The organism is Bradyrhizobium sp. WSM2254 (genome assembly GCF_000472645.1).
GTDB classification, from domain to species: domain Bacteria; phylum Pseudomonadota; class Alphaproteobacteria; order Rhizobiales; family Xanthobacteraceae; genus Bradyrhizobium; species Bradyrhizobium niftali.
This window is the reverse complement of record NZ_AXAB01000020.1, coordinates 1-115343: the sequence shown is the minus strand read 5'-3', so window position 1 is coordinate 115343 and position 115343 is coordinate 1. Positions and strand designations below refer to the sequence as shown.

Genomic DNA, 115343 nt, shown 5'->3' with positions numbered 1-115343 from the left:
CGATGGACCGCAGCCGGCAGGACCCGCTCGGCCGCTCGCCCCTCTTGCACATGGAGATGATCCTCTACGTCGCGCGCGCCGAGAAGCGCCGGCCCGAGCTCGCAAAACGCCTGCGCGCGCGGCGCAAGCTGATCGCCGACATCGTCGAGGCGACGTTGAAGAGCAACGGCCGGAACGACAATCTGAACCCGCCATGGATGGCCTCCGTCGTGCTGGCGCTGGAAGACGGCTTCCGCCTGCACCGGCTGATCGATCCGGAGACAACGCCGGCCGACAGCTTTTTGCGGGCGATTACGGATTTGCGGCGGAGGACGGGGTTGGCGGCGGAGTGAGGTGGCTGGGGGCGTGTCTTCTTATGTCCGCTTCCGGAGATAAAGCAGACTTAAGCAGGGTACTCCGGCAAGTCCATCAGCGGCATTTCCCTCGCAGCAACGTTCGAAGGCGAGTTCTCGCAGGTGACGCGCTCTTACGCCGGCAAGGGCGTCGCGCGCTATACGTGGTGATTAAGCTGCCTCACCTGGACCGCCTCGGCGTCAGGCAGGCGTTATAGGCGCGCCCGCCGCCGATCAGCGTTCCGGCAACCCGGCCGCGATCAGCGCCTGTTCGATCCGGCCGCGCGCTTCCATATAAGCGGCGCTGACATTCTTGGTCGGGATCCCGATGTTGCTCACGGTCGAACCGGGCCGCAGCTTCAAGCCTTGCGTCAAAGCCGCATGTGCTTCGTCCGTGCGGCCCAACCGCTGGTAGACCGCGGCCAGCAGCACGAGCGGACGCCCGGAGGCCGGCGTGATGGCGACGGACCGTTGCAGCCAGGGCAATGCTTCTTCGTCGCGGCCCATCATCAGGTAGCTCACTCCCGCGCCAAGCAGCCAGGTCCAGCGCGACACCGGCGGCGTATCAAACCGGTCGGCTTGCTTGAACGTCGCCAGCGCGTCCTCGAACCGGCCCAGTGGAAGTTGCGCCAGGCCGATGTGGTACAGCGCCATTCCGTCCCAGGGGTCGAACGCCAACGTCCTGGCGCAAGCCACCAGGCTTTCGGTGAATGCGTTGGTGGCGTTGAGAAAGCGGCAATAGGCTTGAAGCACCGGAATGGAAACCGGCCTGCTCCGCAATGCGCGCTCCAGCATCGCCTTGGCATTCTTCTCCGCCGCCGCGGCATCGGCCGGGCTGTACCAGACCATCTGGATGCCGCGCAGTTGCAGCGCGGCGAGCGCGACCTGGATGTCCACATTGTCGGGATGATCGCCGAGCGCTTTTTCCAGCATGGTCTGCGCCGCCGCGAAACGCTCCTTGCTGGTCTGGTTGATCTGAGCGGTGGCCTGCTCGACCACGCCCTTGGCTGCGCCATCGGTCGGCACGCCGGCCTGCACCAGCTCATTGAGGCGCAGCGCGAGCAGATGGCCGAGGCCAGCCGCGAGCCGCGATTGCTGCAAGGCCAGGTCCGTCTCGCCGGTCGCGACCGACACCGGCGCCGACCAGACCACTTCCTTGGTTGCGGTCCGGGTCAGGCGGGCGCGCAGTTCCCATGTCGGGCCGGTGTTCTGCAATTCGCTGCTCAAGACGAAGTCCGCTTGCGCCGGGCGCGCCGAGGCCGCCTGCGGCGAATCGCTGCCCGCTTCCGGCGTCACGACGCGGATATTCTCGATCTTCGCCAGCCCGTCAGCGAGGCGGATGGTGACAGCGGCCGCCGTCGGGACGGTGTCGGCTTCGGAGCCGGTGATCGGCATCACGGCGATGGCCGGTGGTCTGGATATGAAGAGGCCGGGGCCAAACATCGGCGCCGCGATCGCAAAGCCGAACGCGGCGCCGAGCACCGCGACGGCGGCGAGCGCCGCCGGGCCGCGCTGGACAAAACGAGACCACCGTGGTTTCGCAAGCTCAGCCTCGGTCGCCACGTTCGCGACAGGTTCCGCGCTGTCGGCGGGAGGGGCAGCCGCGCCGCCGGCGGGTTCGTTCATCACCTCGGCGTCCAGCCTGTAGCCGTGGCCGGGAACCAGCTTGATCAATTGCCGCCGATCGTCACCGAGCGCCGTTCGGAGCTCGCGAATGCATTTGAAGAGACTGTCGTCGCCGACATGAACGTTCGGCCAGACCGCCTCCATCAACTCCCGCTTGCTGAGGGCGCGTCCGGCGTTGGCGGCAAACAGCGTCAACATCGCGAAGGTCTGCGGGCGAAGCTTGATGGCTTCGCCGTCGGGCCCGCGCAGCTCGATTCGCGCCCGATCCAGTTCAAAGCCAGCAAAACGGAGCACCGTGCCTCCCCCGGGACGTCTGATGCGGCAGCAAATATCAGAAATCGCCACCAGACCGCAAACACAACGCGAATGTCAGAAAAGGGTCAGAAAAGCACCCGCCCCGCGTCAGGACACCAACACTGCCTGCGAGGCACCCTCGACGACAACAATATTGGGGCCGTTGCGGCGGAACTCGCAGCGCGGGACGAGGGACTATGGTGTCGGGGAACTTCAAAAGGCCAACGGACACCGTCCGCCGGTTGCGGACCGTTTTGCTGGCGTCGACGGCGCTGGTCATGGCGTCGGCATTGCCGGCCGCGGCGCAGGACGCCACGTGGAACTTCGCGCCCGGCAGCGGCGACTTCAACACCGCCGCCAACTGGACCCCGGGCGCGGTGCCGACCGGCACCGCCTTCTTCGGCACCTCGAGCATGACCGCGCTGTCGTTCTCGAGTGTCACCACGGTCGGCGGCTGGACGTTCAACGCGGGCGCGTCGAACTATAGCTTCGGCGTCTTCGGCAACGGCCAGTCGCTCAGTTTCACCGGCGCCGGCATAGACATCCAGGGCGGCAGCGCCGCCATCACCAACGACAGCGGCGGCAGACTGATTTTCAACAACACCAGCACGGCCGGCAGCGCCAGCATCACCACCTCCAACGGCGGCAACCTGATTTTCAACAACACCAGCACGGCCGGCAGCGCCACCATTTTCGCCACCGACAGCAGCTGGAGCAGGGTGTTTTTCAACAATACCAGCACGGCCGGCAGCGCCACCATCACCGCCAACAACGGCGCCGAAGTGCATTTCAACGCCACCAGCACGGCCGGCAGCGCCAGCATCACCGCCACCAACGGCAGCAGCCTGTATTTCGACAACACCAGCACGGCCGGCAGCGCCACCATCACCAACGACCACGCCAACGTGGGCTTCCTCGGCAGCAGCACGGCCGGCAGCGCCACCATCACCACCACCAACGGCGGCGGCCTGGTTTTCAACGCCACCAGCACGGCCGGCAGCGCCAGCATCGTCAACAACTTCGGCGACATCATTTTCGCCGGCAGCAGCAAGGCCGGCAGCGCCAGCATCACCAGCAACGGCAATCTGAATTTCTACAGCACCAGCACGGCCGACGCTGCCACCATCACCAGCAGCGGCAACGTGATTTTCAACAACAGCAGTTCGGCCGGCAGCGCCAGCATCACCAGCACCGATACCGTGCAATTCAATAACTCCAGCACGGCAGGCAGCGCCAGCATCGTCAACACCGGCGTCACCCTTTTCTACAACAGCAGCAATGCCGGCACGGCCAGAATCACCAACAACAGCGGCGTCGTGGAGTTCAACGACACCAGTTCCGCCGGGAACGCCACCATCACCAATAACGCCTCGTTAGCGTTCAACTTCAGTAGCACGGCCGGCAGTGCCGCCATCACCAACAACAACCAGTTAACGTTCAACGCCGGTAGTACGGCAGGCAGTGCCGCGATTACCAACAACAGCCAGTTACTGTTCACCGCCAATAGCACGGCGGGCAACGCGACCATCACCAACACCAACCAGTTGACGTTCGACAGCAACACCACGGCCGGCAATGCCACCATCACCAACAGCGGCAACGTGCTGTTCGACGGCAACTCGACGGCCGGCAACGCGCAGCTGATCAACACCGCGCCCGGCGCCGTCATCAACTTTTTCACCCCCGGCCCGGCCAGCGACGGCCGGATCAGCGCCGGCTCGCTCGCCGGCAATGGCCGCTTCGACCTCAACGGCGCAGAACTGACGGTTGGCGGCAACAACCTGTCGAGCAACGTCACCGGCGTGCTCACCGGCACCGGGATCGGCACCGGGACATCGCTGATCAAGATCGGCACCGGCACGCTGACGCTGTCGGGCATCAACACCTATACCGGCGCGACCGAAGTGAACGGCGGCACGCTGGCGGTGAACGGCTCGATCGTGTCGTCCAGCCTGCTGACGGTAAATGCCGGCGGTACGCTCGGCGGCAATGGCATCGTCGGCAACACGGTGATCAACGGCGGCGCGCTGGCACCGGGCAATTCGATCGGCACGCTCTCGGTCAGCGGGAGCCTGACGCTGACCGCGGCCTCGGCCTATCTGGTGCAGGTGTCCGGCACCAGCGCCGACAAGACGGTGGTCACCGGCACCGCGACGCTCGCCGGCACGGTTGTGGTGGATCCGCTGACGCGTTTGTCCGCAACGACCACCTACACCATCCTGACCTCGGCCGGCACGACGGGCGCCTTCAGCTCGGCCACCCTCGCCACCGTCAGCACGCCCGGCTTCGCCCGCAACGCGCGACTGAGCTACATCGGCGGCAACGTTTTGCTGACGCTGGATCCCGGCCTGCTGTCGCCGATCCTGCCCGGCGCCGCCACCCTCAACCAGAGGAACGTCGCGGCGGGAATCGACAACGCCTTGCTCGCGGGCGGCAGCCTGCCGGCCGGCTTCAATGCGCTGTTCGCGCTGTCGGGTGGCGGCCTGCTCAATGCGCTATCGCAGGCCTCCGGCGAGACCGCGGCGGGATCGCAGCAGACCACGTTCAACGCCATGAACCAGTTCATGGGCGTGATGACGGATCCATTTACGTTCGGCCGCGGCTTCAATGCGCAGGACGCATCGTCGTTCGCCGATGAAAGCAGCGCGAACAGCTATGCCTCGACGGCGAAGAGCCGCGCGGCGCGCGACGCCTATGCGATGTTCAGCAAGGCGCCGGCGGCCCAGACCTACGATCCGCGCTGGAGCGTGTGGGCCTCGGACTTCGGCGGTTCGCAGACCACCGATGGCAACGCGGCCGCCGGTTCGAACACCTCAAGCAGCCGTATCGGCGGCGTCGCCGCCGGCGTCGACTTTCGCTTTGCACCTGATACCGTCGCCGGTTTCGCGATGGCCGGCGGCGGCACCAGCTTCAGCGTCGCCAATGGCGGCTCCGGGCGCTCCGACCTGTTCCAGGCGGGCGGCTTCGTGCGCCACACCATCGGCGCGACCTATCTGTCGGGTGCGCTGGCCTACGGCTGGCAGGACGTCAACACCAACCGCACGGTCATCGCGGATCAGTTGCAGGCGCACTTTAATGCCAACACGTTCTCGGGGCGTTTTGAAGCCGGCAATCGCACTGTGACCTCGTGGCTCGGCGGGCTTGGTCTGACACCCTACGCCGCCGCCCAGGTCACCGCCATCGCGCTGCCCGCTTATGCCGAAACCGCCGTCGCCGGCAGCAACGCCTTCGCGCTCAGCTACGCCGGCAAGACCGTGACCGACACCCGCAGCGAACTCGGCCTGCGCACCGACAAGTCCTTCGCCGTCAACGATGCGATCCTCACACTGCGCGGCCGCGCCGCCTGGGCGCATGATTTCAATACCGACCGCGCCGCATCGGCGACGTTCATCGCCCTGCCCGGCGCAAGCTTTGTCGTCAACGGCGCGGCAGCAGCGCGCGACGCCGCACTGACTACCGCCTCGGCCGAGATGACCTTCATCAGCGGCATCTCGCTCGCCGCCACCTTCGAGGGCGAGTTCTCGCAGGTGACCCGCTCCTACGCCGGCAAGGGTGTGGTGCGATATGCGTGGTGAATATCTGAACCTGCGCCGGGCGCTGTTGGCGTCGACGGGCTTGGCCGTGGTGGCGTTGGCGGTGGCGACAGGCCGACCGGCGCGTGCGCAGGACGCGACCTGGCTCGCCAGTCCCGGCACCGGCGATTTCAACACCGCCGCCAACTGGACCCCGGGCGCGGTGCCGACCGGCACCGCCTTCTTCGGTACATCCGGCGTCACTAACCTGTCATTCTCGGCCGGCTCAACGAGCGTCGGCGGCTGGACGTTCAACGCGGGCGCGTCGAACTATAGCTTCAGCAGCAGCCAGTCGCTCAGTTTCACCGGCGCCGGCATCGTGATCAACGGTGGCAGCGCCAGCATCACCAACAACGACACCCTGGGCTTCTTCGGCAGCAGCACGGCGGGCAACGCCAGCATCACCAGCATTGGCACTCTGCAATTCTTCGACACCAGCACGGCCGGCAGCGCCACCATCGCCAACAACAACACCGGGGGCGTGGCCTTCTTCGGCAGCAGCACGGCCGGTAGCGCCAGCATCACCAACAACTTCTCACTGATGTTCGCCGACAGCAGCACGGCCGGCAACGCCACCATCACCAACAACAGCGGCGGCGGCATCAGCATCCTAGTTGGTGGCGCCAGCGGTGGAACCGCGCGGTTCATCCTGAACGGCAACGGCGCTCTCGACATTACACAGCTCACGACCGGCGGCACCACGGCCGGCTCGATCGAGGGCGCCGGCAACGTTTTTCTGGGCTCGAAAGACCTGGCGGTCGGCGGCAACAACCTTTCGACCACGTTTTCCGGCGTCATCCAGGACTCCGGCCTCGGCGGCTCGCTGACCAAGACCGGCAGCGGCACGCTGACGCTGTCGGGCGTCAACACCTATACCGGCGCCACCACGGTCGAGGCCGGCACATTGCGGGCGGGCGCCGCCGGGGCGTTCGTGGGCAATACCGTCTATGCGGTGAATGGCGGCACGCTCGACCTCAACGGTTTCAATCTCACCATGTCGTCGCTGTCAGGCACGGGCGGCACCGTCGCCTTGGGAGCGGCCGCGCTCACGATCGATCAGGCGACCGCCACGAGCTATGCCGGCGCTGTTACCGGCACCGGCTCGCTGACCAAGACCGGCATCGGCACGCTGACGCTGTCGGGCGCGAACACCTACACCGGCGCCACCACCGTCGATGACGGCGAGCTGGCGGTGAGCGGCTCGATCGCGTCGTCCAGCATCACCAACAACAGCCTCCTGCGGTTCCTCGCCACCAGCACGGCCGGCAGCGCCAGCATCACCAACATCGGCCTCCTGGCCTTCAACAACAGCAGCACGGCCGGCAGCGCCAGCATCACCAACACCGGGGGCGTGGACTTCTTCGACACCAGCACGGCCGGCAGCGCCAGCATCAGCAACAACGGCTTCTTCGTGAATTTCTTCGCCACCAGCACGGCCGGCAACGCCACCATCACCAACGTCAGCGGCGGCAGCCTGTTTTTCAACGCCACCAGCACGGCCGGCAACGCCACCATCACCAACAACAGCGGCGGCAGCCTGTTTTTCAACGCCAGCAGCACGGCCGGCAGCGCCAGCATCACCACCAATAGCGGCGGCCGCAGCTTCCTATTTGATAGCGCCAGCGGTGGAACCGCGCGGTTCATCCTGAACGGCACCGGCCTTCTCGACATTTCAGGGCTCACAACCGGCGGCACCACGGCCGGCTCGATCGAGGGCGCCGGCAACGTTTTTCTGGGCTCGAAAAACCTTGCGGTCGGCGGCAACAATCTCTCGACCACGTTTTCCGGCGTCATCCAGGACGGCGGTTTCTCTGGCGGCACCGGCGGCTCGCTGACCAAGACCGGCAGCGGCACGCTGACGCTGTCGGGCGTCAACACCTATACCGGCGGCACCACCGTCGAAGCCGGCACATTGCGGGCGGGCGCCGCCGGGGCGTTCGTGGGCAATACCGCCTATGCGGTGAATGGCGGCACGCTCGATCTCAACGGTTTCAATCTCACCATGTCGTCGCTGTCAGGCACCGGCGGCACCGTCGCCTTGGGAGCGGCAGCGCTCGCGATCAATCAGGCGACCGACACGATCTATGCCGGCGCTGTTACCGGCACCGGCTCGCTGACCAAGACCGGCGCCGGCAGGCTGACGCTGTCGGGCGCGAACACCTACACCGGCGCTACCACCGTCGATGGCGGCGTGCTGGCGGTGAGCGGCTCGATCGCATCGTCCAGCATCACCAACAACCGTTTTCTGATATTCGAAGGCACCGGCACGGCCGGCAGCGCCAGCATCACCAACAACGCCACCCTGGACTTCCGCAACGCCAGCACGGCCGGCAGCGCCAGCATCACCAACAACGACACCCTGGCCTTCCACGACGCCAGCACGGCCGGCAGCGCCACCATCACCAACACCATCACCAACAGCCTGGCCTTCAACGACAGCAGCACGGCCGGCAGCGCCAGCATCACCAACAACGGCTTCCTGGACTTCTTCGACAGTAGCAGGGCCGGCAGCGCCAGCATCACCAACAACCGCACCCTGGAGTTCAACGACCGCAGCACGGCCGGCAGCGCCACCATCATCAACAGCGGCTTCCTGAACTTTAGCGCCAGCAGCACGGCCGGCAGCGCCACCATCACCACCAACAGCGGCGGCGGCAGCATCATAACTGGTGGCGCCAGCGGTGGAACCGCGCGGTTCATCCTGAACGGCACCGGCCTTCTCGACATTTCAGGGCTCACGACCGGCGGCACCACGGCCGGCTCGATCGAGGGCGCCGGCAGCGTTTCTCTGGGCTCGAAAAACCTGGCGGTCGGCGGCAACAATCTCTCGACCACGTTTTCCGGCGTCATCCAGGACGGCGGTTTCTTTAGCGGCACCGGCAGCTCGCTGACCAAGACCGGCAGCGGCACGCTGACACTGTCGGGCGCGAACACTTACACCGGCGGCACGACGATCAATGCCGGCACGCTGGCGATCTCGGCCGACAACAACCTTGGCGCCAATACCGGCGGCTTGACGTTCAGCGGCGGTACGCTGCAGTTCGGCGCGAGCTTCGATCTGGCCAACACCCGCGCCATCACACTGAACGCGGGCGGCGGCACGTTCGACACCAACGGATTCAACACGACGGTCTCCCAGGCGATCGGCGGCACCGGCGCGCTCGTCAAGGCCGGCAGCGGCATGCTGACACTGTCGGGCGTCAATACCTATACCGGCGGCACCACCGTCGAGGCCGGCACATTGCGGGCGGGCACCGCCGGGGCATTCGCGGGCAATACCGCCTATGCGGTGAATGGCGGCACGCTCGATCTCAACGGTTTCAATCTCACCATGTCGTCGCTGTCAGGCACGGGCGGCACCGTCGCCTTGGGAGCGGCAGCGCTCGCGATCGATCAGGCGACCGACACGAACTATGCCGGCGCTGTGACCGGCACCGGCTCGCTGACCAAGACCGGCAGCGGCACGCTGACGCTGTCGGGCGTCAACACCTATACCGGCGCTACCAGCGTCGATGGCGGCAGGCTGGCGGTGAACGGCTCGATCACCGCGTCGAGCGGCGTAACCGTCAACAACGGCGGCACGCTCGGCGGCAACGGCATCGTCGGTGACACCACCATCAATGGCGGCAGGCTGGCGCCGGGCAATTCGATCGGGCTGCTGACCGTGCAGGGCAGCCTGACGTTCACGGCGGCCTCGAGCTATATGGTCGAGGTGTCGCCATCGAATGCCGACCGCACCAACGTCACGGGCGTGGCGACGCTGGGCGGCGCCGCCGTGAACGCCTCATTCGCCGCGGGCACATATGTCGCCAAGCAATACACCATCGTCCATGCGACGGGCGGCGTGACTGGCACGTTCGGTTCGCTGGTGAACACCAACCTGCCGGCCGGCTTCAAATCGAGCCTGAGCTACGACGGCAACGACGCCTACCTCAATCTGGTGCTGAACTTCGTTCCGCCGCCGGGCCGCGGCCTGAGCGGCAACCAGCAGGCCGTCGGCAACGCCATCGTCAACTTCTTCAACAGCAATGGCGGCATCCCGCTGGTCTACAGCGCGCTCACGCCCACCGGGCTGACCCAGGCCTCCGGCGAGACCGCGGCGGGATCGCAGCAGACCACGTTCAACGCCATGAACCAGTTCATGGGTGTGATGATCGATCCGTTCCTCGCGGGCCGCGGCGATGGCGTCGGTGCGGGCGGAGCGCCGAATGCCTATGCCGGGGAAAGCCTCGCTTACGCATCGAAGGGGGAGGGTCGTTCGCGGAGCGAGCGCGATGCCTACGCGATGTTCACCAAGGCGCCGCTGGCGCAAACTTACGATCCGCGCTGGAGCGTGTGGGCAGCGGGCTTCGGCGGTTCGCAGACCACCGATGGCAATGCGGCGCTCGGATCGAACGCCACCACGAGCCGCCTGTTCGGCACCGCGGTCGGCGCCGACTACCGCTTCTCGCCCAACACCATTGCCGGCTTCGCGCTCGCCGGCGGCGGCACCAGTTTCAGCGTGACGGGTGGCGGCAGCGGCCGATCCGACCTGTTCCAGGCCGGCGCCTTCGTGCACCACACGGTCGGCGTTGCCTATCTCTCGGGCGCGCTGGCCTATGGCTGGCAGGACGTCACGACGGATCGCACGGCGACGATCACCGGGGTCGATCGGCTGCGCGCGGCGTTCAATGCGAACGCGTATTCGGGACGTGTCGAAGGCGGCTACCGCTACGTCACGCCATGGGCCGGCGGCGTCGGCCTCACGCCCTATGCTGCCGGACAATTCACCACCTTCGACCTGCCCGCCTATGCCGAACAGGCGATCTCCGGCGCCAACACCTTCGCGCTGGCCTATGGCTCGAAGAGCGTCACCGACACCCGCAGCGAACTCGGCCTGCGCACCGACAAATCCTATGCGGTCGGCGGTGCCATGCTGACGCTGCGTGGCCGTGCCGCCTGGGCGCACGACTTCAACACCGACCGCGCCGCATCGGCGACGTTCATCGCCCTGCCCGGAGCAAGCTTTGTCGTCAACGGCGCGGCAGCAGCGCGCGACGCCGCACTGACCACCGCCTCGGCCGAGATGACCTTCATCAGCGGCATCTCGCTCGCCGCCACCTTCGAGGGCGAGTTCTCGCAGGTGACCCGCTCCTACGCCGGCAAGGGTGTCATGCGCTATACGTGGTAAGCGAATGACTTCCGGCTGTGGCCCATAGCTCCCTCGTTAAGGCGAGTTGCCCTTGTCCGCTCCCAGGGACAGAGCGCACATGGCACGCGCTTCGGGCAGATCGGTATTGCGAGGTACACGCCCTACGCCGACCGCTTCACCGCAACCGCCGGCGCAACATCGAGCCGCCCAAGCATCGCCTTCGCCTGCTCGGCGCAGTGCTCGATCAGCCAGCGCTCGAATGCGACCGGGTGAAGCGCGGGGGCATAGAGGAAGCCCTGCACGACGTCGCAGCCGAGCTCCGCCGGCAATTGACCCTGCCCCACGCGCACCACGGCGGTGGCGTTCGCGAGCGCGCCGGGCTATACGCGGACTGGTGACGTCCTTTGCTTGCTGGCGACGCGGTCGCGCATGTCACGTGGAAACGTCAGAGGGGGCCAAATTGGACCGAATGAGTCTTCACGATCCCCTTTTCGCCACCTATGCCGTTGCCGCCACCCTGATGATCATGAAGGCCGTGGCGATGTCATGGCTGACCGTGATCCGTATGGTGCAAGCCAAGGGGGGCTACCGTTCGCCGGAGGACATCAAGAAGACCCCAATGAATCCTGCGCCAGATCCAGCGCAGCTTCTTCCCAACGAACGTGTCGAGCGGATCCGCCGGATCCAGATGAACGATCTCGAGAGCTTGCCGTACTTCCTGGTCGCGGGCCTGCTCTATATCCTCACACAGCCGTCGCTGCGGCTCGCGCAGTGGCTGCTCTACGGCTACGTTGCCTCACGCCTGCTGCATTTTCTGGCCTATCTCACCGGGCAAATCCACGAAGTTCGCGCGACGCTGTGGACGGTCGGTTCGCTCATCCTCATCTTCATGACCGGTCGCACGCTTCTCGTTGCACTCGGCGCTTGACGCTCAATCGGCCACACCGGCAACCTGCTGGGCCGAAAGATAGCGTGCGAGAGCATCGTCTTGCTTGAAGAAGCGCATGGCGCGCAGATCGCGGATCGTTGTCTTTTGTGTTGCATCGCGACGCCGCGTGATCTCGCGAGCTTCTTCCAGGCGGCCGGCGGCGACCAGATTGGCCGCCAACATACGATGGCCGGTGCCATTGCCCGGATTGTGCTGAACCGACTTGCGTGCCCAGGCGATGCCATCCTCATGGCGCCCGAGCGCAAAGCAAGACGCCGTCAATCCTGTCATCCACAAATGCAGCATACTGTCGTAGGGACTGAGAACGAGAGAACGATGAAGGCACGCGAGTGCGTTCTCGTAGTCGCCTGCCATGCTATCGATCATTCCGAGCGTACCCCACGCGAAGGCCGAACTGGGATTGAGCCTCACGGCCTCGATGGCGTGAATACGCCCCTGATCGTTGTCGCCGGCCGGCCCAAAGAGCGTGAAGCCGTAGACCGCATGGGCAAATGCGTCCGTACCGTCCTGCTCGACGGCGCGGCGCGCCAGACTTAGCGCCTCGGTCGTGGCGTCCGGCGACGTGCGTGCGCCAAGCGGCGAAGCCATGACGAGTCCCCAGGCGAGCGCCGCGAGCGTCGGCGAGCGCGCCTCATCAAGGCTGAGAGACTGTCGAAGCAGGTCGATCGCCTTGGTGATATCCTCGCGGGTGCCGCCCCAGAGGTGGTGAAGGGCACGCAAATAGAGGTCGTACGCAGAAAGATTGGTTGGCTGCTTCCGACGTGCTCGTTCGATCTCGGCGCTCCGAACGGCGGGATCGACGACCGCAGCGACGCTGCTGCTGACGTCATCTTGCAGATCGAAGATGTCGGTCAGTGGGCGGTCATAGCGATCGGACCAGACCTGAGCCTCACTGCCGCTATGGGTCAGCTCGGCCGACACGCGAATGCGGTTGCCGGCCTTGCGTATTTGGCCGCTCAAGACGTATTGGACACCGAGTTGTTGCGCAATTTGCTGGCTGGTCATTCCCTTGTCCCGGAGGGCAAAGCTCGTCCCGCGTGCAATCACCACGAGGGCGCGAAAGCGCGACAGGGCCGTGATGATGTCCGCGGTGACGCCGTCGGCGAAATAGTCCTGCTCGGGGTCACCGCTCATGTTGCTGAACGGCAGAACCACCAGGGACGGCTTCTCGTCGTGCATGACGAGCGCCAGCGGGGGTGAGGCCTCCGGCGCGACCTCACCTGCAGCCGGCGCGACGTTCTGCGCCTGATTGCTGCGCAGTTCCGCGGCCAGCGACCTGGTTGCAAGATCAGGCTCGGTGCTCAGCTCGCGCTTCAGCAAAGCAACGACGTCCCGATAGTATTTGAGCGCCTCGGCGTTACGTCCCGTTGCGGACAAAGCGCGCATGATCAAGCGATGCGAATCTTCGCGCAGGTTGTTGAGTGCATTGGCGCGCTGGCCGGTTCGCAGGGCCTGCTCCGCACGCCCCTCAGACAGCTCATGCCCACCGAGGGTCACCATCGCGCCCAGAGCGAGCTCCGATAACCGCTCGCGTTCGCCGGCGACCCATTCGCTCCAGCTTTCTTCGCCGACGCTGACGTCGTCAGCCAGGCGCCCGCGATAGAGGTCCGCCGCCGCACTCAATGCATCGCGGCTGCCGTCTTGGACAAGCTCCTCAAACTGGCTCACATCGCAGGCGATCACAGCGGCATTCAGCGATACGAGTTCGCCATCGCTCTTCAGCGCATCCTGACCCAAGATTTGACGCAGCTTGAAGAGCGCTTGTCGCAGATTTTGCTTCGCTTGCGCATCGAGGTGAGATCCCCACAGCAAGGTCGAGAGTTTTTCGCGTGACTGCGAGTCAGGAGCCATGCAGGCCAGAAAGGCCAGCAACCCCGCGAGCTTCTTGTTCGGCAGGCTGACGGCACCATCCGGCCCCGTCAGCACGAAACGCCCCAGAAGTGAGAGATTAAAATTTGGGCACGCCGCAGATGTAGCTCTGACCACGCCGCCTCCGATTCAATCACACGCACCCGTTGGGTATACACTCTACAGCAATTGCCAGCCTTGCGAACATTATTAACGCGCCAATGACGATTGAATAACGCCAGCGAAGACGACTGCAGGTTCTGATCCCATTGCGACGGGATGCCGATTGGTGAAGCCGCGCTCGGCAATTTCATCCGGAAAGCAGTCATGTGCGCGCGTCACCTCCTCGCAGCGATCGCCGTTCTTTTCATGGTCCTTGCGGGGATCGACGTCGCACTGACGGCCTTTGCCGCTCCGCATGCCGGGGCGGCTTCGGACTCGGCACCTCCCGTCACACCGCTCCTTTTCGGAGGCGACTGATGGAATCCGGCGTCACAACGGCCATCAAACAGGAGATCGCATTGACCCATCTGGACGATCAAATTCTCGATTGGGATGAAGCTGCAAGGCCCAGTCGTCGCGCGTCGTTTCCTGAGGCCGCGAATGCGCCGCTGGCAAAGTCCCAAGTACGCATCTCCGACACCATTCCCCCCGCAAAGGATTTTCATCTGCGCGGTTTGGCGCCCCTCACGCTGTTCGTCGCCTGGTACCAGCGCGCCCGCTTCAGGGCGGAGCTGCTTGCCGACCTCAGGCACAAGCCCGAATACCTCAGAGACATCGGGATTTGCCTGCACGAGGCGACGTCCGAAACCACCCGATTCTTCTGGGAGCCGATCCTGCTCACGCGCAGCCCAGCCGGATGCGACCAGCAATCGTCGCCATTTTCGCGGCCCACGCCGGGATCGACGTAAGCGAACCGGGCGAACGCCGCCGTAGTGGCCATGCCGGCAAGCGCGGCGGCAGATTTCGATGCAGGTCTCAATCGTCTCAGGCGGGTCCGGCGCACGCACGCACCCACCTGCGCCATGCCGCGCAGCATCAGGAGAATAGCCATGAAGATCGACGTGCCCGCGCCACCTCGGAGTTCCCTGGCATCAACGATCGTCGCTGCACTTCACGAATCCCGCCGCCGAGAGGCAACCGACGTCATTCATCGCTACCGGCATCTTGGTTCCGATCGGGTCGAAATCAACCTTTGCGACCCGACGCCATCGCCGGACACGAAAACGCACGCTCGTCAGTTGCTGAACACACGAAGGGGCAAGAACGTGGGACGATTGAGCGAAACACAGCTGATGGTCCTCATCCTTCTGGGATTCGGCGTCGTTCACGTGATTGGCGGCACCCTCATTGCGCGCGCGGCACCCGAGCAAGGTGATCCTTCCCTGGTCGTCGCAGCCTGGGGCGACTGACGGTGCCGGCGACGAAAGCTGCTTCATTGGATGTGAAAGATCGAGAGGCCGACGTGACAGCAATCATCAACGCGATTTCCCGGACCGTCGTCTCGGTCACCCGCGCCGACGTGGCGAAACACGCTCTGCTGCTGGCCGGAGCCTGCGCTTTCGTGTTCGTGCTCTCGCTGACCGATGGCCTGGATTTGAGCGCCGGACTGTTTTGATCATCGCGGTGGCGAGGATCGCCGTTATCGGACTCATCATCGTTGGACTAGCCACTTCACAGGGCATCAGCGCCCAATGGACCAGCAATGCCCTGCGTTTCGACATGATGCTCGTCGCGGCAATCGTTGCCAATTTCGGGTTGTGCGCGCTCGCTACTCTCACCTTCGCCAGGCTGGGGCTGCAGACCGCCGGAACAATAGGCCTCGTGACCGGAAACCGTAACGTCACTCTCGTGTGGGCGGCAGCGAGCTTCGGTCTACCGCCACTCGCGGAGGGCTATGTCGCCGCGTGCGTCATTCCCGTGCTCGCGCTTCCTCTCATCATCAAGCTTTGTCTCAGACTGCCTTCCTTCGGCCGTTTCGTGCCGCAAAACTGATGACTGCGAGCGGGCACCGCCGGCGGTTTCCATGGATCACAAGGAAGATGAGCATGGACTCCGTGGCACGCCTTCGCGGGCCGATTAGCTCTACGCCGAGCGCTTCACCGCGTCGCGCCCCGCCGCCGCAGCATCGAGCCGGCCCGGCATCGCCCTCGCCTGCTCGGCGCAGTGCTCGATCAGCCAGCGCTCGAACGCGACCGGGGGAAGCGCGGGCGCGTAGAGGAAGCCCTGCACGACGTCGCAACCGAGATCGGCCAGCAATTTGCGCTGCGCCTCGGTCTCGACGCCTTCGGCGACGACGGTCATGCCGAGGCCCTGCCCCACGCGCACCACGGCGGTGGCGATCGCGAGCGCGCCGGCGTCCTTCTCGATGTCGCGCATGAAACTGCGGTCGATCTTGAGCTCGCGGATCGGCAGGTGCGCGAGGCGGCTGAGACTGGAATAGCCGGTGCCGAAATCGTCCACCGAGAGCCCGACGCCGAGCTCGCGGATCGCGTTCATCGTCTCGATCGCGGCGACGCTGTCCTGCATGAACGCGCCTTCGGTGATCTCCAGCATCAGCGCGTCCGGCGGCAGCCCGTATTCGGCCAGAATGTCGGCCAGCCGCGCCGCCAGCGTGACGTTGCGAAAATTGATCGGCGACAGGTTCACCGACACGCAGGGGATGTTGAGCCCGGCGCGGCGCCAGCTCGCCATCTGCCGGCAGGCCTCGCGCACCGACCACAGGCCGATCTGCTCGATCAGGCCGCATTCCTCGGCAAGCGGAATGAACTTTGCCGGCGAGACGTCGCCGAGTTCGGCATCATGCCAGCGCGCCAGCGCCTCGAGGCCATGGATCGCGCCGTCGCAGCTGCGGATCTGCGGCTGGTAGCTGAGCGTGAGCTCGCCCTCCGCGATGGCACGGCGCAGCGCCGCGATCAGCGCCAGCCGCTGCTCGGTCAACCCGTTCATCTCGGCGCTGAACAGCCGATGGGTCGAACGTCCGGCCTGCTTGGCCATGTACATGGCGGCGTCGGCCTGCTGCATCAGCGTGTCGATGTCGGTGGCATGATCGGGATAGAGGCTGATGCCGATGCTGGCCGACATCTGCATCTGCCTGGATCCGAGCCGTAACGGCGCAGCCAGCGCCTCGGTGATCCCGGTCGCGACACGCCCGGCACTCTCGGCGTTGCGATGCGGCAGCAGCACGACGAATTCATCGCCGCCGAGCCGGCCCAGGATGTCTTCGGGCCCGATCTGCTCGCGCAGCCGCTGCGCGAGCTGGATCAGGAGCTCGTCGCCGGCGGCGTGACCGAGCGTATCGTTGACGTCTTTGAAATGGTCGACGTCGAGGAAGGCCAGCGCGACGTGGCTGCCGGTCGGACAGGCGTCGATCGCGGCCGAGATCAGGTGCCGCAGCTGCGCGCGGTTGGGCAGGCCGGTGAGGATGTCGTGATAGGCGAGCCGCGCGATCTCCGCGCGCGCCTCCTTACGCTCGATCGCAAACGCGCCGAGGTTGACGCAGGCATCGACGATGCGCCGGTGCCAGTTGCTCGGCGCGCGCGGTTCCCGGTAGTAGAAGGCGAAGGTGGCGATGACCCTTCCGTCCTTGGCCTTGACCGGGGTCGACCAGCAGGCGCGCAGGCCAATTCCGAGCGGCATCGCCTTGTAGGGCTGCCAGCGCGGATCGGTGTCGAGATCCTCAGCCAGGACCGGCTCGCCATAATAGGCAGCCGTTCCGCAGGAGCCGACATCGGGGCCGATCGCAACGCCGTCCAATGCGCGGGAATAGTCCTCGGGCAGGCTCGGACCCCCGAGCGGGTGGATCAGGCCTGCGGCATCGACGTGAAGCAGCGAGCAGACGACGTCGGGCGCAATCTCCTCGACGCGGCGACACAGCCGGTCGGCGATCTCGGTAATCGGAACCTCGTCGGCCAGCGAACTCATGATGAGCTGCTGGAGCGAGCGCAGCTGCCTGGTCTCGGTGATGTCCTCGAGCAGCGCGAAGATGTGCCTGACCCTGCCCTTCTTGTCGCGGAAGGCATCGATCCGGGCGCAGACCCAGATCTCCTCGCCGTCCTTGTCGTAGGCGAGCACCTCGGCCTCGCCGCGGCGGCCGCCATGCATCAGACGCTTGACGAGTTTGGCGACGGCCTTGCGATCGGTGTGGCGGCCGGCGATGAGCTCGCCCGCGCGGCGTCCTTCGGCCTCCGCGCTGGTATAGCCGAACAGCGAAGTGAACGCCGAATTGACGTAGACGATGTTCTGCTCGGTGTCGGTGATGATCACCACGCGGTTGGTCTGGTCGGAAACGGCGTGGAGAAGCCCGATCCGCACACGGCGCTCGGCCTCCGCGGTGACGTCGCGGGCGAACACGATGTGATGGACCGCGCCATCGATGGTCGCGGAGGACAGCGTGATGGCCGCCTTGATGCGGCTGCCGTCGCGCCGCACGAGGCTGATCTCGTCGCGGAAATCCGTGACCGCGCCGGCCTGGAGGCATTTGAGGGTGAGAAGGCCGGCATCGCGACCGAGCACCTCGGTGCGCGCGAGCTTCCAGATCCGCTCCGCGGCGCTGTTGAAGTGCGTGATGCGCTGCGCGTCATCGACGATGACGACGCCATCGTCGGCGCGTTCGAGCGCAGCCAGCAGCAGTTCCGGAGTTTCTGTCACAAGACGATCGGAGGCAGACATCGTTGGACCCGGAGTCATCGGGAAGAAGCAGAAATCGATCGAGGCTAGCGCTTCGATGGTGTCCAAGATGTTTTTGCAGTCCCGCCGCGTCCCGCCAAGACGCGGCATGCTTAACGGTCCGCGAAAGAGACGAAGGTAATCCGATGCGTGTGGAACCTACTCCGCGCGTGCGCCCTGGAGCTTGTGCAGCCGGCCGGCCACAGCGCGCACCTTGCCGGGCGATGCCCGCCATACCGACAGCGCCGACAGTGCGCTCGCGACGATGGCGATGGCGAAGGCGAGCGTGTAATCGCCCGTGCGATCATGGAGAAAACCCGTGAGCCAGGGACCGGCCGCGCCGCCGGCCAGGGCCGCCAGCATGATCGTGCCGAAGATGCTGCCCTGGTGCTTGCCTTGGAAGATCTCGAACACCACCGCGCCCATGATCGAGGTGAGGCCGTAGCCGAGCGCGCCTTGCGCGAACACCATGAGATAGACGAGCCAGAGCGAAGGCTCGAACTTCAGCGCCATCAGTGCCGCGAAACAGATCGCAAAACCCGCGCAGCTGATGGCCCAGACCCATTCCCGTCCAATGCGGTCGGAAACGTGGCCCAGCACGATCTGGCCGGGAATGCCGAGCAGGCTGACAATGCCAAGCGCCCACACCGCGACACCGGGGCTGAAGCCGATATCGAGCAGGAACTTGGTCTGGTGCACCTGCACCGCGTACCAGATGTACAGGCCGGAGAAATAGCCGACCGCGATCCACCAGAACCGCGCCGTCCCGACGGCGCGCTTGAGCGTCCACTCGGTGCCGACCCAGACGGGATCGACGATGTTGGAGACCGGCTTTGCGGCGCCGGGGACCGGCGCGGCATCGCCATCCGGTCGAAGGCCGATATCCTCGGGGCGCCTGTGCAGGAACAGGTTGATCGGCGCCAGCACGATCAGGATGAGCAGACCCATCGCGGTGCAGGCCGTGCGCCAGCCGGTCTGTTCGATCATGTGCTGCACCCATGGCAGCAGCGTCACCGAGCCGATGCCGACGCCGGCGAAGGCGATGCCGATGGCAAAGCCGCGCTTGCGGATGAACCAGTTCGGCAGGAACAGCGACTGGCCGGAATAGCCGAGACAGACGCTGCCGGCGCCGACCATGACGCCGATGGTCACGTAGAGATGCCAGGGCTCGCTGGTGAGCGGAGCGAGCAGCAGCCCGCCGCCCATCAGCACGACGCCGAGCTCCATCACCGCGCGCGGACCGGCGCGGTCCATCAGGCGGCCGATCAGCGGGCTGACCACGCCCGACACCACGAAGCCGAAGGAGAATGCGCCTGCGGTGATCCCGCGCTCCCAGCCGAATTCGGAGATGATCGGCGGAAAGAACAGCGAGAACGCGGTGCGTGCGTTGACGCCGATGGCCATGGTGACGAAGGTCACCGCGACCACGACCCAGCCGTAGAAGAACGGAAGCCGCATGTTGTGCTTATTTCATCCCTAGACGATCCTACCGACCATCCGGGGACGCCCGGGTCAAGCGCTTTTCGCGGATGCCCGTATCGCGCGGGAGAATCGCACTTGGGAATTTGCTCCGCAGCTTCCACAGCGTCATGGCCGGGCACAGCCGTCCGAAGGACGGCGTCGCTTCCGCTCGCCTATGCGAAGGACGGCGTCGCTTCCGCTCGCCTATGTCCCGGCCATCCACGCCTTACCCACGCGGAACAAAGAACGTGGATGCCCGGGACAAGCCCGGGCATGACGGCCTCTCAGAGATATTTCGGCTCAGGCGGCGTCGAGTTGCGAAGGCCGGACGGACTCGTCGAATGCGATCTGGTCGACCGGCTGCGGACGCCCGAACAGATAGCCTAGCGCCAAATTGACGCCGAGCGCTTTCAGCCGCTCGAACTCCTCGCATGTCTCGACGCCCTCGGCGGTGACCGACATGTCCAGCCCGCGCGCCAGCGTCAGGATCGAGGCGATGATGGCGGAGCTGCGCGGCTGATGCGTGAGGTTGCGGATGAACGACTTGTCGATCTTGATCTTGTCGAACGGGAACGTGGTCAGATAACTGAGCGACGAATAGCCGGTGCCGAAATCGTCGAGCGCGAGCTCGATGCCGATGCTCTTCAGCCGCTCCATGAAAGCGAGGTTCTCGACGCCGCGTTCGAGCAGGACCGATTCCGTGATCTCGATCTCCAGCCGCTGCGGTGGCAGGCCGGAATCGGCGAGCGCCGCGCAGATCATCTCGAACAGCTCGGCCTCCTTGAACTGGATCGGCGACAGGTTCACCGCGACCGCGAGGCCGGAGGGCCAGCCGGCCGCATCCGCGCAGGCGCGCCGCAACACGAATTCGCCGAGCGGCACGATCAGCCCGGTCTCCTCGGCCAGCGGAATGAACTGGTCCGGCGGGATCAGGCCGCGGCTCGGATGGCGCCAGCGCACCAGCGCCTCGAAGCCGCGCCGCTGGCCGCCGGCCGCATCGACGAACGGCTGGTAGTGCACCTCGAGCTGGCAGAGCGCGATGGCGTCGCGCAGGTCGCCTTCCAGCGTGCTGCGCGCCTCGAGCTCGGCCGACATCGCCTCGTCGTAGATGGTGAAGCAGTTGCGGCCCGCTGACTTCGAGCGATAGAGCGCAAGGTCGGCCTTCTTCAGCAACTGCTCCTGGTCGCTGCCATGGTCCGGCGCGATCGCAATGCCTATGCTGGTGCCGATCTCGACACGATGTCCGGGCAGGAGGAACGGTTCGGCCACGAGCTTGGCGATCCGTCCCGCCAGCTCGGTGGAGCAGACGCGCTGGTCCTCGCAGCCCTCCTGGATGATGGCGAACTCGTCGCCGCCGAGCCGCGCCAAGACGTCGGTGGCGCGCAGCGCGGATTTCAGCCGCTGCGCCACCTGGCGCAGCAGCGCATCGCCGGCGCCGTGACCGAGCGAGTCGTTGACGTTCTTGAAGCGGTCGAGATCGAGCATCAGGATCGAGAAGGTCGAACCGCTGTCGTTGAGCTGGCCGTTGAGATCGTCGAGCCGGGCGAGGAAGAAGGCACGGTTCGGCAGACCGGTCAGGATGTCGGTCTGGGCGAGCTCGAGCACCCGACGGTTCGCCAGCGACAGGCGCCGCGAATTGCGGCTTGCCAGCATGAGATAAGCCGACAGCGACAGCGTCAGCAGCATGCCGACGATGAGGACCGCGACCGCGCGATCGTAGGACGTCTCGAGCGCGCCGCCAGCCGTCGGCATGGCGCGCACCTGCCAGTCGGTGTCGCCGATCTTGAGACTGCCCGACCAGTGCAGGGCCCGCGCGACGTCCCGCATCGACTGCGGCGCCGTGGCGGCCGACGAATAATCCGGCAGGCTTTGTTCGAGGCTGACGATCTGTCCCGTGAAGGGCGGATAGACGTTGACGCTGACTGCGGGGCTTGCGCCGGTGGTCACGCGAATGGACTGGACCAGCACCGGCAGGTCGAACACGCCGACGACGAAGCCGGCCAGATTGCGACGCCGGTCCGCGACCGCCTCGCGCGACGTCCCTTTGGCGTAGACGGGAATGGCCACGAGGACGTCGGGCAGCCGGCCGCCCTCCTTGGGTTCGAACAGGCGGGTGCGGAGGGCCGCGATCCGATCGTTGTCGCGCGCCCGTTCCAGGACCGCACGACGTTCCGGGACGGTCGCGTAATCCATGCCGTAGACCTGCGAGGTCTTGGGCTGGGTCGAGTAGAACACCGGGAAATATTCGTCGCTCTGCGGCGCGACCGCGAAGGCATCACCCTGGAGCGACTTGATCCGATAGTCGGGCACGCCGTCCATGATCGCGGCGGCCTCGTATTCGGCGCGCTCCTTGCGGTTGACGCGCGGCAGCCAGGCGATTCGCAGCATGCCGGGATGACGCTCGAACAGACGGGTGCTGAAGGTCTCGAATTCGCTGCGGGTGATTTCCTCGTTGGTTGATTCGAACAGCGTGCGCAGCGCGACGAGCCTAGAGATATACTCGCTCATGCCGTTCTGCATGACGATCGCTTCGGTTTCGGCCGCGTTCTCGAACTCGAGCTTGTTGACGCGGTTTTCCCACCGCGCAACGGCGGCCGCGCCCACGACCGAGAACAGCAGGCCGACGGCAACCGCGACCAGCGCAGGGCGATAGAGCCCGAGCAGCGGCGCGACACGCCACCATCCGGTCATCCGTTTCCGATCCTGATCGTTCTGATCGCGACCGCCCATCTTGATCCGCAAGTCCCCATCGGCGCGGCGGCACGAACTTCTGGTTGAGCCGCCGGAGCCACTATCGGACAAGGATCGGGGTTAAGAACTGCAAAATTTCGGAACCCGGTCGTCCGGGATTGCGCGGCTTAGTTAACGATCGACCTGCAAAGTTGCAGCAGACTGGCAGTAACTTGCCGGTTTTACCCGGAGTCTTACGGATCGTCGGCGCGGCGCCGGTTAGCGACCTGTTCAGCCCGCATAACTATCGTTTCCGCAACGCGTCCTGCATCCGACAAGCACCCACATGACACGATCGCGATCCGCGACATACCTCGCCTTGACCATCGCATTGCTGACCGCGGCAATGCTGCCCGCGAAAGGCGACGAGGTCGGCGTCAGCGACGATGCGATCCTGTTCGGCCAGGCGGCCGCGCTCGAAGGTCCCTCCTCCGCGCTCGGGCAGCGCATGCGGCAAGGCATCGTCGCGGCGTTCAACGAGATCAACGGCAAGGGCGGCGTCCATGGCCGCAAGCTCCAGCTCATCAGCCGCGACGACGGCTACGACCCCGATCGTTCGGTGGCGCAGACGCTGCGGCTGATCGAGGACGACAAGGTGTTCGCGCTGATCGGCGCGGTGGGCACGCCGACCGCGATCGCGACGATCCCGATCACCAGCGCCAGGAACGTCCCCTTCATCGGTCCGTTCACCGGCGCCGAATTCCTGCGCGACCTCGAGCTTCCGAACGTCGTCAACATCCGCGCGAGCTATGGCGCGGAGGCCGAAGCATGGATCAAGCACCTCACCGAGGACCGCCGGTTCACCCGCATCGGCATCTTCTACCAGGATGATTCCTTCGGCCGCGACGGTCTCGTCGGCGTGAAGCGCGCGCTTGCCAGGCGCGGCCTCGAGCTTGCCGCCGAAGGCACCTTCGAGCGCAACACCCGCGCCGTCGCCTCGGCCTGGCGGATGATCAAGCGCGCCGAACCCGAGGCCATCGTGATGGTCGGGACCTACGGTCCCTGCGCCGAGTTCATCAAGCTCGCGCACCGCAGCGGCGCCTCGCCGACCTTCGTCAACATCTCCTTCGTCGGCGCCAATGCGCTCGCCAGGGAGCTCGGCCCCGACGGCGAGGGCGTCATCGTCTCGCAGGTGGTGCCGTTTCCCTGGGACCGCTCGCTCAAGCTCGTTGCCGATTACCAGGCGGCGCAGACGGCGTTCGACCCGACGCTAACACCCGACTTCGTGTCGCTCGAAGGCTATCTCTCCGGCCGCCTCGCTGCCGCGGCGCTGGAGAAGGCGGGACCGAAACCGACGCGCGCGAGTCTCCTGCGCGCCATCAACGACGTCGGCCGCTTCGACATCAGCGGCAGCGTCGTCACCGTCGGCATGCAAATGATCGACGCCCAGCCGAAGGTGTTCCTGACCGTGATCCAGAAAGACGGGACGTTCAGGGCGGTGGATAGGCTCTAGGGCCGCCGCGTCCAGCGCTCCGCGTTGACGGCGCCTTGCGGGACCTCGCCCCTGACGATGGCCTCCACCTGCCGCACCGTCTCCAGCGACTGGTACTCGATCGCCTGCGGCGTCAGCCCGCCGACATGCGGGGTGGCGATGACGCCGGGCAGCTTGGCCAGCTCCGGCGTCGGCATCTGGTCGGGCGCGCGGCCGACATCCATTGCCGCACCGGCGATGCGGTTCTCGCGCAGCGCGCGTGCCAAGGCCGCCTCGTCGACGAGATTGCCGCGCGACAGATTGATGAACACGGCATGCTTCTGCATGCGCGCCAGCGCCGCCTCCCCGATCAAATTCTCGGTCTCTGCGTTGGCGATCGCAAGGCAGACGACATAGTCGGACGCAGCGAGGAGCTCGTCGAGACCGACCTGCCTGATGGCGTTGTCGCCGACGGTCGCAAAGGGGTCGGAGACCAACACCTCCATGCGCAGCACCTTCGCGATCTCGGCGAGATAGCGGCCGATACTGCCGTAGCCGATGATGCCGATCTTGCTGCCGGCGAGCTGGCGGCCCATCCGTGCCTCTGGCTGGCGGCCGGCCTGGTAGTCCGCCGTCGTCCGCGACACGCCGCGGGAGAGATCGACCATGAAGCCGAGCGCGAGCTCGGCGACCGCCTGCACGAAGCCGGGACCGGCGCGGGTCACGAGCACACCCACCTTCGAGGCCGCATCGACGTCGACGTTGCGGATGTCGACGGCGCAGCGGACGAAGGCCCGCAGATGCGGCAATTGCGGAAAGATCTCGCCGCGTCCCTCGGTCATGCGATCGGCGACGATGATGTCAACGTCCCTGGCCGCGCGGACGAGACCGGCCGCGTCGAGCGGCTGATCGCCCTCGTGCAGGATCACCTCGGCGGCCGCGCGCAGGCCGTTCAGGCTGCGATCGCCGTAGTAATTCCGCCGCATCTCCGGCGTGTGGGCGAGCAGGACTTTCACGGCAAGACTCCTTCAGTAGCCGAATGCCCGCGGCAGCGCCGTCGAGAGCCATGGCACGAAGGCAATGACGAGCAGGCAGAGGAACAAGAGGCCAAGATAACCCATGATCGGCTTCACCGTCTGCTCGATCGGCACGTTGCCGATCAGGCAGGCGCCATAGAGTCCGAGCCCGAGCGGCGGTGCGAACAGGCCGATGCCCATCGCGATCACCAGCACGACGCCGAAATGCAGGGGATCGATGCCGAGCTGCACGGCCACCGGCAGGAGCAGCGGCCCGAAGATGATCAGCGCGGCCGCGCCTTCCAGCACCGAGCCCATCACGATCAGCACGGCGATCGCGAGCAGGATGAACAGCCAGACGCCTGAGGTCTTGGACAATCCGAGCATGAAGTCGCCGACCGCATGCGGCACCTGCTGCAAGGTCAGCGTGAACGCGAGCGACTGCGCGGCGGCGACGATGAACAGCACGAGCCCTGCGCGCGTTGCGGCCTGCACGAAACTGTGCACGGCCGTTTTGAAACTGAGCTCGCGGAACACCAGGCTGCCGATGACGAGCGCATAGGCCACGGCAAACGCCGAGATTTCGGTGGCTGTGGCAAAGCCGCTCTTGAAGCCGAAGAAGATCATGAAGATCAGGCCGAACGAGGCGATCGCGCCGCTCCACAGGCCCGACACCGGCATCTGCGGCGCAACGTCCTCGGCATCCGCCGGCCGCTTGCCGAAGATGATGGACACCGCGATCAAGACCAGCGCCATCAGCGCCGCCGGCAACAGCCCTGCGACGAACAGGCCGCCGATCGAAAGGTTCGCGACGAAGCCGAGGATGATCAGGTTGATGCAGGGCGGGATGGTCTCCGCCATCACCGCGGACGCCGCGAGCAGCGCCACCGCGCCGCCCGGATTCTGCTTCGAGCGGCGCGCTGCCGGGATCAGCACCGAGCCGACCGCGGCGACGTCGGCCATCTTCGAACCTGAGATGCCGGAGAACAGCACCATCGAGGCCACCATCACGACGTTCAGCCCACCGCGCATGCGGCCGACCCCACGCTGCAGCAGCTCGATCAGGCGCACCGACATGCCGTTGGCTTCCATGAGGTAGCCGACGAGGATGAAGAAGGGGATCGCCAGCAGCACGAAATTGTCGATGCCGCGCGCCATCTGCTGGGCGAAGATCACGCCGGGCAGCGCGCCCTCGACCCAGATGAAGATCAGCGCGGCCAGCGCCAGCGCAAAGCCGATCGGCAATCCGCCGAACAGCGTCGCGAAGAAGCCGATCAGCATCAGGGTGCCCGCCGACGGCACCGACGACGGCGACAGATAATCCCAGGCGAGATAGAGGCCGGTGACGACGACGATTGCAACGAGCCCCCTCGCGATGTCAGGAAACGGCCGGGCGCAGAGCTGGTCGATCGCGAACACCGTCATGAACAGCGCACCGATGCCCATCGGATAGAAGGTCAGTTCCAGCGGCAATCCTGATCCGGTGGTCTGGCCCGCCGTCAGCGAGCCCAGCTTGATGGCGTGATAGGCGACGTAGCCCGAGATCAGCACGACCAGCAGCGCGCTCGCGGCATCGACCAGCGCCCGCAACCTCGCCGGCAACAGGTCGCGGAAGAAGGACACGCCGACATTCTCGCCGCGCGCCAGCGCGCTCGCCGCGCCGAAGAAGGCCGAGCCGACCATCAATCCGCGCGCGACGTCGTCAGACCATTCGACCGGCGCATTGAAGCAGAAGCGCAGCAGCACGGACGCGCAGACGACCAGGAGATCGGCGGCCAGGAGAATGGCCGCGATCACGTCGCTGACGCGAAGCAGCTGGGTGATGCTCCCGTGGCGGCCGCCCGAGACGGGCACGGCGGCGGTCATCGTCATCTCAAGCTTGCGTCGCGCGGATGATGTCGATGACGGCCTTGGATTCCGGCCGCGCCTTGATGAAGTTCTCGTGCTGCGGCGCGACGCGCTTCTTGAACGCCTCGCGGTCGCATTCGGCCACCGTCACGCCCTTCTCGGTCAAGGCCGCCAGCGCCTCCTTCTCGACTGCAAGCCCATGGGCACGCGTATCGATTGCGGCCTTCTTTGCGGCATCGAGAAAACCGTCGCGCAGCTTCGGGTCCATGCGGTTGTAGGTCATGTCGCTGAAGTAGATCGCAAGCGGCGAGAAATTGTGCTGCGTCAGCGCGTAGAATTTTGCCGTTTCGAAGAACTTGCTGGCCAGGATCGTCGGCGGATCGTGCTCCAGCCCGTCGAGCACGCCGGCCTGCAATGCCGTGTAGATTTCGCCGAACGCGAGCGGCGTCGCAGCGGCCCCCATCAGGCGCAGGCATTCGGTGATGACGGGATTTGGCAATGTCCGGATCTTGAGGCCGGCGAGATCCTCCGGCGTCTTCACCGGCTTCCTCGCCAGGACGCTGCGGGAGCCGAAATTGTAGGCCCAGGCGATGATGCGGATGTTGCTGCCCTTGAGCAGCGCATCCTCGATCGGCTTGGCGGCGCCGGCGTCGAACGCCTTGGTCTGCTGCGGGAAACTCGAGAAGAGAAAGCCGAGGTCGAAGGTGCCGACCAGCGGCGTCAGATTGGCCGAGATCGACGAGCCCGACACCATGAGGTCGATGACGCCGAGCTTCACCGAATTGATGACGTCGATTTCCTGACCGAGCTGATTGTCCGGGAAGAAGGCGACTTCGACCTGCTCACCGAGGCCGTTCGCCTTCAGGTTCTTGACGAGGTTGTCGTAGTAGACGCGGCCGTTGGCGAATTTGGGATCGTTCGGCAGCGAGGAGGAGCATTTCAGCTTCAGCGTCGCAGCTTCAGCGCGGCCGATGATGGCGGGAGAGAGCACGAGGCCGGCGGTGACCGCCGCCGATGACTTGATGAACGCGCGACGGTTCACGGGCACGATGGTCATGGTGCGGTCTCTCCCGGTATTTTTTGTTCGCAGCCGCGATCGTTGCGTGCGGCCTTTGCTCGGACTGTATGGCCAAAGCGACGACACAGGCAAGGGTTGCGGCCGGGGTGCCGCAACGGTGCGAGAGGCAGGCGCGCCGGCAGAGACCGCAGCGGAGCGCCTGCATTTATAGGCGTTTTCGATCATGCCGCACGGCAGCGACAAGACCTGCCATGCAAGATTGACGCGGATCGATCCAATTCAGGTATGGATCAATGCCGAACGCAGATTGATTGGTTTGCACGAAACAAAACAAGCCGCGGGGATCCTGATCCCGCGGCTTGTGCGTTCGAGCGGATGTCGTGACCTCAGCGCGAATGCGCGCCGCTGAGCTGGCCGGTCGACGCCGCGACATCGCGGGACGGACGCAGCGCGTAGGCGCCGTCGCCGAGCAGGGCCTGCGCCGCGAGCGCGATCGCCCAGAAGGCGGGGTATTCCCAGCCGCCCTTCGGATTGGTGAAGAAGAAGCCGGCGGCGCCGTGCACGGTGAAGATCGCACCGAGCAGGATCGGGATGCCGGCCAGCGCCGCATAGCGGGTCCAGACGCCGAGGATCAGCGCGACACCGCTGAGAACTTCCACCGTCATGATGACGTAGGCGAGTTCGGGCGGGAAGCCGAGGCTGCCGAAGAACTTTGCGGTCCCGGCCGGGGTGAAGACGAACAGCTTCAGGCCGGCGTGGGCGAGGAACAGCGCGCCCAGCGTCACGCGCAGCACGAGCGCGGCATAGGGAGCGGTACGGGAATCGATCATGGCGGTCTCCTTGTTGGAGGCAGCTATGATCTATTCTAAATCGAACGATAATCTACTATATTGGAATGATACTTCACACCAGCAGAGTGAGATAAATGCTCGACCGGCTGACCAGCCTGGAAGTCTTCGCCAAGGTGGCGGCGATCGGCAGCCTGTCGGGCGCGGCCCGGGCCATGGGCCTGTCGCAGACCATGGTGACCAAGCATGTCGCCGCGCTCGAGGCCCGGCTCGGCACGAAACTGTTCCACCGGACCACGAGGCGGCTGTCCATCACCGAGGCCGGACGGAGCTATCTGGAATCCTCCGAGCGCATCCTCGCCGACATGGAGGCCGCCGACGCCGCGGTCGCGCGCGAGCGCGTCGAGCCGCGCGGGCTGCTGCGGGTCAACGTGCCCGTCGTGTTCGGCACGCGGCAGATCGCGCCGGCGATCGCCGAGTTTTCGGAACGCCATCCCGAGGTCACCGTCGAGCTCGGCCTCAACGACCGCCTCGTCGATCTCGCCGAGGAAGGCTGGGACCTCGCGATCCGCATTGGCAAGCTGCGCGACTCCAGCATGGTGGCGCGAAAGCTCGCGCCGAACCGCCTCGTGGTCTGCGCCGCGCCGTCCTATCTGGCGAAACACGGCACGCCGCGCTGCGTCGCCGACCTCGCCGCGCATAACTGCCTCGGTTACACGCTTTCGCAGCAGGCGAGCGCTGCGGAATGGCTGTTCGGTGTCGACGGCGAGATCCGCGTCCAGGTCAGCGGCACCCTGCGCGCCAACAATGGCGATGCGCTGCGCGCGGCAACATTGGCGGGCCTCGGCCTAGCGCGACAGCCAACCTTCATCATCGCCGACGACCTTCGCGCCGGCACGCTTCTGGCGCTTCCGCTCGACCAGCCGGAGATCCAGACCTCGGCCGTGCATGCGGTCTACCTGCCCGACCGCCGTCCGCCGGCCAAGGTGCGCGCCTTCATCGACTTTCTCGCCGCGCATTTTGCGCCTGACCCGCCCTGGGACCGCGGCCTGTTCTGACGGCACACGGCCTGACACGCCAGCTCCGCTGCCCATTTTGCCGCAGCTCGCAACGTGATCCAGTGCACAGACAGAGTCATGGCGGACGACTAGAAACGGTGACATCCTCGCGCCCATTGTTGATGGAGGTGACACCATGCGCCGTCCAATCCTCAGCCATTTGTTCCTTGCTTCCAGCCTTCTTGCGCTCACGCAGCTGATGACGCCGACGGAGGCCGCGGCCGAAGCGCGGCTCGCCCTCGTGATCGGCCAATCCGCCTATCGCACGGTGCCGGAGCTGCCCAACGCCGCCAACGACGCCAAGGGAATGACGGAGCTGCTCGGCAACGCCGGCTTCACCGTCACCGCGGCGGCCAACCTCGGGCAGAACGAGATGCGCACGGCGATCTCGGATTTCGCCGGCAAGGTCAGTGCCAGCGGCGCCGACACCGTCGCGCTGGTGTTCTATGCCGGCCACGGCCTTCAGATCGACGGCGAGAACTATCTTGTGCCGGTCGATCTCGATCCCAAGCGCGAGGCCGACATTCCGCTCCAGGGCGTGCGGCTGAACGATCTGCTCAACACGCTCGGCGCGCTGCCGACGCGGGCGCGCATCTTCATGCTCGATGCCTGCCGCAACAACCCGTTCCCCGCACTCAGCGGCGCCGGACACGGGCTTGCGATCGTCGACACCAAGGCCGGTGCGCCCGGCTCGTTCATTTCCTATTCGACCTCGCCCGGCGCCGAGGCCGAGGACGGTTCCGGCATCGACAGCCCCTACACCACCGCGGCGCTCTCGGTCGCGAAGCAACCGAACCTGCCGATCGAGGAAGTGTTCAAGCGCATCCGCATCGCTGTGGCGCAGTCGACCGACGGACGGCAGATCCCGTGGGAAAGCTCGTCGCTGACGACCGACTTCAAGTTCTTCGGCGGCGAGAGCAGCAGCCAGCAGCCCGCCCTTCCCGGCGCATCCGCCATGGCGCTCGCCGGCGGCACGCGCAGTGTCGCGGACTGGCGCAAGGATTTGCAGGGCAGGGAGGCGAAGGTCGCCTATGAGCTCGTGATCGCCGACGACACCGCCGAGGCGTATCAGGCCTATATCGAGCTGTACACGCAGGACGCCCGCACGCCGCGCCTGCGCACGGTGCTGGAGCGCCGGCGCCAGATGCTGGCCTGGGAGCGCGCGGTCGCGATCAACACCCGCGCCTCGTTCGAGGCTTACCTCGCCAACTGGGACAACAGCGACCTCGCTGCAACCGCGCGCAGGCTGCTGCTTCGCGTGCAGAACCGCAACTACGTCCTGCCCGCGACGGTCGCAGCCACGCCCGTCCCGGTCGCCGTCGCGATGGCCCCGACCTGCCCGTGCTCGACGCCCACGCCTCCGGCTAGCCCGGTCAACCCGACAGTGGCGCCTGTGATCAAGAAGCGTGTCGACGACACCCCGCCGAAGCGCAAGGTCGTCGAGACGCCGCCGAAGCCGCGCCGGCCGCCGCCCGACGAAGTGATCTACGAGCGCGCACCGCCGCCGGATCGTGGCCCGCCGCCCGGCGCCGTCATGCAAGGTATCGGCATAGGAATTGGTATCGGCATGGGAATGGGTGGTGGCGGCCGCGGCGGCGATTACCACAACGACCGCGGCCGGTACTGAAGGGGACTCGCGCGATACGGAGGACAAATATGTCCTCCGTCATTGCGAGCCAACGGGTCCGCGCGAAGCGCAGCCCGATGACAGGCTCCGCGAAGCAATCCAGAATCTTTCCGCGGAGGGACTCTGGATTGCTTCGCTGCGCTCGCAATGACGACGGATGTAGAGAAATTGCGTCTGCCGCTTGCGATACGGAAATGCTGTAGTCTTATCAGCTGACAAGCATTTCCGGGGACCTCGATGCCGCACGATTCTCACGCCAAGCACGCATGGCCGCTGTTCCGATCACTCGCGTCCTATTCCCTGCCCGGCGACCTCATGGCGGGGCTGACGCTGGCGGCGATCGCAATTCCCGAGCAGATGGCCACCGCGCGGCTCGGCGGCTTCGCGCCGCAGATCGGCTTCTTCGCCTTCATGGCGGGCTCGCTCGGCTTTGCGCTGCTCGGCGGCAACCGTTTCCTGTCCTGCGGCGCGGACTCGACGATCACGCCGATCTTCGCCGGCGGGCTTGCGGCGCTGGCGGCCACCGGGTCGCCGGACTATCAGGGGCTTGCGGTTGCGCTGGCGCTGATGGTCGGCGCCATGATGCTCGCGGGCGGCGCCTTCCGTCTCGGCGGCATCGCGAACCTGTTGTCGGTGCCGGTCATGGTCGGCTTCCTCGCCGGCATCTCCGTCCACATCATCGTATCGCAATTGCCGGGCGTGCTCGGGCTTGAATCGCCGAGCGGGCCGACACTCGATCGCATCGGCGTGCTCGCTGGCCAGCTCGGCCGCACCAATCCCTTCACGCTGTGCATCGGCTTGGGCGTGCTGGCCGTGGTCTTCGTCTCCGAGAAGGTCAGCGCGAAAATTCCGGGCGCACTGATCGGGCTGGTCGCCGCGACGCTGGCCACAATCGCGCTCGGCCTCGAGAGCAAGGGCGTCAATGTCGTAGGCAGCGTGCCGGGCACGCTGCCGCGACCGACCCTGCCCGAGCTTGCGCCGGAGCTGTGGGTGCGCCTCGTCCCGCTCGCCTTCGTGATCACGGTCGTGGTGATGGTGCAGACCGCCGCGACCACGCGGTCGTTCCCGTCCGATCCCGACAAGCCCGCCGATGTCGACCGCGATTTCCTCGGCGCCGGCGCCGGCAGCGTGCTGTCCGGCCTGTTCGGCGCCTTTCCCGTCAATGCCAGCCCGCCGCGGACGGGCATCGTCGCGGAGACCGGCGGACAATCGCAGCTCGCGGGCCTTGCCGCCGGGACAATCGTGCTGGCGCTGCTCGCGTTCGGCACGGGACTGTTGCAGCACGTTCCGGACGCCGCGCTCGGCGGCATCCTGCTGTTCGTCGCGCTACGCATCATCCGCGTGAAGCAGATCGTCACGATCTACCGCCAGTCCCCAAGCGAGTTCCTGCTGATCGTCGCCACCGCCGCACTGATCATCGTGCTGCCGATCCAGCAGGGCGCGTTCCTCGGCATCGTGCTGTCGCTGCTGCACGGCATCTGGAGCACGACACGCGCCAGGCTGGTCGAGTTCGAGCGCGTGCCCGGCACCACGATCTGGTGGCCGGCCCATCCGCACATCACCGGCGAGCGCATCGCCGGCGTCGCCGTGATCGGGCTCCAGGCGCCGCTGTCCTTCCTCAACGCGCCGGGCTTTCGCAGCGACGTGACCAAGGTGCTCGGCGCGGCGACGCCGCAACTGCTGGTGCTGGAGGCGAGCGGCATGGTCGAGATCGACTTCACCGCCGCGCAGATCTTGCTCGAATTGTTCAAGGCGTGCAGCGAACAGGGCGTCACGGTCGCGCTGGCACGGCTGGAATCGGTGCGCGCCCAGGACGCGTTCGAACGTTTCAGATTGTTCGACGCCCTGCCCCGCGAGCACGTCTTCCACAGCGTGGACGAGGCGGTGCGCAAATTGGCGAAATAGCGGCGTTCACTGCACCAGCGTGGGGTGATCCCGCTGTATCGTTTCGCGGATCCAGCTGGCGTGGATCGCGCGGAACAGGATCTGCGCCGTCTTGAGATCGTTCGCCTTCATGCAGAGATCGACGATGCGATGGACCGCGTCATCGCGCATCAATCCATCCGAGATCTTCATCGCGATTTCCATCGCGACCTTGGCCGCGCGCTCATAACGTTCGCTCTCGCGCTTGTCGTCGCGCGCGGAACCTGCCGCGCTTGTGGCCGCGGCGTCACAAATGGCGCGGATACGCGCGGCGGCTTCGATGTCGCCGAGCGGCCCTTCGATCGTCTCGTCCCAGATGTCCGCCACCTTCTGCCTCGCGAACCACTTCATCGCCCCACCACCTGCGGTCTTCCAGCCGCCGTATTACCGCTCTTCAGGTCGTTCAGCGTAGAGAGGCCTGTCGAGATCGGCGAGGCGATTTTTCACCTCGCTTCCTGGCTCGATAGGCATTCAGGACGTCCGGCGTGGTCCGATGGCCTCGAACTGCGCCTTCTGTTCGTCAGTCAGCGTCCCGTAGAAATCCTCCAGCGCTGCGCGAACCGACTTGACGCCGTCGAGCATCAGGTCGAGCCGCTTGCGGACCGCGGCCATTCGCGCCGGCGGCGTCATCACGTCGTTGGGCTGGCAAGCCGCCTTGAGCGATGCGCTGACCCTGGCGCTGGTATCCTGGAGCACCTGCAGCGCCGCGCGCTGCGTGTCGTTGGGGCGCAGCCGCGCCTCGATGTCGGCGCCGGGCCAATCGAGCAAGGCAGGCGCACCACAATTCTGGACCAGCGATCCCCCGGTGTTGTTCGAAGCTGTCGTACGACGCTGGTCCTCGGCCAGTGCATTGAAGCGCGCCTTCTGCTCGTCCGTGAGCGAGCCGTAGAATTTATCCAGGGCGGGCTGAACGAGGTCGACGGCTTTCGCCATCGCCTCGATGCGCTGCTGCATCGCCGTCAGCCGACCGGGCGCCGTCGCGGCGACCTGCACCGGGCAGGACGCGCGGATCATGCCCGCCGCCAGGATCGAGGCGTTGCCGAGCTCGTCGAGGCTTGCGCCTTGCGCCTCCCTCGGCTGCACCGCGGCGGCGATCTGGTCGATCGGCAGACCGACGATCTCGCGGCGGTCGCTGCCGCAAAGCTGATCCAGCGCAACGCCGCGCGCTTGCCGCCGTCCCTGCGGCCGCTGCGGCAGATAGGCCGCAAGACCGTCGTAGCCATAAGGCCCGAAGATGCCGGCATAGATGTCCGGATAGCCGTAGCCCCAGAAGCCGAGACCGTCGCCCCAGATCGTGTAGTCGTAGAGATCGTTATAGGCGAACGGCCAGAACAGCGGACCGACCCAGCCATAACCGCCGCCCGCATGTTGCCACCATCCGCTGCTGGCGCCATGCCAGCCGGCGAGTGCAGCGGCCGCCGCGATCTGGGCTCGCGCCGCCGGATTGCCGATCAGACGGCCGTTGCGGAAGGCGCTGGAATGCACGTTGAGGGCGTTGCGGAAATTCGCGGGGCGGATGGCCGCGTTGCGGATCTGACCGAAGTTCGGACCGCCATGGCGGGCGCCGGTTGCAAACCGCATCCCTCGATGATGCCCGCCGCCGTGCGCGTGCCCACCGCCATGACCGTGGAAATGGCCGCCGCCGTGGTGACCACCGCCATGGTGACCACCGCCGTGCCCGCCTCCATGGCCGCCTCCATGCCCGCCGCCGCCTTTCGCCAGAGCCGCGCCCGCCAGCATGCAGGCAAACGCCACCGCGGCAATTCCAACGACCGGTCGCATCATCGCACCCTCCCGCGCAGAGCCCTGCCATTCAGGCATCGGAACTTGACGGGAATTGGAACCGGCAACATTGCCGAAAGTTCCCAGTTCCCGGCCGCGCAGAGCCTACGCCTCAGGCACGATCTTGCCGGGGTTGAAGATATTGAGCGGATCGAGCGCCTGCTTCAGCGCCCGCATCGCGTCGAGCGCTTCGGGACCGAGTTCGGCCTTGAGGTATTTCTGCTTGCCCTGGCCGATACCGTGCTCGCCGGTGCAGGTGCCGTCCATCGCCTGCGCGCGCTCGACCAGGCGATGCATGAACTCCTCGCCGCGCGCCATCTCGTCGGCGTCGTTGGTGTCGCAGACCAGCGAGCAGTGGAAATTGCCGTCGCCGACATGGCCGACGATCGGCGACAGCAGATTGAGCCGCTTGAGATCCTCCTCGGTCTCGCTGACGCAATCGGCAAGCCGCGAGATCGGCACGCAGACGTCGGTGGCGACCACGCCGACACTGTCGCCGGGCCGCAGCGCCTTCACCGACCAATAGGCGTCGTGCCGCGCCTGCCATAGTTTGGTGCGATCCTCCGGCTTCGTCGTCCAGGAGAAGTCGCCGCCGCCGCATTCCTTTGCGATCTCGCCGAAGGCCTTGGACTGCTCGGCGACTTCGATCTCGCTGCCGTGGAATTCCATCAAGAGCAGCGGCGTCTCCGGCAGCGTCAGCTTGGAATAGGCGTTGCAGGCCCTCACCTGCGCGGCATTGAGCAGCTCGATGCGCGCCACGGGAATGCCGGTCTGGATAGCCAGGATCACGGCCTGACACGCCCCGTGAACCGTCTCGAACGACACCGCGCCGGCCGCGATGGTCTCGGGGATGCCGCGCAGGCGGATGGTCAGTTCCGAGATGATGCCGAGCGTGCCCTCGGCGCCGACGAACAGATGCGTCAGGTCGTAGCCGGCGGATGATTTCTTGGCGCGGGTGCCGGTCGTGATGATCTCGCCGTCGCCGCGCACCACCTTCAACGCCAGCACGCTGTCGCGCATGGTGCCGTAGCGTACAGCATTGGTGCCGGAGGCGCGCGTCGAAGCCATGCCGCCGAGCGAAGCGTCCGCGCCGGGATCGATCGGGAAGAACAAGCCCTGGTCGCGCAGATGCTCGTTGAGCGCCTTGCGGGTGACGCCGGGCTGGATCACGCAGTCGAGGTCCTCGGCATGCACCGCGAGCACCTTGTTCATGTCGCGCAGGTCGATCGAGATGCCGCCGGCGGGCGCATTGACCTGGCCCTCCAGCGAGGTGCCGGTGCCGAAGGCGATCACAGGCACGCGGTTCTTGGCGCAGATGCGCACCACGTCCTGGATATCGGCGGTCTCCTGCGCCATCACCACGCCATCCGGCGGCTGGTTGGGAATCCACGTCGTGGTATGGCCGTGCTGCTCGCGGACGGCCTGCGAGGTGATGAGGCGGTTGCCGAAGCGTGCGGCAAGCTGCTCCAGTGCGCTCGCGAGGGCTTTCGGCTCCGGCCGCGGCGGATTATTGGTGATGGTCGTACCCACGGGAAATTCCTCCGACAGAAGAACCGTGGCAAAGGACATCTAACCGGTCAAGTCAAGCGACCGGACGCATAGCCAGGGAAGGACACATGCCGGAGACCGCCACTGCGCCCAAGGCCGAGCCGTTCCGCGCCTCGATCATGCAGATCGAGCCGCAATGGATCGACTATAACGGCCATCTCAACATGGCCTATTACAACGTGATGTTCGACCGGGCGATCGACGAATTCTGGCTCGAGCTCGGCATCGGTCCGGTCTACAAGAGCGAGCGTCACGGTTCGACCTTCACCGCCGAATGCCATGTGCGCTATCTGCGCGAGATCCATCTCGGCGATCCCGTGCGGATCCTGGTGTGGCTGCTGGAGGCCGACGACAAGCGACTGCATACGTTCGAGGAGATGAGGCACGCCACCGAAGGCTGGTTATCGGCCACCTCGGAGAACATGTCGCTGCACATGGACATGAACGCACGGCGCGTTGCGGCGTTTCCGCCCGATATCCAGCAGCGCATCGCAGGCATCGCCAGGGCCCACAGCGACTTGGCCCGGCCCGAGGGCGTCGGCCGGAGCGTGGCGATGCCCTCGAAGCGGTAGCTAAACCCCTCATCCTGAGGAGCCCGCGAAGCGGGCGTCTCGAAGGATGCAAGGCCACAGTCGGGCCTTCATGGTTCTCTAGGCGATGCGAAGCATCGTCCGGGAGACGCGCGTTCCGCGCTCCTCACCATGAGGATAACACCGCTAGATCCTGCGGCCGCGGGCGAGGCCGACCACGGCCGAAACCAGGAACAGCACGACCGCGATGAAGAAGATGATCTTGGCGATTTCGATCGAAGCGCCGGCGATACCGCCAAAGCCCAGGATACCGGCGATCAGTGCGATAACCAGAAACGTCACAACCCAGCCAAGCATGGTCAAATCCTCGTCTTGATATCTATCTGCGTCGGCGCGGCTGGCCGCGCCACCTGTCCAGACAATCTCGACGCGGGAACGATGGTTCCTGCCCACGCAAGGTGGAAATTCGCCAGGTCCGCAGGAACAAATCGGCCTGCCACGTACGTGGAAAACCCTGCACCGCCGCCCCATATAGGCACCAATCCCTGTTATGAAGGCTCCCTCCCGTCACCCCGCGGTGCCATCGTGGGGCCAAATGATTCGTATGACCGAGCCGAGCAAGATCACCAGCGTCCCCGACCACCAGCCCGCAGCCGGCGGCATCGCCGCGCGTGCGCGCGCCTCGGTGGGCCCGAAATACCTGTCCGGGCTCAATCCCGAGCAGCGCGAGGCGGTGGAGACGCTGGACCGCCCGGTCCTGGTGCTGGCCGGCGCCGGCACCGGCAAGACCCGCGTGCTGACCACGCGCATCGCCCATATCCTGAGCCAGGGCCGCGCCCGCCCCGCCGAAATCCTGTCGGTGACCTTCACCAACAAGGCCGCGCGCGAGATGAAGCACCGGCTCGGCCAGATGCTCGGCCACGCGGTGGAAGGCATGCCGTGGCTCGGCACCTTCCACTCCATCGGCGGCCGCATCCTGCGCACCCATGCCGAGCTGGCGCAGCTCAAGTCGAACTTCACCGTGCTCGACGTCGACGACCAGGTCCGGCTGCTGAAGCAGCTGCTTCAGGCCGACAACATCGACGACAAGCGCTGGCCCGCGCGCATGCTGGCCGGCCTGATCGACGGCTGGAAGAATCGCGGCCTGACGCCGTCGCAGGTGCCCTCGGGCGAAGCCGCTGTCTTCGCCAACGGCAAGGGCGGCAAGCTCTATGCGAGCTATCAGGAGCGGCTGAAGATCCTGAACGCCGCCGATTTCGGCGACCTGCTGCTGGAGAACATCCGCATCTTCCGCGAGCACCCGGATATCCTGCGGCAGTACCAGCAGCGCTTCAAATACATCCTGGTGGACGAATATCAGGACACCAACGTCGCGCAATATCTGTGGCTGCGGCTGCTGTCGCAGGCGCCGGCGAAGCAAACCACGCCCACCGTCATTCCGGGGCGGCTCGAAGAGCCGAACCCGGAATCCAGCAGTGAGTCCGAGGATCGAGATTCCGGGTTCGATGCTGCGCATCGCCCCGGAATGACGGAGCATGTGGCGGTGGCCACGCCCCACGTCAAGAACATCTGCTGCGTCGGCGACGACGACCAGTCGATCTATGGCTGGCGCGGCGCCGAGGTCGACAACATCCTGCGCTTCGACCACGATTTCCCCGGCGCCAAGGTCATTCGCCTCGAACGCAATTACCGCTCGACCGGCCACATCCTCGCCGCCGCCTCGCACCTGATCGCGCACAATGAAGGCCGGCTCGGCAAGACACTGCGCACCGAGGACCAGGACGGCGAGAAGGTCACGGTGACGGGCTCGTGGGATTCGGAAGAGGAAGCCCGCGGCATCGGCGAGGAGATCGAGCAGATCCAGCGCCAGGGCGAGAAGCTGAACGAGATCGCGATCCTGGTGCGCGCCTCCTACCAGATGCGCGAGTTCGAAGACCGTTTCGTCACGCTCGGCCTGCCCTATCGCGTCATCGGCGGCCCGCGCTTCTACGAGCGCGCCGAAATCCGCGACGCGCTGGCCTATCTGCGTGTCATCAATTCACCGGCCGACGATCTCGCCTTCGAGCGTATCGTCAACACGCCCAAGCGCGGCCTCGGCGATGCCACCGTGCAGATGCTGCACGACCACGCCCGCAAGCGCCGCATTCCGCTGTTCGAGGCAGCGCGCGCGGTGGTCGAGACCGACGAGCTGAAGCCGAAGGCGCGCGGGTCCTTGCGCGACCTCGTCGCCCAGTTCGACCGCTGGCGCGCCCAGCGCGAAGTCACCGCGCATACCGACCTCGCCCAGATCGTGCTCGACGAGAGCGGCTACACCGAGATGTGGCAGAAGGACCGTTCGGCAGACGCCGCCGGCCGGCTCGAAAACCTCAAGGAGCTGGTGCGCTCCATGGAGGAGTTCGAGAACCTGCAAGGGTTTTTGGAGCACATCTCGCTGGTGATGGACCGCGACGGCGGCGCCGAGGAAGACGCGGTGTCGCTGATGACGCTGCATTCGGCCAAGGGCCTCGAATTCGACAACGTGTTCCTGCCGGGCTGGGAGGAAGGCCTGTTCCCGAGCCAGCGCACGCTGGACGAACAGGGCCGCGCCGGGCTGGAAGAAGAGCGTCGGCTCGGCCATGTCGGCCTGACCCGGGCGCGGCGCCGCGCCATGATCTATTTCGCCACCAACCGCCGGATCCATGGCACCTGGACGACCACGATCCCGTCGCGCTTCCTCGACGAATTGCCGGCGGCCAATGTCGAGATCACGGAATCCAAGGGTGGCTCGGCCTGGGGCGGCACCGGCGGCTATGGCGCCTCGCGCTTCGACGACATGGAGGCGTTCGGCTCCAGCTATACGACGCCGGGCTGGCAGCGGGCGCAGGCCAACCGCAACCGGGGCGGCGGCCGCACCGGCGCCGGCGGCCACGGCAGCTTCGAGGAAGAGGCCGCGACGTTCTCGTCCTCCTCGTCATCCGGCCCCGATTTCGGCAGCTTCTCCTCGCGCCGGCGCGGGCCGCTGACGATCGAGGGCGAGCTGGTCGCCAAATCCACCGGCACGACCTCGGAATTCTCGCTCTCCGACCGCGTCTTCCACCAGAAATTCGGCTACGGCCGCGTCACCAAGATCGACGGCAACAAGCTCACCATCGCCTTCGACAAGGCCGGCGAGAAGAAGGTCGTGGACAGCTTCGTGCAGCGGGCGTGAGGCCCTCCCCTGTTGCGGCGGCGTTACGCCGCCGTCTTTCTTCGCTCTACGCCCCTTGACCACCGCGAACTTCCCCGTATCAGATGCGGCCATGGTCCGGGGCTCCATCACATTGATCGTGCTGGCATTGGTTATGCCGTCGCTTGCGGCGGCGGAGACCATGAGCTTTGGCGATTCGATCGGAAAGCTGGCGGCGAGCTGCGGTGCGGAAATCGTCGCCAATTGCCGCGGCGTCAATCCGGATTCGACCCGGCTGAAGGAGTGCCTGTCCCGCAACCGCGACGTGCTCTCGCCGCAGTGCCAGAGCGATTATCTCGGCGTCTTCGACGCCATCCAGAAGCGCGTCGCCGCGCGCATCACGGTGGCGAACGCCTGCCAGCGCGAGATCGTCAAGGTCTGCGGCGGCTCGACCAAGGAGACCAGCAAGTCGATCCCCTGCCTGGTCGCGACGCCCAAGGGCATCAGCAACAACTGCCTGAAGGCCGTGGACGACGCGGGGTATCGATGATGCGCGCGAAGGGGCTCTCCACTGCCGGAATCGGCATCGCGCTTGGCCTCGCCTTGCTCGCGGGCGCAGCCAGCGCACAGACGGCGCCGCCAACCCGCGACGACATCGTCGGCAAGCTGAACCATGTCGAAGAGGCCGCCGAAATCGACCTTCCCGCGCTGAAGCAGCAGGTGATGGAGCGCGCCAAGGCCAGGATCAAGAACGATCCGGGGCCGGTGAACCGGCCGCCGATCGCGCCTGATCTCGCCAAGCTGCCCACCTTCAACGCGCAGATTCAGTTCGACGCCGACACGCCGATCATCCAGCCGGCGTCCTACCAGACCGTCGGCCGCATCGCGGACGCGCTGGTTCATTCCTCGCTGCTGCCCTACACCTTCCTGATCGTCGGCCATGTCGAATCCAATTCGAAGACGCGCGAGGCCAATGCGATCCTGAGCCAGCGCCGGGCGGACGCGATCCGCGACGTGCTGGTGAACACGTTCAAGATCTCGACCAAGCGGCTGCACCCGATCGGCCTCGGCGAGGAACAGTTTCTCGACCGGGCGAAGCCGACCGCGGCCGTCAACGGCCAGTTGCAAATCCTGACCTTTGCCAAGGTACCGGAGGAGGCACCCGCGCATCCGGCTGCGGCACCTGCGCCTGCGACGAAAAAGCCCGCCAAGAAGCGCTGAACGAGCGCGCCTCGGCACCTGACGGAACCCCTTGAAGTCCTGATTGTTTTGTGACCTGTTTCACAGCGCGACAGCACGGTCTTGCGCGACAATAGTGCCGGTTTGTGCACTGCCCTATCAGGTGCTATAGGCTCTGGTTCGTCCTTCCCCAACCCTGTGCTGCATGAGACCAAGATGGGTGGCTTGTTTCAACGCCAACTTGCCGTTTATGTCGAGTACCATCGCGATCCCCGGAATACGGCGATGCATGTGGTCGGTATCCTCTTGCTGTTCACGGGCGCCGTGCTGCCGCTGACGTTGGTGAAGGTGCCGCTGTTCGGAACTGAACTCAGCCTGGCAGTCATCCTGGCCTTGCCGGTTCTGATCTATTGGCTGCTGCTCGACGTTGCGCTCGGGGTCGGCATTCTGGCCGTCTCCATCGTGCTGTTTTCGATCGCTACGACCATTTCGGCGCAAGCTAGCACCATGACGATGTGGGCGATTTTCGCCGCGCTGGTCGGGCTCGGCCTCGCCGCGCAGGCCATCGGCCACAAGGTTTTTGAGGGGCGCGAAGCCTCGTTATTCACGTTTCCGTCGCATCTTTTGCTGGGACCGATGTTTGTCATGGCAAAATTATTCATTGCACTGGGCTTCCGTCGCGACCTTGCCGCGATTCTGGCGCCTCTTCCGACCAATTCCCTTTCAACCCGATAGCTCTAGAAGCGAAACAGCAAACCTTCTTCATGGCTCTCGTACTGGTTACCGGTGGCAGCGGCTTCATCGGACATCATCTCGTAGAATCGCTCCGCGCCCGTGGGCAGCGGGTGCGTGTTCTCGACGTCCGGCCGCCGGCCGCCGCCAATACCGACGTCGACTATGTTCACGGCTCGGTGCTGGACGGCGCCGCGGTCGATGCCGCGCTGGCCGGCGTCGATCAGGTCTATCACCTCGCCGGCCTGCCCGGCATGTGGGTTGCCAACAAGCAGGACTTTCACGACGTCAATTTCCGCGGCACCGAGGTCGTGCTGGCAGCTGCGATGAAGCGCGGCGTGTCGCGCTTCCTGCACTGCTCGACGGAATCGATCCTGTTCCCCTATACCGACCTCAACGGCGCGCCCGCCGAGGAGGCGCTGCAGCCGGCCGACGCGATGCCCGGCGCCTATACGCGGTCGAAGTCGCTCGCCGAGCATCATGCCGCGAAGGCCGCGGCCAATGGCTTTCCGCTCGTGATCGGCACGCCGACCATGCCGATCGGTGCCGCCGACCACAATCTGACGCCGCCGACCGCGATGCTCTGGTACTTCCTCCAGAAGAAGGTGCAGCCGCATCTCAACTTCCTGGTCAATCTCGTCGATGTCCGCGACGTCGCCATGGGCCTCGTGCTGACGATGGAGCGCGGCCGCATCGGCCAACGCTACATCCTCGGCGGCGACTGCGTCCCGCTCGGCCGCATCCTCCGAATGATGTCGGCGATGAGCGGCCGCCGGCAGTTCCCGATCGTCGTGCCCGGCAAGATCGCCGAACTTTCCGCCGTCATGCTGGAGAAGATCTCCGATCACATCACGCGCCGGCCGCCCAACGGCACTGGCGAAGGCGTGCGCATCGCGCTTGCCGCGAGCGACCTCTCGATCGGCAAAGCCCGTAATGAGCTTGGCTACGCGCCGCGCCCGATCGAGCCGGTGCTGCGCGAAACCATCACCCATCTGCTCGCCCGCAACGGCCAGCAGCCCTCCGGCGCCATCAAGCATCACGCGCTCTCCTCGCGCGCGGGCTAAGGCCGCCGCCCAAACCAAAGAACCTTTCCTCATGTCCTTCGATTTCAGCAAGCTTCTCTCCGTGGCCTGGGGTGGCTGGACCACGACCTGGCCGACCGAACTCCTGGCCCTGATCTGGCTCGCCTTTCTCGCCAGCTGGGTCGGCGCCTCGTTCTGGCAGGGGCAGACCAAGAAGCAGGTGATGACGCTGGAGTCGCAGCGCTATCGCCTGCCGATCCTGGTCGGCGGCATCCTGTACACGCCGTGGATTGCGGAAGTCATGGGCTGGAAGCCGCTCTGGGTGCTCGGCAACACCGGCATCACCATCGCCGCGGTCCTCTCGGTCGCCGGCATCGCCTTCGCCTGGTGGGGACGGCTGCATCTCGGAAAATTCTGGTCCAACACCATCACCCACAAGGAAGACCACCGCGTCATCGACACCGGCCCCTATGGCATCGTGCGTCACCCGATCTACACCGGTTTGATCTTCGGCATGCTCGTCACCGGCATCGCGATCGGCCTCGTCACGACGATCCTCGGCGCGATCCTGATCTCACTCGGCATGTGGCAGAAGGGCCGGATGGAGGAGGTGTTCCTGTCCAAGGAGCTCGGCGAGGACGCCTACGGCGCCTATTGCCGCCGCGTGCCGATGATCATCCCGTTCCTGTCGCCGCGGTGATAGCGGAGCCCGGACCACACATTCGGTGTCGTCCCGGCGAAGGCCGGGACCCATAACCACAGGCCGGGGTTTGGCGAAGACTCGTCGTTCGGTACGTCTACCATCCGCAAACGACAGATTCCGCGGTATGGGTCCTGGCTTTCGCCAGGACGACGTGGTGGAGACAGCGCGCCTTCGCCAGAAACCGCGCGGCACGGCGGCTGGAGCGGCAGATCGGCCGCTGATCCGCGGCCAGTTCAACCTGCCATGCAAATTCGATCGGCTGCTATTCCACGGGAATAGGCCCGGCCGGTGCGCCGCACAGGTTGACGTCTGCCCCTTCAGCCAGTTGGATGCGCGCGCACACAGGGGCCTCTCATGACTTTTTCCAGCATCTTTGCGCAGTTCGTCGCGCTGCTCGGCGGCATCGCGCTGCAATGGCGCAAGCTCTCGGGCACGGAGCCCGCACCGGCCTGGGGTCAGACGCCCGCCATTCCCGAGGCGAAACCGCAGGGCGCGATCCCGACGTTGAAGATGCCGACCGCGCGCGGCTGGAGCGAGGGCCAGAAGCCGACCGTCGCGCCGGGGCTCAAGGTCAACGCGTTCGCCACCGGCCTCGACCATCCGCGCTGGATCGAGGTGCTGCCCAATGGCGATGTGCTGATCGCGGAAGCGACGCAGATCGCAGGCCCTCCGCGCAGCGTGTTTCACTACGCGATGCAGGCGACGATGCGGCGCGCCGCCGCGCTCGGCGTTTCCGCCAACCGCATCACGCTGCTGCGCGACAAGGACGGCGACGGCGTCGCCGAAGTTCGCGGCGCCTTCATGGAAAACCTCAGCCAGCCCTTCGGCATGGCGCTGGTCGGCGACACCTTCTATGTCGGCAACACCGACGGCGTGATGGCCTTCCCCTATGTCGCCAATGCCGACCGCATCACCGCGCAGGGCAAGCGGCTCACCACGTTCAAGCCGAGCGGCCACTGGACGCGCAGCCTGCTCGCCAGCCCCGACGGCAAGAAGCTCTATGCCGGCGTCGGCTCGCTCAGCAACATCGCCGAGATGGGCATGGAGGTCGAGGAAGGCCGCGCCGCGGTGTACGAGCTCGACCTCGTCGCCGGCACGCATCGCATCTTCGGCGCCGGCCTGCGCAACCCGGTGGGCCTTGCCTGGGAGCCGAACACGAACGTGCTCTGGACCGTCGTCAACGAGCGCGACGGCCTCGGCGACGAGACGCCGCCGGACTATCTCACCTCGGTGCGCGACGGCGGCTTCTATGGCTGGCCCTATTGCTACTGGGGCAAGACGGTGGACGACCGCGTGCCGCAGGATCCGGCGATGGTCGCCAAGGCGCTTCAACCGGACTATGCGCTCGGCGGCCACACCGCTTCGCTCGGCCTGTGCTGGGTGCCCGCCGGCACGCTGCCGGGCTTCCCCGACGGCATGGCGATCGGCCAGCACGGCTCGTGGAATCGCAGCACGCTCTCCGGATACAAGCTGGTGTTCATCCCGTTCGAGAACGGAAAACCCTCCGGCCCGGCGCGCGACATCCTGTCGGGCTTCCTGGCGCCGGACGAGAAGGAATCCTACGGCCGCCCGGTTGGCGTCGTGATCGGCCCCGACAAGAAGTCGCTGCTGATGGCCGACGACGTCGGCAACGTGATCTGGCGCGTGACGGGGGCGTAAGGGTTACGTCCCCACACACAACGTGGCTCGCTGCTTGCGCAGCAGCGCGATCACGGAGAGAGCCGTAATCAGCCCCGTCTTGGGATTTTCCGACGGGATGTTCTCGATCGACATCGAGAAGCGCGCCGAATCCGCCTCGACCTCGATGCGGTGAACGTTGCGCGTCACGGTCGGATCGGCCCAGATCTGCACCGAGGTGCGATCAGGCCCGACGCCCGCGAGCGACAGCGCCACCGCGACGTTGAGATTGGCGGGAAAGCCTTTTGCGGCCTCGCGCGCGGTACCCTCGAACAGCTTCAGCGGCTCGCGCAGATTGTCGATTTCGATGTTGTTCTGGACGATAAAGGGCGCGCCCTTCAGCCCGTCGATCGGCTTGCGCGTGACCATCTTCACCGAATGTATGGTGCCGATGGCAGCGGCGTTGACGGCGTCGAGCCCGATCAGCGCGCCGGTCGGCACGATGATGCGGCCGCCATTGGCACGGGCAAGATCGACCAGATCAAAATTGTCGAGCAACCCGCCGACGCTGACGACGACCGCGGCCTTGCCGCGCTTCACTGCCGGCTCGACGATCGCGCGCAGCTGGCTGCTCGGTGCGCATTCGACGACGATGTCGGCGGCCTCACCGAGCTGGTCGATCGGCAAAACCTGCGGCGGGCGACGCAGGCCGTTGAGGAATGCCTGATGCTTGGCGGGATTGCGCACGGCGACGGCGGACAGTGTCAGCCCCTCGACGCCCTGATCGAGCGCGGTCGCGATCTTGGTGCCGATCGAGCCCAGGCCTGCGATGGCCACCCGCAATTCGCGCGAAGCTTTCTGATCCGTCATCACCTTCCACCTTCTATCCACGTCAATGTCATAGTCCCTCAGGCCTCGCGCGCATAGCTGCGCAGGCGCGCCTCGAGCACCGCCAGCATGGCATCGCGGGCCGGATCGCGCGAGCCGCGCAGCCAGGCCGCCGCAAGCGGCAGCCGGCCGACCGGGCCGCTCTGCTTCGGCCTGAGCGGCACGAAGCGCACGCCTGACACGGCCATGCGCGTGGTCCAGCGCGGCACGATCGCGACCCCGAGCTTCGTTGCCACCAGCTGGATGATGGTCTGCTTCTCGTCGGCGACCTGCACGATGCGCGGCGTCAATCCGGCCTGTTCGAACAGCTTGATCGTGAGGTCATGGCTGTGCGGCCGCGAGCGGCGGTCCGGCACCAGCATGGCCTCGTCGGCGATCTGCGCCAGCGTGACCGACTTGCGATCCGCGAGCGCATGGCGCTGGGGGAACGCCACGATGGCGGTCTCCCGGAGCAGATCGCGGAATTCGAGCCGCTTGTCGGCGCGGTCGGGCGGACGGACGAAGGCAAGATCGAGCGCTCCCGTCAGGATCTTGGGCAGCAGCCGGACGGTCTTGTCCTCCAGAAGCTGCACCGCGATGTCAGGATGCCTGTCGCGGAAATCGCGCAGCAGCGGCGGCAGCAATCCCGCCGCCGCGCTGTCGATGGCACCGACCCGCAGCCGCCGCGCGGCCCCCGCGCGCGAGCGGTTGCGTAAGTTATTCTCGACCGCCTCGACCTTGGCGAGGATGGCACGGGCATCGCGCAACAGCGTGGCGCCGTCCTCGGTGAGCGACACCGCGCGCGTGGTCCGCGCGAACAGCCGCGTGCCCAGATCCTCTTCCAGCAGCCTGATCTGGCGCCCGAGCGCGGACGGCAGCATCTGGAGCTGCTGCGCCGCATGGCCGAAATGCAGCTGCTCGGCCGCCGCCACGAAGCATCGCAACTGATGCAATTCCATCCCGGATCCCCTCGCCCCGTGCGCTTCACCCAGCGAGGATTATATCATTTTTTTGTATAAACCAGTGCCGATTGAGTATGCCTCCTCCCCCCGCCTACGCTCATGGCCGGCGTAGACCTCCGGGTCCGCCTCACAACAACAATCGGAACTCGAGGGAGGCCAGGGTGGCGAGCGAGATTCAGACGCGCGTGCTGCGCAAGATCACCTGGCGCATCGTTCCCTTCATCATGCTGCTCTACTTCGTGGCCTTCATCGACCGCGTCAATATCGGCTTCGCCTCGCTGACGATGAACAAGGACATCGGCCTGTCGCCCGCGGTCTACGGCTTCGGCGCCGGCATCTTCTTCTGGGGCTATTTCCTGTTCGAGGTGCCCTCCAACATCATTCTGCACAAGATCGGCGCGCGGATCTGGATCGCACGGGTGATGATCACCTGGGGCCTCGTGTCGGCGGCAATGGCGTTCGTGCAAGGGCCGACCGGCTTCTACATCCTGCGCTTCCTGCTCGGCGTCGCCGAAGCCGGCTTCTTTCCCGGCATCATCCTCTACCTCTCCTACTGGTTCCCGGCGCGCCAGCGCGCGGCGGTGACCGCGCTGTTCATGGCGGCAGCGCCGCTCTCCACCGTGCTGGGATCGCCGATATCGGGCGCGCTGCTGGAGATGGACGGCCTGCTCGGCTTCAAGGGCTGGCAATGGCTGTTCGTGCTGGAGGCGCTGCCGGCCGTGCTGCTCGGCTTCGTCGTGCTGGGCTTCTTGACCGACCGCCCCGAGAAAGCGAAATGGCTCGCTGATGACGAGCGACGCTGGCTGATTGAGACCATGAACGCGGAGACCACCAGCAAGGCCGCAACCGCGGGCCACAGCATCTGGCGCGGGCTTGCCGATCCGCGTGTGCTGGCGCTGGCGCTGATCTATTTCGGCACCTCGGCCGGCCTCTACACGCTCGGCGTCTGGGCGCCGCAGATCATCAAGCAGTTCGGCCTGTCCTCGCTCCAGGTCGGCTTCCTCAACGCACTGCCGGCAACCGCCGCGGTGGTCGCCATGATCCTGTGGGCACGACACTCGGACCGCACCGGCGAGCGCACCTGGCACGTCGTGTGGGCCTGCCTGATCGCCGCGGCCGGGCTCGCCTATGCCGGCCTTGCGACCGGCGTCGTCGCCGTGCTGGTTGCGCTTGCGCTCGTCAACATCGGCATCTCCTCGGCAAAACCGCCGCTCTGGAGCATGCCGACGCTGTTCCTGTCCGGCCCTGCGGCCGCAGCAGGGATCGCCACCATCAACTCGATCGGCAATCTTGGCGGCTTCGTCGGGCCTGCCATGATCGGCTGGATCAAGGACCAGACCGGCAGTTTTGTCGGTGGACTCTATTTCGTCAGCGGCCTTCTCGTTCTCTCCGCGGTCCTGACCCTGCTATTGTCACGTGCGCAGTCCGCGCCCGTCGAACCCGTCCCGCAATCCCACTGACATCTCAAACGGAGCATCTTCATGCGCACCCATTCGATCGCAGCAATTCCGGCCGACGGGATCGGCCCCGAAGTCATCTCGGCCGGCATCCGCGTGCTGGAGGCGCTGGCCAAGCGCAGCGGCGACCTCGCGTTCAACGTCAAGACCTTCGATTGGGGCTCGGACTATTACAAGAAGCACGGCGTGATGATGCCGGCCGACGGCCTCACGGAGCTGAAGAAGTTCGACGCGATCTATTTCGGCGCGGTCGGCGCGCCCGACGTGCCCGATCACATCACGCTGTGGGGCCTGCGGCTGCCGATCTGCCAGGGCTTTGACCAATACGCCAATGTGCGGCCGACCAAGATCCTGCCGGGCGTCGCCTCGCCGCTGCGCAATGTCGGCGTCGGCGATCTCGACTGGGTGATCGTGCGCGAGAACTCCGAAGGCGAATATGCCGGCATGGGCGGCCGCGCCCACAAGGGCCTGCCCGAAGAAGTCGGCACTGAAGTTGCGGTCTTCACCCGCGTCGGCGTGACGCGGATCATGCGCTACGCGTTCCAGCTCGCGCAATCGCGTCCGCGCAAATTCCTGACCGTCGTGACCAAGTCGAACGCGCAGCGCCATGGCATGGTGATGTGGGACGAGATCGCAGCCGAGGTTGCGACCGAATTCCCCGACGTCACCTGGGACAAGATGCTGGTCGACGCCATGACGGTGCGCATGACGCTGCATCCGAAGAGCCTCGACACCATCGTCGCGACCAACCTGCACGCCGACATCCTCTCCGATCTTGCCGGCGCGCTGGCGGGCAGCCTCGGCGTCGCGCCGACCGGCAACATCGATCCGCAGCGCCGCTTCCCCTCGATGTTCGAGCCGATCCACGGCTCGGCCTTCGACATCACCGGCAAGGGCATCGCCAACCCGGTCGCGACCTTCTGGACCGGCGCGCAGATGCTCGAGCATCTCGGCGAGAAGGACGCCGCGGTGCGGCTGATGACGGCCGTCGAACGCGTCTGCGCCGCCGGCGTGCTGACGCCCGATGTCGGCGGCAAGGCGACGACCAAGGAGGTGACGGATGCCGTGATCGACGCGATCCACGGGTCGAACGTATAGTGGGTTTGGCCGCACCGGCGCGGCGATCATGATGGCTCCGACGGCGATGCCGGCGGCGCCGGGCGCTTGACCTTGATCGCAGGCACGCCCCCTCCCTCCGCGAGGCGCGGGAGGGTCCAAAATTTTTAGCCCCCCTCTTGAAACCAAAACTACGCTTTTTTATTTTTTCGTTGCCGCCGAGAGGTGGCGTCCCCGACGCCTCATGGGTCGGGAACGACTGAGACGGGCACCGGTCGTGTCCGGTGCCGCTCGTATCCATTTTGCTCCTTGGAGGATTTGGCTATGCGCACTTACGACTTCTCTCCTCTGTGGCGTTCGACCATTGGTTTCGATCGCCTTTTTGACCTCGTTGAAACGGCACAGCGCGCCGGCGAGGACAATTATCCGCCCTACAACATCGAACGCGTCAGCGAGGATCGCTACCAGATTTCGCTCGCGATCGCGGGCTTTTCGCCAGACGAGGTCTCCGTGACTGCCGAGCAGAACGCGGTGATCGTCGAGGGAAACAAGGCCGACAAGGCCGAACGCGAATATCTCTACCGGGGCATTTCCGCGCGGCCCTTCAAGCGGCAGTTCAACCTGGCCGACTATGTTCAGGTGCAGAGCGCCGCGTTCGAGAACGGTCTGCTCAAGATCGAACTGATCCGGGAGATTCCTGAGGCGATGAAGCCGCGGCGAATTGCCATTAATGCCGCGCCGTCCGGCACCGTGCATCAGCTCGAAGGCAGAGCCGCCTGATTGTCGGTGGTCGAAGACCTGGTGATCCCGCCCGATCGTCGGGCGGGATCGACCGCGGCCTTCGACCGCGCACCCCAATGCAAACAGAGGTTTTAGCGAAAGGAGAAGGAGGACCTCTCATGATCGATCATGCTGACAACATCATCGACCTGAACGCGATATTGCACCCCGGCTCTGTCTATGCTCGTCCCCGCGACGTCGTCGAGGATCCGGCTCTGTCGATCGGCGAGAAGCGAGCGATCCTCGCGTCCTGGGCTTCAGACGCTGCCAGCGTCGCCTCAAACCCGGCGCTCAGAGAACTGCCGGGCTCGAACCAGCCCGTCACCATCGACGAGATTCTGGAAGCGCTCGCGATGCTGGACCACCATCCAAAGGGTCCTCCGGGCGGCAAGCCGGTCCGCACGCGGTCCATCTTGCGAACCGGTCTCGCAGCCTAGGCAACGACCGCTCAAGGGGGATTGCGATGATGATTGATGAAGAGCTGGCCTTGTTGCGCGCACACCGCAACAACATCGGCCGCTACCAACGGTTGCTCAAGACCGAACTAACGGAGGTCGAGCGGCGGTTCATCGAGAGGCGCCTGTCCGAGGAGCGTCGCGCGATCGAAAAGCTCGCAGCCTCTGCGTTTCCTCTCACCCTTCGAACTCCAAAGATGACGATCGGGAAGGCAACCCTGTTCATGACGCAAGCTGACACGGCGAATTGAAATGCCCGATAACCTCCCGACCTTCGAAATGTTCTTGAGGAGATACGGCCGAAGGACATGGCGCTGGCGTGTCTGCACGACCGAAGGACACCTCGTCATGCACGGGTCCGAAAGCAGCCGGCCTGCGGCGAAATATGCGGCCGCAAGGGCATTGTTTCTGATGCTTCTCGCCGCGCCCTATCGACCGGCGAGCCAAGCTTCCGCCGTGGCGCGCTCCTCCATGGCGACACCAGCACCGAGATGGCTGCCGCGGCAGCAGATGCGCGAATGACACGACGAGGTACGGAGTGACGCTCGGCGTCAGGCCATGTCCGTTCCGGCGATCTCCGCTGCTAACCGCTTACCGCCGCGCCGGCGGCGGCGCCGCCATCGCTGCCGTCGGCTCGGGCGGCGTCAGATGGCGCGGGACGATGATGGACTGGCCGGGCGTGAGGGTCGCGTTCTCTGCAAGCGAGTTGCTCTGCGCGATCGACCACAGCGGCACGCGATTGGCTGCGGCGATGCTCTCCATGGTGTCGCCGCGGCGTACCGGCACCCGCATGCCGGAGTCCCACAATTCCACCAGGGTATTCGCCGGCACGAGATAGCGCAGCGGCACGGCATCGGCATGGGGCTGCGCGGGGATACGCGGCAGCTGCGTCACCATCTCGACGATCTGGCGATGGATGTCGTCGGACTTCTCGATGTTGATATGCGAGACGCGGCTGTTCTCCTTGAGATCGTAGCTCGCGTAATGGCCGCGATAGCCGGGCACGGCCACGACATCGCCGCCGCCGAGCACGCTGTCGGACAGGAAGATATTGATGAAGCGCTCGACATTGAGCGGCACGTCGCCGGTCGCATGCGCGGGATCGATGGCGATGACGAGGCTGATCGGGATGTTTTCCTTGGCCGCCATCTCGGAGATGACGATCGAGCACAGCCCGCCCATGGAGTGACCGATCAGCACGATCGGCGCCGGGCTCTCCTTGTAGCTGGTGATGGCGCGATCGCCGATCCATCGGCAGATGGTGAATTCGTAGACGTCGGCGGAGAAGCCGGCCTTGGTCAGCTTCTCGCTGAGCCGGTCCATGCCGGTCGAGAAGAACGGCCCCATGGCGCCGCGGAACAGGTAGATTTTTGGCGGCGGCAGCGGTTCGGCCGGCGGAGGTGGCGGCGGAGCGACGGGTGCGACCGCGGCGGGCTTTGACTTCGCGGGCGAGGCAACGGCCGCGCCGGTGCTCAAGGCGAGCAGCGCAACCGCTGCCAGCACGAAGATTCGCCTTGGATCAAGCATCAGTCGAGCAGTCCCACCACGGGAGGCCGCAGCCTCCCCCTGGGGCTTAGTGACCACCGATTGGGTGGAATTTGGGGCACGGAACCACGGAAATTGTCGCATCCCGCGGGGCCATGAGCGGCCGCGATGCGCACGCCGAGCCGGACGCAGATCCTCGGCGAACGTGCCCAGCCTGGGCTGCGCCGCAGGTTGCGCTGCCGTCGGTCAGTGCCTGCTCTTGAGCCGGCTGCGGTGCGCAGCCTGCTTGGCCCGGTTGCCGCAGATCGCCATCGAGCACCATCGTCGCGCGCGTCTGCGGGTGTGATCGGCGAACAGCATCGTGCAGTTATGGCCCTCGCACGCCTTCACGTGTGAAAAGTCCTCGTCGCAGACGAATTTCGCCAGCGCTTCGCCGACCGGCAAGAGCAGGGATTCGGGCGATCGCCAGTGCCGCATTCTTTGCAGCGCAAGCCCGCCCTCACCCTGGCGTCGCGCGATCTGTCGGAACGAGTCGTCGCGCGCCAGGAGGCTGTTCAGCGGACCGAGCTCCTGCAGCGCCTTCACGGTGAGCGGCCGGCCTGCATGCTCAACCACAAAGCCGCGAAACCACTCGCGCAAGGCGCGGGCCTGGTCCGCGACCTTGTCCAGCTCGCCAGGCAAGGCACGCGCCTTCATCGCATCGAGCTCGTCGACTGCAACGAGCCTCGCCTGAGCGAGCCAGTCGATCAGCCCATCGCCATCGTCGATCCAATCAACGGGCGTATCGACCGGCGTGGCGATCGAATTGAGAAAATCGAGGCCAAGCGAGTCGGCGACGAACATGGCGGGCGGTCTACGTGACATGTGGGCTCCCCAGCCAAAACGGAACATTCCCCACATAACCTGTCAAATTGGCATTGACAAGTTACGCATGACAAACATAACCTAAATAACGCTGTTTTATAGGTTACTCAGGAGGCGGCGATGGCTATGGCTGGAGGCAGTGTGACGGCGGTCCTGGCTCACGGGGCGTGGGCGGATGGATCGAGCTGGGCACGGGTCATCACCGCGCTCGAGGCCGAGGGGATCAAGGCGCACGCGGCGCCGCTTCCACTGACCTTCCTTGCCGACGATGTCGCGGCACTCAACCGGAGCCTCGATCGCATCGAAGGCCCGGTCGTGATTGCCGGGCACGCCTATGCCGGCGCCGTCATCGCACTTGCGCGTCCGGCGCGCGTGAAGGCGCTGGTCTATGTCGCAGCCCTTGCGTCCGAGGAGGGAGAGAAGGTTGCCGACGTGTTCTATCGCCTTGTCCCCCACCCGCAGGCGCCAAAGCTTGCTCCCGATGACAATGGCCTGATCTGGTTGCCTGAGGATGCCTTTGCAGCGGCCTTCGCACAGAACGCTTCAGCGCAGGATCACACTGTGCTGGCATCCGTGCAGCGGCCTATCTCGCTGAATTGCATAACGGTCCCGGCCGGCCGCCCGCTGTGGAAGGACATTCCGACCTGGTACCTGATCGCCGAGCAGGACCGCATGATCGTGCCCGAGACACAGCGCTTCATGGCGGAACGCATGAAGGCGAATATCCGAACGCTCGCCGTCGATCACACGCCCAGCGTCACGGCACCCGCGGCTGTTGCCCATATCATTCGCGACGCGGTCCGCGCCGTGAGCGGCAATTAGCGCGTCCGGCGTCCAGCAAACCCACTCACGTCAACAACATCACTTGAACATCACTTGCCAGGAACGGAGACTGCCATGACCTCTACCCGATATCGCACCGCCGACGTCGACGGATTCAAGGTCTTCTATCGCGAGGCCGGGCCTTCGGGGGCGCCGAAGCTTCTGCTCCTGCACGGTTTCCCCAGCGCCGGCCACATGTTCCGCGACTTGATCCCGCTGCTTGCGGACAAGTTTCACATCGTGGCCCCGGACCTTCCCGGCTTCGGCCAGTCCGACATGCCCGCGCGCGAAACATTCAATTACACATTCGACAATATCGCGCGTGTGATCGAGCGGTTCACCGAAGTGATCGGCTTCGATCGCTTCGCCGTTTATGTCTTCGACTACGGCGCGCCGACCGGTTTCCGGCTCGCGTTGCGCCATCCTGAGCGGATCACGGCGATCATCTCGCAGAATGGCAACGCCTATGAGGATGGCCTCAGCGACGGCTGGACTCCGATCAAGGGCTATTGGCAGGATCCGTCGCCGGCCAACCGCGACGCGCTGCGCGCTTTCCTCGTGCCGGAGGCGACACGCTGGCAGTACACCCATGGCGTCCCTGATGCGACCATGGTGTCGCCAGACGGCCAGAACCTCGACAACTTCTACCTGGCGCGTCCGGGCTCCGACGATATCCAGCTCGATCTGTTCGGCGACTACAAGAGCAATGTCGCGCTCTATCCGTCATTCCAGGAGTATTTTCGCAAGCACAAGCCGCCGTTCCTCGCGGTCTGGGGCAAGAACGATCCGTTCTTCATTCCGCCCGGCGCCGAAGCGTTCAAGCGCGACAATCCCAACGCCGTCGTGCAGTTCTTCGACACCGGTCATTTTGCGCTGGAAACGCATGCAGGCGAGATCGCGGATGCCATTCGCGCCTTCATGAGATGACGAGGGAGCGCGGGATGACGCACACACGCTCACTGCCGCCCCTCGAGATCTCTGCGCTTGCCGGAAAGGTCGCTGCGCGACGGACAGCAGCCCGTCGCGCAAACTCGCCTTAGTTCCTGGCCGGCGCCGTCGCTGCCGCCGAGCGCGCCTGCCTGGGTGCGCCGGGTTCGGCAACCGGCGCCGGGGCGCGCGAGCGCATGATCGCGGCGTCGATCTCGGCGATGACGCGGCGCTGGATCGCCTCGTTCTTGTCGATCGAGATGTGGCCGACGCCGGTGCCGCGCACGTCGACATTGTCGAGCTTGCCGCGCAGGCCGGCCGCGGCCCGCACCGGCTCACCGGGACCATCGCCGATATAGATGTTGATGTAGCGTTCAGCGCCGGTCGAGAGCTTGGTCTTGAACACGGAATCGAGGCCGATCGCGAGCTTCACGGGCACGCCGAGCTGGTTGAGCTTGGCGATCATGTCCGGCAGCGCGGTCGCGCCCGAGGAATGGCCGACCAGGACGATGGTCTTGATGCGGCCGGCCTTGTAGGCGGTCGCGGCCTCATCGGCGAGCGAGGACCAGGACACGAAATTGGCAACCGTGACGGGAATGCCCTGCGCCTGGAGCCGGGAGCCGATCGTGTCGAGCCCGAGCGAGAAGATGTTGAGCACGCCACGGAGCAGGTAGACGTGGGTGGTCGCGGCCGCGGCCTGGCTCGTCGGCGCCGCCTTCGCGGTGGTCGGGCTCATGGCAACAGCTGACAGCAGGAGCAGGCACATCGCCCACACACGGATGGCGGGCAACTGGCTGGCGCCGGCGGTGTGACGGCCGTTCGGTCTCATCGATGGATTCCCTGGGGACAATACGCTTTGCGATCGGGCGGAATCGTAGCCATGGCCCGCTCGCAGACGCAACAAAGAGCCGCGTGAGCGACAATCTTAGCCGCAGGCCGTGACCATCGCGCAACACTTGCCCGGAACCTGCCACCGAAGGGCCTGTTTTGAGACCATTTTTCTCCAGCCAATTGCGACCCGGCAAGGCCATTCCTATGTCAGGGCACCCGCTGACCTGCCCGCCCGGGCGGGTTCCAGCCTCCCTTCCCCATCCTGCCGGCCATCATGTCATCCATCATTTCCGTCGCCAATCTGTCGAAGACCTATGGGTCCGGCTTCAAGGCGCTCAAGAACGTCAATCTCGATATCAAGCGCGGCGAGATCTTCGCGCTGCTCGGGCCCAATGGCGCCGGCAAGACCACCCTGATCTCGATCATCTGCGGCATCGCCAATCCGAGCGAGGGCAAGGTCCTCGTTGGCGGCGAGGACATCCAGACCTCCTACCGCAAGGCGCGCTCGCTGATCGGCCTCGTGCCGCAGGAACTCCACACCGACGCCTTCGAAAGCGTCTGGGCGACCGTGAGCTTCTCCCGCGGCCTGTTCGGCAAGCCGAAGAACCCTGATCATGTCGAGAAGGTGCTCAAGGACCTCTCGCTGTGGGACAAGAAGGACAGCAAGATCATCACGCTCTCCGGCGGCATGAAGCGCCGCGTGATGATCGCCAAGGCGCTCTCGCACGAGCCGCAGATCCTGTTCCTGGACGAGCCCACCGCCGGCGTCGACGTCGAGCTGCGCAAGGGCATGTGGGAGGTGGTGCGCACCCTGCAGCAGTCCGGCGTCACCATCATCCTCACCACGCACTACATCGAGGAAGCCGAGGAGATGGCCGACCGCATCGGCGTCATCAACAAGGGCGAGATCGTGCTGGTCGAGGACAAGGCGACCTTGATGCAGAAGCTCGGCAAGAAGCGGCTGACGCTGCATTTGCAGAACAAGATCACCTCGCTGCCGGAGAGCCTTGGCCATTACGAGCTCGACCTCTGCGATTCCGGCGCGACGCTGGTCTACGACTACGACACCAAGGGCGAGCGCACCGGCATCACCAGCCTGCTCAGCGACCTGCGCACCGCCGGCATCCGCTTCAACGATCTCGACACGACGCAATCGTCGCTCGAGGACATCTTCGTCGATCTCGTGAGGACGTCATGAATCACCGCGCCATCCGCGCCATCTATCTGTTCGAAATGGCGCGCACCTGGCGCACGCTGCTGCAAAGCATCGTCTCGCCGGTGGTCTCCACCTCGCTCTATTTCGTGGTGTTCGGCGCCGCGATCGGCTCGCGCATCAGCCAGGTCGAGGGCGTCAGCTACGGCACCTTCATCGTGCCGGGCCTGATCATGCTCTCAGTGCTGACGCAGAGCATCGCCAACGCCTCGTTCGGCATCTACTTCCCGAAATTCACCGGCACGATCTACGAGATCCTGTCGGCGCCGATCTCCTATTTCGAGATCGTGCTCGGCTATGTCGGCGCCGCCGCGACCAAGTCGATCATCCTCGGCCTGATCATCCTCGCCACCGCCGGGCTTTTCGTTCCGTTGCATATTCACCATCCGGTCTGGATGCTGACCTTCCTGGTGCTGACGGCGGTGACGTTCAGCCTGTTCGGCTTCATCATCGGCATCTGGGCCGACGGGTTCGAGAAGCTGCAGATGATCCCGATGCTGGTGGTGACGCCGCTGACCTTCCTCGGCGGCAGCTTCTATTCCATCGACATGCTGCCGCCCACCTGGCGCACGGTGGCGCTACTCAACCCGGTCGTCTATCTGATCTCCGGCTTCCGCTGGAGCTTCTACGAGATTGCGGACGTGAGCGTCTCCGTCAGCATCGGCATGACGACGGCGTTCCTGGTGATCTGCCTGGCCACGATCTGGTGGATTTTCCGCACCGGGTACCGGCTGAAGAATTGACCCTTGCCGTCATTCCGGGGCGCGCGAAGCACGAGCCCGGAATCCATCGTGCGACAGGGTTGGTGGATGAATGGATTCTCTGATGCGCAATTGCGCATCAAAGCTCGCGACTTCGTCGCGCTCCGGAATGACCAGCGGCTATCGATAGCAATGGAAACGGTGATAGCCGTCATAATACCCACGGCAGTGACGGTAGTGACGGTGGGGAATGCCGAGCACGCCCTCGACCGCGCCCACGGCGCCGCCGACACCGGCGCCGACCGCGCCTCCGACCACACCGCCCACCGGGCCGGCAATGCGGTTGCCTTCATGGGCGCCTTCCTGGGCACCGCGCACGATGCCCTGGGCATGGCCAGCTTGCGGCAGCGATAACAGTGCGAGCAGGATGGCGGCGGCTGCGAAAAGCAGGCGGACAGGTAAGGCGGCCGGCAATGGCGCAGCGGCGATACGGACTTTGCTCATCTTCGATCCCAAGGGAAATACACGAGGTAAACGGCGGCGAAAACCGCCTGTCAGGCAGGCCATCATCAACGCCCTGAGCGGCCAAATGGTTGCGCCTTTGTGACGAATTGTCGGCGTCGTGAACGCACTTCCGCTCGCGAAAATGTCAATGCCGCCAGAGCCAGCGCGGCACAAAGCGGCCTTGCTTACGCCGGGCATCACGTTAACGATGGCTGGGCCGGCTGCTGGAACGAAAGCCGGATTGCAGGCATAGTGCACGCCGGGGGACGGAGAGCCGCGGCGCTTGCGTGAACAGGCCGGAGGCCAGAACTCAAATGCGTTTTCAGATGCGTTCGTTTTTTATTGCTTTCACATCCCTGCTGCTTTTGAGCGCGGGCACCGCGCAGGCCAAGGTCGAAATCACCGTCGACAAGGACAATCAGCAGATGACCGTCGCCGTCGACGGCGTCGCGCGCTATCGCTGGCCGGTGTCGACGGGCATTCCCTCGCGCGAGACGCCGAGCGGAGCGTTCCGCGCCTTCCGCATGGAAGAGGATCACTACTCCAAGGAATTCGACGACGCGCCGATGCCGCACGCGATCTTCTTCACCAAGATCGGGCACGCCATCCACGGCACGGACTCGGTCGGCCGTCTCGGCGCGCCGGCATCCCATGGCTGCGTGCGGCTGTCGCGCCAGAACGCATCGACGCTCTATGCGCTGGTGCAACAACAGGGCGTGCTCAACACCACGGTGACGCTGACCGGCTCGGCGCAGGTGGCGCTGGCGCGCAATCCGCGCGGCCGCACCAACAATGCGGTGGCCCGCGCCCCGCAGCCTGCCGAAGAGCAATACGCCACATCAGGCGATCCCGTGAGCCTGGCGCCGCCGGCGCAGCCCGCCCCCCGCTACATGCCGCAGGACGACAACTACATCTACCCGGCCGACGGCAGCGACACCGGCACGCGCTATCCGGCGCCGCGTTCGGCCAGCCGCCCGCTCTATGACGCGCAGGTTTATCATCAGCCGGCGCAGCAATATTACAATCAGGGCTACGGCCAGCAGGGCTATTATCAGCCGCAGCCCCGGCAGTACTACCAGCCGCGCGGCTACTACTATCAGAACTAATGTGGTGGCCGTCCGCCGTCGCCATCAACGGCCCCTCGCCGGTCAGCACGAACACCCGATCGCCATTCGAGGCACCATGTCATCACGTGCCACGACCGTTCTGACTTTGCTCTGGGTTTTGATGGCGGGACCGGCCATGGCCTTCGATATCGAGGCGCATCGCGGCGGCCGGGCGCTGTTGCCGGAAAACACCCTGCCGGCCTTCGCCAACGCACTGTCGATGGGCGTGGATACGCTGGAGCTCGACGTCGGCGTGACCGCCGATGGCGAGGTCATCATCTCGCATGAACGCGGGCTCAATCCCGATCTCGCACGGGACGCGAACGGTGCCTATGTCGCTCCGCCAGGTACGCCCTTCGTAAAACTGCGGCTCGAAGAGATCGGGAGCTATGACGTCGGCCAGATCCGTCCGGACAGTTCTTACGCCAGGCAATTCCCCGAGCAGCGCGCCGTGCCGGGGACACGCATTCCGACCTTGAGGCAGCTGTTCGCACTGGTGCGCAAGTCCGGCAACGATCGCGTGCGCTTCAACATCGAGACCAAGATCGATCCGAACCGCCCGGACGAATCCCTCGACCCGCAAGGCTTTGTCGCCAAACTGCTCGGGCTGATCGAGGCCGAGAAGTTTTCCGAGCGCGTCATGATCCAGTCGTTCGACTGGAGGACCCTGCAGCTCGTCCAGCGGCAGGCCCCGAACATTCCGACCGTGTACCTGACGCTCCAGCGCGGCTCGGGCCAGACCATCGCGCTGGACAAGGCCACCAGCTGGACGGCGGGTTTCAGTCCGGCCGATCACGGCGGCTCGCTGCCGCGCACCATCAAGGCTGCGGGCGGCGCGATCTGGTCGCCCTATTTCGGCGACGTGACTGCGGCACTCGTCTCGGAGGCTCACGGGCTCGGGCTGCGCGTCGTGGTCTGGACGGTCAACAAGCCTGAGGACATGGCGCGCATGATCGAGATCGGCGTCGACGGGATCATCTCGGATAGGCCCGACCTGTTGCGGCAGGTGGCGGGCGAGAGGGGAATTGCGCTGCCGGCGGGGACGCCGGTGGCGCCGTAGTTCTCCGATAAACGCTCTATCCACGTAGCCCGGATGGAGCGCAGCGCAATCCGGGACCAGTGCCCACCACACGAGAGCGGCCCCGGATTACGCTTCGCTCCATCCGGGCTACGAAGTTGCGAAGCAGCCCTACTCCCCATCCCTCAAACGCCGATACAGCGCGCCGAGGATGTTGGAATAATCGTCGGTCCAGACCCGCACCCTGTCGTCGGCTTCGGTCTGCTCCCAGACCTTGGACGAGGCGATCTTGCCGACGTCGGCGTCCTCGCGCGCGGAGATGACGACGTCGGTCGAGAAGATGTAATCGCCATCCCGCCCGGAATCCTCGTTGAAGACCCAGCTCTTGAGATCGTTGGCATCGGCGATGCCGACCACGACGGTTTCGAGATCGAGATGCCGGTTGGAGACGTGCATCACCACGGCGCCCTGGGGCGCGAGCTTGTCCTTGTAGATCTTCATCGCCTCCTCGGTCGCAAGATGGATCGGGATCGCATCCGACGAATAGGCATCGACGATGATCAAGTCATAGGCGCCGTCCGGCTCCTTCGCGAAGGTCAGGCGGGCATCCCCGATCACCGGCTTCAGGTCCGGCAGGCAACTCGAGATGTAGCGGAAATTCTTGGGGTCGCGCGCCGCGTCGACCATCGACTGGTCGATCTCGAAGAATTTCCAGCTCTCCCCGGGCTCGGCGGCGCAGGCCAGCGTGCCCGATCCGACGCCGATCGCGGCGACCTTCAGCGGCGCGCCCTTGCGCTCGCGGAGCGCGGTGATGGCCTGACCGATGCCGCCGTCCTTGTGATAGTAGGTGATCGGCTCGGGTCGGCCGGTGACCGGCGTGCCGTCATTGTTGCGGAAGCGCTCGGCGCCGTGGATCGTGGTGCCGTGCATCAGCACATGGAAATAGCCGCCGGGCGTCTCCACGATCTTGTGGACGCCGAAGAAGCTGCGCACGGTGGTGACGCGGCCCTCGTCCGCCGGATAGACACGGATCAACACCAGCGCGAGCGCAACCGTGGCAAAGATCTTCCAGCGGCCGGCATTGAGCGCCAGCGTCAGCAACGCAGCGAGCACGCCGACGGAGCCGGCGACCCAGACGCGGTGATCCTCGAACCAGGTCGAGAGGCTGCCTGTGGTGTAGGACGGCGCAACGAGCGCGACCGCGAGCGCGGCGAGCGCCAGCCAGTACCATTTGACGATGCCGGCAAGACGCTCGTTGGCGGACGGGCGGCACAGCGCCGCGAGCGCGATCAGGATCGGATATTCGGCGATCCACGAGAAGGTGAATGGAGCAACGAGGCCAGCAAAGAGGCCGCCGACCATGCCGCCGAACGACAGCGCGACATAGAAGCCGGTGAGATATTTAGCGGCCGGCCGGGTCCGCGCCAATTCGCCGTGACAGGCCATGGCGATGACGAAGAAGCACAATTGATGACCGCCGAGCGTCAGCAGCAGATTCTGTTCGCCGCCGAAGGCCAGCAGGAAGACCACGCCCGCGATCGCGACCGGCTGGAGCATCAGCATCCATTTATGCGGCAGCAGCGGCCGCGACTGGAACACCACCACCCAGGTGAGCAAATACAGCGACAACGGCAGCACCCACAGAAGCGGCGCCGCCGCGACGTCGGTGGAGATGTGCGCGGTGACGGCGATGAGCAGGCCCGACGGCACCGCGGCGAGGAAGATCCAGCGCAGCCGCGTCACGAGGCCGGGGGCCGGCGCATTGATCTCCTCGGTTCGTGCATCGACCACCGGCAGTTTTGGCGAGCGCAACAACAGCACGCCGCAGGCGGCGATCAGGACGATCAGGAGGGCATAGCCACCGGTCCAGAAGCGGTTCTGCGTGTGCAGCGTGAACACCGGTTCCAGCAGGAACGGATAGGACAACAGAGCGAGAAAGCTGCCGATGTTGGAGGACGCATAGAGGAAATAGGGATCGTGCCCGGCGGGATGGCCGGTGCGGACGAACCAGGCTTGCAGCAGCGGATTGTTGGCGGCGAGCGCGAAGAACGGCAGCCCGATCGAGACCACGAACAGGCCGAGCAGCCAGACCGCATAGCCCGACGCGGGCGGCTCGCCATAGGCGGTGGCAATGCCGAGCGGCAGCGTCGCGAAGGCCAGGACCAACAAAACCAGATGCACCACCACCGGAACGATCCGGTTCCTCACCTGCATCAAGAGATGCGCATAGGCGTAGCCGGCCAGCAGCAGCGACTGGAAGAACACCATCGCGACCGACCACACCGCCGGCGAGCCGCCGAGCCGCGGCAGCACCATCTTCGTGAACAGCGGCTGCACCGAGAACAGGAGCAGCGCGCTGACGAAGATCGCAGCGGTGTAGACCGCCAGCAACAGCCGGTTGCGCGACGACGACGGCTGCTCCGTGGCGGCGGGTTGCACGATCGAATCCATGGAATCTCCGGCTAAATTCCGGCGGGCGCCGGGCGCGCGCAATGGAGCACACCACGCCTGAACGGGCAATAAAGGGTCTCGTGATGTTGCGGCGAGGAATGCTTGATATAGAGATGTCATTCCGGGGCGATGCGAAGCATCGAACCCGGAACCTCGAGATTGCGGGTTCGCGCTTCGCGCGCCCCGGAATGACGCCAGGGACATCATGACCGAAACCGACGTCGTCATTATCGGCGCTGGCCATAACGGCCTCACCTGCGCGGCCTATCTCGCGATGGCGGGCTTGCGCGTGCGCGTGGTCGAGCGTCGCAAGGTGGTCGGCGGGGCGGCGGTCACGGAGGAGTTTCATCCGGGTTTCCGCAATTCTGTCGCAGCCTACACCGTGAGCCTGCTCAATCCGCAGGTGATCGGTGACCTCAAGCTTGCCGAGCAGGGCCTGCGAATCGTCGAGCGCCGGGCGCAGAATTTTCTGCCCGCGCCGGACGGCAGCTATCTGCTCACCGGCGAGGGACGGACGAAAGCGTCAGTCGCGCGGCTGAGCGCGCGTGATGCGGATGCACTCGACGGCTTCTCGCGCGAGCTGGAAGACATCGCCGACGTGCTGCGCCAATTCGTGCTGCGCGCACCGCCGAACCTGCTCGACGGTTTTGGCACGAACGCGATCCGCGAGGCCGTGAACGCATTGCAGAGCGCCAACATCCTGCGCGGTCTGACGCTGGAGCAAAGCCGCAGCCTGCTCGATCTCTTCACCCGCTCGGCCGGCGAGATGCTGGACGAACGGTTCGAGCACGATCTCGTCAAGGCGCTGTTCGGCTTCGATGCCATCGTCGGCAATTATGCCAGCCCCTACGCCGCCGGCTCGGCCTATGTGATGCTGCATCACGCCTTCGGCGAGGTGAACGGCAAGAAGGGCGTCTGGGGCCACGCCATCGGCGGCATGGGCGCGATCACCCAGGCGATGGCGCGGGCCGCGCAGGGCCGGGGCGTCGCGATCGACACGGATGCCGGCGTGCGCGAGGTGATCGTCGAACGCGACCGCGCCGTCGGCGTCGTGCTGGAGAACGGTGCGACGATCCGCGCGAAATACGTCGCGGCCAACGTCAATCCAAAGCTGCTCTATACGCGGCTGATCGCGGCCGACGCCCTGCCGAAGGACTTCCTCGCCCGCATCCGCCACTGGAAGAACGGCTCCGGCACGTTCCGCATGAACGTGGCGCTGGACCGCCTACCCTCCTTCACGGCGCTGCCGGATGACGGCGATCACCTCACCTCGGGCATCATCCTGGCGCCGAGCCTTCCCTACATGGACCGGGCCTTTCTCGATGCGCGCGCGCTGGGCTGGAGCCGCGAACCCGTGGTCGAGATGCTGATCCCCTCCACGCTCGACGACACGCTGGCGCCCGCAGGCAAGCATGTCGCGAGCCTGTTCTGCCAGCACGTCGCGCCGGAGCTGCCCGAAGGGAAATCCTGGGACGACCATCGCGACGAGGTCGCCGATCTCATGATCGCGACGGTGGACAGCTACGCGCCGGGTTTTGCGTCAAGCGTGCTCGGCCGCCAGATCCTGTCACCGCTCGATCTCGAACGGCAGTTCGGCCTCCTCGGCGGCGACATCTTCCACGGCGCGCTGACGCTGAACCAGCTGTTCTCGGCCCGGCCGATGCTGGGCCATGCCGATTATCGCGGGCCCCTGAAAGGCCTCTATCACTGCGGCTCCGGCGCCCACCCCGGCGGCGGCGTCACCGGAGCTCCCGGCCACAATGCGGCACAGACGATCCTGCGGGATCACCGCTCGCTGTTTGGAAGCCGTGGATAGGTCTGTGGATGGGCTGTGGACAAGCCTGTTGGCAGATGTTTGCCCAGGAAGGGGATGGCGGCACCAGACCATCGGGACAAGCCTGGGGACTGGCGGTGCAAAACCGCCGCACGATGACGGGGAAGAGCCGGTGGATAACGCTCTGGCAAATGGCGGACAACCTGTGGATACCGGCCGGGAATCGCACGCGGGAAAACGACTTCGCCCGCCAGGGGCAATTCCCTGTGCGGGCGATTGTCAAAAAACGGCCTAAGAAGAAAGTAGCCCCCGCCGGGAAATGGGAGGCGGAAATTATTTCAATGAGGTGCTAATCGAAGTGAACTTATCGTTCATCGTGGTACCCAGGCCGTTCACCACGGTGATGATCGCGAGCGCGATACCGGCCGCGATAAGGCCGTACTCGATTGCGGTCGCACCGGACTCATCGGACCAGAACTTCAGAACCATGCGCGTCAAGACTCGCCTCCGTTTCTATTTCAAGCTGTGTTGGTTCGCCCCAACATCCGCAAATCTACGGGGTGCAACCTGCGGGCGGGTTAATCCCGGAATTGCAAGTTGTGCGAAAAATCGGGAACAAAAGTTCCAAAAATTGAACCTGACGGAACCCTAGCATGCAGCTTTCCCCGACCCATCGCGCCAGCTTTTCGATCGGCAGCGAGACCGCTGCCCGGCGCGTCGTCGACGTGCTCACCGAGGTGTTCTTCGAGGGCGATGCGGCGGTCGCCGCGTTCGAGCGGCCAGACGGACAATGGGACGTCACGCTGCATTTTGCGGATGCGCCGGACCAGGCCTGGCTGCGCGAACTCGTTGTAAATTCGGCAGGAAATGACATCGCCGACACGCTTGCCTTCGATACCGTCGAAGCCAAGGACTGGGTCAAGGCCAGCCTGGAAGATCTCGTCCCGGTGCCGGCCGGACGCTTCGTCGTGCACGGCAGCCATGACCGCGACCGCGTCGCGCCGAACAAGCTCAAGATCGAGATCGAGGCGGCGCTCGCCTTCGGCACCGGCCATCACGGCACCACGCGCGGCTGTTTACTCCTGCTTGACCATGTCCTGAAGAGTTCCTGCCCGAGGAACCTGCTCGACCTCGGCACCGGAACCGGCGTGCTGGCGATCGCGGCCGCGAAGGCGCTGCATCGCGCCGTGCTTGCCTCCGACATCGACCCGCCCTCGGTGCGGGTGGCGGCCGAGAACGGCCGGCTGAACGAAGTCGGTCACCATGTGCGGGTGATCCGCGCCACCGGCTTCGCCGCGCCGGATTTCGCCCGGGCGGGCCCGTTCGACCTGGTGCTGGCCAACATCCTTGCCAATCCGCTGCGGCACCTGGCGAGCCCGATGGCGCGGCACCTTGCGCCGGGGGCGCGCGTCATCCTCTCCGGCCTGCTGACGCACCAGGCCCCCGCCGTGATCGCCGCCTATCGCGCACGTGGCCTCGTGCCGCTGCGGCATTTGCGGATCGAGGGGTGGAGCAGCCTGCTGCTGCGGAAGGTCGGGTGAAGTGCAGCAGTGAACGGCGTAGGTGGGCAAAGCGAAGCGTGCCCACCGAGTTCATCTGCGATCGTGGGGAGATGGTGGGAACGGCGCTCTGCGCCTTTGCCCACCCTACGACGACATCGCCACGCTACTCCGCCGGCTTCTCGTCCCGGCGCATCGCGCGATCACCCTGCAAGACGCGCCTCGCGCGGCGCTCGGCGATACGGTCGATCATCTGGCTGATGAGACCGCGCGGCTTCTTCGGTGTGGTTGCGGCCGGGGCCCGGCGGGCCGGCGGCGAAATCTTCTCAAACGTGAACGCTGGCATCGTGTGTCCCCTCGCCGTTGAGTAGAAACACTTGCTCGAATTTCCCTGTTATCCGGACGGAGCTCAAAGGCTGCATCCCTTTACTCCACTCGACTCAAGCGGAACTTTTTCAAGCACAGTCCATGCCAGATGCGCCGCGAATGCGTCTACATTGCGGAGCGATCCCCATGATCCTAAAGTGATCCACCATGTTCGAAGCACACTTCCAGACATTCGAGGAGCCAGAGGCCGGCGTCGCATTGACGGCGCGCCTTGCCGCGCTCCGCGAAGAACTCGCCCGCCGCAAGCTGACCGGCTTCGTCATTCCGCGCGCCGACCAGCAGCAGAATGAATATGTGGCGCCCTCGGAAGAGCGGCTCGCCTGGCTGACCGGCTTTACCGGATCGGCGGGCCTGGCGGTGGTGCTGGCCCACGAGGCCGCATTGTTCGTCGACGGCCGCTACACGATCCAGGCGGCCAAGCAGGTCGACGCAAAGGCCTGGGCGGTGGAATCGCTGATCGACCCGCCGCCGGAGAGCTGGGTGTCGGCGCATCTGAAAGCCGGCGACCGCCTCGGATTTGATCCCTGGTTGCACACTTTTGCGGCAGCCGAGCGTCTGGCCGCCGCCTGCACCAAGGCCGGCGCCGAGCTGGTGGCGGTCGACAGCAATCCGGTGGACGCGGTCTGGCACGACCGGCCGCAGCCGCCGGTTGCTCCCGTCGCCGTGCACGGAATGCAACATGCCGGCATCGGCGAGGCCGAGAAGCTGGCGCAGATCAAAAGCGAGATCGCCAAGGCCGGCGCTGACGCGCTGGTGCTGTCGGACAGCCATGCCGTGGCCTGGACTTTCAACATCCGCGGCGCCGACGTCGCGCATACCCCGCTGCCACTGTCCTACGCGCTGGTGCCGAAGGACGGCCGTCCGACCATCTTCATCGACCACCGCAAGCTCTCCAACCTGACGCGCGACCATCTCGAGCAGTCGGCCGACGTGCGCGAGCCCGATGCGATGGCGCCGACGCTGATGGCGCTGGCCAAGAGCGGCGCCGCGATCGCGCTCGACAATGCCACCGCGGCCGATGCGCTGAGCCGGCTGATCGCCGGCGCCGGCGGCAAGCCTGTGCGCGGCAGCGATCCGATTGCGCTGCTCAAGGCGGTCAAGAACGCGACCGAGATCAAGGGCACGCAGACGGCGCATCGCCGCGATGCCGTGGCGCTGGCGCGCTTCCTCGCCTTCATCGATCGCGAAGCGCCCAGCGGCAAGCTCACCGAGATCGACGCGGTGGAAGCGCTGGAGACGTTCCGCCGCGACACCGGCGCGCTGAAGGACGTGTCGTTTCCGACCATATCGGGCACCGGCCCGAACGGCGCCATCGTGCACTACCGCGTCACCCGCAAGAGCAACCGGCGCATCGCGCCCGGCGACCTGCTGCTGATCGATTCCGGTGCGCAATATGAAGACGGCACCACCGACGTGACGCGCACCATGGCGGTCGGCGAGCCCACGGGCGAGATGCGCGACCGCTTCACCCGCGTGCTGCGCGGCCATATCGCGATCGCGCGCGCGATCTTCCCCGACGGCACCAATGGCGCTCAGCTCGACACGCTGGCGCGGCAATATCTCTGGGCCGCCGGCGTCGATTTCGAGCACGGCACCGGCCATGGCGTCGGCAGCTATCTGAGCGTCCATGAAGGGCCGGCGCGGATCTCGAAGCTCGGCACCACGCCGCTGAAACGCGGCATGATCCTCTCCAACGAGCCCGGCTACTACAAGACCGACGGTTTCGGCATCCGCATCGAGAACCTCGAGCTCGTGGTCGCCGCCGACATCAAGGGCGCCGAGAAGCCGATGAACGCGTTCGAGACGCTGACCCTGGCGCCGATCGACCGCCGGCTGATCGATGTCGCCATGCTGAGCCGCGACGAGCTCGACTGGCTCAATGCCTACCACGCGCGTGTAAGGGCCGCGGTAGGGCCGGCGCTGGACGAGACAACGAAAGCGTGGCTCGATCAGGCGACGGCGGAGCTGAAGGCGTAAGGTCGTCATTCAGAGTGCAGCGCATAGCACTACGCGATTTGTGCAACGCTGCTTCCCCACAACAACTGTCATGCCCCGCGCAGGCGGGGCATCCAGTACGCCGCAGCGTCTCCGTATCCCACTTCCGTCTCTGGAATACTGGATTCCCCGCCTTCGCGGGGAATGACGGTGGAGACGTGGCACGAGACGCGCACCCAATCGGTCGCCATCGCGCCCACATCATAACCGTCCCGGAATCCGTATAGCCGCATTCCGAAACGCCGATATCGGTCCTGCGCGAGCAAGCTACAGTCCGATTCGAACCTGTCAGAGACGGACACGCATGCACGGCATGATCAGCAAGCCGCCGGAAGCGGCAATGAAGACCATCGCGACCTCGCGCGTGGTGCTGCTGCTGCTCGTCGTCATGACCGGCATTGCGCCGATCTCGCTCTACATGCTGGTTCCGGCGCTCCCGGTGCTGGCGACGAACTTCGGCAGCGACATCTCGGTCGCGCAGATGACGGTGTCGCTCTTCATGGTCGGCATCGCCTGCTCGCAGCTGATCATGGGGCCGCTGTCGGACAAGTTCGGGCGGCGCCCGGTGCTGCTCGCAGGGCTCGCGCTGATGGTGGCGGCGAGCGTTGCCTGCATCTTCGCACAGAACCTGCCGCAACTGATCGCCGCGCGCTTCTTCCAGGCGCTCGGCGGCGCCACCGGCATGGTGGTGAGCCGCGCCATCATCCGCGACATCTACGAGCGCCAGCGCGTCGCCTCCATGATCAGCCTCGTCGTCGCGGCCCTGATGATCGGACAGATGCTCTCGCCGCTCACCGGCGGCCTGATCGAGACCGCGTTCGGCTGGCGCGCGATCTTCTACGCCATCACCATCGGCGCAGTTGCGGTCGCCGTCGGCATCGCCGTGGCGCTGCCGGAAACGCGCCGCAGCCGCGCCGCCGGCAGCGGCTTTCGCGCCGACATCGGCACCCTGATCAGGAACCGCGCCTTCGTCGGCTACGTGATGTGCCAGGTGCTGGCCTCGCAGATCATCTTCACCTTCGCCGGCGGCGGCCCCTACATCGTGGTGACGCAGATGGGCCGCAGCAGTGCCGAATACGGCGCCTGGTTTGCGACGTCAGGCTTTGCCTATCTCGTCGGCAATCTGCTCTGCGTGCGCTTTGCGCCGCGCCACGCGCTGGAAAAGCTGATCTGGTTCGGGCTCGGCCTTCAGCTCGGCGGCAGCCTTTTGAACCTGTTCTGGAGTTTTGCCGGCTGGAATGAAGCGCCCGCCTGGCTGTTCGGCACGCAGATGATCGTGATGGCCGGCAATGCCTTCGTGATGGCGAATTCCGCCGCGGGTGCGATCAGCATCCGCCCTGAAGCGGCCGGCACCGCGTCCGGCGCGATGGGCTTCCTCCAGCAGGGCATCGGCGCGCTGATGTCGCAATTCGGCGCCTATCTCGGCGGCCACTCCTCGACGACGCTGCCGCTGACCTCCGCGGTGCTCGCGATCTCGCTGCTCTGCGCCTGCATGATGATCTTCGTCGTCCCCCGCCGCGAGATCGTGGTGAGCGAGACGCTGATCGAGCAGGCGGAGGAGGAAGAGCTGTCGCGGTGAGCGACTGCCGTTGCAACACCCTCGGTGTCATCCCCCGCGAAGGCGGGGGATCCAGTATTCCAGAGACGGTGCAGGGATACGGAGAGGCCGCGGCGTACTGGATCGCCCGCCTGCGCGGGCGATGACAGCGGAGCAGGAGGATAAGGCGCCCACCTCACTCCCCGATCAGCTTCAGCCACTCGTCTTCGGTCAACACCTTGACGCCGTGCTTGTTGGCCTCAGCGAGCTTCGAGCCAGCGCCGGGGCCGGCGACGACGAGATCGGTCTTCTTCGACACCGAGCCCGACACCTTCGCCCCTAGACGCTCGGCGGTGGCCTTGGCTTCATCGCGCGTCATCTTCTCCAGCGAACCCGTGAACACAACGGTCTTGCCGGCGACGGCCGAGTTGCTCTTCGGCTTCTCGGCGTCGACGATCTCGACTTCCCTGGTCAGGCGCTCGACGATGCCGCGGTTGTGGCTCTCGCCGAAATAGTCGGCGATGCTCTTGATCACGGTGTCGCCGATCTGGTCGAGCGCATCCATGTCCGCCATCGCCTCCTCGTCGCCCTTGGCGACCTTGAGGCAGGCGTCGTGGAACGCCTCCCAGGAGCCGTAGCCGCGCGCCAGCGCCAGCGCGGTGGTTTCGCCGACATGGCGCATGCCGAGCGCATAGACGAAACGCTCCAGCGCGATTCTGCGCCGGCTCTCGATCGCGGCGAAGAGGTTGCGCACGGAGGTGGCGCCGTAGCCCTCGATCTCCTCGAGCTTGAGTTTCGCGTTGCGCTTCTCCAGCGTGAAGATATCGGCGGGCTCCTTCACAAAACCTTCGTCGAAGAAGTACTGGAGCTGCTTCTCGCCGAGGCCGTCGATGTCGAAGGCGCGTCGCGACACGAACAGTTTGAGGTGCTCGATCTTCTGATAGGGGCAGGCGAACTCGCCGGTGCAGCGGGCGCGCGAGCCCTCTTCGCCGGCGGCCGTCTCCTCGCGCGTGACGTCGGTGTGCAGCGGGCACGGGCACTTCCTGGGGAAGTGGAATTCCTTGGCACTCTTCGGCCGCTTGTCGAGGACGACGTCGACCACCTGCGGGATGACGTCGCCGGCGCGCTGGATCACGACGGTGTCGCCGATCCTGATGTCGCGGCCCTCGCGCAGCACCTCGCCCTTGTTGCCGATGCCCTTGATGTAATCCTCGTTGTGCAGCGTGACGTTCTGCACGATCACGCCGCCGACGCCGACCGGCTCGAGCTTGCCGACCGGCGTGAACGAGCCGGTGCGGCCGACCTGGATCTCGATGTCGCGCAGCACCGTCATGGCGCGCTCGGCCAGGAATTTGTGCGCGATGCCCCAGCGCGGCGTGCGCGAGACGAAACCGAGCCGCTCCTGCCAGTCGATGCGGTCGACCTTGTAGACGACGCCGTCGATGTCGTAGTCGAGCTCGGCGCGCTCTTCCTCGATCCTCTGATGGAACGCGATCAGCTCCTCGACCGAGTGACACAGCCTGGTCAGCGGATTGGTCTTGAAGCCGCAGCGCTCGAACCAGTGGATCATGCCGCTCTGCGTCGCCTCCGGCATCGCGCTCATCTCGCCCCAGGCGTAGGCGAAGAAGCCCAGGGGGCGCGAGGCGGTGATGGTCGGATCCTTCTGGCGGAGCGAGCCGGCGGCCGAGTTGCGCGGATTGGCGAAGATGGTGCTGCCTTCGGCCTTCTGCCGCTCGTTGAGCGCGAGGAAGGCCTTCTTGGTCATGTAGACCTCGCCGCGCACCTCGCAGATGTCGGGAATATTGCGGCCCTTGAGCTTTTGCGGGACGTCTTCGAGCGTGCGGATGTTGGCGGTGACGTCCTCGCCCTCCGCGCCGTCACCGCGCGTCGCGGCGGTGACGAGCTCGCCGCCCTCATAGCGCAGCGACATCGAGAGACCGTCGATCTTCGGCTCGGCGGAGAAGTCGATCTTGTCGTCGTCGAGCTTCAGGAAGCGCACGATGCGGCCGACGAAGTCGCGCACGTCCTCTTCGGCAAAGGCGTTGTCGAGCGACAGCATGGGAAGGGAATGCCGCACCTTCCTGAAGCGGCCTGACGGCGCCGCGCCGACCTTCTGCGAGGGCGATTCCGAGCTGACGAATTCCGGAAAGCGTTTTTCGATCGCGTTGAAGCGCTGGCGCAACGCGTCGTATTCGGCGTCGGTGACGGTGGGCGCGTCATCCTGATAGTAGCGCTTGTCATGCTCTTCGAGCTCGAGCGCGAGCCGCATGAGCTCGACCTTGGCCTGCGCCTTGGTGAGCTCGGCGACGTCACGGAGCGGTTTGGATTTTGCTGCTCTTGCCATGGTGCTTGGATACGACGGAGCGGGCGGGAGGGTAAAGATGGGCGGAGGTCTTGTTCCCCGGACGCAGTGTAGCGCTCCTTCACCGGTGCACTACAGAGCCGGGGCCCATGCGGCGGCATTCTGGGTCCCGGCTCGCGGCGCGCTGCGCCGCGTCCGGGACACGAGGCTTAAGCCGTCGCCGCCTTGAGCAGTCGGTCCGCGGCCGCCCTCGCCTCGGCGGTGATCTCGGCGCCGGCGAGCATGCGCGCGATCTCCTCGCGGCGGTGGTCGGCGGCCAGCGCATTGACCCGGGTGGCGACGCGCTTGCCCTTGTCGAGGGCGTCCTTGGAGATGAGCAAATGCTGGCCGGCCCGCGCGGCGACCTGCGGGGCGTGGGTCACGGCCATCACCTGCACCTTGCCGGCAAGCCGCGCCAGGCGCCCCCCGATGGCGTCGGCCACTGCGCCGCCGACGCCGGTGTCGATCTCGTCGAACACGAGGGTCGGCGCCGAGCCGCGGTCGGACAGCACGACCTTGAGCGCCAGGAGAAAGCGCGACAGCTCGCCGCCGGAGGCGACCTTCATCAGCGGGCCCGGCTTGGTGCCCGGATTGGTCTGCACCCAGAACTCGACGCGATCGATGCCTTGCGGCCCCGGCGCGGCCTCGTCGGTTTCGACCTGGGTCATGAATTTCGCGCGCTCGAGCTTGAGCGGGGCGAGCTCGGCATTGACGGACTTGTTGAGCTTCTCGGCCGATTTCTGCCGCGCCATCGACAGTTTCTTCGCGGCAGCGGCATAACGCGCATCGGCCTCGATCGCAGCCTGCTCCAGCTTCTTCAGCCGCGAGGCGCCGGCATCGATCAGCACGACGTCGGCGGCGTATCTGGCGGCGAGCGCGGCGAGCCCGTCGACCGGCGTCGAATATTTGCGCGAGGCGGCGCGCAGGGCGAACAGGCGTTCCTCGATGCGTTCGAGCTCGGCCGGATCGAAATCGGTTGCGGCGAGCGCGGCCAGAAGATGCTGGTCGGCTTCCTCCAGCGCGTTGATCGCGGCGTCGATCGCCTTGACCGCGGGCTCGACCAGCGCCGGCGAATTGACGCCGCGGCGCTCCAGCCGGCGCACCGCGGCGGACAGCGCCGCGACCGGCGAGTGATTGCCGCCGACGGCCTCCTGCGCCTCGCGCAGGTCGGAGGCGATCTTCTCGCCCTGCATCATCGTGGTCCGGCGGGACGCCAGCGCGGTCTCCTCGCCGTCCTTGGGGGCGAGCTGCTTCAGCTCGTCGGAGGCGTGGCGCAGATAGTCGGCCTCGCGCGCGGCCCGCTCCATGCCGGCGCGATGCTCCTCCAGCTCGGTGTTGGCGGTGCGGCGTGCCTCCCAGAGCGACTCAACGACTGCAACGTCCTTCTCGAGGCCGGCAAAGGCATCGAGCAGGCGGCGGTGAGTGGCGGCATCGACCAGCGCACGCTCATCATGCTGGCCGTGGATCTCGACCAGGGCGGCGCCGACCGCCTTCAGCGTCTGCACGCTGATCGACTGGTCGTTGATGAAGGCGCGGGTGCGGCCATCGGCGAGCTGGACGCGGCGGAGAATCATCTCGCCGGTGTCGTCGAGGCCATTCTCGGCGAGGATCTTCGTCGCGGGGTGATTCTTGGGGATATCGAAGACGGCCGTGACCTGCCCCTGCTCCGCGCCGTGGCGCACGAGGCCGGCGTCACCGCGGCCGCCGAGCGCCAGCGCAAAGGCATCGAGGAGGATGGATTTGCCCGCACCGGTCTCGCCAGTCAAAACCGCAAGGCCGGTGGCGAATTCGATATCGAGCCGTTCGATCAGGACGATGTCACGGATCGACAGTCGCGCCAGCATGGAACCAAATTTCCTAGCCGAGACCCATCTTCTTGAAGGTCTTGCTGATCCAGGACCCCTGATTCTCGCTCGGCTCGAGACCGCCGGATTTTACAAGATTATAGGCGTCCTTGTACCAGCGGCTGTCAGGAAAATTGTGGCCAAGTACGGCCGCCGCCGTTTGCGCCTCGCCGACGATGCCGATCGCCATATAGGCCTCGGTGAGCCGGTAGAGCGCTTCCTCGACGTGGCGCGTGGTCTGGTACTGCGTGACCACGGCCTTGTAGCGGTTGATCGCGGCCGTGTAGTCGCGCTTCTGCGCGTAATAGCGGCCGACGTTCATTTCCCGGCCGGCGAGCTGGTCGCGCGCGCCCTCGATCTTGGCCTTGGCGGAGGTCGCGTATTCGGACGTCGGATATTTGCGGACCACCTCTTCCAGCGAGGCGATCGCCTTCTCGGTGCGGGTCTGGTCGCGGCTGATGTCCGGAATCTGGTCGTAATGCGAGGCGGCGATCAGGTACTGCGCGTAGGCCGCGTCCGGGCTGCCGGGATGCAGCGTGACATAGCGGGTGGCGGCGCCGATGCAGCTGTCATAGTCGCCGCCCTGGTAGGACGCATAGGCCGACATCAGCAGCGACTTGCGGGCCCAGTCGGAATAAGGATGCTGGCGGTCGACCTCTTCGAACTTCTTGTTCGCCGCCTTCATGTCCTTCTTCTCGTTCATGAGGTACAGGCCCTCATTGTAGATTTTGTCGGCGGGCTCCTCGACGAAGGTGTCGTCCTTGGCGGTGAACTTGTCCCAGAGCGCGCCGGTGCCGCAGCCCGCCAGCGGCAGCGCGAGCATGATGAAGGCAGCGGCCTGAAGCAGCCCGCGGGCGAGAGGCGAGATCAAGAGATATCCGCGCGTCATACGCTGTGCCGACATGAGTTTAAGCCCTGACGCCCTGTGATGCGGTGCCCGCCAGCCCACGAACCTCGTCATGGGCGCGAAATGTAGCCGTGGTGCCTGCCATGCGACCACGCCGATGTATCCGAAAAACGATCGTTAACTTACCGTATGGGCAGGCATTTCGCCCGGATTAAGGCGAACGTGCCGCAATGCTAGCCGATCATGGTTACCAGGAGTTTCCCGGGGACAGCCGCCGCAGATGCCCGCGGCCACAGGTCTCTTCAGGACACGTCCGGCCCGTAGGCCGCGGCGATCCGGCCGCCGACGATACCGCGACCGGTTTCGACCACGGGACGCGTGGTGCGGCGCACCGCCTCGCCCTCGACCACCCGCCAAGCGGAACGGTCGGCAAGCAGCGCGGTCAGGACGGCGTGGTTGAGCTTGTGGCCGCCGCGCACCGAGCGGTAGGCGCCAAGCAGCGGCAGGCCGGCCAGCGCGAGGTCGCCGATCACGTCCAGCACCTTGTGGCGCGCACATTCGTCAGCGTAGCGCAGGCCCTCAGTGTTGAGCAGCCGCTCGTCGTCGAACACGACGGTGTTGTCGAAGGAGGCGCCGAGCGCGTAACCCGCACCCCAGAGCCGGGCGACGTCGCACATCAGGCCGAAAGTCCGGGCGCGGCCGACTTCGCGGCGGAAGCGTTCCGGGCTGAGGTCGAAGGCGTAGCTCTGCCGGCCAATGACGGGATTGGTGAAGTCGATCTCGACCTCGACGCGGAACCCGTTGGCGTGGGGCCGGATCTCGCCGAAGGAGTCGCCGATCTTGACCGAGACCGGCTTCAAAACCTGGATGAAGCGGCGCTGTGCCGGCTGGGTGACGATACCGGCCTGGTCGATCGCCGCAATGAAGGCCGCGGCGCTGCCGTCCATGATCGGCACTTCCGGCCCGTCGATCTCGATCGTGGCGTTGTCAACGCCCATGCCCCGCAACGCAGCAAGCACGTGCTCGGCGGTGGAGACCAGCGGACCGTTGCGATCGCCGAGGACGGTGGCGAGGTCGGTCGCGATCACCTGTTCGGCGGTCGCCTGAACTTCGCGGTCACTTCCTTCAAGGCCGGTGCGGACAAAAACAAAACCTGCATCGACGGGCGCAGGTCCAAGCGTGAGGTTGACGGGAAGACCGGAATGAACGCCGACGCCGACCACGGTGGCTTGCGCACAAAGCGTTGTTTGCCGGCTAAATTTCATCAGGAACCCGCCCCACTACGACCCACTGCGACTTATACTCAACCCGACCGGCAAAGCCCGCCGTCCGAATCCGTATCCCCAAGTCACGACAAACCATAGTCACAGCCCCAAACAGCGCCAACTCACGCTTTTTTACCGATTGTTACCCCAAACCTGCCGTATTCGCGCCAAGGCTTAACCAAATTGCGCCGAGGTTTTGGGCCGCGGCCGGCGGTTTCACTGAACCACCGAATACGTAATTAATGATTTAAAATCAGTTGCTTGGCTATGCAGCCCAGGCATGCCCGGTCAAAAAGGAAAGGTCCCGGCAGGCTTCCTGCCGGGACCTTTTTTCGTCTGCCTTATTGTAACAATCCTCAGGTCGCCTGCCGCCGCAGGAAGGCCGGGATATCAAGATGGTCGTCTCCCTGTGGCGCCGGCGCAACAGGTGCGGAACGGCCATGCATGTCGAGGCCCTGCGGCGCGGGACGGCGGGCATACTCCGATACCGGCTCGCTGGCTGCGATCTGCTGCGCCACGCTCTTCTGCGGACGGCGGTCCGGCAGCGGCGGCATCGCCGGACCCGTGGTGCGGGCGGCAACCGGCGGCTCACTCTCCTCGTCGCGGCGGCCAAGGCCGACATTGGCGAGGCGCTGGAGCAGCGACAGGCGGCTCTTCTGCGGGGTCTCTTCTTCAACCTCGCCGCGGGCCTGACGAATCTCGGCTTGGGCCGGCATCGGCAGTTCATCGAGGCGCGGCATCCGCGGCGCACGCACCGGCGCACGCTCGGCCTGCGGCGGGATGAAGTTTTCGGGCGTCATCGGCTCCTGCATCGCGACCGGGGCCATGTCGGGCTCCGGGAACAAGGTCGGCTTCTGCGCGATCGGGCGCACGGTGACGTCGCCGTAGGTCTGCATCGGCGCGGGCGCCTGCGGGACGTCGGCAACGGCAGCCGCGATGGCGGCGAGCGCAGCGCGCTCGACATTCGCTCGCGGCGCCATCGGCGCGGCCGCGGCCGGCGCGGAGGCGGACGCCGGGCCCTGCGTTTCCAGCTTCTGGGCACGTTCGGCCAGGCGCTGGTTGTCGGCACGCAGACGCGCGGTCAGGTCGGCGAGACGGCTCTCGGCCACGGCGGCCGGAGCTGCGGGAGCCTGGTGCACCTGCGGCGCTGCGTTCGCAACCGGAGCGCTGGTGGCCTGGCTGTTGCGGGCGATCGTGGCCTGCTCGATGCCGGTGGCGACGACGGAAACGCGGATCAGGCCATCGAGCGCTTCGTCGAAGGTGGCACCGACGATGATGTTGGCGTCCTGGTCGACCTCCTCGCGGATGCGGGTCGCGGCTTCGTCGACCTCGAACAGCGTGAGGTCCTTGCCGCCGGTGATGGAGATGAGAAGGCCCTTGGCACCCTTCATCGAGCTGTCGTCGATCAGCGGGTTGGCGATCGCAGCTTCAGCGGCGGTCAGCGCGCGCTTGTCGCCGGAGGCCTCGCCCGTGCCCATCATCGCCTTGCCCATTTCGCGCATGACGGCGCGGACGTCGGCGAAGTCGAGGTTGATCAGGCCTTCCTTGACCATCAGGTCGGTGATGCAGGCGACGCCCGAGTAGAGCACCTGGTCGGCCATCGCGAAGGCGTCGGCGAAGGTGGTCTTCTCGTTGGCGACCCGGAACAGGTTCTGGTTCGGGATGATCAGCAGCGTATCGACCACCTTGTGCAGCTCGGCGATGCCGGATTCGGCAGTGCGCATGCGGCGGGCGCCCTCGAAGTGGAACGGCTTGGTCACGACGCCGACGGTGAGGATGCCCATGTCGCGCGCGGTCTTGGCGATGACGGGAGCAGCACCGGTGCCGGTGCCGCCGCCCATGCCGGCGGTGACGAACACCATGTTGGCGCCCGAGAGATGGTCGCGCAGCTCGTCGATCACCTCTTCCGCCGCCGCGGCGCCGACGTTCGGCTGCGAGCCGGCGCCGAGGCCTTGCGTGACCGCCGTGCCCATCTGCACGATGCGCTGCGCCTTCGACATCGTCAGCGCCTGCGCGTCGGTGTTGGCGACCACGAAGTCGACGCCCTGGAGGCCCGCCGTGATCATGTTGTTGACGGCGTTGCCACCGGCGCCGCCGACGCCGAACACGGTGATCCGGGGCTTCAGTTCGTGAATATCAGGAACATTGATGCTGATGGTCATGTTTGCCTCTCGATCACGCGCGCGTGGGTTCGCCCCGGCCGGCGGCCGCGGGAGTTGGTGAAAATCGGGAATTACGGAAAGGAGTCATCAGAAGCCCTCGCGTAGCCATCGTCCAACCTTTCCGAAATAACCGCCGGTCCCTGTCCTGACCTGCTGCCGCGTATGCCGCGGTTCGACATGTTCCTGGTGAACATATTGCGGGTAGACGAGGAGTCCGGCCGGCACCGCGAACGCGGCGTTCTTCGCCTCGTTGGGCAGCCGGCCGAAGCCGAGCGGACGTCCGACCCGCACGGGCCGGCCGAGAATCTGGGTTCCGAGTTCGACGAGGCCGGTCAGCTGCGAGGCGCCGCCCGAGAGCACGACGCGGCCGTTGGGCTCTGACGCGAAGGGCGAATCCTTGAGCCGGTCCCGGACCATTTCGAAGATTTCCTCGGCACGGTGCTTGACGATGTTGGCGATGGTGGCGCGGGAGACGATCTGCGGCAGATCCTGCTCGTCACCGGCTGTCGGCACAGACATCAGCTCACGCGAGTCCGATCCGCCGGTGATGACGGTCCCGTATAACGTCTTGATTCGCTCGGCATCGGCAATGGTCGCGGAGAGTCCGCGCGCGAGATCCATCGTGATGTGTTGCCCGCCGACAGCAAAACCCGCCGCGTGCACGAAGCGGCCGCCGGCATAGACCGCGATCGTGGTGGTGCCGGCGCCCATCTCGACGACGGCAGCGCCGAGATCGGCCTCGTCGTCGGTCAGCACCGACAGGCCGGCGACATAGGGGCTCGCCGCCATGGCTTCGACATTGATGTGGCAGCGCTCCACCGCGAGCATCAGGTTCCGCGCCACGGTGGCGTCACAGGTGACGACGTTCATGTCGACACCGAACTGATGCGCGACCATGCCGCGGGGATCGCGGATGCCCTTGACGCCGTCGAGCGTGTAGCCGACCGGCAGCGCGTGCAGAACGGTGCGGCCCTCGCCGGTGGCGTGGCGCATGCCGGTGGAGGTGACGCGGCTGACGTCGGCCGGGGTCACGGCGCCGCCGCGGATGTCGGCGGCGGCTTCGACCAGCTGGCCGGAGAGCCGGCCGCCGGAGACCGAGAGCAGCACGGACTCGACCCGCACCTTGGCCATCTTCTCCGCAAGCCCGACGGCCTGGCGCACCGCCTGCTCGCATTCGCCGAGATCGACCACCGCGCCGGCCTTCATGCCGCGCGACTGGATCTGGCTGTAGCCGATCAGTTCCACCGCGTGGGTGCGGCCGCGCAACGCATCGCTCGGCGCCGACGGCTTCAGCCGCGCGATCATGCAGGCGATCTTGCTGGTGCCGATGTCGAGGCAGGCGACGATGCCGCCGCGCTTGTGCGGCATCTGGCGCGTCTTCGGCGTCTGGGTGCGATCGAGACCGGTCATGCAGCGTCCCCGGCCTTCTTTTTCTTCTTGTCCTTGAACTGGTCTTCGCGCGCCTTGGCGGCGTCCTCGGACAGCTGCACCACCAGGCGATCGGGCAGGCGCATGTCGACGGCGACGATGTCGCGGGAGAACAGCTTGTCTTCCTTGTCGAGCCTGGACAGCATCGCAAGCGCGTTGCCGACGTCCTGCTCGGGCAGGCGGATGTCGAGGCCGTCCTTGAGCCTCAGGTTCCAGCGCCGCTCGCCGACATAGATCGCGGCCTTGGTGATCGAGTTGACCTGCGGATAGCGCGCCAGCAGCGCGAGGAAATCACGGGCCTGCGTGTCGGCGCCCTTGCCGACCACGAGCGGCAGCGCCAGGAACCGGCGCGAGACATAGGGCTCGAGCACCGCGCCGTCGTCGGCGATGACGGAGAGGCGGCCGGCCTCCTGCCACAGCGCGAACGCCTTGCGCTCGGTGAGCTCGATCATGAGCTGGCCCGGGTAGAGCTTCAGCACGGTCGCATCCGCGATCCAGGGATTGGCCTTGAGCTTGTCGCGCACGGCGTCGGCGTCGAGGAACAGGAGCGAGGAACGGCCGCTGACGCCGCCGATCGCGAGGATCTCGTCCTGGGTGAGCTGCTTGCGGCCGTTGATCACGACGGAGGTGATGCGGAAGCCGGCGGAATTGGCCATCGCGTTGCGGGCGTCGCTGACCGCCGTGACGAAATCCTGGAGATGGCCGCCCTTGACGATGCCGAAGCCGCAGCTCCCGATCAGCAGCAGCACGGTCATGCTGATCCCGACCCGGCGCGGCAGATAGCGCTCGACCAGCGCGACCACGCGCGGCGGCGGCTCGCGTTCGACCACGGCCTTGGCCTTGATCTTGTCCTTGGCGGCAGTGCGGACCTCGACGCGCTTGTCCTGCACCCACTCGCGCAGAAGCACGACCGCTCCGATAGCGGCCGCCTTCAGATCAGCTTGGGGCCTCAGCGATCTCAGAAGCGACCGGGTGAGGCTTCCTGCACCATCCATTGCACGAGCTCGTCAACAGTTTGCCCGCGACATCGCGCGGGTCCTGGCGAACATGACGTCTCGGACTTGCCGGGCCGGATCAGCAGACGAAGCCTCTCCCATCAAAGCGTTCGCTGGAGGTGACCTCACCCGCAACAGCTCACGCGCCGGCAGCCAAAGCGCCATATGCGCCGCCAGCGTTAACCTTCGGATGTCCTGGTAAACAAAAGGTAAACTTCGTTAACGCCGGACGCTTTTTGCCCAGCCCTGTGAGGTATTTATGCCGCGATATCCGGCATTTTACCGGATTAGGGGCCCAAAGCGGGCCGTTTCGCCCGTTTGGCCGTTAACCAGTCCTAACTATTTCCGCGCACCCCGCCCGGCGAGCTCGACCAGGCCGTGCAGGAAGTCGACGAACGCGATGCCCTCGGCCTTCAGCGCCTTGGGGTAGAGCGAGGACTTGGTCAGCCCGGGGAGCGTGTTGGTTTCGAGATAGACGAGCCCCTTGGCCGAGACGATGAAGTCCGAACGGGAATAGCCGGTGCAGGACATCGCCCGGTGCGCCAGCATCGCCTGCTCCTTGAGCGCGGCGGTGATCTCGGGCGTGAAACGGCCGGGGCAGATCTCCTGGGTCGATTTCAGAAGGTATTTTGCGGCGTAGTCGAAATTGCCCTCGCCCGGAATGATCTCGATCGGCGGCAGCGAGACGATCGAGCCGTCGGTGCGCTCCAGCACGCCGCAGGTTGCCTCGATGCCGGCGATATAGGGTTCGATCACATACTCCTCGTGCTTCGCGGCATTGCGGACGGCGACGAGGTCCTGCCTGGCGTTGACGAAGATGAGGCCGTAGCTCGAGCCGTCCCGCGCCGGCTTTGCGATCAGCCGGCCGTATTCGGCGAAGGCCTCGTCGATATCGTCCAGTGCAATGTTTGCCGGCGGCGTCACGCCGCCGAACGCAGCGAAGCGCTTCGCTGCGATCTTGTCGAAGGCCAGATGCGAGGAGGCCGAGCCCGAGCCGGTGAACGGCACGCCGCGCGCCTCGCACATCACCTGCAGTTCGCCGTTCTCGGCACGTCCGCCATGCAGGCCGAGCACCAGCACGCGATCTTCCGCCTTGGCCTGGTCGAGCGCCTGCGCCAGCGCAATGCCTGATGTGCCGGGCTTGAACTCGTCCTCGAACGGACGGGCATGTTCGAGCAGCTGCTTCGACTGCACCACATGCACCTTGTCCTCGACGTCCCACCACCAGAGATCGGCCTCGGGCAGCGCCTGATGCAGCGCCTGGGCCGAGGCAACCGAGACAAGACGCTCCCGGTTGGAGCCGCCGAAGAGGATGGTGATGCGCATGTCTTCCGTTACCTATCCAGTCGTCATTCCGGGATGCGCCGCAAGGCGCAGGCCCGGAATCCATACTCCCGATCGTGGTTATGGATTCCGGGCTCTCGCTTCGCGAGCCCCGGAATGACGGTGATCATGAAACCCCGATCCGCTTGATTTCCCAGTGCAGCTCAATTCCGGAATTGGCCTTCACGCGCTCGCGCACGGTCTCGCCCAGCGTCTCGATGTCGTGCGCGGTGGCATCGCCCGTGTTGATCAGGAAATTGCAGTGCATCTCCGAGACCTGCGCGCCGCCGACGCGCAATCCGCGGCAGCCGGCGGCGTCCACCAGCTTCCAGGCGGAATGGCCGGGCGGATTCTTGAAGGTCGATCCGCCGGTCTTTTCGCGGATCGGCTGCGCGGTCTCGCGATGGCTCTGCACCTCCGCCATGCGCGCGCGGATCGCGTCCGCATCCTTGACCTCACCGCGAAAGCGCGCAGACGTGAAGATGACGGAGGGGTCGACGCCGCTGTTGCGATAGACGAACTTCATGTCGGCATTGGCGAAGACGTGCTTCGTGCCATCGCGCCCGACGCCTCGCGCCTCGATCAGCACGTCCTTGGTCTCGCCGCCATTGGCGCCCGCATTCATGCGCAGCGCACCGCCGATCGTGCCGGGAATACCGAAATAGAATTCGAGCCCGCCGATATTGGCCGATGCCGCCACCTCCGCCACGCGCTTGTCGAGCGCAGCCGCGCCTGCGGTGACGCTATCACCGCTCGCGCTCGCCTCGCCAAAGGCGCGCGGCGCCAGACGTATCACCACGCCCGCAATGCCGCCGTCGCGCACGATCAGGTTGGAGCCGACGCCGACGACATAGACCGGGATGTCGGACGCGAGACGCGCGAGGAAATAAGCGAGATCGTCCTCGTCCGACGGCGTGAACAGCACCTGCGCCGGACCGCCGACGCGAAACCAGGTCAGCTCGGCCAGCGACTGGTTGGCCAGCAGCCGGCCGCGCAGACCCGGCATTGCGGCTTTGAGTGCGGGTGTGATGTCGGGGAAGCTCATTGGATGTACGGGAGGTTTGGGAACCAGACACCACGATGAAGCATCATGCCCATATTTGGAACAACATGGTGTTGATCAAGTTCGTCGATGCTTTGCACGTCTGTCCAGCTCTCGATCATCGATTCTTCGATTGGTGGGCCCCTCAGAACTTTCCGCGCTTCGGCCAGAAGATACATCGCATCTTGCCAATCCCGAGCTGTAATGCCGAAGCCACCGTGAACATCTCGTAGCTGCAGCCAGAGCACCCTCATCCTAGCGCCTTCAATTCACCAGGGAGCGCGTACGCCCATTGCGTGATATTGCCGGCCCCCAGGCACACGACGAGATCGCCCGATGTCGCGAGCCCCTTGACGATGCCCGCCAGCTCCGGCGCCGCCGGCAGCGGGACCACCTCGCGGTGGCCATGGGCGCGCAGGCCGGCAACGAAATGATCGCGGTCGATGCCTTCGATCGGCGCTTCGCCGGCGGCATAGACATCGGCGACAACAACCGCGTCCGCATCGTTGAAGCAGGTGCAGAATTCCTCGAACAGCGATTGCAGGCGGGTGTAGCGGTGCGGCTGCACCACGGCGACGATCTTGCCGTTGGTGGATTCCCGCGCCGCCTTCAGCACTGCTGCGATCTCCACGGGATGATGGCCATAATCATCGATGACGGTGACGCCGTTCCACTCGCCGGTCTTGGTGAAGCGGCGCTTGACGCCGCCGAAGCCGGCGATCGCCTTGCGGATCGCATCGTCGGTAACGCCGAGCTCGCGTGCGACGGCAATCGCGGCCGTCGCATTCGAGGCGTTGTGCCGGCCCGGCATCGGCAGCATGAGATCGGCGATCTCGTGCACGGCGCCGGTCTTGCGATCGCGGAACGCGACCTTGAACTTCGATCCGCCGCCCGTCGGGGTGAGATCGACCAGTCGCGCATCGGCCTGCGGATTCTCGCCATAGGTGATGATGCGGCGATCCTCGATCTTGCCGACGAGACTCTGCACCACGGGATGATCGATGCACATCACGGCAAAGCCGTAGAACGGCAGGTTCTCGACGAAATGACGGAACGCGTCCTGCACCGCCTCGAAGGTCTTGAAGTGATCGAGATGCTCGGGGTCGACATTGGTGACGATCGCGACATCGGTCGGCAGTTTCAGGAACGTGCCGTCGCTCTCGTCGGCTTCCACCACCATCCAGTCGCCGGCGCCGAGACGTGCGTTGGAGCCGTAGGCGTTGATGATGCCGCCGTTGATCACGGTGGGATCGAGCCCGCCGGCATCGAGCAGCGTTGCAACCATCGTCGTCGTCGTGGTCTTGCCATGGGTGCCGGCGATCGCGACGCAGCTCTTCAGCCGCATCAGTTCGGCCAGCATCTCGGCGCGGCGCACCACGGGGATGCGCCGTTCGCGCGCCGCCATCAATTCCGGATTGTCGCGCTTGATCGCGGTGGACACGACGACGACCTCGGCGCCGTCGACATTCTCCGCCTTGTGGCCGACCGAGACCTTGGCGCCCTTCTTGCGCAGACGGTCGAGATTGTAATTGTCGGAGGCGTCCGAGCCCTGCACGGCGTAGCCGAGATTGACCAGCACCTCGGCGATCCCGCTCATGCCGATCCCGCCGATCCCGACGAAGTGGATGGGTCCGATCTCGCGCGGCAGTCTCATGCTCTATCCCGTCGTTCCGTCGTCATGCCCGGGCTTGTCCCGGGCATCCACGAATCCTAGCGTCTTTCTTGCAAGACGTGGATGCATAGGCACTCGGTATACCGAGTGCCGTCTCTTTTGAAAGTACCAAGTCGGATAAATCCGACTTGGTGTGACAAGCCCGGCCATGACGAGTAACATTCAAAAGTCGGCCCTTTTTCGTCATTCCGGGGCGCTCGCAGCGCGAGCGAACCCGGAATCTCGAGATTCCGGATCGGTCCGCTTTGCGGCCCGTCCGGAATGACGAGTGCTAAAGGCCCGCGACTTTGACCACCAGATCGGCCAGCCGCTCGGCGGCATCGAGCCGCCCTGCCCCCTTCGCAGCCGCAGCCATGGCGGCAAGGCGCGCCGGCTCGGCGGCGAAGGCGGAGATTTCGGAAGCCAGCCGATCCGAGGTGAACTCGGTCTGCGGAATGCGGATCGCGCCATCGACCTTGGCCAGCACGCCGGCATTGGCGAACTGGTCCTGGTCGATCGAGCCCGGCAGCGGCACCAGGATCGACGGCCGGCCGATGGCGGCGAGCTCGGCGACGGTGCCGGCGCCGGAGCGCGACACCACCAGATGGTTGGAGGCGAGCCGCGCCGGCAGATCGGTGAAGAACGGCGCGAGCTCGGCGTTGATCTTGAGCCTGTCGTAGACCGCGCGCACGCGATTCATGTCCTCGTCGCGCACCTGCTGGGTGAGGATGAGCCGGCCCCACAGCGCAGGCTCGAGCCGCTCGATCGCGCCCGGCACGATGTCGGCCATGATACGCGCCCCCTGGCTGCCGCCGACGACGAGCAGGCGCAGCGGGCCGTTCGCCTCGGGCGCGGCATAGGCCACGGCGGCTGAGGCGAGGATCGCCGGTCGCATCGGCGTGCCGACGGTCGTGGTCTTGCCTGATAGTGCCGGGTCGCGATCGAGCACGCCCGGCAACGACGTCGCGATGGCGCGGACGCGGCTCGACAGAAACCGGTTGGCGCGGCCGAGCACCGCGTTGGCGTCATGGATGATGCCGGGCACGCCGGCGAATTTTGCCGCGACCAGCGGCGGCAACGTCGGATAGCCGCCGAAGCCGACGACGGCGACGGGCTTCAATCGCTTGATCAGGCGATAAGCCGACAGCGTGCCGGCGGCGAGCGCGAGACCGGCATAGGCGAGCTGGAACGGATTGCGGCCGCGCGCAGTCTCGCTCGAGACGACGTCGATCATGTCCTTGCTGAACAGCCCGCTGTAGCGCAGCGCCCGCTCGTCCGTGACGAGACGGACGCGAAAGCCGCGCCGGATCAATTCGACGCCGAGCGCCTCGGCCGGAAACAGATGGCCGCCGGTGCCGCCCGCGGCGAGAAGAATCAGGGGGGAGGTGTCCATGGTGAGGGAGTTTTACAGGGAGTTTTCGGTCATTGCGAGCCGGCTACACGATGCGCGTGCCCCGGGCGCAGCGCAGCGCGCTGCCCTTCGCAGCGTGGTGCGCTGCTGAACCGGGGCCCATGGTTACACCGTTCTGGGTCCCGGCTCTGCGCTTCGCTTGTCCGGGACACGATACCTGTCACGCGTAGCTGCGCATCGCCTCGGCGTGGCCGCTGGCCTCGACCTCGGTGCGCGGGCGCAGCCGCGTCAGCGCCAGCATCATGCCGACGCCATAGGCGAGCGACACGATCGAGGAGCCGCCATAGGAGATGAAGGGCAGCGTCATGCCCTTCGCCGGGATGAGCTGGAGGTTGACCGACATGTTGATCGCCGCCTGCACGCCGAACAGGATCGCAAGGCCGGAGGCCGCAAAGCGCGAGAACATGTCCTCATTGGCGTAGGCCCGCGACAGCGTGCGGATGACGACGAAGGCGAACAGGGCCAGCATGGCAAGGCACAGGATGATGCCGAACTCTTCGGCGGCAACGGCGAACACGAAGTCGGTATGACTGTCCGGCAGGCTGCGCTTGGCGATACCCTCGCCCGGTCCGAGCCCGAACCAGCCGCCGTTGTAGAAGGCCTCCATGGCGGTATCGACCTGGAAGGTGTCGCCCGAGGCGGGATTCATGAAGCGCCTGATGCGGCCGGCGACGTGCGGGACGAACAGATAGGCGCTGAACAGCCCGGCGGCGCCGAGGCCGGCGAGCCCGAACACCCAGATCATGCGCATGCCCGCGATGAAGAACAGCGAGCCCCACACCATCAGGACCAGCATGGTCTGGCCGAAATCCGGCTCCATCACCAGCAGCGAGACCAGCATCAGCAGCAGCACCAGCGCCATCGAGGTCGCCGGCATCTCCGGCCGCCTGGTCGATTCCGCGAACAGCCAAGCGGCGATGACCACGAACGATGGCTTTGCGATTTCGGAGGCCTGGATGTTGACGCCGAGCAGCGTGATCCAGCGCCGCGAGCCCTTCACTTCCGGGCCGATCGCGAGCGTCACCACGATCAGGATGATGCTGACCGCGAAGATGAGCAGCGCGCTTCGCCGGATCGCGCGCGGCGACAGGAAGGAGACGCCGAGCAGCACCAGGCAGGACGGCGCCAGGAACATCACGTGCCGGCTGAAGAAATGGAAGGGATCGAGCCCGATGCGGGTCGCAACCGGCGGGCTCGCCGCCAGCGACAGGATCACGCCGGTCAGCATCAGCGCCAGGATGGCGCCCATCAGCGGCTTGTCGACGGTCCACCACCACTCGGAAAAGGGGGTGCGTTCTTCACGGGAGAGCATGGGCGGCCGCTTTCGGACAGAGGTCAGTCCATTGGTCGCCGAGGTTGGTTACCGGGGGGTTAAGGAAACGCGGATGTTTCGAGATGATCCCCGCCGCCGCCACGCAACTCGCTGTCATGCCCCGGCTTGACCGGGGCATCCAGTACGCCGCGGCCTCTCGGTTCAATCACCACCGCCTCTGGAATACTGGATCGCCCGCCTTCGCGGGCGATGACAGCGGAGTACGGCGAAGGAGCGCCCTCACACCACCGGCTTCACACCCGGCAGCGCCTGCACCAGCTCGCGGAACCTGGTGCCGCGGATCTCGAAGTTGCGGTACTGATCGAAGGACGCGCAAGCGGGTGAGAGCAGCACGACGGCGTCGGTGAGACCCGAGGCTTCCGCTTCGCGCGCGGCGTGCTCGACCGCAATGTCCAGGGTCTGGCTGATCTCGTGCGCCACCTGTGTCCCCAGCGTTCCGGAAAACTCCGGCGCGGCCTCGCCGATCAGGTAGGCCTTGCGGATGCGCGGGAAGTAGCCCGTGAGGCTTGTGATACCGCCGGCCTTCGGCTTGCCGCCGGCGATCCAGAAGATGTCGGCAAAGGACGACAGCGCGTGCGCGGTGGCGTCCGCATTGGTGCCCTTGGAGTCGTTGACGAACAGCACGCTGCCGCGGCGGCCGACCTGCTCCATGCGATGCGCGAGGCCCGGAAAGCTGCGCAGGCCGCTCTGAAGCACATCAAGGCTGATACCCATTGCGAGCGCGGCGGCGGCGGCGCAGGCCGCGTTCTGCGCGTTGTGCAGGCCGCGCAGCGAACCGATGCCGCCGAGCCTGGCGACCTCGCTGCGCGCGCCGCCGGCGGTGCGCACGATGGTGCCGTGCTCGACATGGATGCCGCTCGCCAGCGGGTTCTTGACGGAAATGCGCACCACGTTCTTGCCGGCGCGGTCGAGCCGGTCGGCGATGTCGCGGCAAAAACCGTCATCGACGCCGACGATCGAGGTGCCGCCCGCCTGCACGCTGGCGACGAGACGTTCCTTCACCGCGGCGTAGTGCGCGATGGTGCCATGACGATCGATGTGGTCTTCGCTGACATTGAGCAGGATGCCGACGGAGGGGTCGAGCGAGGGGGTGAGGTCGATCTGGTAGGACGACATCTCGATGACGTGGACGCGGCCCGTGCGCGGCGGCTCCAGCGACAGGATCGCGGTGCCGATATTGCCGCCCATCTGGGTGTCGTAGCCGGCGACCTTGGTGAGATGCGCGATCAGCGCCGTCGTGGTCGACTTGCCGTTGGTGCCGGTGATGGCGACGAACGGCGCATCCGGCGCATGGCGCCGCCGCTCGCGGCAGAACAGCTCGATGTCGCCGATCACTTCGACGCCGGCCTCGCGCGCCTTCAGCACGCTCCAGTGCGGCACCGGATGGGTCAGCGGCACGCCCGGCGCGAGCACCAGCGCTGCGAAATTCGCCCAGGAGACGTCGCGCAAATCCGCGGTGATGAAGCCGGCCTGCGCGGCCTTGGCGACGTTCTCCGCATTGTCGTCGGCGGCGATCACCTCGGCGCCGCCGGCCTTCAGCGCGTGACAGGACGCGAGCCCCGAGCCGCCGAGGCCGAATACCGCGACTGTCTTGCCGGCGAAGGAGGTGACCGGGATCATGATTGGGTCCCTGTCATTCCGGGGCGACGCGTCAGCGTCGAACCCGGAATCTCGAGATTCCGGGTTCTCGCTTCGCGAGCCCCGGAATGACAGCAAAAATGAATCACCGCGACCATAATCACCGCAGCTTCAGCGTCGAGAGGCCGGCCAGCGCCAGCATCACCGAGATGATCCAGAACCGGATCACGATCTGCGGCTCGGTCCAGCCGAGCTGCTCGAAATGATGGTGGATCGGCGCCATGCGGAAAATGCGTTTCCCGGTGAGCTTGAACGACACCACCTGCACGATGACCGAGACCGCCTCCAGCACGAACAGGCCGCCGATCACCGCGAGCACGATCTCGTGCTTCACCGCGACCGCGATGGCGCCGAGCATGCCACCGAGCGCGAGCGAGCCGGTGTCGCCCATGAAGATCGAGGCCGGCGGCGCGTTGAACCAGAGGAAGCCGAGGCCGGCGCCCAGCAGCGCGCCGCAGAGCACCGCGAGCTCGCCGGTGCCGGCGACATATTTGATCTGGAGGTAGTCGGCGAACACCGCGTTGCCGGCGAGATAGGCGATCATCGCAAAGCTCGCGGTCGCGATCATCACGGGCACGATGGCGAGGCCGTCGAGACCGTCGGTGAGGTTCACCGCATTGCCGGCGCCGACGATGACGAAGGCGCCGAACACGACGAAGAACCAGCCGAAATGCAGCACGGTGTCCTTCAGGAACGGAATCGTCAGCGCGGTGGACGCGGGATCGCGGTTCAGGCGCACCAGCGCGTAGCAGGCCACCAGCGCGATGGCCGCCTCGATCAGCAGGCGAAGCTTGCTGCCAAACCCGGTCGTGGTCTGCTTGGTCACCTTGAGGTAGTCGTCATAGAAGCCGACGAAGCCGAAGCCGAGCGTCACCGCCAGCACGATCCAGACATAGGGATTGAGCGGGTTGGCCCACAGCACCGTGCCGACCGTGAGGCCGGACAGGATCATCAGCCCGCCCATGGTGGGCGTGCCCTTCTTGGCGAGATGCGATTGCGGTCCATCGGTCCGGATCGGCTGGCCCTTGCCCTGGCGGATACGCAAATGATCGATGATCCAGGGCCCGAACAGGAACACGAACAGCGCGCCGGTGACCACCGCGCCGCCGGTGCGGAAGGTGATGTAGCGGAAGACGTTCAGGAAGGTGCGAAAGGCACCGAAGCCCGGAAATGTGTTGGAAAGCTCGATCAGCCAGTAAAACATTCAGTCGGTCCTATGGCGCCTTCGCACGGGCCTTGGTTTTAATCTTGGCCTCAGCGTGCCTCACGCGCATTCGCTGGTCTTCATCATGGGGTCGGGCGACCTCTGGGAAAACGCTTCGCGCCGCAAAGGGTGGGATTCGGGAACAGCGCCTTCCAAGCAGTTTACGCCTTTGCCTGCAAGGCGGCCACTAGGCCCGGCACAAACTTGTTGACCCAGAACATCTTCTTGCTGCCCTTGACAACCACGACGTCGCCTGCCCTCAGCAGGCTTGCGACCTCGCCCGGCTTCAGCGTGGCGGGATCGTCGTGCCAGCCAAGGCCCTTGCCGGCCGGCAGCACGTCGTAGAGGTGGCGCATCAGCGGCCCGACGCAATAGACGCCATCGATGCCTTCGAGATGCTTGGTGAGGCCGGTGTGGTAGCTCGGTGCGTCATCGCCCAGTTCCAGCATATCGCCGAGCACGGCAATGCGGCGGCCACCAGTCACGTTGCGCGCCTGCAGGCTTTGCAGCGCAGCAGCCACGCTGGCCGGATTGCCGTTGAAGCTGTCGTCGATCACGGTGACGCCGCCGACCGCCTGCTCGACGCCGCGGCCGGTCATGATGCCGACGCGGTCGAGCTTGATCGCCAGCGTCGCGGCATCGAGATTCGCCGCGCGGATCGAAGCGAGCGCGGCGAGCGCATTCTGCACGCGGTGCGGCGCGCCCGGCGTCAGGCTGAAGGCGATCTGCTTCTTGCCGATCATCGCGACGACCTGCCAGCTCTCGCCATGCGGCGCGTGCGTGACCTCGTACACCTCGGCATGCTCGCCGAAGCGCACCACCTTGCCCTTCCATTCGGACGCCTTGAGCCCGGCGGGCAGCACCAGCACGCCATTCTCCTGCAGACCGAGCGCGATCGAGACCTTCTCGCGCCTGATGGCCTCGAGCGAGCCGAGCTTTTCCAGATGCACCGGCTGGACGTTGACGACGAGCGCGACGGTCGGCCGCGTCAACTCGCTGAGCCGCGCGATCTCGCCTGTCTGGTTCATGCCCATCTCGACGACCCAGAGGCTGGCATCGGGCCGCGCATTGCACAGCGTCAGCGGCACGCCCCAGAAATTGTTGAAGCTCGACGGGCTGGCATAGGCGCCCGGATAGGCCGCCAGAAATTCCTTTGTGCTGGTCTTGCCCGCGCTGCCGGTGAGGCCGATCACCGGCCCCTTGAAGCGCGCGCGTGCGGCGCGCGCAAGGCCCCAGAGGCCGTCGATCAGCGTGTCCTTCACGACGATCTGCGGGATGCGGATGCCCGCGATCTCGTGCGGCACGATCATCGCGACCGCGCCCGAGGCTTCCGCCTTGTCGGCGAACTCCCAGCCGTCGCGCGCGCTGGCGAAGGCCGAGATGAAGCCGCCGCTCGGCGTGCCGCTGAGCGCAACGAACAGGCTGCCCGGCTTCACCAGGCGGCTGTCCTGCGTCACGAAGTCGATCGGCGTATCGGCGAATGATCCGGCAGCGCCCAGCGCCCGCGCCACCTCCGCAACCGTCCATATTGGCGCGCTCATGCAACCCTCGACGCTAGTGCGGCGGCAACCGCCTCGTGATCACTGAAGGGCAGCACCTCGCTGCCAACGATCTGCCCGGTCTCGTGGCCCTTGCCGGCGATGAGCAGCGCATCGCCCTCTTCCAGTTCCTCGATCGCGGCGCGGATCGCCGCGGCACGGTCGCCGATCTCGCGGGCGCCCTTCGCAGTGGCGAGGATCGCGGCGCGGATCGCTTCGGGCTGCTCGCTGCGCGGATTGTCGTCGGTGATGATGACGCCGTCGGCATTGTCCGCGGCGATCTCACCCATGATCGGACGCTTGCCGGCATCGCGGTCGCCGCCGGCGCCGAACACAACGACCAGCCTGCGCTTCGCGTAAGGCCGCAGCGCCTGCAACGCCTTCGCCAGCGCGTCGGGCTTGTGCGCATAGTCGACGAAGATCGGCGCGCCGTTGCGCTCACCGACGCGCTCGAGCCGGCCCTTGGCGCCTTCGAGATGTTCGAGGCTCGCGAACACGTTTGCCGGATCGCTGCCGGTGCCGATGGCAAGACCGGCCGACACCAGCGCATTCTCGATCTGGAATTCACCGACCAGCGGCAGCCGGATCGCGTATCGCTTGCCGCGATGCTCGACCGTGAGCTTTTGCGAAAAGCCCTCGACCTCGGCCTCGGTGAGACGAATGCCCTCGCCTGCCCCGTCGCCGTGACGGCCGACCGCCATCACGCGCAGGCCGCGCGCCTTCGCCGCATCGATTGCTTCGGCCGAGCAATCATGATCGGCCGAAATCACGGCCGCGCCGCCAGGCGGGACCAGATCGCGGAACAGCCGGAGTTTCGCCGCAAGATAATGCGCGACGGTCGGGTGGTAATCCATGTGATCGCGCGAGAGATTGGTGAAGCCGCCGGCGGAGACGCGCACGCCGTCGAGGCGATATTGATCGAGCCCGTGCGAGGACGCTTCGAAGGCAAGATGCGTCACGCCCTCGCGCGCGATCTCGTCGAGCTGCCGGTGCAGCGCGATCGGATCCGGCGTGGTCAGCGAACCGTAGACGGTGCGCTTCGGCGAGACGAGACCGATGGTGCCGATGCTGGCGGAAGCATGCCCCAGGCGCTCCCAGATCTGGCGCGTGAACGCCGCGACCGAGGTCTTGCCGCTGGTGCCGGTCACCGCGGCAATGGTCGCGGGCTGCGCAGGGAAGAAGCTTGCCGCGGCCAGCGCCAGCGCGCGGCGCGGATTGGCCACCGCGACGAACGGCACCTTGCAAGCGGCCGGCGCATGATCGCCGACGATCGCCGCCGCACCTGCGGCGACCGCCGCATCGATGAAGCGTGCGCCGTCGGTCTTGCTGCCTGCGAGCGCGAAGAAGAGATCACCCGGCCTGACCACGCGGCTGTCGAGCGCAAGCCCCGTCACCTCGAGCGCCGCGACGGCGGGCTCGATTGCGGCGTCATTGCCTAAGAGATCGCGCAGTTTCATGGTCGTCCAGTCGACATGCCGGAAAGCCGAATCGCCGGAAACTCCCGACTCAGCACCGGCGATGGCCTACCCGGTTGATTACTGGGTTGTCCTGGATGCTGCAAGAATAAGGCGCTCGGACGGCGGCAGGTCGAACCGCGGCTCGACGCCCAGGAGCGGCGCGATCCGCTCGATCACCTTGCCGCCGGTCGGCACCGCGTTCCAGCCCGAGGTGATGAAACCCTTCGTTTCAGGGATCGCCTGCGGCTCGTCCAGCATGATCAGGATCTGATATTTCGGATCGTCGCAGGGCATGATCGCGGTGAAGGAGTTGAGCACGCGCTTCTTGGCATAGCGGCCGTTGATGACCTTCTCGGACGTGCCGGTCTTGCCGCCGACATAGTAGCCCTTGACGTCCGCGGTCTTGGCGGTACCGATCTCGGCGTTGAGCCGCATCAGGAACCGCATCTTGTCGCTGGTGTCCTGCTTGATCACGCGCTTGGCCATCGCCGCCGCTTCCGCTTCGCTGCGCTTCATGAAGGTCGGCGGAATCAAATAGCCGCCGTTCACCAGCGCGTTGATGCCCATCACCGCCTGCAGCGGCGCGACCGACAGGCCCTGGCCGAACGCGGCGGTGACCGTGTTCAGCTCGCTCCAGCGGCGCGGAATGAGCGGAGCTGCGCTCTCCGGCAGCTCGGTGCGCAGCCGCGTCATCTGGCCCATCTTGGCGAGGAACGCCTTGTGCGCCTCGACGCCCTGGCCGAGCGCGATCCGTGCGGCGCCGATGTTGGACGAGTAGGTGAACACTTCCTTGGTGTTGATGAAGCGTCCGAGCGGATGGCTGTCGTGGATGGTGAACTTGCCGTAGTGCAGGTTTCCGCGCGCATCCCACGACGAGTTCAGATTGATCTTTCCGGAATCGAGCGCCATCGCCAGCGTGAACGCCTTGAACGTCGATCCCATCTCGTAGACGCCTGTGGTCAGGCGATTGATGCGGTCGGGATCGTGCGCTTCCTTCGGATTGTTCGGGTCGAAGTCCGGAAGCGAGACCATCGCCACGATCTCGCCGGTCTTGACGTTGGAGACGATGCCGGAGGCGGCTTTGGTGTGGAACTTCTCCTTGGCCTTCAAGAGCTCGTCGCGCAGCGCGTGCTCGACGCGCAGATCGACCGAGAGCTCGATCGGCTTTTGCAGGCGGTCGGTGGCAAAGCCCGCGCGGTGGAGATCGGCGAGCCCTTGGTTGTCGAGCCACTTCTCCATGCCGGCAATGCCCTGGTTGTCGATATTGACGAGACCGATGAGGTGGGCGACCTCGTTGCCGGTCGGATAGACGCGCTTGTTCTCGCGCAGGAAGCCGATGCCGGGAATGCCGAGCTTGTGGATATCCTGCTGCTGCTTCGGCGTGATCTCGCGCTTGAGCCAGACGAAGCCCTTGCGTGTCTTCAGGCGCTCGCGCACCTCGGCCTCGTCGAGGTCGGGCACGGTCGCGGTCAGGAGCTCGATCGCCTCGTCCTTGTCGATGATGCGGCGCGGCTCGCCGAACAGGCTCGCCGCCTTGACGTCGGTCGCCAGTATGGCGCCGTTGCGGTCGACGATGTCGGGCCGCGCCGTCGCAACCACCTCCTGCGACGCCGCACGGCGCGCACTGTGGGCGTCGGCACCGATCGCGAACATCACGAGCCGGCCGCCGATCAGGACGTAGACCGAGGCGAAGGCGAGCATCGCCAGTCCGACGCGCGCGCGCGCCTTCGCGGCGCGGTCGACATTGCGCCCGTAGAGCAGGCTGCGGATCAGCCGCTGCCGCCAGGGTTCGGTCGGTTTGGCCGGAGTCACGGCGCTCATCGCTTGTCCTCGGGCTGAGGCACGGAGCCCGTCACGGTGTCGGGGTCGCTCGCGGCTTCGATGGTGTTGAGCATGGCCCCGATCGGGTCGGGCTCGCCGGGCCTGAACATCCGCGGCGGACGCTCGGGCAGGTTCTTCAGCGAGTCATATTGCGTGCCGTTGACCGGCTTGAGCGGCAGGTGCCGCTCGGACAGGCCCTGCAGGCGCAGGGGCGCATCGAGCTTGGCCCATTCGGAGCGGAGCGAGGCGATCGCATCGCGCTGCTCGCGGATCTCCTGATGCAGCCGCAGCACCTTCTCCGTGCGCGCGGTAGAGTCCATCTTGATCCGGTAGACATAGGCCGCCGCGAAGATCAGCGCGCCGATGACGAGGAGGTGAATGAAGCGCATGCGCTAGCCTCCCCTCATCACGTCGGAGAGTCTTGGCCAGGACGAGGACTCGTCGTCCTTGTGCGCCGGCGCCGAGGTGCGCTCCGCGGCGCGCAGTTTTGCCGAACGCGCGCGCGGGTTATGCGCAACTTCGTCCTCACCGGCGACGACGGGCCGCCGCGTCAGGAGCTGAAAGCTTGGCGCGGTTTGCGCGACTTCCGGCAGGTGCCGCGAGCCGCCGCCGGTCTTGGACCGCTCGGCGAGGAAATTCTTGACGATACGGTCTTCCAGCGAATGGAACGAGACGACCACGAGGCGCCCGCCGGGCTTGAGCACGCGCTCGGCCGCAGCGAGCGCGGTCTGGAGTTCCTCGAGCTCCTCGTTGACGAAGATGCGCAAGGCCTGGAACGTCCGTGTCGCGGGATGAATGTCGCCAGGCTTGGAGCGAACCACCCTGCCGACGAGGTCGGCGAGCGCGCGCGTGGTCGTGAACGGCGTCTCCTGCCGGTCCGCGAAAATGGCGCGGGCGATGCGGCGCGACTGCCGCTCCTCGCCGAAGAGATAGATGATGTCGGCGAGATCGCCTTCCGAGGCGCGCGCGACCACATCGGCCGCCGTCGGTCCCGCCTGCCCCATTCGCATGTCGAGCGGACCGTCGAGGCGAAACGAGAAGCCGCGGCCGGCCTGGTCGAGCTGCATCGAGGACACCCCGACGTCCATCACGACGCCGTCCACGGCTTCGATGCCTTGTGCCGCACAGACTGCGGCGAGATTGGAGAAGCGGTCCTCGACCAGTGTCAGCCTACCGGCAGAGCGCTCGACCAGTTCGGCGCCGCCAGCGATTGCGGTGCGGTCGCGGTCAATGGCGATGAGTCGGGTTCCAGGCACGTCGAGGATGGCGCGGCTATAGCCGCCGGCGCCGAAGGTGGCGTCGATATAGATCCCGCCCTCGCGCGGCGCGAGATGATCGACGGCCTCGCGACCGAGCACGGGAATGTGAGGAGCGGAACTCATGCGCCACGCCTGCCGAACAACCAAGCCAGATCCGGGGCGAGCCAGCCCATAACGCCTCGAATGATTCCGCGTCGCGGCGGTTCCACGACCCAACCCTTGTCCAGCATGATTACCGAGCCCGGTCGTCCCGGGCCGCCAACCCAGTGTTCCCAGTGGAAATTGTCGGGCAGCCATGGGATTTCGAGCCAAAATACGCTTTGGCCGCCTCCGGACGCGGGTCGGCACTTCATCTCTCAGTAACGGCCCTTAGCGTTAAGAAAGCGTTGATCGGCCCGTTACAAGTCGAAAAGGTGAAGCGGCAGTGATGCCTCATCCACACACCCGGCCAAAATGCATCCGTTAACCGCGACGCGCGATTGCGCACGGCGGAGGGTAAAGGAATAGTAAAGAGAAAGGCTTGGCCCTCTCCTGTTCCGACTTGAGCTGTTTATGTCGTCCGGTTCGTCCACGCCATCTGGATCTGATTCGAAGCGCCAACGCGTTCTCCCGGTTCCCAAGGCCGCGGCGAATATGCGGACGTTCGAGCCGGATTCCTCGATCGTCTCCGACATCATCCCTTCGCCGAACCATGGCGAACGCGCCAAGGGACGGCAGGCGGACATGATCGTGCTGCACTACACCGGCATGCCCGATGTCGAGGGCGCGCTGGCGCGGCTGTGCACGGCGGGCACCGAAGTGTCGGCGCATTATGTCGTGCTCGAGGACGGCCGCATCGTGCAATGCGTGCCCGAGGCGAGGCGCGCCTGGCACGCCGGCGTCTCGTCCTGGGCCGGCGAGGACGACGTCAACTCCTGCTCGATCGGCATCGAGATCGTCAATCGCGGCCACGACTGGGGCTATCCGGAGTTTCCGCTGCGCCAGATCGCCGCCGTGATCGCGCTGTGCCGCGGCATCATGCTCCGCCGCAAGGTGGCGGCGCACCGCGTGCTCGGCCATTCCGACGTCGCGCCCGCGCGCAAGAAGGATCCCGGCGAGAAATTTCCGTGGCATTCGCTGGCCAATTCCGGCGTCGGCCACTGGGTCACGCCCACGCCCGTCGTGCGCGGCGAGAGCCTGATGCTCGGCACCATCAGCGACGAGGTGCTGAGCCTGCAGCAGGCGCTGGCGCGATACGGTTATGGCGTGCCGCTGACCGGCAAATACGATGCCGCGACCATGGAAGTCGTCACCGCCTTCCAGCGCCATTTCCGCCCGGCGCGGCTGGATGGGGTTGCGGATCATTCCACGCTGTCGACCTTGCAGGCGCTGCTGGCGAGCTTGCCGGACGGGACGGCGGTCGCGTCGAAGTGACGGCGTAAGTCACACACTCCGTCATTGCGAGCGCAGCGAAGCAATCCAGACTGTCTCCGCGGGAACAGCCTGGATTGCTTCGTCGCAAGTGCTCCTCGCAATGACGGAGGGTGCGGCTACTACTCCATCTCCCTCACCCGCCGCGCATAGAGCCGGCGCAGCGGCTCCAGCTGCGTTGCCTCCGTCGCCGCGACATACGCCTCCACCGCCTCGTCCTTGCGCCCGAGCCGTCGCAACAGATCCGCGCGCACCGCGGGCAGCAGCTCGTAGCCGCCAAGCCCGCCGCGCGCGGTGATCGCATCGACGAGATCGAGCGCGCGCGCCGGGCCGTCGACCATCGAGATTGCGGCGGCGTGGTTGAGCTCGATCACCGGCGAAGGGCTGATGCGCAACAGCACCTCGTAGAGCCCGGCGATCTGCGGCCAGTCGGTCTCTTCAAAGCTCGGCGCGCGCGCATGCAGCGCGGCGATCGCGGCCTGCACCGCATAGGGTTGCGGCCGGCCGGGTATGTGCAGCGCGTCGTCCACGAGGCGCAGCCCTTCGTCGATCTGTGCGCGATCCCAGAGCGTGCGGTCCTGCTCTTCCAGCAGCACAATGTCGCCGGCCGCAGTCTCGCGCCCGGCGCGGCGCGCATCGTGCAGCAGCATCAAGGCGAGCAGACCCTTGATCCCGGCGCGGTCGGGCATCAGCCGGTCGAGCAACCGGCCGAGCCTGATCGCTTCGACCGCGAGATCGGGCCGCATCAAATCCGCGCCCGAGGTCGCAACATAGCCTTCGGTGAAGACGAGATAGATCACGGCGAGCACGCCGTTGAGCCGCGGCGCCAGCGCGGCGTGCTCGGGCACTTCATAAGGAATGCCGGCGAGCCTGATCTTCTGCTTGGCGCGGACGAGGCGCTGCGCCATCGCCTCCTCGCCGACGAGGAAGGCGCGCGCGACCTGCGCCATGGACAGCCCGCAGACGGTGCGCAGCGTCAGCGCGACCTGGACCTCGATGGCGAAGGCTGGATGGCAGCACGTGAAGATCAGCCGCAGCATATCGTCATCAAGCGTCGCCGGCGGCTCGTCGGGCGCCTGCGCGTTGAGCTCGAGCTCATGCACGAGCGCCTGCTGCTTGCCGCGGAACACGGCCAGCCGCCGGATGCGGTCGATCGCCTTGTTGCGACCGACATTGACGAGCCAGGCGCGCGGATTATCGGGCACTTCGCCCGCCGACCAGCGTTCGAGCGCGACCGCGAAGGCATCCTGGAGTGCGTCCTCGGCGAGATCGAAATCGCCGACGAGGCGGATCAGCGTGGCAAGCACCCGCCCCGCCTCGTCGCGAAAAATCCGAGCGATGTCGGCAGAAAAGATCACTTGTAGATCATGACCGGCCTGACCTCGATGGATCCCTCCTTGGCCCCGGGAATCCGCGCGGCCAGCCCAATGGCGGTGTCGAGATCCTTGGCCTCGACCAGATAGTAGCCGCCGAGTTGTTCGCGGGTCTCGGCGAACGGACCGTCGGTGGTCAGGGTCTTGCCCTCGCGGACGCGCACGGTGGTCGCGGTCGTAGTCGGCTGAAGCCCGTCGCCGGCCTTGAAATGGCCGCTCTGGACGATGGCCTGCGTATAAGTGCCGTACTCCGCCGACATCGCCTGACGGTCGGCGGGGGTCATCTTGCTCAGTTCCGCTTCGCTCCGGTAGATCAGCAGCAGGTACTGCATGGCTTACTCCTGTTGTTCGGCTTGATTGCCGACATCCAGTCGAACGGGGCCAACATCAAACGACATCCTCGGGATAATTATTCGATATCAGCGGACGAGATCATTTGTAGATCATGACGGGCCTGACTTCGATCGATCCGTCCCTGGCTCCGGGAATCCGCGCCGCCATTGCGATCGCGGCGTCGAGATCTCTCGCTTCGACGAGATAATAGCCGCCGAGCTGCTCGCGGGTCTCGGCGAAGGGACCGTCGGTCGCGAGTATCTTGCCGTCGCGAACGCGAACGGTCGTCGCAGTCGAGGTCGGCTGAAGCCCGTCGCCGGCCTTGAAGTTGCCGCTCTGGACGATGGACTGGGTGTAGGCGGAATACTCCGCCAACAGCTTCTGGTAATCCGCAGGGTCCATCTTGCTCTGTTGAGCTTCGTTCCGGTAAATCAGCAGCAGATACTGCATCACTTAACTCCTGTTGCTCGGCTGGATCGCCGGCATCCAGTCGAACCGGGCCCACGCCCAACGACATCTTCAGGATAAATTATTTGCAGATCGCGTGCGCGACGATCTCGGCTTGACGAAACCGTCACAAATGCCCATGCCTAGGCCGTCAGTCGGCCGGACGGCCGCTCCGGCAACGGTCGAAAGGCCGCCGGGGAGGAAAGTCCGGGCTCCCTTGACATACGGTGCCGGATAACGTCCGGCGGGGGCAACCCCAGGGAAAGTGCCACAGAGAACGAACCGCCCGCCGTCGCCCCTTCGGGGCTTTGGCGCGGCAAGCCCTCGGGCCTGCCGTGCCGTAGCAGCGCAAGCTGCGTAGGCAGGTAAGGGTGAAAAGGTGCGGTAAGAGCGCACCGCGGGTCCGGCAACGGAGCCGGCATGGTAAACCCCACCGGGAGCAAAACCGAATAGGGACGGCGAATGCGGGCCGATCGCGCAAGCGATAACGCCGCGGGGCGATGTCAGGCCCGCCGTCCGGGTAGGTTGCTCGAGGCCATGTGCAAACATGGCCCCAGAGGAATGGCCGTCACGTATCGTTCGCGCAAGCGGACGGTGCCCTACAGAACCCGGCTTACAGGCCGGCTGATATTCTAAAGCGTTTTCGAGCGAAGTGGTTTTCCGGTTCGCGTGAAGAAAACGCGTCTTACTAAGACGTGACGAGGGGTTCGATGCTCACCGCATCGGACCCCTCACCATTTTTGCTGCTGTCATTCCGGGGCGTGCGCAGCACGAACCCGGAATCCATCGAGCCGCAGAGTTGGTGGAGGAATGGATTCCGGGTTCTCGCTTCGCGAGCCCCCGAATGACGGCTGTGGGTCAGGCGACGATCTCGTTCAACACACCCATCAGCGCCCCCGGCCCCGTCACGTTCGGCGCATGACTCGCGTCGAGCTCGAAATAGCGCCAGCCCTCCTCGCTCTTCGTACGCTTCGCGAACTGCCCGAACACATCGCCCGGCGGAGTGCGCGTGCAATAGATGTAGCTGCGTGGCATTGCAGATTCGCCGTGCCCAAGTTTCAGCTTCGTCTCGAAACATTTGACCGGCATGGCAACCCGGCGCGCGTTGAGCCAGTCGAGATCGGCTTGCGGCGTATCTGATGGCGGCGGGTTCGGCGGGATGCGGTAGCCATCGCCGGCGGCGGCCGCCTTGCGCATCGGCTCGCGCCCGCTCTCGTTGAGATCGAACAGCGACTGGCCGTCGCGCGGCACGAAGGCATCGAGATAGATCAGTTGCGTCACGCGCTCGCGTGCGCGGTCGGCAACGCCGGTCGCGACCATGCCGCCATAGCTGTGGCCGAGCAGCACGATGTCGCTGAGGTCCTCGAAGGCGATGACGTTGAGGATGTCCTGGATGTGCGTGTCGAGATCGATCGCGGGACTTGCCAGATGCGAACGCTCGCCGAGCCCGGTGTAGGTCGGCGCGACCAGGCGGTGGCCCGCCTGCGCCATCAGCGGATGCATCTTCTTCCAGGCCCATCCGCCGGACCACGCGCCGTGACAGAGCAGGAAGGTCTTCGAACGTGCGGCCATTGGCGTTTCCATCGTTCTTGTTTGTACGATGGAGTGTAGCGGCAGCGCGCGCGATGTAAACGCTATCCGCTCACGCCGCGCGCGTATTCACTTTTGCGAGGACGAGCGCACCGGCCTCGCGCCGCAACTTGCCAGCCTCGAAGCCATGCATGCCGAGCTGCCATTGCAGGCCGACGATGGCGCCTTTGGTCGGTTGCAGCAACGCAAGCGAAGCGAACAGCGTCACCGGCAGCCACACGGCCAGTTGCAGCCAGACCGGCGGGGCATAGGCGGTCTCGACTGCGAGGATCGCCGGGACCACGAGATGGCCGACCACGACCATGACGAGATAGGCCGGAAAGTCATCGGCGCGCTGATGGAACAGCTCCTCGCCGCAATGGTCGCAAGCCTCCGCCACTTTCAGGAAGCGTCCGAACATATGTCCTTCGCCGCAGTTCGGGCACTTGCCGCGAAAACCGCGCCACATCGCCTTTGCAAGAGAAATCGAACCGGTCGCCATGACGACACCTCTTCCGTTCTGATGATCCATACAATACTATCTTGTATCCATACATTCAAAGGATATGAGCCTAAATTGCATGGATTGGACCCCTACAATCTCCGAACTGAGCGGGCCGCGCTACCAGCGCATCGTCGATGCCATGGAGGCCGACATCGCAGCCGGCCGGCTGGTGCGCGGCCAGCAGCTGCCGACGCAGCGCGCACTCGCCAAAGCGCTCGCCATCGACCTCACCACGGTGACGCGCGCCTACACCGAGGCGCGGCGCCGCGGGATTCTGGAGGCCCGCGTCGGCCAGGGCTCGTTCGTGTCGGAGACCAGCGCGCGCCGCGCGGTCGACTTGCCGCATCCCGTTGCGATCGACCTTTCGATGAACGTGCCGCCGCATCCCCTGGAGGCGCAGCTCGACGAGCGCATCATCGCCGGGATGGAAGCCATCCGCGCGCAATCGGGGTTGACCGCGTTCCTGAACTACCAGCCGCCCGGCGGCAGCGCGCATGAGCGCGAGGTCGCGGCGCGGTGGATGCGCGCGCGCGTTCCGCACGCGCACGCCGACCGGCTCGTGATCTTTCCCGGCACGCAAACCATTCTGTTCAACCTGCTCGCCCATCTCGCGCGGCCCGGCGACGTCGTGCTCACGGAAGCGCTCACCTTCCCCGGCATCAAGGCCGCCGCGGCACGGCTCGGCATCAAGCTCGTCAGCGTCGCCATGGATGACGGCGGCATCCTGCCCGGTGCGCTCGCAAAGGCCTGCCGCGCGCACGGACCGAAGGCCGTCTACCTCATCCCGACGCTGCACAATCCGACCACGGCGACACTTTCCGCCGAGCGGCGCGGCGCGATCGCAAGGATCATCCGCGATGCCGACACCACGCTGATCGAGGACGACGCCTACGGGCTGCTCGACCGCTCGGCAGCACCGATCGCCAACCTCATTCCGGAGCGGACGTATCTCGCCACCACGCTGTCAAAATGCATCGCACCGGCACTGCGGGTCGCTTATCTCGTGGCCCCCGACAACGCCGCGCAGCAGGAAATGCGTTCCTATTTGCAGGCCACCGTGCAGATGCCGGCGCCGCTGATGGTTGCGCTGGTGACGCATTGGCTCGAGACCGGCATCGCCGATCGCATCATCACCGCCATTCGCAACGAGGCGGTGGGCCGCCAGCAACTCGCGCAGCGCGCACTGAAAGGCTTTCAATTCCTGGCCAAGCCTGCCGCCCATCATCTGTGGCTGCGTCTGCCGGAGGGCCGCCCCGATGTCGCGGCGCATCTGCTTCGGAATGGTCTCGCGGTCGTGGCCGGCGATGCCTTCACCGTCGACGGGACGCCGCCGCATGCGGCCCGTGTCTCGCTGGGCGCGGCACGCAACAGGGCGGAATTGACCGAAGCACTGCGCATCCTCGTCGGCGCGCTGCACAAGCCCGCCGACATCAGGCAGATCGTCTAGAGCATGATCCGGAAAAGCCCGACGCCGCAGACCACGCCTGCGTGCAGGATGGATTGACCTGCACGGCCGCAGCCGTGCTATGCGGGCGGTGGCGATCGACAATTCGGGATCGCCGGTGGCGACAAGGACAATCCGTTGGAAACCTACGCTTACGCGCTGCTGCCGCTCGGCGCATTGGCCGGCGGCTTCGTCTCGGGCCTGGCCGGGTTCGGCACGGCGCTGATGGCGCTCGGCATCTGGCTCTACGTGCTGCCGCCCTCGCTCGCGGTGCCCCTGGTGCTGATCTGCTCGGTGATCGCGCAGACCTCGACGCTGCCGTCGATGTGGAAGAGTTTTGACCTCTCGCTGGTCTGGCCGTTCCTGATCGGCGGGCTGATCGGCGTGCCGCTCGGGACCATGATGGTCGCCTCGGCCGATCCAAAGGTGTTCAAGCTGAGCATCGGCGTGCTGCTGCTGATCTTCTCGAGCGCCCTCTATCTGAACAAGAGGCCGCTCGCGATCACGTTCGGCGGCCGCATCGCCGACGGCGCGATCGGTTTTGCCGGCGGCATTCTGGGCGGACTTGCGGGACTGTCCGGACCGCTGCCGATCCTGTGGGCCAACATTCGCGGCTGGAACAAGCACGAGCGGCGCGGCATCTTCCAGCTCTTCAATTTCACGGTGCTCGCGACCGCGCTGGTGTTGCAGACGGCATCCGGCCTCGTCGCGTTCAAGGTGGTCTGGCTCGCGCTGGTCGCGTTTCCCGGCACGTTGATCGGCGCATGGGCCGGCGCACGCGTCTATCACGCGCTGAGCGACAAGCACTTTGGCGATGTCGTGCTCGGTCTGCTGTTCCTGTCGGGGCTCGGCCTCGTCTGGAACAGCTTTGGTGCGCACTGACGCGCGCGCCAACGAACATGCGTCCTTGTCGCGGCAGGACCAGGCCGTCGCTATGCCGGCAAGCGCGCAGGAGGCGCTTCAGGCTCAGCCTCCACCTGCTCCGGAACCCCGGCGTGTCGAAGCGGAGTCAGGCGCTTGCCGAATTCGCGGTGTAGCAACCACACGCTCAACGCGGCCTGAAGCGTCGTTGTCGCGATCGACAAATACCAGACGTGCTCCATCCGAAAGCCCGGCCACGTCGAGAGCCAGATCGACGGTAGGGAATAGGTGAGGACCCGCATTGCCGAGGTCACCAGCACGGGCTTGGTGTTGCCGAGCCCCTGGAACATGCTGGAGGTGGTGAAGATCAGCCCCTGCGCCACCATGTTGAACGAGACGATGCGCAGGAAGAGCGACGCGACCGCCATCGTTTCCCGATCACTCGAGAAGCCGGCAAGCAACAGACCTGGCGCGAGTTGCGCGAGGATCAGGAAGACAATCATCACCGCGGTCGCGACAAGCGCCGCCTTGACAAAGGTCTCCCGCACGCGCGCGCCATTGCCGGCGCCGAAGTTCTGGCCGGCGATGGGCCCCGCAGCCAGCGCAATGGCGAGCGCAGGCATCTGGATCAGGCCGAGCAGACGCGTGCCGATACCAAATCCGGCCTGCGCCGCCGGTCCGAAAACGCTCAGCACATAATAGCCCACGGCCATGATGATGAAGACCATCGCGAACTCGCCGCCGGCCGGCAGGCCAACATTGAGGATTCTCCTCCACTGCCGAAGCTGCGGCCGCCATTGCGCAGGATGAAAGGCGACGTAGCGCTCCAGTTTCAGGAAATACGCGAGCAGCATCAGCACGCCGACGAAGACGGCGATCGAGCTTGCGAGGCCTGCCCCGGCGACACCGAGCGGATGCCCGGTGCCCCAGCCCGAGATCAGGACCGGCGCCAGCGCAATGTTGATGCCCACCGCGAGCGCCTGCACCAGCATGCTCGGCCGCACGATGCCGGTTGCCCGCAATGCGGATGCCATCACTTGCGTCGCGAATTGCAGCGCCAGCGCTGGCATGAACCAGAGCAGATAGACGGTGCCGGCTTCGACCGTTGCCTTGTCGGCCGCGACCGCGCGCATATAGGGACGCGACAGCGCGAAACCCGCAACCAGTGTCAGCAGCCCGAACAGCACCGACAGGACGACCGACTGGTTGAACACCAGATTGGCATCGCCACGGTCCTTGCGGCCCACCGCATGCGCCATCAACGCAACCGTGCCGACGCCGAGCACCTGCATCAAGGCATTGACGAGAAAGCCGGCGTTGCCGGCCGCGGCGACGCCCGCGATCGCGGCCTCGCCCAGGCTCGAGACGAAGTAGAGGTCGACGAGCTGGCAGATCATGATCGTGATCATGCCAACCACGATCGGTGGCGCCATGCTCAGGATGTGGCCCACGATGGAGCCGCGCGTCAGGTCTTTCATTTCAGTCCATCCCTGCCCTAATCCTTCGTAGCTTGCGGACGCTCTCCTCCGTCCGCAGGCTGCGCATCATTCCGCTGCTGCCAGGCGTCCGAGGTCCACCACCTGGCGCTCGAACAGGCCGCGATAGATGCCCCCTGGCTTGCCCGCGAGCACGGCGTGGGTGCCCTGCTCGACGATCTCGCCGCGGTCGAACACCAGGATCCGATCGAGACTGCGCACCGTCGACAGCCGGTGCGCGATCACGATCGAGGTGCGTCCCTTCATCAGCCGCTCCATCGCCTGCTGGATCAGCGCCTCCGATTCCGAATCGAGGCTCGACGTCGCCTCGTCCAGGATCAGCACCGGCGCGTCCGCCAGGAAGGCACGCGCCAGCGCCACGCGCTGCCGCTCGCCGCCCGACAGCTTCACGCCGCGCTCGCCGACGAGCGTGCCGTACCCCTTGGGCAGACGCAGGATGAAGTCGTGCGCATTGGCCAGCCGCGCCGCCTGCTCGATCGCCTCCAGGCTGGCGCCGGGCCGGCCATAGGCGATGTTCTCGGCGAGCGAGCGGTGAAACAGGATCGGCTCCTGCTGCACGATCGCGATCTGGCTGCGCAGCGATTGCTGCGTGGCCTTTGCGATGTCCTGGCCGTCGATCAGCACGCGGCCATCGCTGACGTCGTAGAGCCGCTGCACCAGCTTGACGAAGGTGGTCTTGCCGGAGCCGGAGCGGCCGACCAGGCCGACCCGTTCGCCGGCGCGGATCGTGACCGACAGGCCGTCGTACAGCGGCTCGCGATGGCCGCCATAGTGGAACGTGACGTCGTCGAACACGATCTCGCCGCCCTCGATCGCGATCGGCCGCGCGTCCGGCGCATCGACAATCCCGATCGGCTCGTCATGGATCGCCACCAGTACGTCCATGTCGTTGACCGAGCGCTGGAGATTGTTGATGTGCATGCCGACGTCACGCAGATATGCGTGGATGACGTAGTAGCTCGTCAGCACATAGGTGACGTCGCCGGGCGAGGCGTGCCCGGACATCCACAGCAGCACCGAGCCGCCGATCACGGAGGCACGCAAGGCCAGCAGCAGCGAGAGCTGCGCCATCGCCGTGTAGTTGTAGCGAAACCAGGTCCGCCGCACGCGCGCGCGCCAGCGGTTGATGACGCGGGCGAGCCGCGTATCCTCCCGCGCTTCCGCGCCGAAGGATTTCACCACGGCGTTGCAGGTCAGCGCATCCGCCAGCGTGCCGCCGACCTTGGTGTCCCAGGCGTTGGAGATGCGCGCGGCCGGCGCGATGTAGCGCGTCGAGAACAGCACGGTGATGGCGACGTAGAAAAGCGCTCCCACCGCGATCACCGCGCCGAGCGAGGCCCAGTGCAGGCCGATCAGGACCATGGAGCCGATCAACACCAGCAGAGACGGCGCCAACGCCATCAGGATGGTGTCGTTCAGCAGGTCGAGCGCCCACATGCCGCGGGTGATCTTGCGTACCGTGGAGCCGGCAAAGGAGTTGGCATGCCAGTCGGTCGAGAAGCGCTGCACGCGCGTGAAGGCGCCCTGGGCGACATCCGACATGATCTTCAGCGTAAACGGGACGATCGCCTGGAGACCGATCAACCTCAGCACCACGGAGGCCGCACCGAGCGCCACGATGGCGCCGAACGCAACCAGCGCCGCGTGGCGCGCGTCAGGATCGGACGGGCCACGTGTCAGCGCATCAACCAGATGCCCGGAGAAGACCGGCATGAACAGGTCGGCGACGGTCGCGCCCAGCAGGCCACCGGCCACGATCAGGCCGCGACCGGGCTGGTTCAGCCAGTGCCGGAACACGAAGGGCAACACCACGCGTATCGCCGCGGGCCTTTTCGAGAGAGAGGTCATGACATCATCCAGCCGCTTTTTGGCGCGGGCCGGCTCCATCAACGGACGCAAGTCGGCCACGAAGGGCAGACGGCGTCACTCACAGGTGATTTTGACTTGGGGAAGTGGGCGATCGGGACTCGTGACCCGATCGAATCTGGCGGAAGAGGCCTCTAACAGGCCGCCGACATACCGAACCAGAACATCGAACGCGGGCGAACGATCTGCGAATGCGACGAAATCATGCAAATCCCTCCCGGTTCGATTGAATGAGGTGCGCTTTATAGATGTGTCGTTTGCAGTTTGCAACGGGGCGCGCGCGAGATCACGAACGAGTGTTGCAATTTGGTTCGGGGGCCGCGCACTCCGCTGTCATGCCCCGGCTTGACCGGGGCATCCAGTACGCCGCGGCTTCTCGGCTCAACCACTACTCTCCCGGAATACTGGATCGCCCGGTCAAGCCGGGCGACGACAGCGTGCGTGGCGTCAGTGCGCGTCGCCGCCGCCGGTCAGCGAGGCCGGCTTGTTCAGCAGCGTGACCAGCAGGCTGAGGCCGAGATAGAACAGCGTCAGCATGAAGAAGGCGTCGCCAAAGCTCATCACCACGGCCTGGCGGTGCACCAGCTGCGAGAGCTGCTTCATCGCCATCAGCGTGGAATCGCCGAGCCCCTGAAACTTCTGCATGAACATGGTCAGGGTTTCGGTCGCGGTCGCATTGCCCCAGGTCACGCGCTCCTGGAGGCGGGTGATGTGCAGGTCGGTGCGGTTGTTGAGCACGGTGTTGATGACGGCGAGCCCGACCGCGCCGCCGAGATTGCGCATCAGGTTGAACAGGCCGCTTGCGTTCTTCACCCTGTCGGGCGCCAGCGTGCCGAGCGCGATGTTGTTGGTCGGCACCATCGCGAACATCATGCCGACGCCGCGCAGGATCTGCGGCACCAGCAGCTCGTAGAAATCGTAGTCGCGCGTGATCCAGGTCATCTGGTAGGAGCCGATCGCGAACACGACGAGGCCGAAGGCGATCATGTAGCGCATGTCGATCTTCACCATCAGCCGGCCGACCAGCGGCGCGACAAGGAACATGGTGATGCCCGACACGAACATGGTCTCGCCGATCATCAGCGCGCTGTAGCCGCGCACCTCGGCGAGATAGCGCGGGTAGATGTAGGTCAGGCCGTAGAGGCCGATGCCGATGCAGAATTGGAGCACGCAGCCGACCGCAAAGTTGCGGTTGGAGAAGGTGCGCAGGTTGACGATCGGCTCGGCCGCAGTGAAGACGCGCCAGAAGAAGGCGATCGCCGATACCGCGCACACCGCGGCGCAGATCGCCACTGTCGTGTCCTGCAGCCATTCATATTGCGGGCCTTCCTCCAGCACGTATTCCAGCGTGCCGAGGAAGCCGGCCATGAACAGCAGGCCCCACCAGTCGAAACGATCGAGCAATTCGAAATGCGGCTCGTCGAAATCGACCAGCGCCAGCACGCCCAAGGTAATGGCGATGCCGGGCACGACGTTGATGAAGAACAGCCAGTTCCACGACATCAGGTCGGTGATGTAGCCGCCGACCGTCGGCCCGATCGTGGGGGCCAACGTCGCAACAAGCCCGATGATGGGACCGACGATGTGGAATTTGGAGCGCGGGAACACGGTGTAGGCCGAGGCGAACACGGTCGGGATCATGCCGGCGCCGAGAAAGCCCTGGAGCGCGCGCCAGAGGATCATCTCCTCGATGGTGGTGGCGAAGCCGCAGAGCAGGCTCGAGGCGGTGAAGCCCGCGGCCGAGATCGCGAACAACAGCCGCGTGCCGAAGGCGCGCGACAGGAAGCCCGACAGCGGGATCGCGATGACTTCGGCGATCAGATAGGCGGTCTGGACCCAGGAGACTTCGCTGGAGCTCGCCGACAGGCCGGCCTGGATTTCGCTGAGGGATGCCGAGACGATCTGGATGTCCAGGATCGACATGAACATCCCGAACACCATGATGATGAAGGCGAACAGCCGCTTCGGCGCGATGCGCTCCGAAGCGGGGGCCGCCATCATGGCAGGTGAAGCAGTCGTGGCGTTCGCCATGGTCTGACCTCGCAGCGCTCGAGTGCGCCTACTGCGGATGGATCATGGTGGGATCGTCGAGGTCGACCTCGCTGTCGGCGTCGGCCGCGCCCCTGTTGGTGTCGACGGTCGCGTAGACCGACATGCCGGCGCGGAGCAGGTTCTGCTTCGCCACCGACTTCGGCACGCGGATGCGGACCGGCACGCGCTGCACGATCTTGGTGAAGTTGCCGGTGGCGTTGTCGGGCGGCAGCAGCGTGAACACCGAGCCCGCGCCCGCGGCGATGCTGTCGACGACGCCGGAGAATTTGCGCATGCCATAGGCATCGACCTTGATCGTCACCGGCTGGCCGGGACGGATGCGCTTGAGCTGCGTCTCCTTGAAGTTGGCGTCGATATAGACGTCGTCGAGCGGCACGACGTTGCCGAGCCGCTGGCCGACCGCGACGAAGTCGCCGGCGCTGACCAGGCGGTTCGAGAACGTGCCGCCAACCGGCGCGCGCACCGCGGTGAAGGCGAGATCGCGCTCGGCCTTGGCGAGCGAGGTCTTGAGCTCCGCAAGCTGGGCCTGGGCTTCGGCCTGCTGCGCCTTGGTGACGTCGACGTTGCTGACGGCGACGTCATAGGCGGCCTGCGCGGCCTTGACCGCGGCGGCGCCCTGGTCGCGTCCGGCTTCCGAGCTCTCGAAGGTGGCGCGCGAGGCAAAGCCCTTGCTGCTCAGCGCCTGCTGGCGCTCATAATCGAGGTCGGCGCGCTTGAGGCCGGCTTCGGCCGAGACGAGCTGTGCCTTGGCCTGGGCAACCTGGCTGTCGAGCGCCGCAACCTGGCGGCCGATGCGATCGATGGTGGTCTGCTGGGTCGCGATCCTGGTCGCGGCGGCATCGACCGCGATCTTGTAGTCGCCGTCGTCGATGCGGAAGATGACGTCGCCGGCGCGCACCGTCGTGTTGTCGCCGGCAAGGATCGAGGAAATGTGGCCGGCAACGCGCGCGCCGAGCATGGTGTTGTTGGCGCGGACATAGGCGTCGTCGGTGGCGATGTAGAAACGCCCGACCAGCGTGTAATAGCCGGCATAGCTGGCTGCCGCGAGCGCCAGCACCAGACCGACACCCATCAGGACGAATTTGCGCTTGCCGGATTTCGGCGTGCCGCTGGCGGCGGGCGCGTCTGCCCCCGGCGCGGCCGGCTTGTCGGTCACGGGCTTCTCCGGCGCCTCGCTGCGGCGCTTGGCTTCCTCGGCAACATGGGAGCGCAGCTGCTCGGCGAGAACGGCGGACGTCTCGGTCGCAGGGTCACCGTTCGCGGAATTCGTCTCCACCGCTTCCTGGCGAAGGACGCGCGCAGCCTGGTCTCTCGATACGGCCATAAAGGCCTCCCCAAAAAAAAGCGCGATGAAGGACGGCCCGCCTGCGGCGTGTTCCCCTCGCCTATCCCAAATATCATTGACCGAACGGTTCGGTCAATATACATAATATTCTGCGTCGGACCCTATTGGCCCGAATCCTTTATTTGCGTTTCATTGTTCGGCACCTCGTCCCGAAACCTTCCGAGACCCTGAACCAATGGTTGTAGCTGCCAGCGAACATCTGCACGTCATCCAGGAGGAGGACAGCTCGAAACGCCGCCAGATCCTGGACGGGGCCCGCAAGGTGTTCATGGATCTCGGTTTCGACGGCGCCAGCATGGGCGAGATCGCGCGCGCGGCGCAGGTCTCCAAGGGAACGCTCTACGTTTACTTCGCCGACAAATGCGCGCTGTTCGAAGCCATCCTCGAGCAGGAGGCGCTCCAGTACGGCCAGGTCGTGTTCAACTTCGATCCCGCCCGCGACGCCGAGACCACGCTGACGGAGTTCGGCCGGGCCTACATCCATCTGCTCTGCCGGCCGGGCGGCGGATCGGCGATCCGCACCGTGATGGCGATCGCCGAGCGCATGCCCGATGTCGGTCGCCGTTACTATGCGCGGGTGCTGGACAAGACCATCAACCGCCTCTCCGATTATCTCAAAACCCATGCCGCCTCCGGCGATCTCACGATCGACGATTGCGATCTTGCCGCCTCGCAGTTCATGGAACTGTGCAAGGCTTCACTCTTCCTGCCCTTCGTCTTCCAGGCCGCGCCCGCGCCGTCGGAAGAGCGCATGACCGAGGTCGTCGACAGCGCGACGCGGATGTTCCTGGCGGCGTACCGGGCGAAGTAATCGCAAGCCGCCACGCGTTGCGCATGCCGGTCTCGCAGCATTATATTTGCGGCCATGTCCCGTGATCTTCGCCCGCCTGTCGATATCCTCCATTATGAGATCGTCCAGGAACAGGCCTCAGCGCTTGGACGGATGGGCCGTGCACTCGAACAAAGCCTTGGGCGTTTGCGCGAGTTCGACGCCGCCTACGAAGCCTCGGGGACGCCGGCCTCGATGCAGCCGGCCAGGCGCAAGCTGGTGATGGAAGCCGGCCAGGCGCTCTGGATGTTCGTGGTGCAACGTGAGGCATCCGGCTTGCGCGACAGCCGTCACATCATGCGGACCTACAACGTCCCGGGCGAGGTGCAGCTGTGCATGGGGCTGGTCCCCGCGCCGTCGAAAGCGACCTCGACATGACTTTCTGGCTGCGCAGAGCTACGATCCGATCTCTTCCATCTTGCGCCACCCATGCAGGACATGTCGCGCGTCGCGCGTGAACGCGAAGACGTGGCCTCCACCCGCGGGCTGATCGTAGGCGCGATCGATCGGATGGCCGGCGATGTGGCAGAACAGCAACGTGCCGACGGCGCCGTGGCCGACGAAGAGAACATCGCCATGGCGTTTGCGGGCCAGCGCCGCCTCGGCCTCGCGCACGATGCGCGCCTGCGCATCCAAGGCACGCTCCCAGCCGCGAACGCTGAGATGCGGCTGCGCAAAGAACTGATCGGCGACCGCTTCGAATTCGGCCGGCTTCAGGAAGCCGGTCGCCGAGCGGTCGTTCTCGTGCATGGCCTCGCGGATGTCGATCATGATGCCGAGCCGGCCGGCGATGATCGCGGCGGTCTCGATCGCCTTGCGCTCGCCGCTTGAGATGAGCTGCGTGGTGTTCGCGAGCCAGCCGGCGTGCGCCACCGCCTCGGTGCGCGTTCGACCAATCGGGCTGAGGCCCCATTGCGGCACAGGCACGTCAGGGTCGATCTGAACCTGCGGGTGGGTGAGATAGCGGACGATGGACATGTCGATTGACGCAATCGTAGCCCGCATGAGCGAAGCGATATGCGGGAATTCTGTTCCCGGATATCGCCACGCTCATCCGGGCTACAAGAGAAGCTGCGCCCGCCTAATCGTCGGCGTAATCGTCCTCTTCCTGCTTCCGCGTGCTCTTGCGCGTTCCGAGCGAGCCGGTGACATAGGGATCGCGCCTGGCCGCGTAAGGATTGCGCTGCTGCGCGCGCCCGGCGACCTCGTCGCCGGAGACGGCGGCGGGCTGGCAGATCAGGCGGCGGCTGGCGCGGCGCATCAGATCGACATGGATGTGATCGTAGTGATAGACGTTCGAGCCCGGCGCGAGCACCGTGGTGAAATGCGTACACGCGCCAGACTGCACGTCGCGCAGGAAGCCCTGCTCTTCCGGCATGCCGCGCCAGCCGTCCTTCACCGTGACACGGCGGCCGTCGGCAAGCACGAAGGCGGAGATGTCGAGCGCGTTGCCGAAGGCGTGCTCGGAAATGTGGGCGTGCGAGTTGCCGTTCATGCCACGGCAGGAATAAGCGGAGATCTGCTTGATCTCGGCCACGCGCACGCCAAACCAGCGCATGGCCGAGGGCTGCACGGTGTCGGCGAGCCAGCGGTCGAGCTCGGACACGATCGGACAGGCCAGCGTCGCGGTCGGCCTGATCGCAACGGGACCGACGGCAGTAACCGGATTGCCCTGCGCGGGACCAAGGCGCGGCAGCGGCTGCTGCGCGGGCGCCTGCGAATAAGGTGCGGGACCGGGCTGCCGCGCCGGATAGCTCGGCGCATTCATGTAGCGCGCCGCACCCGCGGCATCGGTGCCCTCGGGCGGCAGGTCGATCTCGTCTTCCTGCGGCGCCACACCGGGCGCGTTCAGTGACATCGGTCCGGACGAGGCGCCATAACCGGACGGCTGGCGCACCGCGTTCTCGGGATAGTTCGGCCGTTGCGGATAAGAGGATGCCGGATAGGCCTGGCCCTGCGGATAATTCGATCGCGGCTGTGTCACCGGCCAGCGCGGCTGGTTGCCGACATTGCCGGGCGGGCGCAGTTCCTCGTCGGCAAAGCCGTAGCTGCTCGAGGGCTCGCCGATCGCGGCGACCTTGAGCGGAAACTCCGCACCGCAGCTGCCGGGCCCGGAGATCGGGTCGATGCGGACGATGTCCGCACTTTCCTTGACCGCGCCGGATTTCAGGCATGCGGCCTCCGCCTCGGCCCGCCACGGTTCGCGTTCGGCCTGGAAGAAGCCGCGTCCGCAACCCGCTAGCGAAACAAGGACGATGGAGCCGACGAGATACAAACGAACTCCGCGCGTCATGCACGCACGTTCGGTGAATTTACTTAAAGACTCTTCAACGTGTTGATTTCAGCCTTCCTTAACCATGCCGGCCCGGGCCGTGCGGTGGCTCCTGGAGATGAGCGGCAGCAAGGCTGACTTTTTCGCAAGGACACTTTCTGTTAACCATGTCGGCCGGGCGCAGGGGCGCGCGAGCGGGACCATGCTTCAGCGGAACATCCCAGGGAGCAACGGCATGACGTTTGCCGGGAGACTGAGCGTTATCACCGCGTACCTCGCCATGGCCTTCGTCGGCGCCATCGTGCTCGGCATGATCTAGCGGCTTCAGCCCACCGCCTCGAATGTTGCTTCTTCTTCCTCCTCCCCTTGTAGGAGAAGGTGGCGCGCGTATCGCGACGGATGAGGGGTCTGCTTCCGCAAGTTCAAGCGCGAGTGTTGCTCACGGTGAGAGACCCCTCACCCGCTTGCCGCTACGCGGCAAGCCACCCTCTCCCACAAGGGGCCTGTTGCGTAATTCGTCAATTGTGATTCCCTAGGGCAAAGCCTTGGAGGGTAGCGATGGCGGTTAAGCAGACGGGACAGCCGAGCTTTGTGGAAGCGCTGATGCCGAAGGGGGCCGGCGCCAATGCGGCGCTGGATCGGCTGGCTGGCCTGGTCAAGTGGTACCGGTTCGAGAAGCTGATCGGCCATTTGCGGGATGAGGAGAGTCCCGGTCGGCCAGGCTATCCGGTGC

At 65.8% G+C, this 115343-nt stretch carries 94 protein-coding genes, 1 other RNA gene and 2 pseudogenes (1 of these 97 running past the window's edge); 43 read left to right on the top strand and 54 right to left on the bottom strand.

Annotated elements, in window-relative coordinates:
• On the top strand, positions 1-332 hold the 3' portion of the coding sequence (locus A3M7_RS0115340) for a TetR/AcrR family transcriptional regulator (RefSeq protein ID WP_027544728.1). The gene continues 280 nt to the left of window position 1, outside the view; only the last 332 of its 612 coding nucleotides appear in the window; its start codon lies off the left edge, out of view; it ends in the stop codon at positions 330-332.
• 87 nt (positions 333-419) lie between these two features.
• Positions 420-503: pseudogene (locus A3M7_RS51250) on the top strand (autotransporter outer membrane beta-barrel domain-containing protein); the annotation flags it as partial.
• Between the two features lie 63 nt (positions 504-566).
• Here A3M7_RS51250 and A3M7_RS0115335 read toward each other — a convergent pair.
• Positions 567-2252 (bottom strand): winged helix-turn-helix domain-containing protein, encoded by a 1686-nt coding sequence (locus tag A3M7_RS0115335; RefSeq protein WP_027544727.1) that lies wholly within the window; start codon positions 2250-2252, stop codon positions 567-569.
• 278 nt (positions 2253-2530) lie between these two features.
• On the opposite strand from A3M7_RS0115335, the gene A3M7_RS0115330 reads away from it, so the two are divergent.
• Positions 2531-5827 carry an autotransporter domain-containing protein gene (locus A3M7_RS0115330; protein ID WP_156936883.1) on the top strand — a complete coding sequence of 1099 codons (3297 nt, stop codon included), beginning with the start codon at positions 2531-2533 and terminating at the stop codon, positions 5825-5827.
• Positions 5817-10994 (top strand): S-layer family protein, encoded by a 5178-nt coding sequence (locus tag A3M7_RS44205; RefSeq protein WP_049823426.1) that lies wholly within the window; start codon positions 5817-5819, stop codon positions 10992-10994. Before A3M7_RS0115330 ends, A3M7_RS44205 begins: the two co-directional genes overlap by 11 nt.
• Positions 10995-11116: 122 nt before the next feature.
• Here the strand turns inward: A3M7_RS44205 and A3M7_RS48540 are convergent.
• Positions 11117-11332 (bottom strand): annotated as a pseudogene (locus A3M7_RS48540) (hypothetical protein); the annotation flags it as partial.
• A 59-nt stretch (positions 11333-11391) separates the two neighbouring features.
• On the opposite strand from A3M7_RS48540, the gene A3M7_RS0115315 reads away from it, so the two are divergent.
• Positions 11392-11883 carry an MAPEG family protein gene (locus A3M7_RS0115315; RefSeq protein WP_245284251.1) on the top strand — a complete coding sequence of 164 codons (492 nt, stop codon included), beginning with the start codon at positions 11392-11394 and terminating at the stop codon, positions 11881-11883.
• A gap of 3 nt (positions 11884-11886) precedes the next feature.
• Here the strand turns inward: A3M7_RS0115315 and A3M7_RS0115310 are convergent, their stop codons facing one another.
• Entirely contained in the window at positions 11887-13830 is a 1944-nt protein-coding gene (locus A3M7_RS0115310; protein ID WP_245284250.1) for a BTAD domain-containing putative transcriptional regulator, read from the bottom strand.
• A gap of 401 nt (positions 13831-14231) precedes the next feature.
• Here A3M7_RS0115310 and A3M7_RS0115300 point away from each other — a divergent pair, with 401 nt between their 5' ends.
• From A3M7_RS0115300 to A3M7_RS0115285, 4 genes are all read left to right on the top strand, one after another.
• The gene (locus tag A3M7_RS0115300) at positions 14232-14663 is read left to right on the top strand and encodes a hypothetical protein (protein WP_027544723.1); all 432 of its coding nucleotides are present in this window, start codon (positions 14232-14234) and stop codon (positions 14661-14663) included.
• 141 nt (positions 14664-14804) lie between these two features.
• Entirely contained in the window at positions 14805-15164 is a 360-nt protein-coding gene (locus A3M7_RS46570) for a hypothetical protein (RefSeq protein ID WP_084302183.1), read from the top strand.
• A gap of 2 nt (positions 15165-15166) precedes the next feature.
• Positions 15167-15370 (top strand): hypothetical protein, encoded by a 204-nt coding sequence (locus tag A3M7_RS44195; RefSeq protein ID WP_156936882.1) that lies wholly within the window; start codon positions 15167-15169, stop codon positions 15368-15370.
• Positions 15367-15747 (top strand): hypothetical protein, encoded by a 381-nt coding sequence (locus A3M7_RS0115285; RefSeq protein ID WP_027544722.1) that lies wholly within the window; start codon positions 15367-15369, stop codon positions 15745-15747. Before A3M7_RS44195 ends, A3M7_RS0115285 begins: the two co-directional genes overlap by 4 nt.
• A gap of 90 nt (positions 15748-15837) precedes the next feature.
• Here A3M7_RS0115285 and A3M7_RS0115280 read toward each other — a convergent pair whose 3' ends face one another.
• From A3M7_RS0115280 to A3M7_RS0115270, 3 genes are all read right to left on the bottom strand, one after another.
• On the bottom strand, positions 15838-18423 hold the full coding sequence (locus A3M7_RS0115280; RefSeq protein WP_027544721.1) for an EAL domain-containing protein: 2586 nt from the start codon (positions 18421-18423) through the stop codon (positions 15838-15840).
• 156 nt (positions 18424-18579) lie between these two features.
• Entirely contained in the window at positions 18580-19878 is a 1299-nt protein-coding gene (locus A3M7_RS0115275; protein ID WP_027544720.1) for an MFS transporter, read from the bottom strand.
• Positions 19879-20181: 303 nt separating this feature from the next.
• Entirely contained in the window at positions 20182-22572 is a 2391-nt protein-coding gene (locus A3M7_RS0115270) for an EAL domain-containing protein (protein WP_049823431.1), read from the bottom strand.
• A 325-nt stretch (positions 22573-22897) separates the two neighbouring features.
• Between A3M7_RS0115270 and A3M7_RS0115265 the strand changes: the two genes are divergently transcribed.
• Positions 22898-24064 carry an ABC transporter substrate-binding protein gene (locus A3M7_RS0115265; protein ID WP_027544718.1) on the top strand — a complete coding sequence of 389 codons (1167 nt, stop codon included), beginning with the start codon at positions 22898-22900 and terminating at the stop codon, positions 24062-24064.
• Here A3M7_RS0115265 and A3M7_RS0115260 read toward each other — a convergent pair.
• The 4 genes from A3M7_RS0115260 to A3M7_RS0115245 all read right to left on the bottom strand — a co-directional run bounded on the left by A3M7_RS0115260 (position 24061) and on the right by A3M7_RS0115245 (position 28734).
• On the bottom strand, positions 24061-25038 hold the full coding sequence (locus tag A3M7_RS0115260; RefSeq protein ID WP_027544717.1) for a hydroxyacid dehydrogenase: 978 nt from the start codon (positions 25036-25038) through the stop codon (positions 24061-24063). The genes A3M7_RS0115265 and A3M7_RS0115260 overlap by 4 nt on opposite strands.
• A gap of 12 nt (positions 25039-25050) precedes the next feature.
• A complete protein-coding gene (locus tag A3M7_RS0115255; protein ID WP_027544716.1) occupies positions 25051-26904 on the bottom strand; it encodes a TRAP transporter large permease subunit in 1854 nt (617 codons plus the stop codon).
• Between the two features lie 7 nt (positions 26905-26911).
• The gene (locus A3M7_RS0115250; RefSeq protein ID WP_027544715.1) at positions 26912-27943 is read right to left on the bottom strand and encodes a TRAP transporter substrate-binding protein; all 1032 of its coding nucleotides are present in this window, start codon (positions 27941-27943) and stop codon (positions 26912-26914) included.
• A 347-nt stretch (positions 27944-28290) separates the two neighbouring features.
• Positions 28291-28734: a DoxX family protein gene (locus A3M7_RS0115245; protein WP_027544714.1), complete on the bottom strand. Its 444-nt coding sequence runs from the start codon at positions 28732-28734 to the stop codon at positions 28291-28293.
• Positions 28735-28829: 95 nt separating this feature from the next.
• On the opposite strand from A3M7_RS0115245, the gene A3M7_RS0115240 reads away from it, so the two are divergent.
• The 3 genes from A3M7_RS0115240 (at position 28830) to A3M7_RS0115230 (ending at position 33282) form a co-directional block, all read left to right on the top strand.
• Positions 28830-29750: a LysR family transcriptional regulator gene (locus tag A3M7_RS0115240; protein ID WP_027544713.1), complete on the top strand. Its 921-nt coding sequence runs from the start codon at positions 28830-28832 to the stop codon at positions 29748-29750.
• A gap of 136 nt (positions 29751-29886) precedes the next feature.
• Positions 29887-31377, top strand: coding sequence for a caspase family protein (locus A3M7_RS0115235; RefSeq protein ID WP_027544712.1), 1491 nt, complete (start codon positions 29887-29889; stop codon positions 31375-31377).
• 237 nt (positions 31378-31614) lie between these two features.
• Entirely contained in the window at positions 31615-33282 is a 1668-nt protein-coding gene (locus A3M7_RS0115230) for a SulP family inorganic anion transporter (protein ID WP_027544711.1), read from the top strand.
• Positions 33283-33288: 6 nt separating this feature from the next.
• On the opposite strand, the gene A3M7_RS0115225 is transcribed toward A3M7_RS0115230, so the two are convergent.
• The 3 genes from A3M7_RS0115225 to A3M7_RS0115215 form a co-directional block, all read right to left on the bottom strand.
• Positions 33289-33651 (bottom strand): hypothetical protein, encoded by a 363-nt coding sequence (locus A3M7_RS0115225; protein WP_027544710.1) that lies wholly within the window; start codon positions 33649-33651, stop codon positions 33289-33291.
• A gap of 120 nt (positions 33652-33771) precedes the next feature.
• A complete protein-coding gene (locus A3M7_RS0115220) occupies positions 33772-35085 on the bottom strand; it encodes a Spy/CpxP family protein refolding chaperone (protein ID WP_027544709.1) in 1314 nt (437 codons plus the stop codon).
• 102 nt (positions 35086-35187) lie between these two features.
• On the bottom strand, positions 35188-36612 hold the full coding sequence (locus A3M7_RS0115215) for an FAD-binding oxidoreductase (RefSeq protein ID WP_027544708.1): 1425 nt from the start codon (positions 36610-36612) through the stop codon (positions 35188-35190).
• An 86-nt stretch (positions 36613-36698) separates the two neighbouring features.
• Between A3M7_RS0115215 and A3M7_RS0115210 the strand changes: the two genes are divergently transcribed.
• Positions 36699-37202, top strand: a complete 504-nt coding sequence (locus A3M7_RS0115210; RefSeq protein WP_027544707.1) for a thioesterase family protein — start codon at positions 36699-36701, stop codon at positions 37200-37202.
• 144 nt (positions 37203-37346) lie between these two features.
• Here A3M7_RS0115210 and A3M7_RS46560 read toward each other — a convergent pair whose 3' ends face one another.
• A complete protein-coding gene (locus tag A3M7_RS46560) occupies positions 37347-37517 on the bottom strand; it encodes a DUF1328 domain-containing protein (RefSeq protein WP_014493008.1) in 171 nt (56 codons plus the stop codon).
• Positions 37518-37755: 238 nt separating this feature from the next.
• Between A3M7_RS46560 and A3M7_RS0115200 the strand changes: the two genes are divergently transcribed.
• The 7 genes from A3M7_RS0115200 (at position 37756) to A3M7_RS0115170 (ending at position 45600) form a co-directional block, all read left to right on the top strand.
• Positions 37756-40347: an ATP-dependent helicase gene (locus A3M7_RS0115200; RefSeq protein ID WP_027544706.1), complete on the top strand. Its 2592-nt coding sequence runs from the start codon at positions 37756-37758 to the stop codon at positions 40345-40347.
• A gap of 91 nt (positions 40348-40438) precedes the next feature.
• Positions 40439-40855 (top strand): hypothetical protein, encoded by a 417-nt coding sequence (locus A3M7_RS49650; RefSeq protein WP_027544705.1) that lies wholly within the window; start codon positions 40439-40441, stop codon positions 40853-40855.
• A complete protein-coding gene (locus tag A3M7_RS49645) occupies positions 40855-41526 on the top strand; it encodes an OmpA family protein (protein WP_027544704.1) in 672 nt (223 codons plus the stop codon). Before A3M7_RS49650 ends, A3M7_RS49645 begins: the two co-directional genes overlap by 1 nt.
• Positions 41527-41700: 174 nt before the next feature.
• Positions 41701-42219, top strand: coding sequence for a DUF962 domain-containing protein (locus A3M7_RS0115185; protein ID WP_027544703.1), 519 nt, complete (start codon positions 41701-41703; stop codon positions 42217-42219).
• A 29-nt stretch (positions 42220-42248) separates the two neighbouring features.
• Positions 42249-43280, top strand: coding sequence for an NAD-dependent epimerase/dehydratase family protein (locus tag A3M7_RS0115180; protein ID WP_027544702.1), 1032 nt, complete (start codon positions 42249-42251; stop codon positions 43278-43280).
• 31 nt (positions 43281-43311) lie between these two features.
• Positions 43312-43938 carry an isoprenylcysteine carboxylmethyltransferase family protein gene (locus A3M7_RS0115175; protein ID WP_027544701.1) on the top strand — a complete coding sequence of 209 codons (627 nt, stop codon included), beginning with the start codon at positions 43312-43314 and terminating at the stop codon, positions 43936-43938.
• Positions 43939-44295: 357 nt separating this feature from the next.
• Positions 44296-45600 carry a sorbosone dehydrogenase family protein gene (locus A3M7_RS0115170; protein WP_027544700.1) on the top strand — a complete coding sequence of 435 codons (1305 nt, stop codon included), beginning with the start codon at positions 44296-44298 and terminating at the stop codon, positions 45598-45600.
• A 3-nt stretch (positions 45601-45603) separates the two neighbouring features.
• Here A3M7_RS0115170 and A3M7_RS0115165 read toward each other — a convergent pair whose 3' ends face one another.
• Together A3M7_RS0115165 and A3M7_RS0115160 are read right to left on the bottom strand one after the other, a co-directional pair.
• On the bottom strand, positions 45604-46428 hold the full coding sequence (locus A3M7_RS0115165) for an aspartate dehydrogenase (protein WP_027544699.1): 825 nt from the start codon (positions 46426-46428) through the stop codon (positions 45604-45606).
• Between the two features lie 38 nt (positions 46429-46466).
• A complete protein-coding gene (locus tag A3M7_RS0115160; RefSeq protein ID WP_027544698.1) occupies positions 46467-47384 on the bottom strand; it encodes a LysR family transcriptional regulator in 918 nt (305 codons plus the stop codon).
• Positions 47385-47548: 164 nt separating this feature from the next.
• Here A3M7_RS0115160 and A3M7_RS0115155 point away from each other — a divergent pair, with 164 nt between their 5' ends.
• The 5 genes from A3M7_RS0115155 to A3M7_RS0115135 all read left to right on the top strand — a co-directional run bounded on the left by A3M7_RS0115155 (position 47549) and on the right by A3M7_RS0115135 (position 51386).
• On the top strand, positions 47549-48847 hold the full coding sequence (locus A3M7_RS0115155; protein WP_027544697.1) for an MFS transporter: 1299 nt from the start codon (positions 47549-47551) through the stop codon (positions 48845-48847).
• A gap of 21 nt (positions 48848-48868) precedes the next feature.
• Positions 48869-49942, top strand: a complete 1074-nt coding sequence (locus A3M7_RS0115150; RefSeq protein ID WP_027544696.1) for a tartrate dehydrogenase — start codon at positions 48869-48871, stop codon at positions 49940-49942.
• A gap of 282 nt (positions 49943-50224) precedes the next feature.
• The gene (locus A3M7_RS0115145; RefSeq protein WP_011089311.1) at positions 50225-50680 is read left to right on the top strand and encodes an Hsp20 family protein; all 456 of its coding nucleotides are present in this window, start codon (positions 50225-50227) and stop codon (positions 50678-50680) included.
• Between the two features lie 119 nt (positions 50681-50799).
• Positions 50800-51117 (top strand): hypothetical protein, encoded by a 318-nt coding sequence (locus A3M7_RS0115140; protein WP_027544695.1) that lies wholly within the window; start codon positions 50800-50802, stop codon positions 51115-51117.
• A 26-nt stretch (positions 51118-51143) separates the two neighbouring features.
• Complete coding sequence (locus A3M7_RS0115135; protein ID WP_027544694.1) at positions 51144-51386, top strand: hypothetical protein; 243 nt, start codon at positions 51144-51146, stop codon at positions 51384-51386.
• Between the two features lie 340 nt (positions 51387-51726).
• Here the strand turns inward: A3M7_RS0115135 and A3M7_RS0115130 are convergent, their stop codons facing one another.
• Complete coding sequence (locus A3M7_RS0115130; RefSeq protein WP_027544693.1) at positions 51727-52662, bottom strand: LysM peptidoglycan-binding domain-containing protein; 936 nt, start codon at positions 52660-52662, stop codon at positions 51727-51729.
• Between the two features lie 204 nt (positions 52663-52866).
• Entirely contained in the window at positions 52867-53484 is a 618-nt protein-coding gene (locus tag A3M7_RS0115125; RefSeq protein ID WP_027544692.1) for an ABATE domain-containing protein, read from the bottom strand.
• 120 nt (positions 53485-53604) lie between these two features.
• On the opposite strand from A3M7_RS0115125, the gene A3M7_RS0115120 reads away from it, so the two are divergent.
• Both A3M7_RS0115120 and A3M7_RS0115115 read left to right on the top strand, forming a co-directional pair.
• Entirely contained in the window at positions 53605-54306 is a 702-nt protein-coding gene (locus A3M7_RS0115120; RefSeq protein ID WP_371090189.1) for an alpha/beta fold hydrolase, read from the top strand.
• A gap of 75 nt (positions 54307-54381) precedes the next feature.
• A complete protein-coding gene (locus tag A3M7_RS0115115) occupies positions 54382-55233 on the top strand; it encodes an alpha/beta fold hydrolase (protein ID WP_027544690.1) in 852 nt (283 codons plus the stop codon).
• A gap of 109 nt (positions 55234-55342) precedes the next feature.
• Here the strand turns inward: A3M7_RS0115115 and A3M7_RS0115110 are convergent, their stop codons facing one another.
• A complete protein-coding gene (locus A3M7_RS0115110; protein ID WP_027544689.1) occupies positions 55343-56062 on the bottom strand; it encodes a hypothetical protein in 720 nt (239 codons plus the stop codon).
• A gap of 276 nt (positions 56063-56338) precedes the next feature.
• On the opposite strand from A3M7_RS0115110, the gene A3M7_RS0115105 reads away from it, so the two are divergent.
• A complete protein-coding gene (locus A3M7_RS0115105; RefSeq protein WP_027544688.1) occupies positions 56339-57262 on the top strand; it encodes an ABC transporter ATP-binding protein in 924 nt (307 codons plus the stop codon).
• Complete coding sequence (locus tag A3M7_RS0115100) at positions 57259-58020, top strand: ABC transporter permease (protein ID WP_027544687.1); 762 nt, start codon at positions 57259-57261, stop codon at positions 58018-58020. Before A3M7_RS0115105 ends, A3M7_RS0115100 begins: the two co-directional genes overlap by 4 nt.
• 138 nt (positions 58021-58158) lie before the next feature.
• On the opposite strand, the gene A3M7_RS46550 is transcribed toward A3M7_RS0115100, so the two are convergent.
• Positions 58159-58482, bottom strand: a complete 324-nt coding sequence (locus tag A3M7_RS46550; protein WP_084302189.1) for a hypothetical protein — start codon at positions 58480-58482, stop codon at positions 58159-58161.
• 326 nt (positions 58483-58808) lie between these two features.
• Here A3M7_RS46550 and A3M7_RS0115090 point away from each other — a divergent pair, with 326 nt between their 5' ends.
• On the top strand, positions 58809-59588 hold the full coding sequence (locus A3M7_RS0115090; protein ID WP_049823430.1) for a L,D-transpeptidase: 780 nt from the start codon (positions 58809-58811) through the stop codon (positions 59586-59588).
• 76 nt (positions 59589-59664) lie between these two features.
• Complete coding sequence (locus A3M7_RS0115085; protein WP_027544684.1) at positions 59665-60648, top strand: glycerophosphodiester phosphodiesterase; 984 nt, start codon at positions 59665-59667, stop codon at positions 60646-60648.
• Positions 60649-60777: 129 nt separating this feature from the next.
• Here the strand turns inward: A3M7_RS0115085 and A3M7_RS0115080 are convergent, their stop codons facing one another.
• Positions 60778-63057: a spermidine synthase gene (locus A3M7_RS0115080; RefSeq protein ID WP_027544683.1), complete on the bottom strand. Its 2280-nt coding sequence runs from the start codon at positions 63055-63057 to the stop codon at positions 60778-60780.
• Between the two features lie 205 nt (positions 63058-63262).
• Here A3M7_RS0115080 and A3M7_RS0115075 point away from each other — a divergent pair, with 205 nt between their 5' ends.
• A complete protein-coding gene (locus A3M7_RS0115075; RefSeq protein ID WP_027544682.1) occupies positions 63263-64873 on the top strand; it encodes an NAD(P)/FAD-dependent oxidoreductase in 1611 nt (536 codons plus the stop codon).
• Positions 64874-65164: 291 nt separating this feature from the next.
• Here the strand turns inward: A3M7_RS0115075 and A3M7_RS0115070 are convergent, their stop codons facing one another.
• A complete protein-coding gene (locus A3M7_RS0115070; protein ID WP_049823422.1) occupies positions 65165-65320 on the bottom strand; it encodes a Flp family type IVb pilin in 156 nt (51 codons plus the stop codon).
• 164 nt (positions 65321-65484) lie between these two features.
• Here A3M7_RS0115070 and A3M7_RS0115065 point away from each other — a divergent pair, with 164 nt between their 5' ends.
• On the top strand, positions 65485-66372 hold the full coding sequence (locus A3M7_RS0115065; protein ID WP_027544680.1) for a 50S ribosomal protein L11 methyltransferase: 888 nt from the start codon (positions 65485-65487) through the stop codon (positions 66370-66372).
• 124 nt (positions 66373-66496) lie between these two features.
• Here the strand turns inward: A3M7_RS0115065 and A3M7_RS0115060 are convergent, their stop codons facing one another.
• Positions 66497-66676 (bottom strand): hypothetical protein, encoded by a 180-nt coding sequence (locus A3M7_RS0115060; RefSeq protein ID WP_027544679.1) that lies wholly within the window; start codon positions 66674-66676, stop codon positions 66497-66499.
• Between the two features lie 188 nt (positions 66677-66864).
• Between A3M7_RS0115060 and A3M7_RS0115055 the strand changes: the two genes are divergently transcribed.
• Positions 66865-68694, top strand: a complete 1830-nt coding sequence (locus tag A3M7_RS0115055; RefSeq protein ID WP_027544678.1) for an aminopeptidase P family protein — start codon at positions 66865-66867, stop codon at positions 68692-68694.
• Positions 68695-69016: 322 nt separating this feature from the next.
• Positions 69017-70291 carry a multidrug effflux MFS transporter gene (locus tag A3M7_RS0115050; protein ID WP_027544677.1) on the top strand — a complete coding sequence of 425 codons (1275 nt, stop codon included), beginning with the start codon at positions 69017-69019 and terminating at the stop codon, positions 70289-70291.
• Between the two features lie 154 nt (positions 70292-70445).
• Here A3M7_RS0115050 and ligA read toward each other — a convergent pair whose 3' ends face one another.
• The 20 genes from ligA to rsmH form a co-directional block, all read right to left on the bottom strand.
• Positions 70446-72593 (bottom strand): NAD-dependent DNA ligase LigA, encoded by a 2148-nt coding sequence (ligA, locus tag A3M7_RS0115045; RefSeq protein WP_027544676.1) that lies wholly within the window; start codon positions 72591-72593, stop codon positions 70446-70448.
• Between the two features lie 167 nt (positions 72594-72760).
• Positions 72761-74434 (bottom strand): DNA repair protein RecN, encoded by a 1674-nt coding sequence (gene recN, locus A3M7_RS0115040; RefSeq protein WP_027544675.1) that lies wholly within the window; start codon positions 74432-74434, stop codon positions 72761-72763.
• A 13-nt stretch (positions 74435-74447) separates the two neighbouring features.
• The gene (locus A3M7_RS0115035; protein ID WP_027544674.1) at positions 74448-75338 is read right to left on the bottom strand and encodes an outer membrane protein assembly factor BamD; all 891 of its coding nucleotides are present in this window, start codon (positions 75336-75338) and stop codon (positions 74448-74450) included.
• Positions 75339-75583: 245 nt separating this feature from the next.
• On the bottom strand, positions 75584-76546 hold the full coding sequence (lpxC, locus tag A3M7_RS0115030; RefSeq protein WP_027544673.1) for a UDP-3-O-acyl-N-acetylglucosamine deacetylase: 963 nt from the start codon (positions 76544-76546) through the stop codon (positions 75584-75586).
• 356 nt (positions 76547-76902) lie between these two features.
• Complete coding sequence (gene ftsZ / locus A3M7_RS0115025) at positions 76903-78708, bottom strand: cell division protein FtsZ (protein WP_027544672.1); 1806 nt, start codon at positions 78706-78708, stop codon at positions 76903-76905.
• A gap of 87 nt (positions 78709-78795) precedes the next feature.
• Entirely contained in the window at positions 78796-80118 is a 1323-nt protein-coding gene (gene ftsA, locus A3M7_RS0115020; RefSeq protein WP_027544671.1) for a cell division protein FtsA, read from the bottom strand.
• The gene (locus A3M7_RS0115015) at positions 80115-81131 is read right to left on the bottom strand and encodes a cell division protein FtsQ/DivIB (protein WP_027544670.1); all 1017 of its coding nucleotides are present in this window, start codon (positions 81129-81131) and stop codon (positions 80115-80117) included. The genes ftsA and A3M7_RS0115015 overlap by 4 nt, the downstream gene beginning before the upstream one ends.
• 339 nt (positions 81132-81470) lie before the next feature.
• Complete coding sequence (locus A3M7_RS0115010) at positions 81471-82457, bottom strand: D-alanine--D-alanine ligase (RefSeq protein WP_027544669.1); 987 nt, start codon at positions 82455-82457, stop codon at positions 81471-81473.
• Between the two features lie 124 nt (positions 82458-82581).
• Positions 82582-83499 carry a UDP-N-acetylmuramate dehydrogenase gene (gene murB / locus A3M7_RS0115005; RefSeq protein WP_027544668.1) on the bottom strand — a complete coding sequence of 306 codons (918 nt, stop codon included), beginning with the start codon at positions 83497-83499 and terminating at the stop codon, positions 82582-82584.
• Positions 83496-83750 carry a hypothetical protein gene (locus A3M7_RS48530; protein WP_156936880.1) on the bottom strand — a complete coding sequence of 85 codons (255 nt, stop codon included), beginning with the start codon at positions 83748-83750 and terminating at the stop codon, positions 83496-83498. The genes murB and A3M7_RS48530 overlap by 4 nt, the downstream gene beginning before the upstream one ends.
• On the bottom strand, positions 83747-85150 hold the full coding sequence (gene murC / locus A3M7_RS0114995; protein WP_027544666.1) for a UDP-N-acetylmuramate--L-alanine ligase: 1404 nt from the start codon (positions 85148-85150) through the stop codon (positions 83747-83749). Before murC ends, A3M7_RS48530 begins: the two co-directional genes overlap by 4 nt.
• A 289-nt stretch (positions 85151-85439) precedes the next feature.
• Positions 85440-86540: an undecaprenyldiphospho-muramoylpentapeptide beta-N-acetylglucosaminyltransferase gene (murG, locus tag A3M7_RS0114990; RefSeq protein ID WP_027544665.1), complete on the bottom strand. Its 1101-nt coding sequence runs from the start codon at positions 86538-86540 to the stop codon at positions 85440-85442.
• Between the two features lie 178 nt (positions 86541-86718).
• On the bottom strand, positions 86719-87870 hold the full coding sequence (gene ftsW / locus A3M7_RS0114985) for a putative lipid II flippase FtsW (RefSeq protein WP_027544664.1): 1152 nt from the start codon (positions 87868-87870) through the stop codon (positions 86719-86721).
• 240 nt (positions 87871-88110) lie between these two features.
• Complete coding sequence (murD, locus tag A3M7_RS0114980) at positions 88111-89511, bottom strand: UDP-N-acetylmuramoyl-L-alanine--D-glutamate ligase (RefSeq protein WP_027544663.1); 1401 nt, start codon at positions 89509-89511, stop codon at positions 88111-88113.
• Positions 89512-89629: 118 nt separating this feature from the next.
• Positions 89630-90733, bottom strand: coding sequence for a phospho-N-acetylmuramoyl-pentapeptide-transferase (mraY, locus tag A3M7_RS0114975; RefSeq protein WP_011089345.1), 1104 nt, complete (start codon positions 90731-90733; stop codon positions 89630-89632).
• A 161-nt stretch (positions 90734-90894) separates the two neighbouring features.
• A complete protein-coding gene (murF, locus tag A3M7_RS0114970) occupies positions 90895-92274 on the bottom strand; it encodes a UDP-N-acetylmuramoyl-tripeptide--D-alanyl-D-alanine ligase (RefSeq protein ID WP_027544662.1) in 1380 nt (459 codons plus the stop codon).
• Positions 92271-93728, bottom strand: a complete 1458-nt coding sequence (locus tag A3M7_RS0114965) for a UDP-N-acetylmuramoyl-L-alanyl-D-glutamate--2,6-diaminopimelate ligase (protein WP_027544661.1) — start codon at positions 93726-93728, stop codon at positions 92271-92273. The genes murF and A3M7_RS0114965 overlap by 4 nt, the downstream gene beginning before the upstream one ends.
• Positions 93729-93806: 78 nt before the next feature.
• Positions 93807-95549, bottom strand: a complete 1743-nt coding sequence (locus tag A3M7_RS0114960; protein WP_027544660.1) for a penicillin-binding protein 2 — start codon at positions 95547-95549, stop codon at positions 93807-93809.
• Positions 95546-95938: a hypothetical protein gene (locus tag A3M7_RS0114955; RefSeq protein WP_027544659.1), complete on the bottom strand. Its 393-nt coding sequence runs from the start codon at positions 95936-95938 to the stop codon at positions 95546-95548. Before A3M7_RS0114955 ends, A3M7_RS0114960 begins: the two co-directional genes overlap by 4 nt.
• 3 nt (positions 95939-95941) lie before the next feature.
• Positions 95942-96931 (bottom strand): 16S rRNA (cytosine(1402)-N(4))-methyltransferase RsmH, encoded by a 990-nt coding sequence (gene rsmH / locus A3M7_RS0114950; protein WP_027544658.1) that lies wholly within the window; start codon positions 96929-96931, stop codon positions 95942-95944.
• A 510-nt stretch (positions 96932-97441) separates the two neighbouring features.
• Between rsmH and A3M7_RS0114945 the strand changes: the two genes are divergently transcribed.
• Positions 97442-98221: an N-acetylmuramoyl-L-alanine amidase gene (locus A3M7_RS0114945; protein ID WP_049823421.1), complete on the top strand. Its 780-nt coding sequence runs from the start codon at positions 97442-97444 to the stop codon at positions 98219-98221.
• Positions 98222-98340: 119 nt separating this feature from the next.
• Here A3M7_RS0114945 and A3M7_RS0114940 read toward each other — a convergent pair whose 3' ends face one another.
• From A3M7_RS0114940 to A3M7_RS0114930, 3 genes are all read right to left on the bottom strand, one after another.
• Positions 98341-99576, bottom strand: a complete 1236-nt coding sequence (locus A3M7_RS0114940; RefSeq protein WP_027544656.1) for an RNA polymerase sigma factor — start codon at positions 99574-99576, stop codon at positions 98341-98343.
• The gene (locus tag A3M7_RS0114935; RefSeq protein ID WP_027544655.1) at positions 99573-99923 is read right to left on the bottom strand and encodes a YciI family protein; all 351 of its coding nucleotides are present in this window, start codon (positions 99921-99923) and stop codon (positions 99573-99575) included. The genes A3M7_RS0114940 and A3M7_RS0114935 overlap by 4 nt, the downstream gene beginning before the upstream one ends.
• A 100-nt stretch (positions 99924-100023) precedes the next feature.
• Positions 100024-100374 (bottom strand): YciI family protein, encoded by a 351-nt coding sequence (locus A3M7_RS0114930; RefSeq protein ID WP_027544654.1) that lies wholly within the window; start codon positions 100372-100374, stop codon positions 100024-100026.
• A 148-nt stretch (positions 100375-100522) separates the two neighbouring features.
• Here A3M7_RS0114930 and rnpB point away from each other — a divergent pair.
• Positions 100523-101003: RNase P RNA component class A (gene rnpB / locus A3M7_RS44215), an RNA gene on the top strand.
• A 226-nt stretch (positions 101004-101229) separates the two neighbouring features.
• Here the strand turns inward: rnpB and A3M7_RS0114925 are convergent.
• Entirely contained in the window at positions 101230-101943 is a 714-nt protein-coding gene (locus tag A3M7_RS0114925) for an alpha/beta fold hydrolase (RefSeq protein WP_027544653.1), read from the bottom strand.
• 70 nt (positions 101944-102013) lie between these two features.
• The gene (locus A3M7_RS0114920) at positions 102014-102472 is read right to left on the bottom strand and encodes a DUF983 domain-containing protein (RefSeq protein WP_084302168.1); all 459 of its coding nucleotides are present in this window, start codon (positions 102470-102472) and stop codon (positions 102014-102016) included.
• Between the two features lie 49 nt (positions 102473-102521).
• On the opposite strand from A3M7_RS0114920, the gene A3M7_RS0114915 reads away from it, so the two are divergent.
• A complete protein-coding gene (locus A3M7_RS0114915) occupies positions 102522-103892 on the top strand; it encodes a PLP-dependent aminotransferase family protein (protein ID WP_027544651.1) in 1371 nt (456 codons plus the stop codon).
• Positions 103893-104027: 135 nt separating this feature from the next.
• Entirely contained in the window at positions 104028-104771 is a 744-nt protein-coding gene (locus A3M7_RS0114910; protein WP_027544650.1) for a sulfite exporter TauE/SafE family protein, read from the top strand.
• Positions 104772-104821: 50 nt separating this feature from the next.
• Here A3M7_RS0114910 and A3M7_RS0114905 read toward each other — a convergent pair whose 3' ends face one another.
• The 4 genes from A3M7_RS0114905 to A3M7_RS0114890 all read right to left on the bottom strand — a co-directional run bounded on the left by A3M7_RS0114905 (position 104822) and on the right by A3M7_RS0114890 (position 111488).
• Positions 104822-106228, bottom strand: coding sequence for an MATE family efflux transporter (locus tag A3M7_RS0114905; protein ID WP_027544649.1), 1407 nt, complete (start codon positions 106226-106228; stop codon positions 104822-104824).
• Positions 106229-106294: 66 nt separating this feature from the next.
• Positions 106295-108094, bottom strand: coding sequence for an ABC transporter ATP-binding protein (locus tag A3M7_RS0114900; RefSeq protein WP_027544648.1), 1800 nt, complete (start codon positions 108092-108094; stop codon positions 106295-106297).
• A 465-nt stretch (positions 108095-108559) separates the two neighbouring features.
• Positions 108560-110143 carry a DHA2 family efflux MFS transporter permease subunit gene (locus A3M7_RS0114895; RefSeq protein ID WP_027544647.1) on the bottom strand — a complete coding sequence of 528 codons (1584 nt, stop codon included), beginning with the start codon at positions 110141-110143 and terminating at the stop codon, positions 108560-108562.
• Positions 110144-110171: 28 nt separating this feature from the next.
• Complete coding sequence (locus tag A3M7_RS0114890) at positions 110172-111488, bottom strand: HlyD family secretion protein (protein ID WP_027544646.1); 1317 nt, start codon at positions 111486-111488, stop codon at positions 110172-110174.
• A 196-nt stretch (positions 111489-111684) separates the two neighbouring features.
• Here A3M7_RS0114890 and A3M7_RS0114885 point away from each other — a divergent pair, with 196 nt between their 5' ends.
• Together A3M7_RS0114885 and A3M7_RS0114880 are read left to right on the top strand one after the other, a co-directional pair.
• Positions 111685-112320 carry a TetR/AcrR family transcriptional regulator gene (locus tag A3M7_RS0114885; protein WP_027544645.1) on the top strand — a complete coding sequence of 212 codons (636 nt, stop codon included), beginning with the start codon at positions 111685-111687 and terminating at the stop codon, positions 112318-112320.
• 54 nt (positions 112321-112374) lie between these two features.
• On the top strand, positions 112375-112716 hold the full coding sequence (locus tag A3M7_RS0114880) for a DUF6665 family protein (protein ID WP_027544644.1): 342 nt from the start codon (positions 112375-112377) through the stop codon (positions 112714-112716).
• 18 nt (positions 112717-112734) lie between these two features.
• Here the strand turns inward: A3M7_RS0114880 and A3M7_RS0114875 are convergent, their stop codons facing one another.
• Together A3M7_RS0114875 and A3M7_RS0114870 are read right to left on the bottom strand one after the other, a co-directional pair.
• Positions 112735-113316 (bottom strand): histidine phosphatase family protein, encoded by a 582-nt coding sequence (locus tag A3M7_RS0114875; protein WP_027544643.1) that lies wholly within the window; start codon positions 113314-113316, stop codon positions 112735-112737.
• Positions 113317-113419: 103 nt separating this feature from the next.
• A complete protein-coding gene (locus A3M7_RS0114870; protein ID WP_027544642.1) occupies positions 113420-114631 on the bottom strand; it encodes an extensin family protein in 1212 nt (403 codons plus the stop codon).
• 97 nt (positions 114632-114728) lie between these two features.
• On the opposite strand from A3M7_RS0114870, the gene A3M7_RS50265 reads away from it, so the two are divergent.
• On the top strand, positions 114729-114929 hold the full coding sequence (locus A3M7_RS50265; RefSeq protein ID WP_210164295.1) for a hypothetical protein: 201 nt from the start codon (positions 114729-114731) through the stop codon (positions 114927-114929).
• Positions 114930-115343: the final 414 nt, after the last annotated feature.

Coding starts and splice junctions, on each gene's coding strand:
- A3M7_RS0115330 (WP_156936883.1), top strand. CDS start 2,531: ATGGCGTCGGCATTGCCGGCCGCGGCGCAGGACGCCACGTGGAACTTC.
- A3M7_RS44205 (WP_049823426.1), top strand. CDS start 5,817: ATGCGTGGTGAATATCTGAACCTGCGCCGGGCGCTGTTGGCGTCGACG.
- A3M7_RS0115300 (WP_027544723.1), top strand. CDS start 14,232: ATGGAATCCGGCGTCACAACGGCCATCAAACAGGAGATCGCATTGACC.
- A3M7_RS46570 (WP_084302183.1), top strand. CDS start 14,805: ATGAAGATCGACGTGCCCGCGCCACCTCGGAGTTCCCTGGCATCAACG.
- A3M7_RS0115280 (WP_027544721.1), bottom strand. CDS start 18,423: ATGTCTGCCTCCGATCGTCTTGTGACAGAAACTCCGGAACTGCTGCTG.
- A3M7_RS0115275 (WP_027544720.1), bottom strand. CDS start 19,878: ATGCGGCTTCCGTTCTTCTACGGCTGGGTCGTGGTCGCGGTGACCTTC.
- A3M7_RS0115270 (WP_049823431.1), bottom strand. CDS start 22,572: ATGACCGGATGGTGGCGTGTCGCGCCGCTGCTCGGGCTCTATCGCCCT.
- A3M7_RS0115265 (WP_027544718.1), top strand. CDS start 22,898: ATGACACGATCGCGATCCGCGACATACCTCGCCTTGACCATCGCATTG.
- A3M7_RS0115255 (WP_027544716.1), bottom strand. CDS start 26,904: ATGACCGCCGCCGTGCCCGTCTCGGGCGGCCGCCACGGGAGCATCACC.
- A3M7_RS0115250 (WP_027544715.1), bottom strand. CDS start 27,943: ATGACCATCGTGCCCGTGAACCGTCGCGCGTTCATCAAGTCATCGGCG.
- A3M7_RS0115245 (WP_027544714.1), bottom strand. CDS start 28,734: ATGATCGATTCCCGTACCGCTCCCTATGCCGCGCTCGTGCTGCGCGTG.
- A3M7_RS0115240 (WP_027544713.1), top strand. CDS start 28,830: ATGCTCGACCGGCTGACCAGCCTGGAAGTCTTCGCCAAGGTGGCGGCG.
- A3M7_RS0115235 (WP_027544712.1), top strand. CDS start 29,887: ATGCGCCGTCCAATCCTCAGCCATTTGTTCCTTGCTTCCAGCCTTCTT.
- A3M7_RS0115230 (WP_027544711.1), top strand. CDS start 31,615: ATGCCGCACGATTCTCACGCCAAGCACGCATGGCCGCTGTTCCGATCA.
- A3M7_RS0115225 (WP_027544710.1), bottom strand. CDS start 33,651: ATGAAGTGGTTCGCGAGGCAGAAGGTGGCGGACATCTGGGACGAGACG.
- A3M7_RS0115220 (WP_027544709.1), bottom strand. CDS start 35,085: ATGATGCGACCGGTCGTTGGAATTGCCGCGGTGGCGTTTGCCTGCATG.
- A3M7_RS0115210 (WP_027544707.1), top strand. CDS start 36,699: ATGCCGGAGACCGCCACTGCGCCCAAGGCCGAGCCGTTCCGCGCCTCG.
- A3M7_RS46560 (WP_014493008.1), bottom strand. CDS start 37,517: ATGCTTGGCTGGGTTGTGACGTTTCTGGTTATCGCACTGATCGCCGGT.
- A3M7_RS0115200 (WP_027544706.1), top strand. CDS start 37,756: ATGATTCGTATGACCGAGCCGAGCAAGATCACCAGCGTCCCCGACCAC.
- A3M7_RS49650 (WP_027544705.1), top strand. CDS start 40,439: ATGGTCCGGGGCTCCATCACATTGATCGTGCTGGCATTGGTTATGCCG.
- A3M7_RS49645 (WP_027544704.1), top strand. CDS start 40,855: ATGCGCGCGAAGGGGCTCTCCACTGCCGGAATCGGCATCGCGCTTGGC.
- A3M7_RS0115185 (WP_027544703.1), top strand. CDS start 41,701: ATGGGTGGCTTGTTTCAACGCCAACTTGCCGTTTATGTCGAGTACCAT.
- A3M7_RS0115180 (WP_027544702.1), top strand. CDS start 42,249: ATGGCTCTCGTACTGGTTACCGGTGGCAGCGGCTTCATCGGACATCAT.
- A3M7_RS0115175 (WP_027544701.1), top strand. CDS start 43,312: ATGTCCTTCGATTTCAGCAAGCTTCTCTCCGTGGCCTGGGGTGGCTGG.
- A3M7_RS0115170 (WP_027544700.1), top strand. CDS start 44,296: ATGACTTTTTCCAGCATCTTTGCGCAGTTCGTCGCGCTGCTCGGCGGC.
- A3M7_RS0115165 (WP_027544699.1), bottom strand. CDS start 46,428: ATGACGGATCAGAAAGCTTCGCGCGAATTGCGGGTGGCCATCGCAGGC.
- A3M7_RS0115160 (WP_027544698.1), bottom strand. CDS start 47,384: ATGGAATTGCATCAGTTGCGATGCTTCGTGGCGGCGGCCGAGCAGCTG.
- A3M7_RS0115150 (WP_027544696.1), top strand. CDS start 48,869: ATGCGCACCCATTCGATCGCAGCAATTCCGGCCGACGGGATCGGCCCC.
- A3M7_RS0115145 (WP_011089311.1), top strand. CDS start 50,225: ATGCGCACTTACGACTTCTCTCCTCTGTGGCGTTCGACCATTGGTTTC.
- A3M7_RS0115140 (WP_027544695.1), top strand. CDS start 50,800: ATGATCGATCATGCTGACAACATCATCGACCTGAACGCGATATTGCAC.
- A3M7_RS0115135 (WP_027544694.1), top strand. CDS start 51,144: ATGATGATTGATGAAGAGCTGGCCTTGTTGCGCGCACACCGCAACAAC.
- A3M7_RS0115130 (WP_027544693.1), bottom strand. CDS start 52,662: ATGCTTGATCCAAGGCGAATCTTCGTGCTGGCAGCGGTTGCGCTGCTC.
- A3M7_RS0115125 (WP_027544692.1), bottom strand. CDS start 53,484: ATGTCACGTAGACCGCCCGCCATGTTCGTCGCCGACTCGCTTGGCCTC.
- A3M7_RS0115120 (WP_371090189.1), top strand. CDS start 53,605: ATGGCTATGGCTGGAGGCAGTGTGACGGCGGTCCTGGCTCACGGGGCG.
- A3M7_RS0115115 (WP_027544690.1), top strand. CDS start 54,382: ATGACCTCTACCCGATATCGCACCGCCGACGTCGACGGATTCAAGGTC.
- A3M7_RS0115110 (WP_027544689.1), bottom strand. CDS start 56,062: ATGAGACCGAACGGCCGTCACACCGCCGGCGCCAGCCAGTTGCCCGCC.
- A3M7_RS0115105 (WP_027544688.1), top strand. CDS start 56,339: ATGTCATCCATCATTTCCGTCGCCAATCTGTCGAAGACCTATGGGTCC.
- A3M7_RS0115100 (WP_027544687.1), top strand. CDS start 57,259: ATGAATCACCGCGCCATCCGCGCCATCTATCTGTTCGAAATGGCGCGC.
- A3M7_RS46550 (WP_084302189.1), bottom strand. CDS start 58,482: ATGAGCAAAGTCCGTATCGCCGCTGCGCCATTGCCGGCCGCCTTACCT.
- A3M7_RS0115090 (WP_049823430.1), top strand. CDS start 58,809: ATGCGTTCGTTTTTTATTGCTTTCACATCCCTGCTGCTTTTGAGCGCG.
- A3M7_RS0115085 (WP_027544684.1), top strand. CDS start 59,665: ATGTCATCACGTGCCACGACCGTTCTGACTTTGCTCTGGGTTTTGATG.
- A3M7_RS0115080 (WP_027544683.1), bottom strand. CDS start 63,057: ATGGATTCGATCGTGCAACCCGCCGCCACGGAGCAGCCGTCGTCGTCG.
- A3M7_RS0115075 (WP_027544682.1), top strand. CDS start 63,263: ATGACCGAAACCGACGTCGTCATTATCGGCGCTGGCCATAACGGCCTC.
- A3M7_RS0115070 (WP_049823422.1), bottom strand. CDS start 65,320: ATGGTTCTGAAGTTCTGGTCCGATGAGTCCGGTGCGACCGCAATCGAG.
- A3M7_RS0115065 (WP_027544680.1), top strand. CDS start 65,485: ATGCAGCTTTCCCCGACCCATCGCGCCAGCTTTTCGATCGGCAGCGAG.
- A3M7_RS0115060 (WP_027544679.1), bottom strand. CDS start 66,676: ATGCCAGCGTTCACGTTTGAGAAGATTTCGCCGCCGGCCCGCCGGGCC.
- A3M7_RS0115055 (WP_027544678.1), top strand. CDS start 66,865: ATGTTCGAAGCACACTTCCAGACATTCGAGGAGCCAGAGGCCGGCGTC.
- A3M7_RS0115050 (WP_027544677.1), top strand. CDS start 69,017: ATGCACGGCATGATCAGCAAGCCGCCGGAAGCGGCAATGAAGACCATC.
- ligA (WP_027544676.1), bottom strand. CDS start 72,593: ATGGCAAGAGCAGCAAAATCCAAACCGCTCCGTGACGTCGCCGAGCTC.
- recN (WP_027544675.1), bottom strand. CDS start 74,434: ATGCTGGCGCGACTGTCGATCCGTGACATCGTCCTGATCGAACGGCTC.
- A3M7_RS0115035 (WP_027544674.1), bottom strand. CDS start 75,338: ATGTCGGCACAGCGTATGACGCGCGGATATCTCTTGATCTCGCCTCTC.
- lpxC (WP_027544673.1), bottom strand. CDS start 76,546: ATGAAATTTAGCCGGCAAACAACGCTTTGTGCGCAAGCCACCGTGGTC.
- ftsZ (WP_027544672.1), bottom strand. CDS start 78,708: ATGACCATCAGCATCAATGTTCCTGATATTCACGAACTGAAGCCCCGG.
- ftsA (WP_027544671.1), bottom strand. CDS start 80,118: ATGACCGGTCTCGATCGCACCCAGACGCCGAAGACGCGCCAGATGCCG.
- A3M7_RS0115015 (WP_027544670.1), bottom strand. CDS start 81,131: ATGGATGGTGCAGGAAGCCTCACCCGGTCGCTTCTGAGATCGCTGAGG.
- A3M7_RS0115010 (WP_027544669.1), bottom strand. CDS start 82,457: ATGCGCATCACCATCCTCTTCGGCGGCTCCAACCGGGAGCGTCTTGTC.
- murB (WP_027544668.1), bottom strand. CDS start 83,499: ATGAGCTTCCCCGACATCACACCCGCACTCAAAGCCGCAATGCCGGGT.
- A3M7_RS48530 (WP_156936880.1), bottom strand. CDS start 83,750: ATGAGGGTGCTCTGGCTGCAGCTACGAGATGTTCACGGTGGCTTCGGC.
- murC (WP_027544666.1), bottom strand. CDS start 85,150: ATGAGACTGCCGCGCGAGATCGGACCCATCCACTTCGTCGGGATCGGC.
- murG (WP_027544665.1), bottom strand. CDS start 86,540: ATGGACACCTCCCCCCTGATTCTTCTCGCCGCGGGCGGCACCGGCGGC.
- ftsW (WP_027544664.1), bottom strand. CDS start 87,870: ATGCTCTCCCGTGAAGAACGCACCCCCTTTTCCGAGTGGTGGTGGACC.
- murD (WP_027544663.1), bottom strand. CDS start 89,511: ATGATCCCGGTCACCTCCTTCGCCGGCAAGACAGTCGCGGTATTCGGC.
- mraY (WP_011089345.1), bottom strand. CDS start 90,733: ATGTTTTACTGGCTGATCGAGCTTTCCAACACATTTCCGGGCTTCGGT.
- murF (WP_027544662.1), bottom strand. CDS start 92,274: ATGAGCGCGCCAATATGGACGGTTGCGGAGGTGGCGCGGGCGCTGGGC.
- A3M7_RS0114965 (WP_027544661.1), bottom strand. CDS start 93,728: ATGAAACTGCGCGATCTCTTAGGCAATGACGCCGCAATCGAGCCCGCC.
- A3M7_RS0114960 (WP_027544660.1), bottom strand. CDS start 95,549: ATGAGCGCCGTGACTCCGGCCAAACCGACCGAACCCTGGCGGCAGCGG.
- A3M7_RS0114955 (WP_027544659.1), bottom strand. CDS start 95,938: ATGCGCTTCATTCACCTCCTCGTCATCGGCGCGCTGATCTTCGCGGCG.
- rsmH (WP_027544658.1), bottom strand. CDS start 96,931: ATGAGTTCCGCTCCTCACATTCCCGTGCTCGGTCGCGAGGCCGTCGAT.
- A3M7_RS0114945 (WP_049823421.1), top strand. CDS start 97,442: ATGCGGACGTTCGAGCCGGATTCCTCGATCGTCTCCGACATCATCCCT.
- A3M7_RS0114935 (WP_027544655.1), bottom strand. CDS start 99,923: ATGCAGTACCTGCTGCTGATCTACCGGAGCGAAGCGGAACTGAGCAAG.
- A3M7_RS0114930 (WP_027544654.1), bottom strand. CDS start 100,374: ATGCAGTATCTGCTGCTGATTTACCGGAACGAAGCTCAACAGAGCAAG.
- A3M7_RS0114925 (WP_027544653.1), bottom strand. CDS start 101,943: ATGGCCGCACGTTCGAAGACCTTCCTGCTCTGTCACGGCGCGTGGTCC.
- A3M7_RS0114920 (WP_084302168.1), bottom strand. CDS start 102,472: ATGGATCATCAGAACGGAAGAGGTGTCGTCATGGCGACCGGTTCGATT.
- A3M7_RS0114915 (WP_027544651.1), top strand. CDS start 102,522: ATGGATTGGACCCCTACAATCTCCGAACTGAGCGGGCCGCGCTACCAG.
- A3M7_RS0114905 (WP_027544649.1), bottom strand. CDS start 106,228: ATGAAAGACCTGACGCGCGGCTCCATCGTGGGCCACATCCTGAGCATG.
- A3M7_RS0114900 (WP_027544648.1), bottom strand. CDS start 108,094: ATGACCTCTCTCTCGAAAAGGCCCGCGGCGATACGCGTGGTGTTGCCC.
- A3M7_RS0114895 (WP_027544647.1), bottom strand. CDS start 110,143: ATGGCGAACGCCACGACTGCTTCACCTGCCATGATGGCGGCCCCCGCT.
- A3M7_RS0114890 (WP_027544646.1), bottom strand. CDS start 111,488: ATGGCCGTATCGAGAGACCAGGCTGCGCGCGTCCTTCGCCAGGAAGCG.
- A3M7_RS0114885 (WP_027544645.1), top strand. CDS start 111,685: ATGGTTGTAGCTGCCAGCGAACATCTGCACGTCATCCAGGAGGAGGAC.
- A3M7_RS0114880 (WP_027544644.1), top strand. CDS start 112,375: ATGTCCCGTGATCTTCGCCCGCCTGTCGATATCCTCCATTATGAGATC.
- A3M7_RS0114875 (WP_027544643.1), bottom strand. CDS start 113,316: ATGTCCATCGTCCGCTATCTCACCCACCCGCAGGTTCAGATCGACCCT.
- A3M7_RS0114870 (WP_027544642.1), bottom strand. CDS start 114,631: ATGACGCGCGGAGTTCGTTTGTATCTCGTCGGCTCCATCGTCCTTGTT.
- A3M7_RS50265 (WP_210164295.1), top strand. CDS start 114,729: ATGAGCGGCAGCAAGGCTGACTTTTTCGCAAGGACACTTTCTGTTAAC.